At 59.1% G+C, this 115,343-nt stretch carries 100 protein-coding genes and 1 riboswitch; of the genes, 47 read left to right on the top strand and 53 right to left on the bottom strand.

Translation table 11 applies throughout. The annotated features are described in order from the left end of the window. A partial coding sequence (locus AC2A6O_RS14280) for a VCBS domain-containing protein (RefSeq protein WP_498927997.1) occupies window positions 1-1,564 on the bottom strand: 1,564 nt, incomplete at its 3' end. A 436-nt stretch (window positions 1,565-2,000) separates the two neighbouring features. On the opposite strand from AC2A6O_RS14280, the gene AC2A6O_RS14285 reads away from it, so the two are divergent. Beyond that, on the top strand, window positions 2,001-3,104 hold the full coding sequence (locus tag AC2A6O_RS14285) for a helix-turn-helix transcriptional regulator (protein ID WP_498927999.1): 1,104 nt from the start codon (window positions 2,001-2,003) through the stop codon (window positions 3,102-3,104). A 144-nt stretch (window positions 3,105-3,248) separates the two neighbouring features. Here AC2A6O_RS14285 and AC2A6O_RS14290 read toward each other — a convergent pair whose 3' ends face one another. Further along, the gene (locus AC2A6O_RS14290) at window positions 3,249-4,148 is read right to left on the bottom strand and encodes an alpha/beta hydrolase (protein ID WP_498928001.1); all 900 of its coding nucleotides are present in this window, start codon (window positions 4,146-4,148) and stop codon (window positions 3,249-3,251) included. Window positions 4,149-4,384: 236 nt separating this feature from the next. Between AC2A6O_RS14290 and AC2A6O_RS14295 the strand changes: the two genes are divergently transcribed. Then, complete coding sequence (locus tag AC2A6O_RS14295; RefSeq protein WP_498928004.1) at window positions 4,385-5,323, top strand: AraC-like ligand-binding domain-containing protein; 939 nt, start codon at window positions 4,385-4,387, stop codon at window positions 5,321-5,323. 353 nt (window positions 5,324-5,676) lie between these two features. On the opposite strand, the gene AC2A6O_RS14300 is transcribed toward AC2A6O_RS14295, so the two are convergent. After that, complete coding sequence (locus tag AC2A6O_RS14300) at window positions 5,677-6,255, bottom strand: peroxidase-related enzyme (RefSeq protein ID WP_498928006.1); 579 nt, start codon at window positions 6,253-6,255, stop codon at window positions 5,677-5,679. Between the two features lie 460 nt (window positions 6,256-6,715). On the opposite strand from AC2A6O_RS14300, the gene AC2A6O_RS14305 reads away from it, so the two are divergent. The 4 genes from AC2A6O_RS14305 to AC2A6O_RS14320 all read left to right on the top strand — a co-directional run bounded on the left by AC2A6O_RS14305 (window position 6,716) and on the right by AC2A6O_RS14320 (window position 10,122). Continuing rightward, window positions 6,716-7,459 carry an amino acid ABC transporter ATP-binding protein gene (locus AC2A6O_RS14305; RefSeq protein WP_498928008.1) on the top strand — a complete coding sequence of 248 codons (744 nt, stop codon included), beginning with the start codon at window positions 6,716-6,718 and terminating at the stop codon, window positions 7,457-7,459. A gap of 29 nt (window positions 7,460-7,488) precedes the next feature. Continuing rightward, window positions 7,489-8,295, top strand: coding sequence for an amino acid ABC transporter permease (locus tag AC2A6O_RS14310; protein ID WP_498928010.1), 807 nt, complete (start codon window positions 7,489-7,491; stop codon window positions 8,293-8,295). Window positions 8,296-8,347: 52 nt separating this feature from the next. Beyond that, entirely contained in the window at window positions 8,348-9,181 is an 834-nt protein-coding gene (locus AC2A6O_RS14315) for a transporter substrate-binding domain-containing protein (protein ID WP_498928012.1), read from the top strand. Between the two features lie 77 nt (window positions 9,182-9,258). Then, complete coding sequence (locus tag AC2A6O_RS14320; RefSeq protein ID WP_498928014.1) at window positions 9,259-10,122, top strand: amino acid ABC transporter permease; 864 nt, start codon at window positions 9,259-9,261, stop codon at window positions 10,120-10,122. On the opposite strand, the gene gcvA is transcribed toward AC2A6O_RS14320, so the two are convergent. Continuing rightward, entirely contained in the window at window positions 10,068-11,063 is a 996-nt protein-coding gene (gene gcvA, locus AC2A6O_RS14325; protein ID WP_148583832.1) for a transcriptional regulator GcvA, read from the bottom strand. The genes AC2A6O_RS14320 and gcvA overlap by 55 nt on opposite strands. A 107-nt stretch (window positions 11,064-11,170) precedes the next feature. Here gcvA and AC2A6O_RS14330 point away from each other — a divergent pair, with 107 nt between their 5' ends. Then, entirely contained in the window at window positions 11,171-12,283 is a 1,113-nt protein-coding gene (locus tag AC2A6O_RS14330) for a hypothetical protein (protein WP_498928016.1), read from the top strand. A 57-nt stretch (window positions 12,284-12,340) separates the two neighbouring features. On the opposite strand, the gene AC2A6O_RS14335 is transcribed toward AC2A6O_RS14330, so the two are convergent. The 10 genes from AC2A6O_RS14335 to AC2A6O_RS14380 form a co-directional block, all read right to left on the bottom strand. Next, on the bottom strand, window positions 12,341-13,303 hold the full coding sequence (locus AC2A6O_RS14335; RefSeq protein WP_498928018.1) for an isopenicillin N synthase family dioxygenase: 963 nt from the start codon (window positions 13,301-13,303) through the stop codon (window positions 12,341-12,343). 271 nt (window positions 13,304-13,574) lie between these two features. Beyond that, complete coding sequence (locus tag AC2A6O_RS14340) at window positions 13,575-15,050, bottom strand: amidase (protein ID WP_498928020.1); 1,476 nt, start codon at window positions 15,048-15,050, stop codon at window positions 13,575-13,577. A 2-nt stretch (window positions 15,051-15,052) separates the two neighbouring features. Then, window positions 15,053-16,288 (bottom strand): NAD(P)/FAD-dependent oxidoreductase, encoded by a 1,236-nt coding sequence (locus tag AC2A6O_RS14345; protein WP_498928022.1) that lies wholly within the window; start codon window positions 16,286-16,288, stop codon window positions 15,053-15,055. A gap of 20 nt (window positions 16,289-16,308) precedes the next feature. After that, a complete protein-coding gene (locus AC2A6O_RS14350) occupies window positions 16,309-17,712 on the bottom strand; it encodes a M20 family metallopeptidase (RefSeq protein WP_498928024.1) in 1,404 nt (467 codons plus the stop codon). Further along, window positions 17,709-19,289, bottom strand: a complete 1,581-nt coding sequence (locus AC2A6O_RS14355) for a gamma-glutamyltransferase family protein (protein WP_498928026.1) — start codon at window positions 19,287-19,289, stop codon at window positions 17,709-17,711. Before AC2A6O_RS14355 ends, AC2A6O_RS14350 begins: the two co-directional genes overlap by 4 nt. A 12-nt stretch (window positions 19,290-19,301) precedes the next feature. Beyond that, the gene (locus AC2A6O_RS14360; RefSeq protein ID WP_498928028.1) at window positions 19,302-20,303 is read right to left on the bottom strand and encodes an ABC transporter ATP-binding protein; all 1,002 of its coding nucleotides are present in this window, start codon (window positions 20,301-20,303) and stop codon (window positions 19,302-19,304) included. Then, window positions 20,303-21,289 carry an ABC transporter ATP-binding protein gene (locus tag AC2A6O_RS14365; protein ID WP_498928030.1) on the bottom strand — a complete coding sequence of 329 codons (987 nt, stop codon included), beginning with the start codon at window positions 21,287-21,289 and terminating at the stop codon, window positions 20,303-20,305. Before AC2A6O_RS14365 ends, AC2A6O_RS14360 begins: the two co-directional genes overlap by 1 nt. After that, entirely contained in the window at window positions 21,286-22,185 is a 900-nt protein-coding gene (locus AC2A6O_RS14370; protein WP_148583841.1) for an ABC transporter permease, read from the bottom strand. Before AC2A6O_RS14370 ends, AC2A6O_RS14365 begins: the two co-directional genes overlap by 4 nt. Window position 22,186: 1 nt before the next feature. Further along, complete coding sequence (locus AC2A6O_RS14375; protein WP_148583842.1) at window positions 22,187-23,104, bottom strand: ABC transporter permease; 918 nt, start codon at window positions 23,102-23,104, stop codon at window positions 22,187-22,189. Between the two features lie 69 nt (window positions 23,105-23,173). Next, window positions 23,174-24,685, bottom strand: a complete 1,512-nt coding sequence (locus AC2A6O_RS14380) for an ABC transporter substrate-binding protein (RefSeq protein WP_498928033.1) — start codon at window positions 24,683-24,685, stop codon at window positions 23,174-23,176. A 146-nt stretch (window positions 24,686-24,831) separates the two neighbouring features. On the opposite strand from AC2A6O_RS14380, the gene AC2A6O_RS14385 reads away from it, so the two are divergent. Beyond that, window positions 24,832-25,611, top strand: a complete 780-nt coding sequence (locus AC2A6O_RS14385; RefSeq protein ID WP_498928035.1) for an IclR family transcriptional regulator — start codon at window positions 24,832-24,834, stop codon at window positions 25,609-25,611. Between the two features lie 200 nt (window positions 25,612-25,811). Here the strand turns inward: AC2A6O_RS14385 and AC2A6O_RS14390 are convergent, their stop codons facing one another. Next, window positions 25,812-26,456, bottom strand: a complete 645-nt coding sequence (locus AC2A6O_RS14390) for a GntR family transcriptional regulator (RefSeq protein WP_498928037.1) — start codon at window positions 26,454-26,456, stop codon at window positions 25,812-25,814. A 197-nt stretch (window positions 26,457-26,653) separates the two neighbouring features. Here AC2A6O_RS14390 and AC2A6O_RS14395 point away from each other — a divergent pair, with 197 nt between their 5' ends. From AC2A6O_RS14395 to AC2A6O_RS14455, 13 genes are all read left to right on the top strand, one after another. Continuing rightward, the gene (locus AC2A6O_RS14395) at window positions 26,654-28,258 is read left to right on the top strand and encodes an ABC transporter substrate-binding protein (RefSeq protein WP_498928039.1); all 1,605 of its coding nucleotides are present in this window, start codon (window positions 26,654-26,656) and stop codon (window positions 28,256-28,258) included. Continuing rightward, window positions 28,258-29,208 carry an ABC transporter permease gene (locus tag AC2A6O_RS14400; RefSeq protein WP_498928040.1) on the top strand — a complete coding sequence of 317 codons (951 nt, stop codon included), beginning with the start codon at window positions 28,258-28,260 and terminating at the stop codon, window positions 29,206-29,208. Before AC2A6O_RS14395 ends, AC2A6O_RS14400 begins: the two co-directional genes overlap by 1 nt. Next, window positions 29,205-30,098 carry an ABC transporter permease gene (locus tag AC2A6O_RS14405; RefSeq protein WP_498928042.1) on the top strand — a complete coding sequence of 298 codons (894 nt, stop codon included), beginning with the start codon at window positions 29,205-29,207 and terminating at the stop codon, window positions 30,096-30,098. The genes AC2A6O_RS14400 and AC2A6O_RS14405 overlap by 4 nt, the downstream gene beginning before the upstream one ends. Continuing rightward, window positions 30,095-31,084, top strand: coding sequence for an ABC transporter ATP-binding protein (locus tag AC2A6O_RS14410; RefSeq protein WP_498928044.1), 990 nt, complete (start codon window positions 30,095-30,097; stop codon window positions 31,082-31,084). Before AC2A6O_RS14405 ends, AC2A6O_RS14410 begins: the two co-directional genes overlap by 4 nt. Beyond that, window positions 31,081-32,187: an oligopeptide/dipeptide ABC transporter ATP-binding protein gene (locus AC2A6O_RS14415; RefSeq protein ID WP_498928046.1), complete on the top strand. Its 1,107-nt coding sequence runs from the start codon at window positions 31,081-31,083 to the stop codon at window positions 32,185-32,187. The genes AC2A6O_RS14410 and AC2A6O_RS14415 overlap by 4 nt, the downstream gene beginning before the upstream one ends. Before the next feature lies 1 nt (window position 32,188). Next, entirely contained in the window at window positions 32,189-33,781 is a 1,593-nt protein-coding gene (ggt, locus tag AC2A6O_RS14420) for a gamma-glutamyltransferase (protein ID WP_498928048.1), read from the top strand. An 853-nt stretch (window positions 33,782-34,634) separates the two neighbouring features. Then, on the top strand, window positions 34,635-36,137 hold the full coding sequence (locus AC2A6O_RS14425) for an ABC transporter substrate-binding protein (protein ID WP_148583852.1): 1,503 nt from the start codon (window positions 34,635-34,637) through the stop codon (window positions 36,135-36,137). A gap of 75 nt (window positions 36,138-36,212) precedes the next feature. Beyond that, entirely contained in the window at window positions 36,213-37,154 is a 942-nt protein-coding gene (locus AC2A6O_RS14430) for an ABC transporter permease (protein WP_148583853.1), read from the top strand. After that, window positions 37,154-38,014 (top strand): ABC transporter permease, encoded by an 861-nt coding sequence (locus AC2A6O_RS14435; RefSeq protein ID WP_148583854.1) that lies wholly within the window; start codon window positions 37,154-37,156, stop codon window positions 38,012-38,014. The genes AC2A6O_RS14430 and AC2A6O_RS14435 overlap by 1 nt, the downstream gene beginning before the upstream one ends. Next, window positions 38,015-39,130: an amidohydrolase/deacetylase family metallohydrolase gene (locus AC2A6O_RS14440; RefSeq protein ID WP_148583855.1), complete on the top strand. Its 1,116-nt coding sequence runs from the start codon at window positions 38,015-38,017 to the stop codon at window positions 39,128-39,130. Continuing rightward, window positions 39,130-40,125, top strand: coding sequence for an ABC transporter ATP-binding protein (locus tag AC2A6O_RS14445; protein WP_148584061.1), 996 nt, complete (start codon window positions 39,130-39,132; stop codon window positions 40,123-40,125). Before AC2A6O_RS14440 ends, AC2A6O_RS14445 begins: the two co-directional genes overlap by 1 nt. Next, window positions 40,122-41,084, top strand: coding sequence for an ABC transporter ATP-binding protein (locus AC2A6O_RS14450; protein WP_148583856.1), 963 nt, complete (start codon window positions 40,122-40,124; stop codon window positions 41,082-41,084). Before AC2A6O_RS14445 ends, AC2A6O_RS14450 begins: the two co-directional genes overlap by 4 nt. After that, the gene (locus AC2A6O_RS14455) at window positions 41,074-41,592 is read left to right on the top strand and encodes a RidA family protein (protein ID WP_148583857.1); all 519 of its coding nucleotides are present in this window, start codon (window positions 41,074-41,076) and stop codon (window positions 41,590-41,592) included. Before AC2A6O_RS14450 ends, AC2A6O_RS14455 begins: the two co-directional genes overlap by 11 nt. Here AC2A6O_RS14455 and AC2A6O_RS14460 read toward each other — a convergent pair. Then, window positions 41,589-42,359 (bottom strand): IclR family transcriptional regulator, encoded by a 771-nt coding sequence (locus AC2A6O_RS14460; RefSeq protein WP_148583858.1) that lies wholly within the window; start codon window positions 42,357-42,359, stop codon window positions 41,589-41,591. The two genes, AC2A6O_RS14455 and AC2A6O_RS14460, sit on opposite strands and share 4 nt — an antisense overlap. Before the next feature lie 82 nt (window positions 42,360-42,441). Here AC2A6O_RS14460 and AC2A6O_RS14465 point away from each other — a divergent pair, with 82 nt between their 5' ends. From AC2A6O_RS14465 to AC2A6O_RS14490, 6 genes are all read left to right on the top strand, one after another. Beyond that, window positions 42,442-43,680: an aminotransferase class V-fold PLP-dependent enzyme gene (locus AC2A6O_RS14465; protein ID WP_498928053.1), complete on the top strand. Its 1,239-nt coding sequence runs from the start codon at window positions 42,442-42,444 to the stop codon at window positions 43,678-43,680. A gap of 1,190 nt (window positions 43,681-44,870) precedes the next feature. Next, window positions 44,871-45,911: an ABC transporter substrate-binding protein gene (locus AC2A6O_RS14470; protein ID WP_498928055.1), complete on the top strand. Its 1,041-nt coding sequence runs from the start codon at window positions 44,871-44,873 to the stop codon at window positions 45,909-45,911. Window positions 45,912-45,979: 68 nt separating this feature from the next. Continuing rightward, on the top strand, window positions 45,980-47,068 hold the full coding sequence (locus AC2A6O_RS14475) for an ABC transporter ATP-binding protein (protein WP_498928057.1): 1,089 nt from the start codon (window positions 45,980-45,982) through the stop codon (window positions 47,066-47,068). Window position 47,069: 1 nt separating this feature from the next. Then, window positions 47,070-47,954, top strand: coding sequence for an ABC transporter permease (locus tag AC2A6O_RS14480; protein WP_148583862.1), 885 nt, complete (start codon window positions 47,070-47,072; stop codon window positions 47,952-47,954). Further along, window positions 47,954-48,781 (top strand): ABC transporter permease, encoded by an 828-nt coding sequence (locus AC2A6O_RS14485; protein ID WP_148583863.1) that lies wholly within the window; start codon window positions 47,954-47,956, stop codon window positions 48,779-48,781. The genes AC2A6O_RS14480 and AC2A6O_RS14485 overlap by 1 nt, the downstream gene beginning before the upstream one ends. A 74-nt stretch (window positions 48,782-48,855) precedes the next feature. Then, window positions 48,856-49,221, top strand: a complete 366-nt coding sequence (locus AC2A6O_RS14490; protein ID WP_498928059.1) for a cupin domain-containing protein — start codon at window positions 48,856-48,858, stop codon at window positions 49,219-49,221. Window positions 49,222-49,352: 131 nt separating this feature from the next. Here AC2A6O_RS14490 and AC2A6O_RS14495 read toward each other — a convergent pair whose 3' ends face one another. The 4 genes from AC2A6O_RS14495 to AC2A6O_RS14510 all read right to left on the bottom strand — a co-directional run bounded on the left by AC2A6O_RS14495 (window position 49,353) and on the right by AC2A6O_RS14510 (window position 54,010). Then, window positions 49,353-50,612 (bottom strand): NAD(P)/FAD-dependent oxidoreductase, encoded by a 1,260-nt coding sequence (locus tag AC2A6O_RS14495; RefSeq protein WP_498928061.1) that lies wholly within the window; start codon window positions 50,610-50,612, stop codon window positions 49,353-49,355. 362 nt (window positions 50,613-50,974) lie between these two features. Next, window positions 50,975-51,967, bottom strand: a complete 993-nt coding sequence (locus tag AC2A6O_RS14500; RefSeq protein WP_498928063.1) for a threonine/serine dehydratase family protein — start codon at window positions 51,965-51,967, stop codon at window positions 50,975-50,977. A gap of 118 nt (window positions 51,968-52,085) precedes the next feature. After that, window positions 52,086-53,078 (bottom strand): ornithine cyclodeaminase family protein, encoded by a 993-nt coding sequence (locus AC2A6O_RS14505; protein WP_498928065.1) that lies wholly within the window; start codon window positions 53,076-53,078, stop codon window positions 52,086-52,088. Between the two features lie 74 nt (window positions 53,079-53,152). Then, window positions 53,153-54,010, bottom strand: a complete 858-nt coding sequence (locus tag AC2A6O_RS14510) for a GNAT family N-acetyltransferase (protein ID WP_498928067.1) — start codon at window positions 54,008-54,010, stop codon at window positions 53,153-53,155. A 271-nt stretch (window positions 54,011-54,281) separates the two neighbouring features. Here AC2A6O_RS14510 and argE point away from each other — a divergent pair, with 271 nt between their 5' ends. The 6 genes from argE (at window position 54,282) to AC2A6O_RS14540 (ending at window position 60,860) form a co-directional block, all read left to right on the top strand. Further along, window positions 54,282-55,406 (top strand): acetylornithine deacetylase, encoded by a 1,125-nt coding sequence (argE, locus tag AC2A6O_RS14515; RefSeq protein WP_498928069.1) that lies wholly within the window; start codon window positions 54,282-54,284, stop codon window positions 55,404-55,406. A gap of 15 nt (window positions 55,407-55,421) precedes the next feature. Next, window positions 55,422-56,345, top strand: a complete 924-nt coding sequence (locus AC2A6O_RS14520; RefSeq protein WP_498928071.1) for a 2-hydroxyacid dehydrogenase — start codon at window positions 55,422-55,424, stop codon at window positions 56,343-56,345. A gap of 19 nt (window positions 56,346-56,364) precedes the next feature. Further along, on the top strand, window positions 56,365-56,718 hold the full coding sequence (locus tag AC2A6O_RS14525; protein WP_498928072.1) for a cupin domain-containing protein: 354 nt from the start codon (window positions 56,365-56,367) through the stop codon (window positions 56,716-56,718). 152 nt (window positions 56,719-56,870) lie between these two features. Next, the gene (locus tag AC2A6O_RS14530) at window positions 56,871-58,334 is read left to right on the top strand and encodes an aldehyde dehydrogenase family protein (protein ID WP_498928074.1); all 1,464 of its coding nucleotides are present in this window, start codon (window positions 56,871-56,873) and stop codon (window positions 58,332-58,334) included. 8 nt (window positions 58,335-58,342) lie between these two features. Then, the gene (locus tag AC2A6O_RS14535; RefSeq protein WP_498928076.1) at window positions 58,343-59,392 is read left to right on the top strand and encodes a tartrate dehydrogenase; all 1,050 of its coding nucleotides are present in this window, start codon (window positions 58,343-58,345) and stop codon (window positions 59,390-59,392) included. A 10-nt stretch (window positions 59,393-59,402) separates the two neighbouring features. Further along, window positions 59,403-60,860: an NAD-dependent succinate-semialdehyde dehydrogenase gene (locus AC2A6O_RS14540; RefSeq protein ID WP_498928078.1), complete on the top strand. Its 1,458-nt coding sequence runs from the start codon at window positions 59,403-59,405 to the stop codon at window positions 60,858-60,860. 120 nt (window positions 60,861-60,980) lie between these two features. Here AC2A6O_RS14540 and AC2A6O_RS14545 read toward each other — a convergent pair whose 3' ends face one another. Both AC2A6O_RS14545 and AC2A6O_RS14550 read right to left on the bottom strand, forming a co-directional pair. Continuing rightward, window positions 60,981-62,255 (bottom strand): NAD(P)/FAD-dependent oxidoreductase, encoded by a 1,275-nt coding sequence (locus tag AC2A6O_RS14545; RefSeq protein ID WP_498928727.1) that lies wholly within the window; start codon window positions 62,253-62,255, stop codon window positions 60,981-60,983. 14 nt (window positions 62,256-62,269) lie between these two features. After that, the gene (locus tag AC2A6O_RS14550; protein ID WP_498928080.1) at window positions 62,270-62,938 is read right to left on the bottom strand and encodes a haloacid dehalogenase type II; all 669 of its coding nucleotides are present in this window, start codon (window positions 62,936-62,938) and stop codon (window positions 62,270-62,272) included. Between the two features lie 307 nt (window positions 62,939-63,245). Here AC2A6O_RS14550 and AC2A6O_RS14555 point away from each other — a divergent pair, with 307 nt between their 5' ends. From AC2A6O_RS14555 to AC2A6O_RS14580, 6 genes are all read left to right on the top strand, one after another. Further along, window positions 63,246-64,082, top strand: a complete 837-nt coding sequence (locus AC2A6O_RS14555) for a GNAT family N-acetyltransferase (protein ID WP_498928082.1) — start codon at window positions 63,246-63,248, stop codon at window positions 64,080-64,082. 20 nt (window positions 64,083-64,102) lie between these two features. Continuing rightward, window positions 64,103-65,476, top strand: coding sequence for an aspartate aminotransferase family protein (locus tag AC2A6O_RS14560; RefSeq protein ID WP_498928084.1), 1,374 nt, complete (start codon window positions 64,103-64,105; stop codon window positions 65,474-65,476). Between the two features lie 343 nt (window positions 65,477-65,819). Then, window positions 65,820-67,421 carry an ABC transporter substrate-binding protein gene (locus AC2A6O_RS14565; RefSeq protein ID WP_498928086.1) on the top strand — a complete coding sequence of 534 codons (1,602 nt, stop codon included), beginning with the start codon at window positions 65,820-65,822 and terminating at the stop codon, window positions 67,419-67,421. Between the two features lie 182 nt (window positions 67,422-67,603). After that, a complete protein-coding gene (locus tag AC2A6O_RS14570; protein ID WP_148583879.1) occupies window positions 67,604-68,557 on the top strand; it encodes an ABC transporter permease in 954 nt (317 codons plus the stop codon). Then, window positions 68,554-69,402, top strand: a complete 849-nt coding sequence (locus AC2A6O_RS14575) for an ABC transporter permease (protein WP_148583880.1) — start codon at window positions 68,554-68,556, stop codon at window positions 69,400-69,402. Before AC2A6O_RS14570 ends, AC2A6O_RS14575 begins: the two co-directional genes overlap by 4 nt. Before the next feature lie 2 nt (window positions 69,403-69,404). Next, on the top strand, window positions 69,405-71,057 hold the full coding sequence (locus AC2A6O_RS14580) for an ABC transporter ATP-binding protein (protein WP_330563623.1): 1,653 nt from the start codon (window positions 69,405-69,407) through the stop codon (window positions 71,055-71,057). Between the two features lie 9 nt (window positions 71,058-71,066). On the opposite strand, the gene AC2A6O_RS14585 is transcribed toward AC2A6O_RS14580, so the two are convergent. Further along, complete coding sequence (locus AC2A6O_RS14585; RefSeq protein WP_148583882.1) at window positions 71,067-71,543, bottom strand: Lrp/AsnC family transcriptional regulator; 477 nt, start codon at window positions 71,541-71,543, stop codon at window positions 71,067-71,069. 231 nt (window positions 71,544-71,774) lie between these two features. On the opposite strand from AC2A6O_RS14585, the gene AC2A6O_RS14590 reads away from it, so the two are divergent. After that, window positions 71,775-73,100 carry an NAD(P)/FAD-dependent oxidoreductase gene (locus AC2A6O_RS14590; RefSeq protein WP_498928089.1) on the top strand — a complete coding sequence of 442 codons (1,326 nt, stop codon included), beginning with the start codon at window positions 71,775-71,777 and terminating at the stop codon, window positions 73,098-73,100. A 173-nt stretch (window positions 73,101-73,273) separates the two neighbouring features. Here the strand turns inward: AC2A6O_RS14590 and AC2A6O_RS14595 are convergent, their stop codons facing one another. Further along, window positions 73,274-73,972: a YfdX family protein gene (locus tag AC2A6O_RS14595; RefSeq protein ID WP_148583884.1), complete on the bottom strand. Its 699-nt coding sequence runs from the start codon at window positions 73,970-73,972 to the stop codon at window positions 73,274-73,276. Window positions 73,973-74,136: 164 nt separating this feature from the next. Continuing rightward, window positions 74,137-77,577 (bottom strand): indolepyruvate ferredoxin oxidoreductase family protein, encoded by a 3,441-nt coding sequence (locus AC2A6O_RS14600; protein ID WP_498928091.1) that lies wholly within the window; start codon window positions 77,575-77,577, stop codon window positions 74,137-74,139. A 127-nt stretch (window positions 77,578-77,704) separates the two neighbouring features. On the opposite strand from AC2A6O_RS14600, the gene AC2A6O_RS14605 reads away from it, so the two are divergent. Next, window positions 77,705-78,175 carry an Lrp/AsnC family transcriptional regulator gene (locus AC2A6O_RS14605; protein WP_498928093.1) on the top strand — a complete coding sequence of 157 codons (471 nt, stop codon included), beginning with the start codon at window positions 77,705-77,707 and terminating at the stop codon, window positions 78,173-78,175. 283 nt (window positions 78,176-78,458) lie between these two features. Here AC2A6O_RS14605 and AC2A6O_RS14610 read toward each other — a convergent pair whose 3' ends face one another. From AC2A6O_RS14610 to AC2A6O_RS14625, 4 genes are all read right to left on the bottom strand, one after another. After that, complete coding sequence (locus AC2A6O_RS14610; protein ID WP_498928095.1) at window positions 78,459-79,280, bottom strand: ABC transporter ATP-binding protein; 822 nt, start codon at window positions 79,278-79,280, stop codon at window positions 78,459-78,461. Continuing rightward, entirely contained in the window at window positions 79,277-80,335 is a 1,059-nt protein-coding gene (locus AC2A6O_RS14615) for a FecCD family ABC transporter permease (protein ID WP_498928097.1), read from the bottom strand. Before AC2A6O_RS14615 ends, AC2A6O_RS14610 begins: the two co-directional genes overlap by 4 nt. Next, window positions 80,335-81,453, bottom strand: coding sequence for an ABC transporter substrate-binding protein (locus tag AC2A6O_RS14620; protein WP_498928099.1), 1,119 nt, complete (start codon window positions 81,451-81,453; stop codon window positions 80,335-80,337). Before AC2A6O_RS14620 ends, AC2A6O_RS14615 begins: the two co-directional genes overlap by 1 nt. 352 nt (window positions 81,454-81,805) lie before the next feature. Further along, window positions 81,806-82,360: a DUF2946 family protein gene (locus AC2A6O_RS14625; protein WP_498928101.1), complete on the bottom strand. Its 555-nt coding sequence runs from the start codon at window positions 82,358-82,360 to the stop codon at window positions 81,806-81,808. A gap of 199 nt (window positions 82,361-82,559) precedes the next feature. On the opposite strand from AC2A6O_RS14625, the gene AC2A6O_RS14630 reads away from it, so the two are divergent. Then, entirely contained in the window at window positions 82,560-84,461 is a 1,902-nt protein-coding gene (locus AC2A6O_RS14630; RefSeq protein WP_498928103.1) for a PhoX family protein, read from the top strand. Between the two features lie 84 nt (window positions 84,462-84,545). Here AC2A6O_RS14630 and nrdF read toward each other — a convergent pair whose 3' ends face one another. From nrdF to nrdH, 4 genes are read right to left on the bottom strand one after another with little or no spacing between them, the layout of a single operon-like run. Further along, entirely contained in the window at window positions 84,546-85,535 is a 990-nt protein-coding gene (nrdF, locus tag AC2A6O_RS14635; protein ID WP_498928105.1) for a class 1b ribonucleoside-diphosphate reductase subunit beta, read from the bottom strand. Window positions 85,536-85,547: 12 nt separating this feature from the next. Continuing rightward, window positions 85,548-87,698 (bottom strand): class 1b ribonucleoside-diphosphate reductase subunit alpha, encoded by a 2,151-nt coding sequence (nrdE, locus tag AC2A6O_RS14640; RefSeq protein WP_498928107.1) that lies wholly within the window; start codon window positions 87,696-87,698, stop codon window positions 85,548-85,550. Continuing rightward, window positions 87,680-88,084, bottom strand: a complete 405-nt coding sequence (gene nrdI / locus AC2A6O_RS14645; RefSeq protein WP_498928109.1) for a class Ib ribonucleoside-diphosphate reductase assembly flavoprotein NrdI — start codon at window positions 88,082-88,084, stop codon at window positions 87,680-87,682. Before nrdI ends, nrdE begins: the two co-directional genes overlap by 19 nt. A gap of 21 nt (window positions 88,085-88,105) precedes the next feature. Continuing rightward, window positions 88,106-88,327 (bottom strand): glutaredoxin-like protein NrdH, encoded by a 222-nt coding sequence (gene nrdH / locus AC2A6O_RS14650; RefSeq protein ID WP_148583894.1) that lies wholly within the window; start codon window positions 88,325-88,327, stop codon window positions 88,106-88,108. 107 nt (window positions 88,328-88,434) lie between these two features. Then, a riboswitch (cobalamin riboswitch) is annotated at window positions 88,435-88,646 on the bottom strand. 322 nt (window positions 88,647-88,968) lie between these two features. Between nrdH and speB the strand changes: the two genes are divergently transcribed. The 3 genes from speB (at window position 88,969) to AC2A6O_RS14665 (ending at window position 93,771) form a co-directional block, all read left to right on the top strand. Continuing rightward, window positions 88,969-90,021 (top strand): agmatinase, encoded by a 1,053-nt coding sequence (gene speB / locus AC2A6O_RS14655; protein WP_498928111.1) that lies wholly within the window; start codon window positions 88,969-88,971, stop codon window positions 90,019-90,021. Between the two features lie 106 nt (window positions 90,022-90,127). Then, the gene (locus AC2A6O_RS14660) at window positions 90,128-91,033 is read left to right on the top strand and encodes a LysR family transcriptional regulator (protein ID WP_498928114.1); all 906 of its coding nucleotides are present in this window, start codon (window positions 90,128-90,130) and stop codon (window positions 91,031-91,033) included. A 329-nt stretch (window positions 91,034-91,362) separates the two neighbouring features. Then, complete coding sequence (locus tag AC2A6O_RS14665; RefSeq protein ID WP_498928116.1) at window positions 91,363-93,771, top strand: aspartate aminotransferase family protein; 2,409 nt, start codon at window positions 91,363-91,365, stop codon at window positions 93,769-93,771. A 131-nt stretch (window positions 93,772-93,902) separates the two neighbouring features. Here the strand turns inward: AC2A6O_RS14665 and AC2A6O_RS14670 are convergent, their stop codons facing one another. From AC2A6O_RS14670 to AC2A6O_RS14680, 3 genes are all read right to left on the bottom strand, one after another. After that, a complete protein-coding gene (locus AC2A6O_RS14670; RefSeq protein WP_498928117.1) occupies window positions 93,903-94,796 on the bottom strand; it encodes a hypothetical protein in 894 nt (297 codons plus the stop codon). 92 nt (window positions 94,797-94,888) lie between these two features. Beyond that, window positions 94,889-96,268, bottom strand: coding sequence for a glutamate decarboxylase (gad, locus tag AC2A6O_RS14675; protein ID WP_498928119.1), 1,380 nt, complete (start codon window positions 96,266-96,268; stop codon window positions 94,889-94,891). Between the two features lie 864 nt (window positions 96,269-97,132). Further along, complete coding sequence (locus AC2A6O_RS14680; protein ID WP_498928121.1) at window positions 97,133-97,993, bottom strand: alpha/beta fold hydrolase; 861 nt, start codon at window positions 97,991-97,993, stop codon at window positions 97,133-97,135. A gap of 158 nt (window positions 97,994-98,151) precedes the next feature. Here AC2A6O_RS14680 and AC2A6O_RS14685 point away from each other — a divergent pair, with 158 nt between their 5' ends. Next, complete coding sequence (locus AC2A6O_RS14685) at window positions 98,152-98,694, top strand: TetR/AcrR family transcriptional regulator (protein WP_498928123.1); 543 nt, start codon at window positions 98,152-98,154, stop codon at window positions 98,692-98,694. Between the two features lie 49 nt (window positions 98,695-98,743). Here AC2A6O_RS14685 and AC2A6O_RS14690 read toward each other — a convergent pair whose 3' ends face one another. The 12 genes from AC2A6O_RS14690 to AC2A6O_RS14745 form a co-directional block, all read right to left on the bottom strand. Continuing rightward, complete coding sequence (locus AC2A6O_RS14690) at window positions 98,744-99,943, bottom strand: glycosyl hydrolase family 8 (RefSeq protein WP_498928125.1); 1,200 nt, start codon at window positions 99,941-99,943, stop codon at window positions 98,744-98,746. Window positions 99,944-100,456: 513 nt separating this feature from the next. Then, a complete protein-coding gene (locus tag AC2A6O_RS14695; protein ID WP_498928127.1) occupies window positions 100,457-101,743 on the bottom strand; it encodes a TRAP transporter large permease in 1,287 nt (428 codons plus the stop codon). Next, on the bottom strand, window positions 101,736-102,227 hold the full coding sequence (locus tag AC2A6O_RS14700; protein ID WP_498928129.1) for a TRAP transporter small permease: 492 nt from the start codon (window positions 102,225-102,227) through the stop codon (window positions 101,736-101,738). Before AC2A6O_RS14700 ends, AC2A6O_RS14695 begins: the two co-directional genes overlap by 8 nt. Beyond that, window positions 102,224-103,234: a TRAP transporter substrate-binding protein gene (locus tag AC2A6O_RS14705; protein WP_498928131.1), complete on the bottom strand. Its 1,011-nt coding sequence runs from the start codon at window positions 103,232-103,234 to the stop codon at window positions 102,224-102,226. The genes AC2A6O_RS14700 and AC2A6O_RS14705 overlap by 4 nt, the downstream gene beginning before the upstream one ends. A 74-nt stretch (window positions 103,235-103,308) precedes the next feature. Next, complete coding sequence (locus AC2A6O_RS14710) at window positions 103,309-103,806, bottom strand: flavin reductase (RefSeq protein WP_498928133.1); 498 nt, start codon at window positions 103,804-103,806, stop codon at window positions 103,309-103,311. Window positions 103,807-103,825: 19 nt separating this feature from the next. Then, on the bottom strand, window positions 103,826-104,773 hold the full coding sequence (locus AC2A6O_RS14715; RefSeq protein ID WP_498928135.1) for a PDR/VanB family oxidoreductase: 948 nt from the start codon (window positions 104,771-104,773) through the stop codon (window positions 103,826-103,828). 6 nt (window positions 104,774-104,779) lie between these two features. After that, on the bottom strand, window positions 104,780-105,529 hold the full coding sequence (locus AC2A6O_RS14720) for an SDR family NAD(P)-dependent oxidoreductase (protein WP_498928137.1): 750 nt from the start codon (window positions 105,527-105,529) through the stop codon (window positions 104,780-104,782). A gap of 11 nt (window positions 105,530-105,540) precedes the next feature. Continuing rightward, a complete protein-coding gene (locus AC2A6O_RS14725; protein WP_209001060.1) occupies window positions 105,541-106,023 on the bottom strand; it encodes an aromatic-ring-hydroxylating dioxygenase subunit beta in 483 nt (160 codons plus the stop codon). 1 nt (window position 106,024) lies between these two features. After that, on the bottom strand, window positions 106,025-107,305 hold the full coding sequence (locus tag AC2A6O_RS14730; protein WP_148583909.1) for an aromatic ring-hydroxylating oxygenase subunit alpha: 1,281 nt from the start codon (window positions 107,303-107,305) through the stop codon (window positions 106,025-106,027). A 3-nt stretch (window positions 107,306-107,308) separates the two neighbouring features. After that, window positions 107,309-107,680, bottom strand: coding sequence for a hypothetical protein (locus tag AC2A6O_RS14735; protein WP_148583910.1), 372 nt, complete (start codon window positions 107,678-107,680; stop codon window positions 107,309-107,311). Between the two features lie 25 nt (window positions 107,681-107,705). Beyond that, window positions 107,706-108,845, bottom strand: coding sequence for an acyl-CoA dehydrogenase family protein (locus AC2A6O_RS14740; RefSeq protein WP_148583911.1), 1,140 nt, complete (start codon window positions 108,843-108,845; stop codon window positions 107,706-107,708). After that, window positions 108,842-109,993, bottom strand: a complete 1,152-nt coding sequence (locus AC2A6O_RS14745; RefSeq protein WP_498928140.1) for an amidase — start codon at window positions 109,991-109,993, stop codon at window positions 108,842-108,844. The genes AC2A6O_RS14740 and AC2A6O_RS14745 overlap by 4 nt, the downstream gene beginning before the upstream one ends. A 159-nt stretch (window positions 109,994-110,152) precedes the next feature. Between AC2A6O_RS14745 and AC2A6O_RS14750 the strand changes: the two genes are divergently transcribed. Then, entirely contained in the window at window positions 110,153-110,716 is a 564-nt protein-coding gene (locus AC2A6O_RS14750; RefSeq protein WP_148583913.1) for a nuclear transport factor 2 family protein, read from the top strand. Window positions 110,717-110,784: 68 nt separating this feature from the next. Here AC2A6O_RS14750 and AC2A6O_RS14755 read toward each other — a convergent pair whose 3' ends face one another. The 5 genes from AC2A6O_RS14755 to AC2A6O_RS14775 all read right to left on the bottom strand — a co-directional run bounded on the left by AC2A6O_RS14755 (window position 110,785) and on the right by AC2A6O_RS14775 (window position 115,325). Then, window positions 110,785-112,110 carry a TRAP transporter large permease gene (locus AC2A6O_RS14755; protein ID WP_498928143.1) on the bottom strand — a complete coding sequence of 442 codons (1,326 nt, stop codon included), beginning with the start codon at window positions 112,108-112,110 and terminating at the stop codon, window positions 110,785-110,787. A 6-nt stretch (window positions 112,111-112,116) separates the two neighbouring features. Then, entirely contained in the window at window positions 112,117-112,629 is a 513-nt protein-coding gene (locus AC2A6O_RS14760) for a TRAP transporter small permease subunit (RefSeq protein WP_148583915.1), read from the bottom strand. A 51-nt stretch (window positions 112,630-112,680) separates the two neighbouring features. Beyond that, entirely contained in the window at window positions 112,681-113,715 is a 1,035-nt protein-coding gene (locus AC2A6O_RS14765; protein ID WP_498928145.1) for a TRAP transporter substrate-binding protein, read from the bottom strand. A 381-nt stretch (window positions 113,716-114,096) separates the two neighbouring features. Further along, a complete protein-coding gene (locus AC2A6O_RS14770) occupies window positions 114,097-114,954 on the bottom strand; it encodes an alpha/beta fold hydrolase (RefSeq protein WP_498928147.1) in 858 nt (285 codons plus the stop codon). After that, window positions 114,951-115,325 (bottom strand): hypothetical protein, encoded by a 375-nt coding sequence (locus AC2A6O_RS14775; RefSeq protein WP_498928149.1) that lies wholly within the window; start codon window positions 115,323-115,325, stop codon window positions 114,951-114,953. The genes AC2A6O_RS14770 and AC2A6O_RS14775 overlap by 4 nt, the downstream gene beginning before the upstream one ends. Window positions 115,326-115,343 lie beyond the last annotated feature (18 nt).

Genomic DNA, 115,343 nt, shown 5'->3' on the forward strand with positions numbered 1-115,343 from the left:
TTGCAAAGTCAAGAACGCTCTGCTCGACGAGGATATCCGGCTGGTCGTTGGTACCGATGATGGTCACGGTGACCGGGCGCTCAACGAAGGACTCCGGGTCATTCTTGTCCTGGACCTTAAGCGTATAGTCGATCGTGAGGACATCGCCTTCGGCAAGGAAGTCGATGGCCTTGTCCTGGACCTTGTAGGAATAGGTTACCCGGCCCTGGTCGTCGAACTGGTCGAATGTCCAGAAGAAGAAGTTCGAGTCATTGGCAGTCAGGGCAGCGTAGATATCGCCCGGCATTTCCAGAATGTCGCCGGCACCGGAGGCCAGGGACAGGTTCGGTTCACTGATCTGGATCTCAAAATTGTCCGGATTGACGACTGTGTCCGGATCGTTGACCTCGAAGACCCCACTGCGGGAATGGACGAAACCCTGGTCCTCCGCATCCGGAAATTCCACGATGGGCAGGAAATTCAGGGAAAGGTCACCGCCGATTGTCGGAGCATCGTTGGTGCCGGTGACCGTAACCTTGAATTCGGCCTTGTCGCCCCCGACGACCTGATAAACGAAGGTATCGACACCTTCCTCGCCTTCGGCGAGACGGTTCGCTTCATCGGAATAGACGTAACTGGCATCGCCCGTTTCGACGTTCAGCAACAAGGTGCCGTATTTACCCTGCACCTCCAACAAGCCATCTCCATCAGGGACGGTATCGACGTTGACTTCCGCGCCACCGGCACCTTTGAAAGCCAGCTGGTTGATTACCTGGCCGCCTGTTTCGCCGAGTTCGTCGTCATTGCCCAGAACGTTGAAAGTTGCGGCGACTTCGGCTTCGTCGTCGTCGGAGGTCTCGGTGACGTCGATTGCATCATTGTGGGCGACGAGCGCACCATCCGTGACGCTGAAAAGATTGATATCGCCGACTTCACTGCCTTCGCCGAACTGAACCAGTTCGATGTTGTAAAGGGTCGTCGTGCCGGTGTCGTTTTTGATACTGACGGAACCGTCTTCGTTGGTTTTGATCTCGTAATCTTCGGCTTTGCCGGTGAACTGGGCGACGTCTTTGTTACCGCCGCGACCATCGATGACGTCACTGCCGCCATTACCGAAGAAAATGTTGTTCAGGCCGTTGCCGAGCAGAACGTCGCTGTTGACCGTACCGATGGCATTCTCGATGGATGACAGCAGGTCGATGTCACCACCCTTGCTCACGGCGATACCGCTGCGCAGGTCGATGAAGATGCCGTTCTCTGTTCCGTTCAGGTAGGAGTAGTCGATCGTATCTACATCGTCACTCCCGAGCAGGATGTCGATGCTGCCGTAACCGACAAGCATATCGTTACCGCTTCTGGCAAGAACGATATCAAGACCCGCTGTTCCTTCGAGCGGTACATCGGCACCCGTTGTTCCGTTAACAAAATTGATACTGGAAACATCCGGCGCCGGGTCGCTGCCATCTTCTTCGATGTAGGTACCCACGACGTCAATGTCGTTGACCGAAGAAGTATTGTTCTTGATGTCGGCCAGAGTTGCGCGGATTGAGTCAAAAAATTCCGATAGATTTATATTATTAGGCATTATTCCATTCCTCACTCGCTCCACCGGCTAACTGCGAGAGACAACCGGTGATTATAGAACGGGTGTCAAAATCACCCTTGCTGAAATGCGCGAGCAGGATTGTCAGACTGCTTCAAAATGAGCCATTCCCCAAATGGGGACTGCGCGGGTCAGAAAATTTTTTAACCATGTCTTTAGGTCAATTCCGCAAAAGCCGTAGCGTAATCAAGGGGTAGTGGAAATGTTTAGAGTTTCAATGCGTTAAGCAAAGTTAACGGGCGGTTCTGGCGCCTATCTAGGCATAATTAACTAATTATAAATTTTTTCGATGGATCGAAAAATTATTTGTTACCGCGCTGCGGGATTGATTCCCTCTTGGGTTGTGTGTACGATTGCATAGTTTTGATGCTGTTATTATTGATAATATTTACGTTGATTCAGATGTTGTCTTTTAGAAATGTGCGAGCAATTTGATAAACTTATCTCAGAATTGTACGAGGCTGTAGAAAGCAAGGAGCTGTTCTATTTAACTCTTTCGAAAATCGTTTCTTATCTTGAAGCATCCCAGTCTCACCTTTGTCTTCTTGGAGAGGGGAACTCATCGGTTGGACTGAATTTTACCGCAAATATGGACCCGGAATTCCTCAAGGAATTCCAAGAACATCATGTCAATCACGATTATCGGCTGAAGCTCATTGCCAAGGCGCGCATAGGGGAGGTCTTGATGGACGATCAGTTAACTACAGCGGACGGGTTACGTTCCAGCCCGATCCTCAATGATCTTTTTCCCAGGTCCGATGTGAACAGGATCATGGGCAACAACATCTCGGTTGACGGGGGGGCAGGGTGGTTTGGCGTCACAAGCCTTCGCAAGGACGGGGGGTTCTCGAAAGAGGTGGTGGCGGATTTTTCTAAGCTCGTCGTGCATGCCAGGAAGGCGCTTAATCTCCGGCAACTGCGGAATGAAGTCGCAGAGCGGGAGCAGGTTCACAGGTCCGCCAACGATTCGCAGACCCACGCAATCATCATGCTTGCCAATGGTGAGGTTGAATATGCGAACCAACTGGCAAGGGAAATGCTCGACCATGGTTTTGTGCGGATACAGAACGGCAGACTGGTCTGCCGCGATCCGGCGGAGCAAAAAAAGGTGGAGGCGGTTCATCGGCGTGTGCGCAACGGCGAAGCGCCTCTGGTGCGTCTTCTCGACAAGAAAACGGATTCGACCTATGCCGTTCAGGTGTTCAACCCGCTTCCCCGTTTCGTTGACGGGCGGCTGGAGCCGGCGCGCTGGGTGACCTACAAGATCGTGCAGCTCAATCCTCAGGACATTCTGTCGTCGCGGACGCTGGAGCGTATTGCAGAGTTCTACGGGCTGAGTGTCGGCGAAAGCGCGACAATTGCTGCAGTCATAGAAATGCAACCGCTGGCGGAGTATTCCCGCAGCAAAGGTGTTCAGCAGGACACTGTGCGGAAACAGTTGAAAGCCGCAATGACCAAGATGGGGGTCAATTCGCAGAAACAGCTTTTCCAGCTTTACGAGCGTTTCAAGGTCTTCGAATAAAGGCCCTGAAAAACCTCGGCTCTATTTAATTTAATGATATTCGTGTGCGCCCCTGTCTGTTTCCTTTGAAGATTTGGTGGCGTTTTTGAAGAATGCACAACAAGACCGGTCCGAACGGCCCGAAGGCCGTCCGGAGAGACTGCGTTATGGCTTCAGGTGTTCGCGGAACCATTCGACCGCTGGTTCGGACGAGGCGTCGAAATCATCCACATAGGCGTCGAAATGACCGCCGCTTAGCGTTACGAGCCGTTTTGGACCGAGAGCCTCCTCGTAGGCTTCCAGTGCCAGGTCGGAAACCGTGAGCACGTCGCCCAGGGCCACAACGATCATCATGGGTGTTGGGCTGACGTATTTGGCGTAGCTGATAGGTTCGTATTCGGTGAACATCTCGACGGAGCGCAAAGTCACCTCGTTGTGCCAGGATGGTGCACGTGTCTTGCCGGTCTCGGTGAACCAGGTCCAGCTGTCGGGTGTGGGCAGGGCGGAGGGCGCTGCCGGATCCTCGGCAACCACCGGGATCATCGCCGGCGGCTCACCGTTCATCCGAGCCCGGCGGTCATCATCGAACATCGCCTGCACACCGGCCAGATAGTCTGCGCGGATGAGGCGGCGCGCATTTCTGTGCCCGCTGGCCAGTGGTACCTGGGCGACGACGCATTTCACCCGTCGATCCAGCGCTCCCACCACCATGACGTGGCCACCGCTGTAGCTCGAACCCCATATCCCGATCCGATTTGCATCGGTTTCCGGCAGCGTTTCGGCCCAGGTAATAGCGTCCCGATAGTCGCGAACCTGTTCCCACGGGTCGATTTCGTAACGCGGCTCGCCGTCGCTTGCTCCGAAATTGCGGTTGTCGAAGACTATTGAGGCGAGCCCCGCAGCAGCAAAAGCCTCGGCGAAGCGGTCGAGGTACATTTCCTTCACGGCCGAAAACCCGTGTGCCATCACAATGGTTGGCACAGGTCCCGAAGCGTTGTCGGGTACATAGTGCCACCCGCGCAACGTGACGCCATCCTCTGTCTTGAACTCGATATCCTTGCGCATGTGTCTGCGTCCTCCCTTGCAGCTTCGATACCGGTTTCGCTGACGGTCCTCTCCCCGTCATCGGTCCGGCATCTGGTAAATTTCCCCCGTTCGCCTAAACTCGGAGAGCGGGCGAGACATCGGGAGGAGCGTATGTTGAGCCAAGGAGGAGGTTCGGTCTTGCCAGCGCATGCACCGGGACTTGATCATCCGCGCACAAAAAACGCCGAAAGGCGCGCCCGGGAGGAGACAAGACAATGGATGCCGAGACCTGGTCAACGCAATCCCTTCGTGGCCCTGTTCAATTCGAGGCCTGGCGTCATGCCTTGAGCCGCACGCACCTGGATTGGGATCTCAGATCCTCCGAAACGTCAGATTTCCACGCGGAAATTCGCGAGCGCATTCTCGATGGGATCCGCGTCGTCGAATGCTGTTGCGATCCCTGTGAAGGTTCACGCCGCAAACCCGAACTGTGCCACAGCGATGAGGCCTATTTCGGCGTGCTATTCGAGCTTAGTGGCCATGAGATCATTCGACAGGGAGACCGGCAGGCTGAGCTTTCGGCGGGGGACTTCGTGCTGTGGGACAGCGAGCGCGAAATGGATTTCAAGGTTACGAGCCGGCTGCACAAACTCACGCTGCTGATCCCGAAATTCCGGGCCAAGCGCCTGGACTGGAACATCGAGCGGTTTGCTGGAACCGTGGTCAAGAATTCGAGCGCCGTCAGCGGCATATCGGCCGAAGCGCTTCGGCGGCTGGCGCGAGACTTCACAACAATCGAGGAAAAAGAGGCCGAAGCTGTCATGCAGCCGATCCTGAGCCTCTTGATGGCCACGCTGACCACCCGGCAGGAGCCCCCTCCGGCGTCGCTTGCGCACCGGGACCACTTTGCTGCTTTTTGCCGCTTTATTCGGAACAACCTGGAAGACGGTCGCCTCGACCCCACAATGGTGGCCGAGGCGCATGGCGTTTCGCTGCGATATCTCCATACGGTGTTTGCGCACAACAACGACACGTGCTGCAACTTCATGCGGCGCGAGCGGTTGCGCCGCTGTCATGCGGATCTCTCGCGTCCGCATTGCCGCGACACGATCACCGAAATCGCTTTCCGATGGGGGTTCAACGACGCCGCGCATTTCAGTCGTGCCTTCAGGGCAGAGTTCGGCATCGCCCCCAAGACACTGCGCAAGAAATAGGACTATTTCCCGCCCTCCGGCAAAGGGGCGAATGTCAGAGGCGTTCCTGGGTAAACATTGAAGCCTTTGGGTATAAGCCCGAGCCTTGAAACGGGTCCGTTGCGTTTGCTTGGCACATGCACGCTGAGAGCAGCACCTGCGGTCTATCGCGCCGCGATGCGCTCGCAAAGCGCAGGCTGTCATCCCTTCGGATGAGGTTATGGCAACAACACGCCCCCCCTGGACCAGCCGCTTATCGCCGTTCGCGCAGTTCGCCAATCGACATGGCGGCCATATGTCCGTCTCTTGGTGAGCTCTAACGACGCCAAGGCATCAGACTGCGACACCGGTGAACACACCCGGGACGACCAGCTTCACTCTTCCGCGTAGTAGCCGACAACGTCACCCTCTGTGCTGACACCAAGCCCATTCAACTGCCGGTTCACGTAGTTGAAGTATCCAATGATCTGATTGGCTTCCAGGATCCGGCCGTCATCGACCCCTGAATTTCGAAGAGCGACAATATCTGCTTCGGCCATGTCCCCGGGATGAAGCGTCAGTTTCTCTGCATAGCGCAGAAGAGCCAGCTCTGGACCATCGAAGGCATCTTCGGGTTTGCGCTGTTCCAGTGCAGTCTCGACCTTTCGTGCCTTTTCGGGGTCGCCTATCAGATGGGCCGCGTTCTTCCAGTGGTTTGCATAGGAGTAGGCGCAGTTGTTGAGGCTCGACACATAGGAGCTGATGACCTCCTGAAACCACATCGGGATCGCATTCGACTCGTCGTGAAGACACGCGCGATAGAGCCTGATGTGACCGATCATGGTCGACGGACGGAGAGAATGAACCCGCATCACGTTGTCGACGGTGCCATGAGGCGTGCGGGCGAGCTCAAGCGCTGCTGTCAGCGTTTCATCGGCTTCTTCGTCGGAAAGCATGCGTATCCAGGCAGACATTATCTATTCCTCTTTTTCACAAGGGAGGGGCAGCGAAACACCGGTGTCGGCAAGCGCATCATGGGCGGCAATTGGGCAGCGTCTCCGTCACCATGCGGAGAAAGATCATTGCAGGCAGGATCGGCCAACTGATCAGGTGGGAACGCCCGGCCCAGCCGTCGAAAAGACAACGGATTTTCATACCGTCACCCTCCAAAGGGCAGACTTGTCCAGCCGTGCCTCTTGCTTTTCTCAGCACGGCCGCCCCTCTGGAGGCTCCTGTATCGCCAACGCCGAGGTTCAAGCCCTTTTTCCTGTAATGCGGTCCATTGAATTGCATTCAGATCGATCAATCAGGCGCTCATTGAATGGTCAGTTGCAGGTATTTTGCGCAGTTGGACCGTCGCCGTCTTTTTCACATTAGACACTACTTAACATAAACTGATAGTCTAAATAAGTGGCAATAACGAAAGGCGCGACATTGACCGACGCACCCGTGATCAGGGCCCGGAAACTCGACAAGTTCTACGGTGATTTTCACGCATTGAAAGGTGTGAGCATCAATGTTGAGAGAGGCGAGAGGGTGGTCATTTGCGGGCCGTCCGGCTCCGGAAAATCAACCCTGATCCGTTGCTTCAATGCGCTTGAGTTCCACCAGGGGGGCAAACTCTTCGTGGATGGCATGGAAGTCTACGAAGGGGCGAAAAACATAACCTTGCTGCGACAGCAGGTCGGGATGGTTTTTCAGCAGTTCAATCTCTTTCCGCATCTCACGGTCCTGGAAAATCTTGTGATCGGCCCGCAAAAAGTGCGCGGGATTTCGCGGAAAGCGGCGGAAGCGACCGCTCGCAAGTTCCTTGAGCGTGTGCGTATTCCCGATCAGGCGGACAAGTATCCTCGGCAGTTGTCGGGTGGGCAACAGCAGAGGGTGGCAATCGCGCGGTCTCTTTGCATGGAGACCCGGATCATGCTGTTCGACGAGCCCACGTCCGCGCTCGATCCTGAAATGATCAACGAGGTTCTGGAGGTCATGGTCGAGCTGGCTCAAGACGGCATTACGATGGTTTGTGTCACGCACGAAATGGGATTTGCGCGAAAAGTCGCCGACAGAATGGTCTTCATGGACGCTGGCGAGATCGTCGAAATGGCCGATCCAGACACGTTTTTCAATCATCCCCGCAGCGAGCGCTGCAGGGATTTTCTCGACAAGATCCTGGACCACTGATGGCCGGCGTCACGTCCTCAGAAAATGTCATGCCGTCTCGGCCCCCGCTGTCCCGCCGGGTGGCTGGATCAACCGGATTCGCACTTCTGATGTACGCGGGCCTTATGGGGTTAATCGTTTACGGTGCCTACTCCGGCGCTGCGCGCATGGGCTACAATTGGCAGTGGTACAACATTCCACGCTATATCTACCGGTTCACCGACAATGGGTTCCAGGCAGGGGAGCTCATTGTCGGCCTCGGTATGACCCTCTTTCTTTCGTTGGGCGCGTTTCTGCTGGCTGTCGCCATTGGTCTTGCCATGGCGTTGCTGAGGCTCTCGAACCTCGTCATCGGCAAATGGCTGTCCATCGCCCTTCTGGAATTTCTGCGAAACATGCCTCTGCTGGTTCTGGTCTATCTTTTCTACTACGTGCTGGGACCGATTTTTACCTGGAGCCGCATTACGGCTGCGGTCATCTGCCTGGGCGCATTCCACGGCGCATTGGTATCGGAGATCATTCGCGGCGGCGTCAAATCGGTCGCCCAGGGACAATGGGAAGCCGCAAAGTCCATCGGCATGACCAGGGGCCAGGCCTACCGCTACATTATTCTTCCGCAGGCGGTGCCCCTGATGCTGCCGCCCCTCACAAACGAAGCAATTCAGCTGGTCAAATCCTCCGCGATTGTCAGTGTCATTGCCGTTGCAGAGCTCACGACCGTGGGGCGCAACCTGGTATCCGACACATACATGAGCTTCGAGATCTGGTTCACCGTAGCGCTCATCTATCTGGCAATAACGCTGACGATGTCCTTCGGCGTTTCCGCACTCGAAAGCCGTATCGGACGGCATGAATAACAAGACATACGAGTCGTCTGACCGGAACCACCCTCCAGAGAAAGGAATTTGCATGAGACCGACAAGAAGAACCATAGGCTTGATACTGGCCGCAGCTCTTGCCGTTGTTGGCACTGGCCCGGCCTTCGCACAGTCCGCCACCCAGGCGTTGAGCAGCGAAAGCGTGATCGAATCCATAAAAAGCGAAGGGGTGATCAAGGTCGGCGTTTCGCTCTTCAAACCCTGGACCATGCGGGACGTCAACGGCGATCTCATCGGTTTTGAAATCGATGTGGCCGCAAAGCTCGCCGACGACATGGGGGTTGACGTGGAGTGGATCCCGACTGCCTGGGATGGCATCATTCCCGCACTGGTTTCAGGGCAGTTCGACGTGATCATCTCCGGCATGTCGATCAATCCGGCACGCAATCTGACGGTCAACTTTACCGATCCCTATGCCTTTTCCGGCCAGACCATTCTTGCCAACACGAAGATGACAGAGGGCTTTTCGCTTGAGGACTACAACAGCCCGGATGTGACCTTCGCCGTGCGCCGCGGCGCGGTCGCGGTTGAGATCATCGCCGCGACCTTTCCTGAAGCCAAAGTGGTCCAGTTCGATGACGAGGGAGCCGTGATTCAGGAGGTTCTCAACGGCAAGGCCCATGCGATGATGGGATCCGAGCCGGCACCATCGACCGAAGCGCGCCGCTATCCCGATGTCGTCAACGTGCCGTTTGATTATGCCTTCCAGGCGACGGGCGAAGCCTTCGCCATCCGCAAGGGAGATCCGGACGCGCTCAACTTCTTCAACAACTGGATCGGGGTCAACACCAGGAACGGCTGGTTGAAGCAGAGGCACAACTACTGGTTCCGCTCCGACGAGTGGGCCGATCAGATCCCGGAATAAACGATGCCACGCAACGGGAGCGGGACAGGCGGTCCCGCTCCAATCCGCAGTGAACGCACATCCGTGAAAGGACCAAGATGCGGCTTCTGAAACGACTTCACTGGGGTGACTGGCTTATCCTGGCGGTCCTGCTTTCGGCCGCCATCTTCTTCGCCTTTCAGACGGCCGAAACGCTCAATTACAAATGGCGCTGGCACCTGATCCCGAACTACATCCTGGGCTGGCATACCAGACGTCAGGAATGGTTCGCCAATCTGCTGCTGCAGGGACTGGCCGTGACCGTCAGGATCTCCATATGCGCCTCTTTGCTGGCAGTTCTTCTGGGCGTTATCCTCGGTCTTGCGCGAACGTCGCGAAACCTGACCGTCCGTCTGCTGGCGCGCACATATGTCGAACTTCTTCGCAATATTCCGCCGGTCGTTGTCGTTTTCATCTTTTTCTTTTTCCTGTCCCAGCCGCTCATCGAAGCCCTCGGTCTGGAGCGCTGGGCACGCGGTATCGCGCGATCGGAAAATAATGCGGTCTGGGTGTTTGTCTTCGGCGACATGCGCCTGTTTCCGCAGCTTGTTGCCGGAACGATTGTGCTCGCCCTGTTCGAAAGCGCCTTCGTTGGCGAAATCGTCCGCGCCGGCATTCAGGCCGTGCCGAATGGACAGCGCGAGGCCGCCAGATCTATCGGGATGAACTACTGGCAGGAAATGCGATACATCGTTCTGCCGCAGGCCATCAGAAAGGTCATCCCGCCGCTGGCGAACCAGTTCATTTCGCTGATCAAGGACAGCTCGATTGTGTCGCTGATCTCTGTTCAGGAGCTGACGTTCAAGACACTGGAACTCGTTGCATCCACACGGCTGATATTCGAGGCCTGGCTGACGTGCGCCGGGTTCTATTTTCTCATCTGCTTCGGACTGTCGCAGCTTTTTTCGCGTTTGGAAGAATGACCTGCCGGCGGCTTGAAAAGAGAGGCGTCCGTGATGGGGGCCTGTTCGCGCACTTCATCGTGCAGCCAGTTCCGAATGGCGGAAATGCGCTCGGACTCGACCGCGGCCTTCGGGCAAACGATCGAATAGGAGTAATGCGACGTCGCCAGCTCCGGAAACGGACGAACCAGGCGACCGGCTTCCAGTTCGTCGACCACCAGCGGTTCTCTGCCAAGCGCAACCCCGAAGCCGCGGACCGCGGCCTGCACAACCATGTTCGACTGGCCGAACTGCATGGAGCGGGCCGGTTGCGGCAAGCTCCAGCCCATCTCCTTCGCCCAGTTCTCCCACGTCGGCGGCAGACCGTCGCTCTGACTGACGTCATCGACAAGCAGCGTATGGTTCGCGAGGTCTTCAACGCAGTTCAAAGGGGTTTTCTGGAGCAGCTCCGGCGAACAGACCGGGAAGAGGCGTTCGTGCATGAGCGTCTCAACGTGCAGCCCGGGATACGTGCCGCTGCCATACCTGATGGAGACATCCGCCTCGTCGACCGCAAAATTCGGAGGGATCTGCGATGTGACGATCGACACCTCGTACTGAGGATGGCGAAGGTTGAAGTTGATCAGTCTTGGAATGAGCCAGATGTATGCGAAGCCGGGAAGCGCAGACAGGACAATCGTCAGATTAGGCTGATTGGCATCGCGGATCTCGTGACACACCGTCGCGATATTATTGAAGTTTTCCGCCACCGCCGCAGCCAGACGGCGACCGTCCTCGGTCGGTTGCGTGCGGCCCGGTTTTCGATCCACAAGCCTGCGGCCAAGCCATTCCTCGAGCGATTTGACCTGTTGGCTGACGGCACTCTGGGTGACGGCGAGTTCTTCGGCAGCGCGGGCAAAGCCTTGCAGTCGGACCACAGCCTCGAAGGCGCGCAACGCGGTGAAGGGCAAGTTCGAAATCATATTAGTTGTTCTAATGCCTGAATTAGAAGAGTTCAATTCACTGTCGCGTCAGGAGATCTGGCGTGGGCTGGAGACAGAGGCGGAAATCTTTTGTTTGCGAGAAGATCATGACCCAAATTGCCAGTAATCTGAGGCTCGGCGCGGAAAATCTGCTTACGAACTGCGCGGGCGTCCGTTCCGGCCAGAGCCTGCTTGTCATCGCGGAGGATCCGGCCTGCGGCATGTATGGCGAGGGGCTGGCCGATGCCATCGCGGATGTGGCGCGAGATCTTGGGTGCGACGTCACCGTGACGGTTCTGCCATTCGATCCAGGACAGGCCGACAACTCCGACGACATTCTGGCGTCCATGGAACCGCACGATCAGACGGTGTTCCTTCACCGCGTCGGCGATCAGTTGCGCTTCAGTTCGGTGCTGGCATCGAAGCGGCCAATCGTGTGTTACGCACTGGATCGTGAGATGCTCGCCTCCGGCTTCGGCCAGACGGATCATGGCGCGATGATCGAGCTCAAGAATCTCGTCAACCGGGCTCTGGCTGGCGCGCAGGACATTCACCTGACATGCCCGCTCGGGACGGACGTCAGGGGCGGCAGAGCGCAGTTTCCGAACTCCGGCAGCGACACATCTGTAGTCCGGTTCCCGCAATCCGTTTTCACACCGGTCCCGGGCTCGGGCTTCCGGGGAACGGTCGCGCAGGCGGGTTTTCTCGTTGGCACAGGTTCAAACTATTACGATCCCTATGGTGTGGAACTCAGGGACACGCTTTTCATCGCGTTTGAAGACGAGCGGATTACCGGTTTTGACGGCAGCGCCGAAGACGTCGCAGCCGCGCGCAAACACTATTGCCACGTAGCGGATCACCTCGGGATCGACCCCTGGGTCATGCACTCCTGGCATGCGGGCATTCACCCGGGATGCGCGTTCAAGGACAGCGCCGGCGCCAGTCTGGAGCGCTGGTCCGGTGGGGCATTCGGTAATCCCCGGCTGCTTCACTTCCATACGTGCGGCAACTATGCGCCCGGCGAGATATCGCTGAACATCGTGGACCCGACGGTCCTCATTGATGGCGTCCCGGTCTGGCAGGAGGGAAGGTTTTTTCCAGGCAGGCTGGCGGGCGGCGAGGACTTGCTCGACCGGTATGAACAGCTGGGCGCTCTTTTTCGCGCGCCTGCCCAGGAGATTGGTCTGTCGGCAAACGGACGCCTGCAGTTCGAGGCATAGCGGCGTCCGCGTGGGGCAGGTGTCGCGGCTGCCTCCTGAGACAGCGGCCCACCCTTTTTAAGCCTTGCGATAGCTGAAAGCTTTTTCGAAGCGCCAGAGAAGGTAGTCGCCGCATGTGATGGGATCGGCCGAGGCAGTCTCCGGTCCGAAGACATCGCGGGCATCGATTTGCGTTTCCGGGTTGGGGTCGTATGCCAGGACAAGCGACAGGCGTTCGCGTCCTGAGCTGTTTACCACCCGATGCGGCGTGGACTTGTAGGCACCGGCGGTCCAGCGTGCCAGAAGATCGGCCACATTCACAACCAGCGATCCGGGAACCGGCGGCGCTTCCACCCACTCGCCCTGAGCGTTTTCCACCTGCAGTCCGCCGACATCATCCTGGCAAAGGACCGTCAGCACGCCGAAGTCGGTGTGCGGTCCAACGCCGAACTGGTCTTTTCCCATCGTATCCGGCTGTGCCGGGTAATAAACGTAGGACGCGCGCGACAGCGGGCGGTCAGTGCTGCGCAGGAAAAAATCTTCCGGGAGGGAGAGGCCGAGCGCAAAGCCTCGCATGAGATGATAGGCGACTTCATGCGCCGCCTCGAAATACGCTTTCGAATGCTGCTCTAACTGGGGAACGAAGTCCGGCCACTGGTTGTTGCCCCGCAGTGGGTGTCCGTCACCTTCCGTCTGCGTGGAGGGTTCCCACCCCCAGATGAAACTTTCCTTCAGATCTGCTTTGGCGTCGTCCTGCATCTTGGCGCCGCCCTGACCGATCCAGCCCCGGTGATGGCTGGAAACGCGGACCGCGTCCTTGCGCTCATTATCTGCCCGGAAAAACGCATAGGCAGTCTCCCGGGCGGAGTTGATCAGCTCTTCCGGAATGCCATGGCCCGTGATGTAGATAAACCCGAGGTCCTTGCTTGCCGCGTGTAACGCGTCGGCAACCGCTTGAGGGTCCGTCCCGTCTCTCAACGGAGAAATATCAATGACTGGAATAACGTCTGCGCTCGTCTTCTTCGCTTCGGCATAGGTCATCTAGGCATTCTCCTCAATTTTCCGGACAGACAGGCATTGCGGCTGCGCTTCAATCTAGCACATTATTTTTTCTAATGCTTATCCTAATGAATTGAGGTCTGCCCGATATTTGAGCGGTCGCACCAGTCCGTTGCCACAGCGAGCCAGGGCGCCGGGTTCGCACCCGGTCTCAGGCACGAGCAAGCCCCGGCTCAAGGCAAAGGGAAGCAGCCAGACCGGTGCCCGGTCGGCTCAGCTTCGGATGAAAGGAAGTTACGAAACCCGAATGGCGCTATGTGTCCATCAGGATTGGTTCTGCAGTCCGGAGAGCGGTCAGATCGGGTTTCGGTACACCAAATCTTTCGTCGCCGGCGAAGATTGCTTCGATTTCCGCCGCAACGGCCAGAACCCCGAGGTCATCATTTTTTCTGCCGACAATCTGCAAGCCGAAGGGCATGCCGAAATCGTCCCGGCCCACCGGTATGGTGACGGATGGGTGACCGGCAATGGTCGAAGCGTAGGCTAGCGCCAGCCACTGATAGTAGCTCTCTGTCGCGACACCATCGATCTCGGCCGGATAAAGCTCGTGCCAGTCGCGTGGGCTGATCGTGACGGCAGGAGAAAGGACGTAGTCGCAATCGGCAAAGAAACGCTGCCAGTTCCTGTAATAGAGGCTTTGGCGGGTCATGGCGTCGGCGACGTCGAGCGCCGAATAGCCGAGACCTTCTTCCACATTGGCCATGATATTCGGCCCGAAGCGGCCAGGATGTTTCAGCGTATTGCCGTGGTGAGACCCAAGCATCATGACAGCGCGGAGGACCGCGAAAATCCGATCCGCGCCGGTACAGTCGGGTGCCGTTTCCTCTGCCACAGCAAAGAGCGGGCCGAGTTTCTCGACACGTTCGCGGAAAGCCCTGCGGATCACCTGCTCGGTCATTGCGAACCCGAAGTCTTCGGTAAAGCCGACTTTCAGGGAGCACAGGTCCTGGCGTGGCAGCGTCGCGAAATCGTCCGGGTTCCAAAGGGTCTTCCCGTCTATCACCGCCGTGAAGGGATCGAGGCTGTCGGGGCGTGCCATGACGGACAGCATCAGCGCCGTATCGGCGACCGTGCGGGCCATCGGGCCGGATGTTGGCAGAGGCATGAGGGCGGTGCCCCTAGTGTCGCCGGGAACGACGCCGGGAGACGGACGGAAACCGACGACACCGCAGAAGGCGGCCGGATTGCGCAAGCTGCCACCGGTGTCGGACCCGGTGCAAAGTGGTGCCATGCCGGTCGCAAGCGCGGCTGCCGATCCGCCTGACGACCCGGCCGCGCTCTTTGACGGGTCATGCGGATTGCCCGTCGGTCCGTAGACCGTATTGACGGTGTTGGCGCCGGCTGAAAATTCCGGATTGTTGGTTTTTCCGAGCACGACCGCCCCCGCGCGCCGCATGGCAGCGACAATGGCATCGTCCCTAGTGGCAATGTTGTCCTTGAAGATCTCCGACCCGAAAGTCGTCGGCAGGCCGGTGACATCGATCATGTCCTTGACCCCGAAAGGCAGACCATGCACCGGCCCGATGGGTTCGCCTTTCTGGACGGCTGCTTCCGCCTTCACGGCTTCGTCCCGCAGACGATCGAAATCCGCTGCCACGACGGCATTGATCGCAGGGTTGATCGCCTCGGTTCGGGCGATGCAGGCGTCTGCCAGTTCCACCGGCGACAGTTGGCGCCTGCCGATGAGTTGCCGGGCTTCAATTGCTGTTAAATCTGCGGGGTCGGACATTTTCAGAGATACCTCAGGCGGGCAGGAGAAAGGTCGGGGACAGGAACCTTGCCGGTTATCATTTCTTCGGCGAGCATCGTTGCGGTGGTCGGACCGAGGGTAAACCCCTGATGGCCATGGCCGAAATGGAACCACAGACCCTTGTGACGCGGAGCCTTGCCGGCAAGTGGGAGCATGTCCGGCATGCAAGGCCGACTGCCGAACCAGGCTTTCGTCTCCACCGGTGTTCCGAGATCGATCACGTTGACCGCGGCGATGGTGCTTCGTCTCAGCTGGACGGGCGAGGGCGGTGCATCGAAGGACGCAAGTTCCGCACCTGTCAGCACCCTCAGCCCCTGTTGCATGGGCGAAAGCACGGTTGCACTTTCAGCCAGGACCATTGGTGTGTTCAAGGTGCCGCCACCGGTAAAGTGACGATGATAACCGCGCTTGCGCAAAAGCGGGATGTCATAGCCGAAACGCTTGAGCAGCCCGGCCGACCAGGGCCCAAGGGCAATGACGGCTTCTCTTGCCGACACCCGCCCATCGGACGCGGTGACGGACCAGCCATCGTGCGTTTCGCAAAGGGTGGTTGCGTCCGCGGTGACGATACTGCCCCCACGGGAGACGAAAAGTCTTGCATAGGCCTGCGTCAAGCCACCCGGGTCTGCACAGCTCCAGGTCTCGGGCCAGTGAACAGCCCCGGCCAGCCCAGGTTTCAGATGGGGTTCGGCAATCGCAAGGTCGGCAGCAGACTGGAGGGCGACTTTAACGCCGTACTCGTTGGAAACGCGTCCTGCCTCCACGGCGGAGGCATTGAACGCTTGCTGCGACAGGTAAACAAATCGAAGACCGGACCTCCGGATCAGATTGTCGGCACCTGCGGCAGCGATCAGCGGAGCATGATCGGCACTCGCACGCCGGACGAGCCCGGCATAGGTCCGGGAAATCGCCTTGTGCCGGGCAGGAAGGGAAGCGCGATAATACTGCCAGAGAGGGCGAAGATAGGACGGCAGCGCGGTCAGGTGATAGTTGACGTCATTGCTGCGCTTGAACGCGATCTTGAGAAGCGCGCCCAGGGCGAGGGGCAGGGGATAGGGCTCCACGGCTTCGGTCTGAATGACGCCGGCGTTGCCGTAGCTGGTTTCCTGCCCGGCTTCCCGCCTGTCGACAAGGATGACAGTGCGTCCGGCTGCCTGCAGCGCCAGGGCGGTGCTGACACCGACCATGCCGCCACCGAGAACCAGAACGTCCGACATTGTTACCTCTTCTCAGCTCGCTACGAGGCTAGGCCGGGCCGGCCAGCCTCGGTGTCACCTATATCCCAGAAAAGACCGGTCATCATTCGCAGGGCTTCACGGCTCGTAGACATGAGCAGGTGCTCGTCCGGGGCATGTTGAGAACAGCCCGGATAGGAATGGGGCAGCCAGACTGTCGGCAGGCCGAGCGTTTCGGAAAAACCTTCGTTGGGAATGGATCCGGCGAGATTGGGCAGAAGCACCGGTTTCTTGCCCGTCGTGCCCTCAACGGAAGCGGCAACCCGCAACACCCAGGGATGCGAGGGATCGAGACGCGTCGCATGGAAGCTGCCAAGCTTCATCGGTACGATCTGCACGTCATTGAAGCCCTCGCGGTCGAGGTGTCGGCGAAGAGCCGGCAGGATGTCCTCCGGGTCGGTGCCAACGACATAGCGAAGCTGGCAATGGGCCGTAGCCCAGCCGGAAATGGCATTCACCGGGGCTTCCGGTACGCCGCTCTTCTGCGCCAGCACCGCAAAGGAATTCCAGCCGAACACGCGTTCTGAGGGCGTCAGGCTTTCTTCACCCCAGTCCTCGTCGATGGAGGGACCCTCGAACCCGCCGACCGGGCAGCCTTCAAGAGCCTCGCGGATATCGGGCGTCAGGCTTGTCGGGCGCCATTCCAGCAATCTGATCTGGCCGCGGCGGTCGACGATGGAAGAAAGGGCGTGTGCCAGGACAATCGCAGGATCTTTCAACAACCCGCCCCAATTGCCCGAATGATGCGCACCGTCGCGATATTCAACGCGCAGGTCGAAATTCACCGCCCCCCGCGATCCCATGAACAATGTCGGTTTTTCAGGATGCAGACGCGGTCCGTCGGACGCGATCAGGACATCGGACTTCAGGAGGTCCTTGTGGGCCGAAAGAAGCTCGACCAGCCCGGGCGAACCGCATTCTTCGGCCATTTCCAGAATGATCTTCGCATTAAAACCGAGAGCGCCACGCGTTTTTATGACCGCGCGGAGCGCTGCGATGTTGATCAGGTGCTGACCCTTGTTGTCCGCTGTTCCGCGGCCATAGATTTTGTCTCCTTCGACAACCACCTTGAACGGGTCCAGGCCCTCGCGCCACTGGTCCGCCTGGGCGCGGATCACATCGCCGTGCCCGTAGATCAAGATGGTCTCGAAATCGGGATTTTCGATCCGTTCGGCATAAAGAAACGGAAGATGGGGTGCCTTCGGATTTTCCAGGATACGGCAGGTGAAACCGATGTCATTCAGCATGACGATGGCGGCTTCGTTCAGGTAACGGAAAAGGTCGTCCCGCCGGGACTCTTCCTGGCTTTCGGTCGGAAAGGAAACGAGCCTGGATAGTTCTTCGACAAAACCACCCTGATCGGCGTAGGCTTCAATGTCATTAAGTGCGGATGCGCGGGATGTCATGCTGATTTAATTTCCTTTTCGGCCACGGCATCGCCCCAGGGGGACATGATTTCCGTGCAGCCGGTATTCATTCCATTTTCGCGCATCACCCCGGCGGGGCAGGCGAAAGCATAGGGATAGACCGTGCGCTTGGCCGTGACAGTCGGCTGTATCTTCTCCAGCGAGGCGAGGATCTCGGGGGCCAGGTCTTCGTCTGCGATGGTGATCTCTGAACCGGAGTTGTCGACGCGCGGTTGGTGGAATGCGCCCTCCAGATCCAGTCCGAAATCCATCATGAAGGACGTCAGATTGAGAACCGCAGGCAGAATCTTGCGCCCGCCCGAAGCGCCGATGGCAAAGCGCCGGCCGCCAATCTCGCCGAGCGTCGGGCAGACATTCATCAGGCAGCCCTTGTCGGGCGCGAGTGAATTCGGTTTGCCGGGTTCCGGGTCGAACCACATGATGCCGTTGTTCATGAGAAGACCCGTTGAGGGGGACACCACACGCGACCCGAAGATGGAAAGCAGGGTCTGGGTGACTGCGACCATGTTGCCATCCCGGTCGACAACGGAGAAATGGGTCGTGCAGGACGGCGCGTGCGGCGCATCCTGATCGCCCATGGTCTTCAACCGGTTTCTGTAGGTGGTCCCGAGCGCGTCGACCATTGCGCCATAACTTGCGCCATCGGGCGAAGCGCCCGGCTCAAAGGCCTGTTGCATCGTGGAGAGGCACTCCGCGAGGTTCGGCCCCGCCGTCAGGCCTTTGGAAGCATGCACCATGCCGCCGCGATAGGGAACACTGATCGCGTCCCGCAGGTCAGCCCGATAGGCCTTCAGGTCGGCGAGGCTCAGCGACCCGCCTTTGGCGCTGACGTCCGCGACCATGGCCCTGGCAATGTCGCCTTCGTAAAAATCGCGCGCGCCTGCGTCGGCAAGCCGTTGCAGCGTTTGGGCCAATTGGCCCATATCGAGCCTTTTCTGGGAAAGTGCGGTCCAGCCGGCAATGGTCGGCCATTGCCCGTCCTCAAGGAAGAGCTTCGCCGCATCTGGATCCTTGGCCAGTTCACGCGTGGTGGAGGCAATGATCAGGGAGGCGTACCAGTCGACCAACAGGCCTTCTTTTGCAAGGCTCACGGCCGGTGACAGCAAGTCCTTCCAGCCGATCCGGCCGAAATTCTTGTGTGCCAGTTCCATGCCGGCGACGGTGCCGGGAACAGCAATTGCGCTGGCGCCCTGGACATTCCGGTCGTCCTTCACCGAGAGCCATGGGAAAAGGTCGGAGGACTTGCCCGAGCCGTCCAGCGGATAGTCCGCAGGATCGAGCGCTTTTGGAGACCGCATGCCGAAGAACAGCGTGTAGGCCTTCTGCTCGGCCTCGCGCCAGATCATCATGCAGCCGCCGCCGGCCGGCCCGCTCATCCAGGGTTCGACGACGCCAATCGCAAAGGAGGTCGCAACGGCCGCGTCCATGGCATCGCCGCCGCTTTCCAGAATGGCGGCGCCGACTTCTGCCGCCTTGCGGTGCTGGGCCGCGACGACACCGCCGTGGGTGGCGGTGACGCGTTTGCGGACGTTCTGGGTCGTGGAGAAATTATTCATCTGATCTTGGTGTCAAACTGGCTGGAGGGAAAGCCCGTCTGCACTCTTCTTGTAGAAATGGCAGTCGACGTGAGACGCACCTGCCTGGATGTGCGGGGGGGCTTTTGAGGCGCAAAGGTCCGTCGCCATCGGGCAGCGGGGATGAAAGTGACATCCGGATGGAGGGGATATCGGATTTGGAAATGTGGCACCCAGGTGAATGTCGGGAACTGAGAGCGAGGGATCGGGTGTCAGAACCGAATCCAGCAGTGCCCGGGTATAGGGATGTTTCGGACCGGCAAAGAGATCGGCTGCCGAGGACTCTTCGACGATCCGGCCGAGATACATGACCGCGACGCGGGTCGCAAGATGCTCGACGACCGCCAGATTGTGGCTGATAAAGAGATAGGTGAGCCCGAGCTCCTCGCGAAGATCGGCAAGCAGGTTCAGGATCTGCGACTGGATTGACACGTCGAGCGCAGAGGTTGGTTCGTCGCAGATGACGATTTCCGGATTGATCACCAGAGCGCGGGCAATTGCGACACGCTGGCGCTGGCCGCCCGACAGCTGGCCGGGGTAGCCCCGCCGAACGCGTTCGGGCAGGCCCACGAGATCGAGCATCTTTGTAACCGCCTGGCTGCGAGACGCGCTGTCGCCGATCTTGTGGACCACCAGCGGCAGCGAAACGATTTCCTCGATGGACTTTCGCGGGTTGAGTGAGGAATAGGGGTCCTGGAAAATCGGCTGGATGCGTCGGGCCAGCAGTTGCCGATCGCTCGGACCGATCTCCTTGCCATCCACCAGAACTTCGCCGCTTGTCGGGCTCTCCAGTCCGAGCAGGATCTTGGCCAGGGTCGACTTGCCGCAACCCGATTCCCCGACGAGGCCCAGAACGTCCTTCTTGTGAATGCGCAAGGAGACGCCGCCGAGTGCCTGCAGCGGTTTCGGCTTGGAGAACATGCCCTGTTTGACCTGATAGGTCTTGGTGATGTTGGTGAGCTCCAGCACCGGTTCACGGTTTTTCATGCCTGACATCACGCCACCTCGCTGGTCAGCTGGGTATGAATGCATCTGTACTTGTGCTCACCGCCGGCAGAGCGTTCGGGAACGGTCGAGGCGCAGGCCTCAATCGCTTGGTTGCAGCGGCTGCGGAACGCGCATCCGGAGACATCGCCGATGAGGGATGGAACGATCCCCGGGATGGAACCGAGCGGTTCGCCCGGTTTGGTCTTTCCAGGCACGGGAATACAGTTGAGCAGCCCGCGGGTATAGGGATGAGAGGGGGCGTCGAAAATCTCCTTGGCGGAGCCGCTTTCCACGATCTCGCCGGCATACATCACGGCCACCTTGTCCGCGATGCGCGCGACCACGCCGAGGTCGTGGGTGACGAGGATCAGGGCCATGTTCATCTCTCGTTTGAGGTCCGCAAGCAGGCGCAGGATCTGAGCCTGGATCGTCACGTCGAGGGCTGTCGTCGGCTCGTCGGCGATAATCAGATCCGGTTCGCACATCAGCGACATGGCAATCATCACCCGCTGGCGCAGACCGCCGGAAAGCTGGTGTGGAAATTGCCGGAGACGGCTTTCCGCCGCCGTGATACCGACCTTGCCGAGAAGGTCGGCTGCCCGGGCCATGGCCTCCCCTTTCGATACCTTGCGATGCAGGCGCAACGCTTCGCAGAGCTGATCGCCGATCGTATAAGCCGGGTTGAGCGAGGTCATCGGTTCCTGGAAGATCATCGCCATGCGGTCGCCCCTGAGCGCCTGCATTTGCCTTTGCGGCATCGATCCGAGGTCACGGCCTTCGAATTCCATCTTGTCGGCGCGGACCTGCAGCCGTTTCCCGAGCAGACCCATGACGGCAAGCGATGTCAGCGATTTGCCCGATCCCGATTCACCGACGATGCAGAGGGTTTCGCCACGGTTCAGCTTGAAATCGATACCGCGCACCGCATGCAGCGTGCCGCCGCTGACGGGGATGTCGACTGTCAGGTTCTTGACGTTGAGAATGGGGTCGTTCATCCCTTGGCCTCCGGTGCAGTGACATCGCGCAGCCCGTCTCCGAGGAGATTGATCGCTAGAACCAGAAGGAAGAGGGCAATGCCTGGAATGGTGATCAGCCAGGGCTGGAACAGCATCATTTCCTTGCCTTCTGAAATCATCAGGCCCCAGGAAGGCGTGGGGGGCTGAACGCCCAGGCCCAGAAAGGAAAGCGCAGCCTCCAGAAGAATGGCGTGCGCCATTTCAAGCGTCATGACCACGATGAGGTTGTTGGCCACATTGGGCATGATTTCCGAAAGCAGGATGCGCGGCGTGGAGCAGCCGATTGCGCGGGCCGCATTGACGTATTCCAATCCACGTATCTGCATGACGGACGAACGCATGACGACGGCAAAGCGGTCCCATAGCAGGAAGCCCAGCACGAGGATGACGATCTGAAGCGAACCACCGAACAGGGCAACGATGGCAAGGGCCACCAGAACCACCGGCATTGCGAGGCGCACGTTGATGAGGAACGTCACCGCAAGATCGACTTTGCCGCCGAAATAACCGGCAGCAACACCAAGCGCGGTGCCGATGAGGCCGGAGATAAGGGCTGTGACCAGACCGATCAGCAGCGATATGCGGGCACCGTAGAGCAGGCGAGCCAGGTAGTCACGGCCGAGCTGGTCGGTGCCCAGCAGATGGGAAGGATCAGATCCGGCCATCCAGAAGGGCGGTTTCATTCTGGCTGCGAGATTTTGCGTATAGGGGCTGTGCTCTGCCAGCAGCGGAGCGAAGACTGCCGCTGCGACGACGATGCCGAGGACGGCGAGGCCGAACAGAAGGCCGTAATGCCCGAAGACGCGGCGGCGAAGCAGGACGCTGCGGCTGACAGCGACGATGCTTTCTGAGGTTTGTGCGGAAGCGCTCGTCATATCAGCCTACCCTGATGCGCGGGTCGAGCCAGGCGTTTGCCAGGTCCGACAGCAAGGTGAAGAGGATGTAGAAGCAGGAAAAGATCAGGATAAGGGCCTGAACGGTCGGCAGATCGTGACGGCCGATGGATTCCCATGCGAGATACCCTGCGCCGTGCAGGGCAAAAATGGATTCTACGACGATGGAGCCACCGAGCATGAAGCCCATCTGCACAGCAGAGAGCGAGACCACCGGAACGATTGCGTTTCGCAGAGCGTGTTTGAACAGCACTCGTCCTGCACCTGCCCCTTTGGCCCGCGCTGTGCGGACGTAGTCAGCGTTCAGCACTTCCAGCATACCGGCACGAGTGAGCCGCATGATCGCGGGCATGGCGTAGTAGCCAAGCACGATGGTCGGCATGATGAAGTGCCGCCATGTCTCGGACCCTGAAGGTGGCAGAAGGCGGAACTTGATCGAGAAGACAACGATCATGATCAGCCCAAACCAGAAACTTGGCATGGCCTGGCCGGCGACTGATATGAAAAGAGCAATACGGTCGATCAGCGAGTTTGGCCGGATCGCGGCAAGGACCCCGAGCGGAACGGCCGTCAGCAGTGCAAAGGAAATCGCGCATACGCCAAGCGTCATCGTGACGGATAGACGGTCGGCGATAAGTTCCGCGACCGGAAGCTTGAAGTAATAGCTCTGGCCGAAATCGCCCTGTACGGCGTTCCAAAGCCATTCTGCATATTGTTCTGCAAAAGGCCGGTCGAAACCATACTGTTCGTTGATTGCTGCAATATCGGCTTCGGTCGCGTTTTCTCCGGCGATCGCGGTGGCCGGATCTCCTGACAGATGTAGAAGCGAGAAGCTTATCGCCGAAACGGTGAACGTCACCAGAACGGCCAGGCCAAGCCGCTTGAGAGCAAAGGCAAGCATGAAGTGCACTCCAACACGAGGGACGTCCCGCTCTCCAGTAGAGAGCGGGACCAGGACGGCAGGGCCGTCTTATTTCCAGCTCATCTCGAAGAAGCGGACGATTTCATCCGGCGTCGGCGAGAAGTCGACTTCCTTCGTGAAGACGTAGTTGGTGTTGTAGGAGAACAGCGGGATCCAGTAGGCCTCGTCCGCGATCTTCTTCAGCGCCTTGGAGTAGTTTTCCTTGCGAACTTCGCCGTCAACCGTCGTATCACCGGCATCCAGCCAGTTCTTGACCTCTTCGTCGCGGGCGAAATCCTGGTTGCCGAATTTGAAGAAGAGGCTGGTGATTGCCGAGACGTCCGCAATCGAGTTGGAGCCCCAAGTCAGGAACCCGAAGCCGGCATCGCCTTTCTGCTGCATCTCACGCAGAGCTGAGTATTGCAGGTAGTTGAGATCGGTCTTGATGCCGACCTCAGCCAGATAGGCCATCATGGCTTCCGCATAAGGCCGGTTGCGGTAGGCATAGAAGTCGATCGTGAAACCATCCGGATAACCAGCCTCAGCCAGCAACTCCTTGGCCTTCTCGGGATCGTACGGATAGGCTTTCACGTCTTGCTCGCAGCCGAACTGGCTCGGGTAGCAGGCGGACGGAACTACTTTCGAGCTGCCCTGAAGGAGGTTGTCGACAATCGCCTGACGGTCGATTGCATACCCAACGGCCTCACGCACTTCGTTTTTCTGGAACGGATTTTCACCGCCGCGGCCGGCGGCATCCATCGTGATGTACCCGATCCGCATGGTGCTCTCGTTGGAGACGGTGAATTGGTCCATCGCCTTGAGCTGTGTGGCCTGATCGGACGGAACGTTCCAGATCATGTCGATGCCCCCGGAGAAGAGCTCGGCCATCTGCGTGTTCACGTCCGGAATGGTCCGGATATCGATGGTTCCGATGGAGGCTTTGCCCTTCGGGCTTTCGTGATAGTCGTCGTATTTCTTGAGAACGTAGTGTTTGCCGGGGTCGACGCTTTCGACCATGTAGGGGCCCGTTCCGACGGGCTTCTGACCCATTCCGGTCGGTCCGACCTCGGCGTAGTATTCATTCGGATAAATGGACACCAGCCCGGCCAGATATTCAAGCGCAGCCGGGAAAGGACCTTTGGTGTGGATCCGCACGGTGTACTTGTCGATCTTTTCCGCGCTTTCCATCCAGTTGACGTTGCCAGGGACGACCACGTGATTGTCCGGATCGACCACGTAGTTGACGGTGTAGACGACATCGTCGGCATCGAACTCTTCGCCATTGTGGAACTTGATGCCTTCACGCAGCTTGAATTCCAGTGTGGTGTCGTCGATCCACTCCCAGGAAGACGCCAGGTTGCCGATGTATTCTCCGGTCTTTTGATCGCGGTAAACGAGACCGTCCCAGACCTGACGAGCCAGGATCGTGCCTTCACGCGCCGACTGGAAGTAGAAGTCGGTGGTTTCCAGTTCTTTTGAAAAGGCGGTGTGAAGTGTGTCATCCGCCTTGTTCGCAAATGCCTGACCGCTTGAGAGCGCGGCGGCAAGAGCGATCGCACCTGTCGCTATGATTGGTTTCATCTGTTCAAAACCGGCCGAAGCCGACCCTCTGGTTGATTTTTGCTTGTATTATTATTTAATACTTTTTATCTTATAATCATATGTTGCATTTATCTCGGGCGCCTTGTCAAGCGAGTGGTGCCCCAAAGTTAGGCAGGGCTAATCAAGTGGCGAAAAGAGCTCAGGAAAAACAGGACACGCTGTTTGTCGGATCGCTGGAAAAAGGGCTGCGGATCATGGCCGCCTTCAATGCGCACCGCACCGAACTGGGTTTGACGGAGCTTGCCGAAGTGGTCGGACTGGACAAGAGCGCGGCGCAACGGTTCACCAACACGCTTCACAAGACCGGCTATCTCGAAAAGGACCCGGAAAACCGGCGTTTCCGACCGTCCTTGAAGTTCATGGAACTCGCGGCCGCCTATTTGTGGTCCGATCCCTTCGTCCAGTTGGCCATGCCAAAGCTGATCGACCTCAGCCGCGATCTCGGAGAGCGGGTGAATGCCGCCAGGCTCGCCGGTTCCGACATCATCTATGTCATCCGCATTCCAACCCAGCTCACCAGTTTCGCGGCCATGGTGGTCGGCAACAAGGTGCAGGCACTGAGTTCATCGTCCGGTCGCATCATGCTGGCCCATATGAGCGAGGAAGAACGCCAGTTAGCGCTGGAGACCTGGCCCATCGACAGGATTACGCCCCGGACGGTGACGGATCGGTCGCAGATTGCAAGGGAAGTTGAGGAAGCGGGGCAACAGGGATACGGCATTGCGGTCAACCAGAACATCATCAATGAAATTGGCATCGCGGCACCGGTGTTCGACCGGATGGGCAGGGTCGCGGGCACCGTCCAATGTTCGGTGTCTTCGCAAAAATGGTCGCTCGACCGCGTTCACAATGAAATCGCGCCAAGGCTCATGGAAGTCGCCAATTCAATCAACCTGCTGCGTTGAGGCGAAAGGGTCGCGTGCCGGTGCAGAAACCGGTTCCACGGGAGTGGAGAAAGATCTGCTCAAAATTGGGGCGCGACGCAAAAACTTTGGACAGCCGAAACGGGGAAAACTCCGCAAATCGGGCGAAAATCGTCAGCCTGTTCTGCGTCAGTGGAGCGATTTTCTGCGGCGGGACCCTTTTTAGAAGACCCGTAAAGGCCTCAGCGTGTCCGTTTTGCCAGTAGCCTGGCCGCAATGGTGTAAGAGGCGGCGACGTGGCTGCGCATCAGGCGGCGTGTCTTTTCGGCGTTCTGGGCAACGATGGCTTCTGTAATCGCCCTGTGCTCGGCGCGCGAGCTGACAAGCCTGCGCTGGTCTTTGGTAAAATTCGCCACACGCCAGGGCAGTGTGCGGGTGTTCAACTCCGCCCATGTTGCGGCGAGAACCGTATTGTGGGCGCCGGCGTTGATCGCTTCGTGGAAGCGGGCGTTGACCTCGCCATAGGCTTTCGGATCATCGCCGCAGGCTTCCCCTTCCTCCAGGATCGCCTGTAGCGTGCAGCGCTCTATCTCGCTCATGCGATGTGCCGCGAGGCTCGCCAGCGCGCTCTCCACCTCGCCAACCGCTTCAAACAGTTCGGAAAGTTCCTCGGCCTTCATTTCGCGCACCACGAAGGCGCGGCGGGCGCCCCGCACGGCAAGGTTCACCTGTTCCAGCCTGTGTAGTGCCTCGCGCACCGGGGTTCGCGATACGCCGAACTGTTCGGCAAGGGTCTGTTCCGCCAGCGGATCGCCCGGAGGCAACTGGCCAGAGACAATACGGGCTATCAGGGCGTCGAGAATGGTATCGGCGGTTCTCCCGGTCATGCGGTTTGTCCCGGTTATTTAATGTGCACTGTTAGCTTGCACATGTATACATTTCGTGTCAACGTTCGGCTATCGGATCGGCGATTGCAGCGGGAGGTTGCGATATCTGATCTGTGGGCGAACAGAGCCAAAGGCCGGTCGCCCGAAACCCAGGAGCTAGGGAAGGAAATAAAGGATGCCAACCAGAGAGAGACGTAATGACCGATATAGACCACAGGAAGATCCTGGCCGAGCGGCTTTCCACACAGCTGGGACGTAGAACGCTTCTGAAAGGAATGGGGGCCGGCATTGTCGCAGCCGGCGTCAGCGGTATTCCCGGCGTAGCGCGCGCGCAACAGAGCGGCCATATCAAAATCGCGTCGGTGAAAGTCATCGACACTCTGGATCCCCACTTCACCGGGTTCCTGTCCGCGATTCAGATCATCAACAACATTCACAACGGTCTTCTCAAGATCACCTATGACGGCGAGACCGTCCGGTTCGAGCCGGACCTGGCCGAAACCTGGGATCTTGAAGATGACAAGACCCATCTCTTCAAGCTGCGCGACGGCGTCAAGTTTCACGACGGAACGCCCTGCGATGCAGAGGCCGTCAAGTTCTCGCTTCTTCGCGTCAGAGATGGCAAGCCGACGTCCCCCCACGCCTGGAAGCTGAGCCTTCTGGACGAGATCGAGATTGTCGATCCGCTTACTGTCCGGCTCAAGTTCTCCAAGCCCTACGCGTTCCTGCCGGTCGCGCTCAACGGCTCCACCGGGCGCGCGGGAACGATCGTCAGCCCGGCTGCGGTCGAGAAATACGGCACCGAGTATGGCCGCAATCCGGTCGGCACGGGTCCGTTCAAGTTCGTTTCCTGGAAGGAAAACGATGCGATCGAGCTGGAAGCAAATCCCGATTATTTCGAACCCGGCTTGCCGAAACTGGAACGCGCCACCTTCGTGCTGATGCGCGAAGCCTCGACCGCGCTTGCCGCCCTGTTTTCGGGTCAGATCGATGGCATGACCGACTGCCCGATGCAGCTGGTCGACCAGGTTGCAGCCTTCCCCGAAGCCGAGCTGTACGGCGCTATCGAGGGTAACTACACCTTCGTCGGCATGAACTGCCGCAGGGCGCCCTTCGACGATATGAACCTGCGCCGTGCGGTGGCATGGGCACTCGACCGCGAAACGCTCGTCAAGCAAGCCTATTTCGGCAAGGCCCAGCAGGCCTACACGCCGATTTCCCCGCCCATGAGCGGTTTCTTCGATCCCGATATCGCAGAATCGGGCCGCGGCCAGTGGTTCGATCTGGTCAAGGCGAAGGAATTCCGGTCAAAGGCCGCCAACCAGGGCGAGGTCGAGGTCAATTATATCATGGCCGAGCGTGGGCCGGTCGGTACCCGAATTGCCCAGACCGTCGCCCCGATGCTCGAACAGATCGGCGTCAAGGTAAACCTGGAGCTTATCGAACCCGCAGCATGGGTCAGCAGACGCAACTCCGGCGAGTTCGATCTTTATGATTTCGAATGGGTCGCCGATCTCGATCCCGACGAAACGATCTATCCGGAGTTCAAGTCGGATGGCGCGTGGAACTTCTGTGGCTGGAAGAACACCGACTTCGACGACTATTGCGCCAAAGCCCAGGTCGTTCTGGACGTGGCCGAGCGCCGGAAGCTCTACTATGCTGCCGAAGACCTTCTGATGGACGAGGCGCCGATCGCGGTCATGGCGCATATGCCGATCTACAAGGTGTTCTCCAAAAAGGTACAGGGCTTCAACTACATCCCTGCCGATCTCGTCAACCTGCATACGGTGAGCCTCGCCTGATGTTGCTGCATGCGCTTGCCAGGATCGGGCAGACGCTTGCTGTACTCTTCGTCGTCTCGGTCGCCAGTTTCGGTCTTCTGAAGCTGGCACCGGGCGACCCGGTACAGATCATGCTCGGTTCCGAATATTCGCCGGAGGCTTACGAGTCTCTCGTTGCCGAGATGGGGCTCGACCAGCCTTTTCTCGTGCAATATGCCCACTGGGCCCTGAACTTCGTCCAGGGTGACTGGGGGACGTCTTTCGTGGCCCATACCGACATTTTCACCCACGCCTTCAAGGAGGCGCTGCCGGTAACCTTGACGCTGGCGTCGTTCTCGCTGGCCTTCGCCATTCTCATCGGTGTGCCGCTTGGCGTGTTGTCGGCGGTCAAGAAAGATACGGCCTTCGACGCGGGGGCAGCCGTCTTCGCGCTTACCGGCACGGCTTTCCCTTCCTTCCTTCTGGGGATCCTGCTGATCTGGTTCTTCGGCGTGAAGCTCGGGCTCTTTCCCGTTATGGGCTACGTCTCGCCCTGGCAGGATTTCTGGACGGGGATCTATCACATCATCCTGCCCGCCCTCACACTGTCCACCTATTTCATCGCCATGATCACCCGCCTGACGCGGGCAACGCTGATCGAAGTGCTTGAGCAGCCCTATATCGCCGCCGCGCGGGCGCGCGGCGAACCGAACTGGCGGGTTATCTGGGTTCATGGCGTGCGCAATATCGCCATGCCTCTGGTCACCATTCTCGGACTGCAACTCGGGGTGCTGCTGCAGGGCACGGTCCTCACCGAAACAGTCTTCAATCTTCCCGGTATCGGTCAGATGCTGACAAGTGCCGTGCTCGGGCGCGAATACGCCGTCGTTCAGGCCGGTGTGATGATGACTGCGACGTTGTTCATTGGGGTCAACCTGCTGGTTGATTTGTCCTATCCCCTCCTCGACCCACGGCTGAGGGACCGCAAGTGACGCATCCAGATATTTCCGAACCTTCCGGGCATTCCGGTGCTCAGGCCATAAAAACGACCGCGGGCCGGTCCATCTTCGTCCGCCGTCCGTTCTTTGCCGCCGCGCTGCTGGTTGCGCTGGGCTACGTTCTGGCGTCAGTGTTTGCGCCCTGGATTACGCCTTACAGCCCTGTTGCCCAATCGATTGATGCCATGATGAAGCCGCCATCCGTGGCGCATCCGCTTGGCACCGACAGCTATGGCAAGGACATTCTCTCCCGGGTGATCTTCGGTGCCCGCTATGCGCTGGCCATCGGCTTCTTCTCGGTGCTGATCGGTGCGACGGGCGGGCTCGTCGTCGGGCTTGCCGCCGGTCTTTCCGGTGGCTGGGTGGAATGGGTGCTGATGCGGCTGATCGATTCCATCCTGGCCCTGCCGTCCCTGATCCTCGCTGTCGCCTTTATCGCCATCCTGGGGCAGGGGGTCGACAAGGTGATCATCGCTGTGGGGCTTTCTCTGATCGGGCCTTTTGCGAGAACCGTCAGGGCGGACGTCATGCAGGTGCGCGTGCAGCTGTTCGTGGAGGCGGCGCACCTGATGTCGATCCCCCGGCTCAAGGTGATCTGGCGCCATATTCTACCGAATGTGATCTTCCCTCTGGCGGTGCAGGTCACCATTCGTATTTCTGAAGCGATCCTCGTGTCCTCGTCGCTTTCCTTTCTCGGCATCGGTGTGACACCGCCCACGCCGGACTGGGGGCTGATGATTGCAGAAGGCCGGGCCTTCGTAAGCTTTGCGCCCTGGATGTCGGCCATGCCGGGGTTCGCACTGGCTCTGCTTCTGATCGCGCTTTCCATCGTCGGCGACGGAGTTCGCGAAGAATTCGATCCAAAATTGAGGAGGGGTGCATGACCGGGACACCGACCCTGAACGCCGCTCCGCAACCGCTCCTGATCGTGGATGACCTGAGTGTTCACCGCGGCTCGGCGAAGATCCTGGACCGGGTAAAGCTGACGGTCGAAAAAGGCGAGACACTTGCTCTCGTCGGTGAAAGCGGTGCAGGCAAATCAACGATCGCAACCGCGCTCATGGGGCTACTGAGTGGTGCCAAGGTCGAGGGGCATGCGGAGCTTGAGGGCACGGGCGACCTGCTGTCGCTGCCTTCGAAGCAACTTGTGAAGCTCCGGGGCCAGCGCATCTCGATGATCTTTCAGGACGCCGGGGCCGCTCTGAATCCGGCCTATACGGTCGGACGACAGCTGATCAGTGCTTTGCGCCGAAATCTGGGCCTCTCGCGGCGGGACGCACGCGAACGGGCTATAGACCTGTTTTCCTCCGTCGGGATCAACGACGCCGAGGCCCGGCTTTCCGCTTTTCCTCACCAACTCTCGGGTGGCATGCAGCAACGGGTGATGGTCGCGATTGCGCTTGCGTGCAATCCGGACCTTCTTCTGGCCGATGAGCCGACTTCGGCGCTCGACGTGACGATCCAGGCGCAGATCGTGCGTCTGATCCTGTCCCAGACACGGGCCCGGGGGGCAAGCTGCATCTTCGTTCTGCACGACCTCGCTCTTGCCAGCCAGTCCTGCGACAGGATCGTGGTTCTTTATGCCGGGCAGGTGGTGGAGTGCGGCCCGGCACGCGACGTTCTGGAACGGCATCGTCACCCCTATACCAGGCAGCTCAAATCTTGCGTTCTGGAAATTGGACGGCAGGACCTGGAGGCCCCGGAGGGGACCGTTCCCTCACATGACAGGATGCCGCAAGGGTGCCGTTTCGCCACCCGTTGTCCGCGGGCACTGCCGCGGTGCGCCGCTGAAATGCCACCTCTGACGCCCGCCTGCGACGACCGCGACGGCGCGTCCGATCACGCCTTTGCCTGCTGGAATCCGGAATGACCAGAACACGCTCAGAACCGCTGCGCGAGAAACCCGCAGCCAAAACGCCCGTCTTCGAGTTGATCGACGTGGAGAAAACCTTTCAGGTGCCCAAACCCGGACGCCGGTTCAGCCGGGAAACGGTGGGGCTGAAAGCGCTCGACGGCGTGCGACTTCGCATAAACGACGGAGCCTCACTCGCCCTCGTGGGAGAAAGCGGTTCGGGAAAATCCACGCTGCTGAGGGTTCTCCTCGGGCTGGATGCCCCCACAGACGGGCGAGCCAACTATCGTGGCCGGCCGATCTCGGAGGCACGCAGCAAGGGCACCGAATTCGCGCGCGATGTTGCGCTTGTCTATCAGGACGCCAGAGGGTCGCTCGATCCACGCATGACGGTGGGCGCGCTCATTGCCGAACCGCTCCGGCATTTCGGCATCGTTTCGCGCGAGGAGGAGCCTGCTCGCGTCGCCCAGCTGCTTGACCGGGTTGGCCTTCCGGTGGATTCGGCACAGCGCTATCCTTCCGGTCTTTCGGGCGGTCAGGTTCGCCGGGTGGCTATTGCGCGCGCGCTGGCGAGCGAACCCTCCGTTCTGGTGGCGGACGAGGCCGTTTCGGGCCTGGACGTTTCCACCCAGGCGCAGCTTCTGACCCTGCTCCGCGGCCTGCAACAGGACATGGGCCTGACGTTGGTCTTCATCACCCACGATCTGGGTGTCGCCAGCTACCTTTGCGAAAAGATCGCGATCATGTATCTCGGCCGGATTGTCGAAACAGGTGCGACGAACGATGTTCTTGCCGCGCCGGCTCATCCCTATTCCGCCGCTCTGAGGGCCGCCGCGCCGCGTTTCTTCGAACCTTTGCCAGAGCCTCTGCCTGGCGAGATACCCAGCCCGCTGGATCTTCCAAAAGGGTGCCGGTTTTCCACCCGCTGCCCTGCCGTGGAGGGCGATTGCCGGACCCGTGATCCCTATCTCGCGCAGCACGGTGCCGGGCGATCCGTTGCCTGCCTTCACCCTTTGTCAGACGGCGAAGGGCTGCCCCTTGCTTCTGACGCGGACATGTCTTCGCCGGCTGCCGCCGCCGACATTCAAAACCAAACCGACACTCCTCTTTCCCGGGACTAACATGACTTTCGATTTCTTTTCCGCCCGCCGCCCCTCGACCCTGGCTTCCGAGGCGATGATCGCAACATCCCACCCCCTTTCGACTGCCGCCGGTCTGGAAGTCTTGACGGACGGTGGCAATGCCGTCGACGCCGCAATTGCTGCGGTCGCCGTCCAGTGTGTGGTCGATCCGCTGATGACGGGTATTGGCGGCGATTGTTTTGCCCTTTACGCGCCGAAGGACGGCAAGGTGAAGGCACTGAACGGTTCGGGCCGTGCGCCTGCCGCTGCCACTTTGGAGGCACTGAAGGCTGCGGGTCTCGAAAGCGAAATTCCACAGACCAGCCCGCATTCCGTCACGGTGCCAGGCGCGATTTCCGCCTGGTGCCTCCTTCACACGGACCATGGGTCGCTTCCGCTGGACCGGCTCTTTGCCCGTGCAATCGGCTATGCTGAGAATGGCTATCCCGTGACACCACGTGTTGCGATGGACTGGAGCGCGCATGCTGCATTGATCGGAAGCGATCCTCATGCTGCCAAGGTGTTTCTGCCGAATGGCAAAGCCCCGGTTACAGGGGAGCGGCACGCGCAGCCTCTTCTGGCAGTGCGCCTCAAGGAGATCGCGTCAAAAGGCGCTGCCGGTTTCTACGAAGGTGAAACCGGCTCAAACATGGCCGCGCATCTGCGGTCGCTCGGCGGCCTTCATACGGAAGAAGATTTCAACGAAGGCAGCACACAGGCGCATTGGGTGGAGCCCATCTCGGCTTCCTACGGCGGATATGACGTCCTGGAATGCCCGCCCAACGGCCAGGGGCTTGTTGCACTTGTGATTCTGCGGCTGCTTTCGAAGTTCGACATGGGGCAGGGGCTTTCCGAGGCAGACCGTATTCACCTGCATGCCGAGGCGACGAAACTGGCCTATCATCACCGCGACGTGCTGCTGGCTGACCCGGCTATCTGCGAGGGACTGGCGGAGACGCTTCTATCCGATCGTGTGATCGACACGCTGGCGGCACGCATCCGAATGGACCGCGCCCTGCCGCCGACCCTCTGGGATGAACCGGAACACAAGGATACGATCTACCTCAGCGTGGTCGATGCGCAAGGCAACGCGATTTCCTTCATCAATTCTATCTTCCATGGTTTTGGTTCCACGCGGGTCGATCCGAAGACCGGCGTACTGTTCCATTCGCGCGGCAGCTCGTTCCGCCTGATCGAAGGCCATCCCAATGTGATCGCCCCGAAGAAGCGTCCGATGCATACGATCATCCCCGGGATGCTGTGCAAGGATGGCGCAGCGGTGATGCCGTTCGGCGTCATGGGCGGCCATTACCAGGCATCAGGGCATGCGGCCTTCCTGTCCGGTGTTCTGGATCTCGGGCTGGATTTGCAGGCTGCCATGGATGCGCCGCGCAGTTTCGCCTTCGGTGGTGAATTGCAGATCGAACCGGGCATCGGAGAAACGACCCGCGCTGACCTTGCCGCCCGCGGTCACAAACTCAAGGTGGTGGCGAGCCCCCTCGGAGGCAGCCAGGCAATCCGTATCGACACGCAGAACGGCGTCCTCATCGGCGGCAGCGACAGCCGCAAGGATGGAATGGCACTGGGGTTCTAGAGCCAGTCCGTTTCCGATGAAGCGAACGGGATGCGGCATGCCGAATAGGGGCTGACGCAAGCTCTCCAGTTCACTGGGCAGTCGGCGAAGCCGAACAGACGTTGGAGCAGGAGGGCCGCGGCCTGATTGCTCCAGTGGACGCGTGCCGACGTCGACCGTTCATAGGTCGCTCGCCTCCAGTCAGGACGCGGGCGTCCCTCCGAATGAAAGGGATGCGCGGACTGCCTGGCTGGTCCCGTATGGTCCTGCCGGAAGATGCGATTGCTCGACTGGTCAGATGATCTCCGGCTTTGCGGAGGCGAGAGCTCTCTTTCGTTGTCGCCCCCATCTGGTCGCGGCAGGTGAATGCGTGACATTCAACGAGCGGGCGAAATCATGCTTTTTTGAGCCGCCGCAATTCCAACACCTGCCTGGCAGCCCGCCTTTTCAGAACGCGGGCTTCGCGGCGAAGATGCGTGAACACGTCGCAGATGGCCGAACGCCCCGTATCACGTCCAACCGTTTCTTGCCGGCTTGTGGGGGCTTCTCAGACCTGCTGGAATAAAGCCGCTGGGTAATGTCTCAACGTTGGCACGGCCGGCAATCGATTCCTCACCGCGCAAGCTCTACAACACGATGCAGATTCTCTCTCCCGCTGAAGTGGGCTTGTCGGTGGTGTGGTGTAAATCCCCGAAGACCTTTTCCCAAAGCTCAGAATATGTCGCGGAATTCCGTCTCATCAGCGCTGAAACCGGACCCGGCAACATATCAATTTCAAATCGGGTCAAGACCTCCGTTGACAATCAGCGAGAACAAGCTTCATAGTAGTAATAGTGGAGCATATTCCACAATAATGAAATAAGGGGAACTTCCGATGTCTGTTCGCAAAACTCTGTTCGCGCTGTCCAGCGCGCTGATGCTATCAGTTTCTCCTGTTCTGGCTGCCGGAACGGTCAATGTCGCCATTATTGGCGAACCCGATACATTCGATCCGATGGTCTCGACCAAAGATGTTGTCAGCATTGTCACGCAGCACTTTGTCGAAACACTCTACACTTTTGACGAAAGCTGGGCCGTTGTGCCGCTACTGGCAGCCGATATGCCAGAAATCAGCGACGATGGCCTCACCTACAAAATCCCGCTGCGCGAAGGCGTAACGTTCCATGATGGCTCTTCCATGGACAGTGCCGATGCCGCCGCATCGCTGCAGCGATGGCTCGAAGTTTCCAGTCGCGGCAAATCCGTTGCCGACAAGGTAGCAGGTATCGAAGCATCCGGCCCGAACGAAGTGACCATCACGATGAAGGAGCCCTATGCGCCGCTCCTGTCGCTTCTGGCCTTTTCCAACTCCGCTGCAGTTGTTTATCCTGAAGAGATCATTGCGCCCGAAATTGAAACGATTGTCGGCACAGGCCCCTACAAGATCAAGGCTCATGAGCCGGACCAGTATACCCAGCTCGTCCGTTTCGACGGCTACACCCAGCCAACCGGCGCGGCTGAGCGGAAACAGGTGCCTGATGAAATCCGGTTGATCCCGGTCCCTGATGGCAACACCCGCGCCGAAGGTCTGCTCTCCGGTCAATACGATTATGCCGACGGACTTTCGACGGAAACCTACGACCGCCTGGAAGCTTCGGACGCTGCGGAGCCGGTTCTCCTGAAACCCTTCGGCTGGCCGGTATTTGCCGTAAACCACAAGAAGGGGATCATGACGGATCTGAACATCCGCAAGGCTGTTCAGGCTGCACTTCCCTTCGACGATATGCTCTATGCGGGCTTCGGCGATGAGAAATTCTTCAAGACCGATGGCGCGCTCTATCCGGAAGGCTGGACGTGGCACAACAATGCCGGTGTGGAGCTCTATAACCAGAACGACCAGGCCAAGGCTGCGGAATATCTTAAAGCTGCCGGTTACGACGGGTCTCCGCTCCGCATCCTCACCTCGCATCAGTACGAGTTCCATTATCAGATGGCCGAAGTTGCAAAGGCGGGGCTGGAAGCGGCTGGCATGAAGGTTCAGCTGGATGTTGTCGACTGGGCGACGCTTGCTCAGAACCGCAACAATCCAGACCTTTGGGATATCTACATCACCCACTCGCCGTTCCTTCCGGAACCGGCACTTATTTCCAGCCTGTTCTCCACCGCGCGTGAAGGTTGGGACAATCCGACCAAGAACGAAATTCTCAACCGGTTCACCTCCGAAAGCGATCCGGAAAAGCGGAAAGCCATCTTCGGTGAGCTGCAGAAGATCGTTCTGGAAGATGTCGGCTTCATCAAGGTCGGTGACTTCAATGCACTTCAGGGCAAGGCAAAGGGCCTGACCGGGGTCAACCCGTCTCCGTGGCCGGCATTCTGGAATGCACAGGTTTCCAAATAAGCTTGCTTGAAATTGGCTGCGCCGGAATGTCCTGGCGCAGCCGTTTAACGACTACTCGCGGTTCTACAGGGTTCCATGGCAAAGTATCTTCTTCGGCGTTTTGTTGGAATGGTCGTGGTGATCATTCTCGTTCTGACAATCGCCTTCGTGCTCGTCAGGTTCGCGCCTGGCGACCCGGCTGCCTTGATGCTGGGCCCGGATGCCACGCCTCAGGAAGCCGCAGATCTGCGCACGCGGCTCGGTCTCGACGAGCCGATCATCGTGCAATACGCGACATTCGTCGGCAACGCACTGAAGGGGGATCTGGGCGAGTCTCTTTTCTTCAATCGCCCCGTGACCTCCATTCTGGCGGACCGTGCGGAGCCGACGATTTTTCTTGCGCTGATGTCGTTGTTTTTTGCGCTTTTCATCGCCACGCCGATTGGGATCTATGCGGCGTATAAACGCGGCTCCCTTCTCGATCAGAGCTCCGTGACATCGGCAATGCTGGCGGCGTCCATACCGAGCTTTCTGACCGGACTGGTGTTCCAGCGTGTGCTGGCGACCAACCTCGGCTGGTTTCCAACCGCCGGGTATGGCGGTCCCGATGCCGACATATGGGTGCGGCTCGGCCATCTCATCCTGCCCTCCATTACCCTGGGCATTACCAATTCGGCTTTGATCCTGCGTTTTACCCGCGCCTCCATGCTGGACATTCTGGGCGAGGATTACGTGCGGACCGCCCGGGCAAAGGGAATGCCGGAAACACGTGTCATCTTGCGGCATGCTTTGAAAAATGCCGGGATTCCGATCATTACCGTTGTCGGACTGACCTTCGCCCTTCTGGTGTCTGGTGCGGTGGTGACAGAGCGCGTCTTCAATCTGCCCGGCATGGGCAACCTGGTTGTCAACGCCGTCCTGCGCCGTGATTACCCCGTCATTCAGGGCACCTTGATCATTGTCGCGTCCATCTATGTGCTGATCAATCTGGCCACGGATCTTCTCTATTTCTTCATCGACAAGCGGGTCAAATACTGATGGCGACTGCATCTCAAATCCATCAGCCGCCCAGCTTTCGCGCCGTGCTCATGGCGCGCCGTTCGACTGTGGTCGCGCTGGTCTGTTTCGTCCTGATTGTTCTGGCATGTTACGTTTTGCCAACGCTCGATCTGACCGCTATCGGCAAGATGTCCGTGCGCAACAGGCTTACGCCGCCGGGCGCGGACTATTTTCTTGGAGCGGACGCGTTCGGACGCGATGTTCTCGGCCGCCTGCTCGTTGCGGGCCAAACGTCGCTGCAAATTGGTCTTGGCGTGGCGATCCTGTCATCGTCTGCCGGCATTGTCATCGGTCTGGTCGCGGGCTTTTTCCGGCGGCTCGACACACCGCTGTCGCGTTTGATTGACGCCATGATGGCGTTTCCCGATATCCTGCTGGCACTGTCGCTTGTCGCGATTTTTGGCGGAACGGTCGGCAACGTCATCCTGGCGCTTTCCATCGTCTACACACCTCGTGTTGCCCGCATCGTTCGCGCCTCGACGCTGGTTGTTCGCGAATTGCCTTATGTCGAGGCGGCGCGTGCGCTTGGCTCCAGCACGCTGACGATCATGGTCACGCACGTTCTGCGCAATATCCTGTCCCCCATCCTGGTGCAGGCAACCTTCATCTTCGCCTATGCGATGCTGGCCGAAGCGGGCCTGACCTTTCTGGGCGTCGGCGTTGATCCGTCTACGCCCACGTGGGGCACGATGGTCAACGAGGGACGGCAATATATCGACAATGCCTTCTTTCTCATTCTCTTCCCGGGCGTTGCAATCGCGCTCTCCGTCCTCTCGCTCCAACTGGTCGGTGACGGTCTGCGCGATGCATTGGACCCCAAACTCAACAAGGAGACCTGAATGGCGCTTACCCTGACCAATTTCAGCGCGGTCGGTTTCGACAGTGCCCCGGATTCCATCCACATTGCGGATGACGGAACACTGCTCGATGACGCTCCCGAAAACGCGCGTCAGGTAGATCTGAACGGGGCCTATCTGTCTCCGGGGTGGTGTGACCTGCATGTCCATGTCTGGCATGGCGGGACCGATATTTCGATCAGAGCCAGTGAGGCTGGCCGCGCAACGGGCGTGACGGCCATGGCCGATGCCGGCTCGGCGGGCGAGGCAAATTTCCACGGTCTGAGGGAATATGTCATCGATCCGCATGCGGAAACCATCAAGGCCTTCCTCAATATCGGTTCGATCGGGCTTGTTGCCTGCAACCGTGTGCCGGAACTCATCGACTGGCGATCCATCGATATCGACAGAACGCTTGAGGTCGTGGAGAAAAACCGGGATGTCATCTGCGGCATCAAGGTACGCGCCTCCGGAGTGATTGTCGGCAGCTGGGGCATCACGCCGGCCAAGATTGCCAAGCGCGTTGCGGAAATGACCAATTTCCCGCTGATGGTTCATGTCGGCGAGCCGCCCCCTCTTATCGATGAGGTTTTCGACATTCTCTCGGAAGGCGACATCGTCACGCATTGCTTCAATGGCAAACCTGCAGGCTCCATACGCGATACGCCTGCACTCTTCGCCATGGCACAGGACATGGCTGACAGAGGCATTCGCATGGACATCGGCCATGGTGGAGCGTCGTTCAATTTTGAAACGGCACGCGCTTCCATTGCCGACGGGCTGCGCCCGTTCTCCATTTCCACCGACCTGCACAAGGTTTCCATTGAATCGCCCGTCTACGACCTGGCGACCACAATGTCGAAACTGCTGGCGGTCGGCCTGCCATTTGAAGACGTCGTCCAGGCGAGTTGTGCCGCACCGCGGTCGATTCTCGGTCTTTCCGGCAGAGATGGCCTCAAGACCGGTATGCGCGCCGACTTCACCATCTTCGATCTGGAAGATGCCGACATCGAAGTCCTCGACAGTCAGGGCAATTCGATGGTGATGGACAAGGTCTTCGAGCCGCGCGCAACGGTTCTCGGCGCCGATATGCAGGCGGCGAGCCGGAGGCTTCCGTGATGGATAACAGCGCGATCCTGAAGGTTGACGGATTGCGCGTCGGCTTTGGCAAGGGATCCGGGCAGGTCACGGCCTTGCGGGATGTCAGTTTCGAGATCGCGCGTGGCCGTACGCTGGCACTTGTTGGCGAAAGCGGTTCCGGCAAGTCGGTGACTTCGCTTGCGTTGATGGGGCTGCTGCCGCCGGCGGGCCGCATTCTGTCCGGTGAGCTGACCTTCAAAGGCAGGTCGGGAAAGACGGTCGATCTGGCAACCCTGTCCGCCCGCGATTTTCGCAATATTCGCGGGTCGGAGATCGCCATGATCTTCCAGGAGCCCATGTCGTCGCTCAATCCGCTTTTCACGATCGGCGATCAGATCGGCGAAATGCTTCTACTGCATGAAAACCTGGATGCCGATGAGAGGCGCAAACGCGTCGTCGAAATGCTGGAAATGGTCGAGATCCCCGGTGCCGCAAAACGTGCCGATACCTATCCGCACGAGTTGTCCGGGGGCATGCGCCAGCGGGTGATGATTGCCATGGCGATGATCTGCAATCCGGCTTTCCTGATTGCCGACGAACCGACAACCGCACTGGATGTGACCATTCAGGCGCAAATTCTCGATCTGATGCGGAGGCTCCAGCGCGAGCGCCAGATGTCGATCCTCTTCATCACGCACGATATGGGCGTGGTGGCCGAAATGGCCGACGATGTGGCGGTCATGTATGCGGGCAGCGTGGTTGAACAGGCGCCCGTCAATGATCTTTTCGACCAGACAAGGCATCCTTATGCACGTGGCCTCCTTGGCTCAATTCCCAGTCCGAACCGTCCTGAAGGCGAACGGCTCAAGTCTATTCCGGGATCTGTGCCGCCGCTCAATGCGTTGCCGGAAGGCTGCGCCTTCGAGCCAAGGTGTGCCTTCGCCATGCCAGCCTGCAAGAAGCCCGTCGCATTGCAGACGAAAGCGCCGGGGCATTTGGCAGCCTGCATTCTGGAACAGGAGCTGGTTGAATGACTGAGCCGCTTCTGCAAATCCGCGGTCTGACGAAGATATTTGAAACGTCCGGCGGGCCTGTTCACGCGTTGGAAGATATCAGTTTCGATATCCCGCGCGGGTCCATCACAGGTCTCGTCGGCGAAAGCGGCTCGGGCAAAACAACGCTTGGGCGCAGTCTGCTACGCCTTGTCGAGCCGACGCGCGGCCAGACCATTTTCGATGGTACCGATCTGAACACGCTCAGCGCCAGCCAGATGCGCCAGATGCGCCGCAGGATTCAGATCATCTTTCAGGACCCGATGTCCTCGCTCAACCCGCGACTGCGGATCGCGGATCTCATCGGGGAAGGCTTGAAGGCATTCGGCATCTGCAATCGGCGCGAGCGCCGTGATCGTGCCGCGGCCCTTCTGGAAGAAGTCGGGCTTTCCGGGGACCACCTGAACCGCTTCCCTCATGAATTTTCCGGCGGGCAACGTCAACGTATCGGTATCGCGCGTGCATTGGCGCTGGAGCCGGAATTCATCGTGGCGGACGAAAGTGTCTCGGCGCTGGATGTTTCGATTCAGGCGCAGGTGCTCAATCTACTGCTGGATTTGCGTGAAAAGCGGAACCTGACCATGCTTTTCATCGCCCACGATCTGTCGGTTGTCGAATATCTCTGCGATCAGATCGCCGTGCTCTATCTGGGCCGCCTTATGGAGATCGGGCCGTCACGGGCCGTCTATCACAAGGCAATGCACCCTTATACGCGTGCGCTCAACTCCGCGATCCCGCTGCCCGATCCACGTGCCAAGCGGTCCCGTGAGCTTCTTCAGGGCGATATTCCCTCCCCACTCAATCCACCATCGGGCTGTGTATTCAGAACGCGATGCCAATTTGCCGACGCGGATTGTGCTGATGGCCTGCCCCATCCCGTTGCCGTTGCTGAAGGTCATGTCAGCTACTGCAAGAAAATCGAGGTATTAAATGACAACTGAATTACGCGCCGAAACGCCTGAAACACGCTTGAAGGCACTCGGCCGTCCCTTGCCGGATAGCCCGCCTTCGCCTATCGGCGCGTTCAAGAATGTGCGGCGTTCAGGCAACATGCTTTATGTCTCCGGGCAGGGGCCTGTTCTGCCGGATGGCAGCTTGCTGAAAGGCAAGGTCGGCGGCGATGTCACCGCCGAAGAGGCGAGGGAACATGCCGAGCTGGTCGCGCTCAACATTATTGCTGCGCTGAGGCAGTTTCTCGGGTCGCTGGATCATGTCGATGGAGTGGTCAAGCTCCTGGGTCTGGTCAACGCCACACCGGAATTCGAACGCCATCCGCACGTGATTGACGGCGCGTCCAACATGCTCGCCCGTGTCTTCGATGACAAGCGCGGCCACGCGCGCTCGGCGTTCGGTGTGAGCTCGCTCCCCAACCAGATCACTGTGGAAATCGAGGCAATTTTCGAGCTATCCGACAAGGCCACACACCAGACTGCACTCCGGGAAGCCTAATGATTTCCCAACGCCCGTTCGACAGATTGCGCCGCATTGCGAACTTCCGTGGCAATGCTCTCGAAACGGTCGGCAACCCGGTGCTTGGCCATGACAACCGACAGGGTCATCAGACATGCGCCCTGTTGGTCGCGGATCGGTGCGGCAATGCAGGCGACGGACTCCTCGGAGGTGTCGATCTGCACCGAGAGGCCTTCAAGAAAGGCCTCTCTCGACATCTTTGCCAGTTTCTCCGGGTCCGTTTCCGCCAAACCGGTGTGCGAAGGTTCGGCGCAGGCCTTGAAGATCGCCAGACGCTCGGCCTCGGGAAGGTGACCCACCAGCAGGCGCCCGGACGCGGTCCAGTTCAAAGGCACCCGTGTGCCAACGTCGGAGGTCACGCGAAAGGCGCCCGAACCTTCCGCCATGTCGATGACACTCATCTGGCCTTCGTCACGGGTGCAGATCTGAATCATTTCACCGGTGCGCTCATTCAGTTCGATCATCGCGCGGCGCGCCTCGGTAAAGGCGTTCATCCGCGTCCGGTAGGCAAGGCCGTAACGCATGAGACGCGGACCCAGCCAGACCCGGCCATCGGCGGTACGGCTCAGCATCGAACATTCCGCCAGCTCGTCTATAAGTTTATAGACGGTCGAAGCCGGGGCACCGGTGGCTTTCGCAAGCTCGTACGCCGTCATGGGAACGAGTCTTTCAGTCAGGATATCAAGTATTTGAAGGTTCCGCGTCAGTGCGCTGGTGCGGGTCCTGCGAGGGACTTTCATATCCATGACATCATCTCATTCCAGGGGCCAAAACAGTGGTCTCTGTGCCACAATAATGGAAGTGCTCGCAAGAGCAGAGGGAAAAATCATGGGCGAAAAACAATCTCAGCGTGAAGACTACGGCATCGACTGGTCATGGCATGATTCCATGGGAATAAGCCGCGTCGTCAATGTCTGCGGAACAATGACCTCGCTGGGGGGCTCGATCGCAAGCCTGCGCGTGGCGAAAGCAACTGCAGAGGCAATGCCGCGCTTTGCGCGCATGCACGAATTGCAAGCCAAGGCATCCGGTCTGATTTCGCAACTGACCGGAGCGGAAGCCGGCTTTTTGACCGCATCGGCAAGCGCGGGGATCTCTCTCGCGGTCGCCGGCTGCATGACGGGCCTCGACCCGGCCCGTGCGGAAGACTTGCCGTGTGAGCCAGGCCCGAAATCCGGGGTGGCGGTGCAGATGGGCCATCTGTGCGAATATGGTGCGCCAGTTTCCCAGGCCATTGAGCTGGTGGGCGGTCATGTGCGTATCGTCGGTCAATCCACACTGGCAAAGGACTATCAACTTGAGGCGGTCCTCGACGAGGGTGCTGCCGCCGCGCTTTACGTGATTTCGCACCATGTCGTCGACTACGGCATGATCCCGTTGAAACGCTTTTGCGAGATCGCGCATGCCAAGGGCGTTCCGGTGATTGTCGACGCAGCCTCCGAGTATGAACTGGAGGGCTTCATTGCCGCCGGTGCGGACATAGCCATTTACTCCGGTCACAAATTCATGGGCGGGCCGACGTCCGGCATCGTCGCCGGGCGCAAGGATCTTGTGCGTGCCGCTTACCTGCAAAACATCGGCATTGGCCGGGGCATGAAGATCGGCAAGGAAAGTATTGCCGGCGCCATCGAGGCAATGGCCCAGTGGCTCGAGCGTGATCATGACGCCGTTCGCGCCGCGGAAACCGCTGCATTGGAAATGTGGAAGGAAGCGATCGACGGCTTGCCGGGATTTGATGGCAAACGCATACCGGATCCGACCGGAAATCCTCTTGAGCGTCTGGAAGTCCACGTCGACCCGGCAATTGCCGGCGCAAGCGCTGCCCAATACGCCGTTGCATTCGGAAGTTACGACCCGCCGATTATCGTGCGCGGACACGAAACCGAAAAAGGCTACTTCCAGCTCGATCCCTGCAACCTCATGCCGGGTCAAGCCGAACTCGTGCGCGACGCTCTGCGGCAGGTGCTGACCTCGTCCGAGGCCGCCGCGGTTGATGAGGAAGCGGCACTGGCAGACACCCGCAACGGCGGAACGGAAAGCTACATGCGTTGGCTGGAAGACGTGTGAGAACACTCCAGTAGGTCGCCGAAACTCTTCAAAATATCGAAATAGCCGGTTCGCTGCATATTCGTTCTGAATATGCAGCGCAGTCTTTGGGCGGGTGGACAAGGGGCCGCTTGTCCCAGCGGCTGAAAAGCAAGAATGAGCAGGCGGCAGATCCGTGATCTGCCGCCTGCTTCTGCATTGTCCACCCGGCCTGGAAGACTGTTCCGGGAAAGGCGAGGACCGAAGGACACTCTCTGATCGTGGCTGTTTTCTCCCGGTCTAATCTTTCAGGCAGACCAACAAGGCATTTCCCCAAAAGCCTCCGCGCCGTTCAGGCCGTTCTGCGCTTAATCTTGCTCTACCACGTTATTTGCAGATGCCGAGTGCGCGGCTGACGGGTAGCTTTCTCGTGCGAAGTAAATGAATTCATTGGATGAATTTTGATCTTCTTCGGTCAAACGGACGTTTGGCAGTCAAGCTGGATGTGTGACCAGTGTTCGTAATGGTCTGCTGGACATCACCATTATGGCAAAAAACTCAGATCAATTTCCGAAAGTGCAGTTCCGAAGCGAGCGTTAAGCCCTCTGCTTTTCGCGATCCGCCTGGACTGGAATGCGCGCAAAAGCGAGGGCTTAAAACTCTGGCAAGCTCCGTTTTACCACTGTACGGGTTGGTTCGACATGCCGCGAACGACGGGTCTGGGCTTCGGGCGCGACCGAGAAACGCTCTCGAAAGACAGCAGCTGTTTCAATAAGGCGAGCCGGCGCGAAGTTTACTGAATGGCGGAGACTCTGGCGAAACTTGTCTGATGTTGTCTTGTTTCAGAATTGGTCTGGCTCTTTTGTCAAATTGGATATGAACCGTAGTCCAATACTGCTCTAGCTTTCATTCCAACGTATCCGCGGGATGGGCAGAGAAATGGCCGCCAACGGTCGATGTTCTCACCGTTGGGGTGGGGAACAAGGGGCAGAAGGTTTTCTGGCAGGCTGAAGGCAAGTCCGCTTCCAGCCCAGCCAGTCCACACCGGCAAGCCTTCGATCCTGCCGGCGGCCGGTACCGCTCCCGATCGGCCGACACCTTCCAGTGGAAGCGCGCGGCCGGCCACGGGTAGCGCAAACACATCGCCCGGAGCTGGTCGACCGGGCGACCACAAAAAAGCACCGACCGGTGTCGCGTTCCAGAGCGGCGATTGTTCGATAGGAGGACTGTTTATGAAGCACAAGATGACTTTCACCCTGGTGTCGGCCCTGTTTGCCACAACGGCGATGGCCCATGCCGACGATCTGACGGTCGCCTCCTGGGGCGGCTCCTACCAGGAGGCCCAAAGCAAGGCGCTGTTCGAACCCGCTGCCAAGGCCATGGGCATCGATGTGAAGCAGGAAACTTACGGCGGCATGTCCGACGTCAAGCTGCAGGTGTCCACAGGCCAGGTCACGCTCGACATCGTAGCCAGCGGCTCCGGGTCTGCCGCCCGTGCAGGCGCGGAAGGCATGCTCGAGGAACTCGACTATGACGTCATCGACGTTTCGAATTTCGGGCCGACGCTCTACTCCAAATACTGTGTCGGCGGTGACGTGTTCTCCACCACCTACGCCTGGAACACGGATACCTACGGCGAGAACGGTCCGCAGAGCTGGGCGGATTTCTGGGACGTCGAGAAATTCCCCGGCAAGCGCGCCTACCGCAATAAGGTCGCCGGCGCGCTGGAGCCAGCACTCATGGCCGATGGTGTCGCGCCGGAGGACGTCTACAAGGTTCTCGATAGCGAGGAAGGCATCGAGCGCGCCCTCAACAAGATCCGTGAGCTGCGTCCGAATATTGATGTCTTCTGGTCGTCAGGTGCGCAACAGGCGCAGCTGATGAAAGACGGCGAAGTTGACATGACCACAGGCTGGAACGGACGTTTCGACAACGCCAAGAAGGATGGCGCCAAGGTGGCCTACTCCTATAATCAGGCGCTGCTCGACTACGACTGCTTCGCCATCCCGAAGGGGGCGCCGAACAAGGATCTGGCCATGAAGTTCCTGGCCGAGATTTCCAAACCGGAATACCAGGACGACCTGCCGAAATACATCACCTACGGCCCGACCAACAATCTCGCCTTCGAAACCGGCGTGATCGATGCCGCAACTGCGTCTGGACTGCCGTCGTCGCCTGAAAATGCGGCCAAGCAGCTTCCGATCTCGCTGGAATGGTATGCCAAGTGGGAAACCGTCGCCTCCGAGATGTACCAGGAGATGATGACCGAATAGCCAGCCCCCCAACCCTGACGGCGGGCGCGCTGCGCCCGCCTCTATCTGTTCAATAGTAGGAGGGGCCCTTGCGGTCACAAGACAGCGACGCTTTGCCCATTTCGATCAGGGGCGTCACCAAGACCTATGGAGCGGTTCACGCGCTGGACGATGTCTCACTGGAGGTCAAAAGCGGCGAATTCATAACGCTACTCGGCCCATCCGGATCGGGGAAGACCACACTCCTGATGGTCATTGCCGGTTTCACGCGTCCGGATTGTGGAAGCCTGAAATTCGGTGAACGCGAACTGATCCGAACGCCTCCGCACCTGCGGGACCTCGGAATGACCTTCCAGAGCTATGCTCTGTTTCCTCACATGAGCGTGGCCGGCAACGTGGCCTATCCGCTGAAGCTCCGCAAACTGCCGAAAGCCGAGATTGCCGAGCGTGTGGAAAAGGCGTTGGAGACCGTTCAGCTCGGCGGCTACGGCGACCGGCGCATCACCCAGTTGTCGGGCGGTCAGAAGCAGCGCGTGGCGCTGGCCCGCTCCATCGTCTTCGAGCCGCGCATTCTCCTGATGGACGAACCGCTGTCGGCCCTCGACAAGAAACTGCGCGACCAGATGCAGATCGAGCTGCGCCATCTGCACGAAAAACTGGGCATGACCACGGTCTATGTGACCCATGACCAGCGCGAGGCGCTGACCATGTCCGACCGGATCGCGGTCGTGAACAAGGGGCGCATCATGCAGCTGGCGAGCCCGCGCGAACTCTATGAGCGACCGGCGAACCGCTTTGTTGCCGATTTCATTGGCGACAGCACCTTCCTGCCGGTCGAAAGATCTGGCGAGCAGGTGTCTTATGGCGGCATGCCGCTTAAGTTTGTCCAGGCACCACCCGACACGCCGACCCTTGCCCTTATGGTGCGTCCGGAACGGATCGTCCTGTCCTCCGAGGGCCCCCGTGAGGGCGCAAACAACTTCGCGGCCACTGCCGCAGAAGTCGTCTACCAGGGCGACAGCTATCTTCTGCACGCAAGGCTTGATGACGGAACGCTGATTGCGCTTCGCGGCGGGGTGCGCGGCGCCAGCCTGTCTGCGCTGCCGAATGTGGGTGACAAGGTCACGCTGACCCTGGCACCGGAAGACACGGTTCTGATCGATGGAAGCGAGGCCTGAGATGCAGGCGACCCCGGCAAATGCGTCCGGACTGCGCGTCGACGAAAAGCTGGAGCGCATGAAGCTCTTTGGCCTGAGTTCGCCCGCGTTGCTTCTGGTTCTCGTCATTCTGGTCATTCCGGTGGGATGGCTTTTCTATGTCTCGTTTCTTGGCGGCAACGGTCAGTTCTCGCTGGAGAACTATCAGCGCATGGTCGAGCGCAGCTCCTACATGCGCATCTTCCGCACGACCTTCGAGGTCAGCCTTGTCACGACGGGTCTGTGCATCCTGATCGGCTATCCGCTGGCCTATTTCCTGTCCCAGATACCGCCCAGGATCGCGAACCTGTGCATGATCACGGTGCTGTTGCCGTTCTGGACGTCTCTGCTTGTCAGAACCTATGCCTGGCTGGTTTTGTTGCAGAAACAGGGCCTCATCAATGAATGGGCAATGGCTCTCGGCTTGTGGGACGAGCCGATCAAGATGGTTCACAACATGACGGGCACGCTGATCGGCATGGTCCACATCATGCTGCCGTTCCTCATCCTGCCGGTCTACGGCTCCATGAAGGCCGTCGACCGCGACTACGTGAAGGCAGCGGCCAACCTGGGCGCCAGTCCGAGACGGGCGTTCTGGGATGTCTTCTTTCCGCTCACCATGCCCGGTCTTTTCGCAGGCACGCTGATGGTCTTCATTCTCTGCCTCGGTTTCTTCGTGACACCGGCCGTGCTTGGCGGTGGCAAGGTCATCATGGTGTCGATGAAGATCGTCTCCAACATCGAACTCTTCGTCAGCTGGGGCGCTGCCAGCGCCCTTGGGGTCGTGCTCCTGGCTTTGACCTTCGCGATCCTCTGGGTGGCGTCCCGCTTCCTGAAGCTCGACCAGATTGCAGGGGGAGGGCACTGATGTTCGCCTGGCTCAAGAAACCTGCAAGCGAGACCCAGATCACCCATGGCCAGCGTCTCTGGCTCTACGTGCTCGCGGTCATCATCATGGTTCTTCTGGTGACGCCGACGCTGATCGTCATTCCGATGTCGTTCTCCGACAGCCAGTATCTGGAGTTTCCGCCACGGGTCTGGTCACTGCGCTGGTACGAGCACTACCTGTCGTCGCCCGAATGGATGCTGGCCACCTGGACATCGCTGAAGACCGCGTTTCTGACAATGTTGGTTGCGACGCCTGCCGGCGTTCTGGCCGCCTACGGTCTGCACGCCTCACAGGTGCGTTTCGTGCGGGCGGCCTTCCTGTTCCTGATCACGCCGATGATGGTGCCGCTGGTCCTGGTCGCCATCGGTGTTTTCTATGTCTACGCCCAGATAGGCATCCTCTACACATTGTTCGGGCTGGTGCTGGCGCATTCCATTCTGGCGTTGCCGCTGGTGGTGATCGTGATCGGATCTGCTCTGAAGAGTTACGACATGAGCCAGGAAAACGCCGCGCGCAGCCTGGGGGCACCGCGCTGGAAGGCTTTTGTGACGATCACATTGCCGCAGATCCGCTTTGCGGTGGTGACCGCGGCACTGCTCTCCTTCCTGACCTCCTTCGACGAGGTGGTCGTCGCCATGTTCGTCTCGGGAGGCGACAACCCGACGCTGACGCGCAACATGTTCAACGCCCTGCGCGACCAGATCGACCCGACCATCGCGGCGATCTCGACCATCATGATCTGCGTGACCACCTTTTTGATGGTGTTGGCACAGATCTTCGGTCAGCAGCGGGCTGCGAAGGACTGAAAACCTTGATGCGCCGGGCATGAAACGCCCGGCGCCGTTTCCCCTCATGAAATCCGTTTCTCCTGGAGCCTTTGATGATCAATCTCCTGACCTTCGCCGACCTCGCCAGCCAGCCGCTCGGCGACTTTGCGGACAAGCCGACCACCTTGACCGAGGGCCAGAAGGAGGCCTCGACGATGCTGTGGACCTCCGCCGACGGCCACACCAAGATCGGTGTCTGGGAATGTATGCCCGGCCGCTTTACCGCAGACCGCACCAAGGCTGGCGAATATTGCCATATCCTCTCCGGACGGGCGTCCGTGACCAATGCCGACGGCAGCGGAACCAGGGAGATCGGTCCCGGCGATCTGCTCGTCCTGCCGCAAGGCTGGACAGGGGAGTGGGTCATCCACGAGCACATGCGCAAGCTGTTCGTGATCGACGCCGCGCCAGAGGCGTGACGGGACGGCTGACCGGAAAGGCATAGCGCGAAGGTCGCATTGGCGAGCAACCGTACGGCTATTACGCGTCTTTGCCGCAATGACGAGACCCAGTGTCTTTTAGGGACAGTGCGTGTCGTCCGGTCCGCCAGCTAGAACCGATCCACCGAATAGTCCGACAGGTCGATGTTGGGTTTCCGCCCGCTGGCCAGAGCAGCGACCATACGGCCGAGCTTCGGGCCGATTGTGAGACCAATGTGCTGGCCGCCATAGGCATGCAGGATGTTCGGTGCGCCGGAAGCTTCGCCAAGCACCGGCAGGCTGTCCGGTGTCGTCGGGCGCCGTCCCATCCAGCTTTTCGTTTCGTCGATCTCGAGACCGGGATAGACGCGTGCGATTGCCTTGGAGATGAGGTTTACCGGCGCCTTCGCCGGGGTGGCATCGATGCTCGCGAATTCGACAACGCCCGCGATCCTCAGCGCATCCTGCATCGGCGTCATGACGACTTTTGCATCCGTGACCATATAGGGCTGCGGCGCCGTGAAAGCGGGGTTCTTCAGAACCACGTGATAGCCGCGCTCGGCGACGAGCCTCATCTTGACGCCGAGCTTTTTCGTGAGCGGGCCGGACCAGACACCAGCAGTCAGGACGATCTTGTCAGCGCTCAGAACCTCGCCGCCCTCCAGGGTGACAGACGGCCTTGAGCCGGGCGTCATGTCCAACACGCGGCCCTGCCGGAAGGAGCCGCCCTCACCAAGGTAGGCCTCGAAAAGATCGGAAACATACTCTCCAGGCGAAGACAGCCACTTGTAGTCTTCAAAAACCGTTCCGAACCCGTACTGCGGACCGAGATTGGGGTCGCGCTGCAGTAGTTCTTCCCGGGTGAGCGTTGAAGGCACGAGGCCGTAGCGTTTGCGGGTTTCGATGCTCAGTGTGTCGCTTTCGTATTCTTCCCGATTTCGGAACAGGGTCACGAAGTCGCCGCTGCAAATGTGCCGTTCGGCTGGCGTGCCCTTGGCCAGCGCCACATGCTGCTCGTTGGTGTCGAAGGTGATCTGTGACAGGGCCTTCGAAATAGGCGCAATCCGGTCCGGTGAAAGGTTCCGGTAGAAGGGAATGAGCCAGGGCAACAACCGGGGCAGATAAGACCAGCGCAGATAGAGCGGCGAACCCGGATCCAGCAGCATCGCGGGTGCCTTCCTGACGAGCGACGGAGAGGCAACGGGCATGACGGAGGCACGGGCCAACAGCCCGGCATTGCCAAAGGAGGCCTGTTCCGGAGAACCGGGGAGAACGGGATCGATCAGGGTCGTGCGCCAGCCATCTCGCCGTAGCCATTCCGCCGCCGCCAGTCCGGTGATCCCTGCACCGACGATGATGATGTTGCCTTGCACGCCGCTGTCTTTCGCCATTGAACCGCTGTCTGAAAGGTATGCCCCATAGGGGCGGTTTCAGGCAGGACCATTATGCGTTTTTTCGCAAGCCACTGCAGCGCGTTGCATCCGTTCTACTGTTTTTGCCGGAGGTCTTCAGGACCGGTCTCGCTCCATGGATGCGCAGAGCCCTGCTATTGCCGGTCAGGGGGACCGGAAAGACCTCGGGGCCTCGTGTCGGCCAACCTTGATGACGACCCGCGCGCAAGTATCATCTGGAAAGCGTGTGCGACGATCACGGCAGTGTCGTCGCACACACGCTTGACCTGGCGCTGCGGGCATCTGCTTGCGGCAACGCGCGATAGTTTGCAGTTCCCTGCCGAAACCTCGCGCGCAGCCAATCAGACGGTACCAGATTTGTAGACATCCGCGAGGGCGTCCAGTTCCCAGTTTCCGCCTGTCAGAATAACGCAAACCTTTTCGTCCGGCCTGACAGCGATCGAACCGGCCAACAAGGCCCCAATGCCAATCGAAGCCGCCGGTTCGGCAATCAATTTCGCATCGACGGCGAGTGAGCGCATGCCTTGAACGATATGCTTGTCGTCTACGAGAACGATCTCATCGACATATTTTTCGATGATTGGATAGGGGTTCCTGCCAGGAACGCTGATCCGCAAGCCATCGGCGATCGTGTCCTGCAAGGGAAGGGAGGTCGGCTCTTTGTTGATCCGGCTTTGATAGTATTTTGGTGTCAGCGCAGGCTCTACCCCGATGACGCGCACGCGCGGATTGGTTTCCTTGATGGCCGTGGCGACGCCGGAGATCAGCCCGCCACCGCCCAGGGGCACAATCACGGTGTCGACATCTTCCAGGTCCTCCAGGATTTCACAAGCCATCGTTCCCTGGCCTGCCATCACCATCGGATCTTCAAATCCATGGACCACCGTGTAGCCGTTTTCCTCGGCAATTTCATAAACCCTTTTCCATCTGGCGGCGTTGTCGCCATCGAAAAGAATGACTTCCGCACCAAGGGCTTTTGTGTTTTCGACTTTCAACTTTGCCGTGGTGGTCGGCAGCACCAGCAAGACTTTCGTGCCCAGCATTCGGGCGACATAGGACAGGCCTTGCGCGTGATTGCCCGAGGAACTGGAGATGAGGCCCTTGGCGATCTTCTCTTTGGGCAAAGAGAGGACCGCGTTCAGAGCGCCTCGGATCTTGAACGCCCCGGTAACCTGCAGGGTTTCAGGTTTGAGATAGACCTGGCAACCGACAGCCTTTTCGATCCGTTCTGCGCGCAGCAGCGGGGTGCGCCTGATATAGGGTTCTATCCGTTTCCGGGCCTCCCGAATATCCTCGATGGTCGGGGAAATGCGATGACTATCTTGCTGGTTCACCTTCGCGGCCTTTTTTATTGTTCAGAGGAGGCTAGTGTTGAAGTTTTCTTGGCAAGCCCATGAAAAATATCAGGTTTGCCCGATATGGAACGATCCCGTCAAAGCGAGCAGACGCGGCTTACGAGAAGAACTCGAAATGCGTTCCGACGTTCTGCGCAATGGCGTTTTGATAAATCCTGTCGGCGGTGGTGATGTCCTGTATCGCCATGCCGGTGGAATCGAAGATGGTCACTTCATCTTCATGTTCGCGGCCAGGCTTGCGACCCAGCAATATCTCGCCGATTTCACCGTGAATATCATCACTGGTTATGATGTCATGGTTGAGCGGGTGCCAAGTCTCGCCCTTCTCGGAGCATTGCGCCAACGAGTCGACAACAATTTTCGCGTTTCTGAAGATCTCCGGCTCCAGTTCCTGCTTGCCGAATTGGTCAGTGCCGATCGCAACGATATGTGTCCCCGGTTTGACCCAGGCCGCTTCCACCGGAGCTCCAACGCCGCGTGTCGTCGTAATCAGGACATCCGCTTGCTCAACCGCTTCTTTCTTGGTTTCGGTGATGATCACCGGAATGCCGAATTCGCTTTCCATGTCGGCCTTGTATTTGGCAAGTTTTTCAGCCGTGCGGCTCCAGGCATAAATCTCGTCGATCTTCATGACCTCGTTGATGGCGCGAATTTGCATTCTCGCCTGATTTCCGGTGCCGATCGACGTGATTTTCGAAGCGTTTTTTCTGGCAAGCGCCTTTACCGAGACGGCCCCGGATGCGCCGGTTCTCAGCCCCGTGATCAGGCTTCCATCCATCACGCAGATCAGGGCGCAACTCCTTGCGTCAAAGAGAATGATGGTCCCCATTCCGGTCGGCAAACCGAAGCTGGCCGGGTTGTTTGCGAAGCCCCCTGAAGAGGCCTTCATGGAGATTGTTTCATTGACTTTGTAATAGCCGAGCTTGAAGTCGATTTCTCCGCGCGGCGCAGGCATGTGGATGGAAAGATATTCCGGTTGTTCGACCTGCCCGCTGTTGAAGGCTTTATAGGCATTTTCAACAGCTTCGATAACTTCCCGATTGGAGATCAGGCGGCTCACTTCCTCTTTGTTCAGGAGCAACGTCTTCATGTCTCATCCTTGTTGGTCACCAGAAGCTGCCTGGCCCTGGTTGTTTGATCTCCATAGCGCTCAGGCAGAACCACCTAGCCGAGCGTCTGGCTGACAAGCGAGTAGGTGACAGGGCCCTCGACAACATCCGTTCCAAATTTCCGCAGCCGCTCGCCCAGTGACATGGTGAGGACCGTATCGAAAACGGACATGCCGCCGCCGGTAACCAGATGCGCGAAATCACCGCTTTCGAAGTGGGTGTCGAGCCGCAGAAATCGGCCTTCATGCTCTTTGATGTGAGGTGAAAGAACGTCGATTGCGTCTGCATCGTTCGACGCGACAATGGGGCCAACCACATGGCCGCGCCCGAAACGTCTGCAGAGCGCGAAGGCCGTCAATGCGCCGTCGCGATAAAGGCCATAGCCCACCGATTGCGCCAGGAGCTTGTCGATCAAACCCGCACGCTCAACACCGAAAGCCGCGCCGTCAAGCGCCGTGATTGCCGGCAGATCGTCTTTCGTGAGGACACGAAGGTCGCCTTGCGGCGCATCACATGCGGCACCGGCGCCATCCTTCACGACACCCTGACACTGGAAAACCGTCTTTTCCGGCGTAAAGCCGAGCGAATGATAAAGCCGTTGGGCCGCGCGCGTGGCATTGAGCCTGAGGTTACAGCCCTCAAGCTCATTCAACGCATATTCCATCAGCCAGAGGCCGGTTCCTTGCGTTTGCAGCCGGGGAGACGTGATGACCATGCCGATTGTGGCCAGGTTTTCAGCCTGGCGGTACCACATGGCGGAACCCATGATCCTGCCGATTTCGTCGTTGGTGACGACACCCTCGCCGACCTCGCGCAAGAACTGCCAGTCTTCGCCCCGGTGCGGCCAGCCGACGGAAATCGACAGCGCATGCAATTGGTCGAGATCGGCATCCTGCACGTCGGCAATATGCATTGAAAAAGCGTCGATCTGATTTTTTTTGCTTGGCCCCAAAGCCTCGCTCCCGGCAATCAAGAGTGTTATTGACCAGCGCGCCATATTTGCGCAGCGCCCTGACCATCGTAAACCTGCGCCGCCGCATAAATTGCTCTTAAGACCCCCAAAAGCAAAACATTCGACCGAAGTGAGCGCAGGTTCGGCATTCAATCCCGCAACAATCCGTCATGCTTCATGCGTGCAATTTGAATTATGGGACCGCTTGTCGATGCCATTTGCCGGGGAAAACATGAAAGCGACTGACATTCTGGAGCAGCTGGTCTCGTTTCCTACCGTGGTAGGGACGCCTAACGGCGAGATTGTTGACTGGATTTGCTCCTACCTGGAGGCGGAGGGTATCGCGGTTACCGTTCTGCCTGGCCCGGAAGGCGACCGGAGCAACCTGTTTGCCACCATCGGCCCCCGGGACGTTCCCGGCTACATCCTCTCCGGCCATATGGACGTCGTGCCGGCAGAGTTGGCGGAATGGACATCCTCCCCGTTCTGCCTCCGACGTGACGGCGAGCGGCTGTACGGTCGTGGCACGACAGACATGAAAGGTTATCTGGCTGCAGCGCTCGCTGCTGCCCCGAAGCTGGCCAAGATGGGTCTTGCTCGGCCTGTGCATCTGGCATTTTCATACGATGAAGAGGCCGGTTGCCGGGGCGTGCCACATCTGCTTGCCGCGTTGCCGGATCTTTGCGCTGCCCCATTGGGCGCGATCATTGGGGAGCCCAGCAACATGCGGGCGGTGCTCGCCCACAAGGGCAAGTCTGCGGCAAGCGTCACCATTCAGGGGCGTGCCGGTCACTCCTCCCGACCCGATCTCGGGCTCAATGCCATTCATGCCATGGCAGGCGTATTGAATGCGGCTATCGAGGCAGCGGAACAGCTGTCTTCGGGTCCGTTCGATCAAGCCTTCGAGCCACCTTATTCCTCGCTGCAGGCCGGGGTGATCTCTGGTGGCAAGGCTATCAACATCGTGCCGGACTTATGCCGGCTTGAACTGGAAGCGCGCGCAATATCGGGTGTCGATCCGCAAAGTCTCCTGACCCCAATCCGGAACAAGGCCGAAGCGTTGCGCGAGATGGGGTATTCGGTCGAATGGAATGAAATGAGCGCTTATCCGGCGCTCGCGCTCGATGTGACCTCGCCACTGGTATCCCTGATCGAGGACCTCACGCATCAAACGGCGCTAGGGGCGGTCAGCTACGGCACCGAAGCTGGCCTTTATCAGGGGGCTGGCATAGATGCTCTCATCTGCGGCCCGGGCGATATCGGGCGGGCGCACAAGCCCGACGAGTTCATTCTCGAAAGTGAGCTTGTCGCCTGCCAGACCTTCATCGAAGCGCTCGGCCAGCGCTGCCAGGCCTGAGCGGGATCGCATGCTATGACATTTCTTTTCAGGTCCGATGCGGAACGCGGTGCAATCTTTGCAGAAGCATTTGCGGAAGCGCTGCCGGATGTCCCCTTCAGCATGGATGAAAATGACGTTGCTTCTGAAGACGTGCGGTACCTGCTGACCTGGGGAATGCCGGACGATCTCGACCGCTACAGAAACCTTGAAGTCCTGTTTTCCATCGGGGCAGGCGTTGACCAGTTCAATTTCGATCTGGTGCCGGAGCATGTGAAAATTGTTCGCATGGTCGAGGATGGCATTGCCCGGATGATGCAGGAATATGTGCTTCTGGCCACATTGGCACTTCACCGCAATCTGCCCGCCTATCTCGACCAGCAAAGACATCGGCTCTGGTCGCCCTTGCCGCAGATGCAGGCCGAGGAGCGCCGCGTCGGCGTGCTTGGGCTGGGCGTGCTGGCACAGGCGGTCATCGAGCGATTGAAGCCGCTCGGCTTTTCGCTTTCGGGCTGGTCTCGCAGCGCCCGCGTGATTGACGGCGTCACCTGCCACCACGGTGCTGATGGTCTCGCAGAGATGCTTCGGACAAGTGACATTCTGGTCTGCCTCCTGCCGTTGACGGACGAGACGCGCGGCTTTCTCAATGCAGACCTTTTTGCAAAGTTACCTGAGGGGGCCGCCCTCATTCACGCGGGCCGCGGTCCGCAGCTTGACCATGCCGCCCTGACAGACGCACTCGACAACGGCCATCTTTCGGCTGCGATGATCGACGTCACCGATCCGGAGCCGCTGCCTAAGGGGCATCCTTTCTGGTCACACCCCAGGATCATCCTCACGCCTCATATTGCCAGCGTTACCCAACCAGCGAGTGCTGCGCGAACCGTCATTGAAAACATCAAACGGCACCGCGCCGGACTCGATCCTGTCGGGCTCGTCGACAGACGTCGTGGCTATTGAAACACCTGAAAGGATCAACATGTCCCTGCTGAAAACCCTCGACCCGAATCCAACCTTTGCTCCGCGTGAATCCCAGCCAGCGCCCGAGAAGCTGATTGCCGGATCGCCATCCTTCAAGACCTGGGCGATGGACGAAGCAAAGGATGGCAAGGTTCTTTCCGGTGTCTGGGAAGCGACACCGGGCGAAACGAAGTCGATCAAGGGCGAGGTTTTCGAATTCTGCCACATCCTCTCCGGCCGCGTCGAAATCACCCCTGAGGGCGGCGAACCGGTCATCTACAAAACCGGCGACAGCTTCGTGATGAAGCCCGGCTTTGTCGGCGTCTGGAAGACAATTGAGACAGTGCGCAAATTCTACGTCGTGGTGAACTGACAAGACCGGCGAGGGCAGCAGCTTTTTTCTCTTGGAAGATTGGACTGCCGTTGCCCGCCAAAACGCAAGAAACGTCGGCCGCAACAGATGAGCAAAGCCATTCGTACTCGGACGTTCGGGCGAGGATGCGGACCTCTCAAGGAAGACCTCTCATGAGTCTCAGTTTCGACCCGGACAGCCTGTCTCTGCCCATCGGCCATTTCATCGGCGGTGAACTCGTCCCGGCTTCGGACGGGATCGAGATGCGCCGGCCCTCTGACGCAAAGGCCTATGCCGAGTGTCCTGTTGCAGATACCGGTCTGGTCGACCGCGCCGTCGAAAATGCCAAGCAAACGCTCAAGGCCAGCAATTGGGGCGGGGTGCGCCCGCGCGAGCGGACCAAGGCGCTACAGGCCTGGGCAGACCTGATCGAAGAAGAAGCGGAAACGCTGGCGAAGATCGAAGCCCTGTCTTCCACACGGCCTGTTGGTCAGCTTATTGCTGGTGACATTGCCGTGACTGCCGAACAGATCCGCTTCTTTGCCGAATTTGCAGACAAGGAAGGCAGCGATCTGGTTCCGACCGATGATCAGACCTGTGGCATGATCGTGAGTGAACCCTACGGGGTCGTGGGCGCGATCACACCTTGGAATTTCCCTATCTCCATGGCGGGATGGAAGCTCGGTCCGGCGCTTGCCGCAGGCAATGCGGTGGTCATCAAGCCATCGGAAATGACGCCCTTCTCAACCGTTTACATGGCACAGCTTGCCGTGAAAGCCGGCATTCCGGCAGGTCTTTTCAATGTGGTTCTCGGCGACGGCCCGCTTACCGGCAACGCCCTTACCGGTCATGAGGACATCGCCAAGGTGAGCTTTACCGGTTCGACCCGTGCGGGCTCGGCAATCATGGAAAACATCGCACGCACCGGCATCAAGCCGATGACGCTGGAACTTGGTGGCAAGAGCCCGCAGATCGTGTTTGCCGATGCCGACATCGCGAAAGCCGCATCGGCAATCGCCGGCAGCGTCATGTTCAACGCCGGCCAGGCCTGCGTCGCGGGCACCCGGCTGATCATTGAAAAATCCGTCGCAGAAGAGCTTGTCGCTGCGATCATTGAGCAAATGAAAACCGCCCGTCCCGGAGCTACCTGGGACGAAACAACACAATATTCGCCAATCATCTCCGAACGACAGCGTGCCCGCATCGCCAGCATTGTTGACGCAGCAAAGTCCGCCGGAGGCGAATGTCTCACGGGCGGTGGTCTGATCGCAGGTGAGGGCTATTTCTTCGAGCCAACCTTGATCGGCAATGTCGATCAGACGAACCCTGCCATTGTCGAGGAAATCTTCGGGCCTGTGTTGACGGTCCAGACATTCGAAACCGAGGAAGAAGCCCTGGCGCTTTCTGCGCACCCTGTCTACGGCCTTGCTTCGGGCCTTTTCACCAAAGACCTGTCGCGCACGATCCGCTTTGCTCGCAAGCTTGAAGCGGGCACTGTGTGGGTCAATCGCTATAGCCGTTCGCGCGACCATATCCTGCCGACCGGCGGCTACAAGCGTTCTGGTATCGGCAAGGACCTTGGCCGTGAGGCCTTCCAAGCCAACCGCAAGACAAAGAGTGTCCTCATCAGCCTCTAAGGAAAACCATGCAAACCTATTCAATCGCATTGATCCCCGGCGACGGCATCGGAGTCGACGTCATCGACGCTGCCTGGGAAATCCTGAATTCGGTCGCCGAAAGCTCCGGATTTGCGCTCAAGGGCACCGAGTTTCCCTGGTCCTGCGCCTTCTACAAGGAAACAGGGCGGATGATGCCGGAAGACGGTATCGAGACGCTGCGCGGCTTCGACGCCATTCTACTGGGGGCGGTCGGCTGGCCGAAAGAGGTGCCGGATGCTGTCTCGCTGCACGGCCTGTTGCTGCCCATCCGCAAGGCGTTTGTCCAATATGCCAACATCCGCCCCCACCGCCTTCTGCCGGGCGTTCAAGGTCCGTTGAAAGCAGAGGCTTTCGACATTCTCTGTATCCGCGAGAATACCGAAGGTGAGTATTCAGGCGCCGGTGGGCGGGTCCACCAGGGCATGGACAACGAGGTCGCCGTCGAAACCTCGATCTTCACGCGCGCGGGTGTCGAACGCATAATCCGCTTCGGTTTCGAACAGGCAAAAGCCCGTCGTGGCAAGCTGGCCTCTGTCACCAAGTCCAATGCGCAGAAATATTCCATGGTTTTCTGGGACGAGATCACCCAGAAGCTGGCCCCCGAATATCCGGAGGTCGAGGTGACGAGTTATCATGTCGATGCGCTCGCCGCTCGCATGGTCATGGCGCCGGAAAGTCTCGATGTCATCGTCGCCTCGAACCTCTTTGGCGATATCCTGACGGATCTGGGCGCGGCCATTCAGGGCGGCCTTGGTTTTGCCGCCTCGGCCAACATCAATCCCGACCGCGCTGCCCCCTCCATGTTCGAACCTGTCCACGGCTCGGCCCCGGATATTGCCGGCAAAGGCATCGCGAACCCGATGGCGACCATCTGGTCCGGCGCCATGATGCTGGAGCACCTGGGCGAAACCCAGGCGGCCCGGCGCATCATGGAGGCGCTGGCGATCACCACCGGCAAGGGCATCGGCACCACGCCTGGAAAAGATACGACCGCCGCGATCACGAGCGCGGTCAAGAATGCACTGATAACACTGTAAGGATATTTCGATGCTGAACCTCAAGGATAAGAGTCTTTTCAGCCAGGAAGGGCTGATCGGTGCAAACTGGGTTGCAGCCCGCTCCGGAAAGACCGTCGACGTCACCAATCCGGCGACGCAGGAAACGCTGGGCACCGTGCCCGATATGGACGGCGAGGATACCCGCGCCGCGATCGAGGCTGCAGATGCGGCCTGGAAGACCTGGAAAGCCAAGACCCATGCCGAGCGCGCCAAGCTTCTGGAGGCTTGGCATGACCTGATGATCGAAAATCTCGAGGACCTGGCGCTCATCCTGACAAGCGAGCAGGGCAAGCCGCTGGACGAGGCGCGCGGCGAAATCCGCTATGGAGCGTCCTTCGTCAAATGGTTTGCAGAGGAGGCGCGCCGTGTCAACGGTCACATGATCCCCGCGCCGAGCAACGACCGCCGCATACTCGTGCTGAAGGAGCCGGTCGGTGTCTGCGGCATTATCACGCCGTGGAATTTCCCGAATGCAATGATCACCCGCAAGGTTGCGCCTGCACTGGCCGCCGGCTGCACGGTGGTCATCAAGCCTTCGGAATTCACACCCTATTCGGCGCTGGCACTTGGTCTGCTTGCCGAGCGGGCAGGCATCCCCGCCGGCGTAATCAACATCGTCACCGGCATGCCGACAGACATTGGCAACGAGATCATGGCGAACGAGACGGTGCGCAAGATCTCCTTCACCGGCTCCACGCGGGTCGGCTCACTCCTGATGCGTGGCGCTGCCGACAGCGTCAAACGCCTGAGCCTCGAACTTGGTGGCAATGCCCCCTTCATCGTCTTCGATGACGCTGATCTTGATCTTGCAATCGAAGGCGCTCTTGCCTCGAAATTCCGCAATGGTGGCCAGACGTGCGTTTGCGCCAACCGCATTCTGGTGCAGTCCGGCGTTTACGACGCGTTTGCCGCCAAGCTGAAGGCACGCGTCGAAGAAATGAAGGTTGGGCCCGGCACGGAAGCGGGTGTGTCCATCGGGCCGATGATCAATAGCGCGGCGATTGAAAAGATCGAACGTCATGTTGCCGATGCCTTGGAGAAGGGCGGCAAGGTCATTACCCAGACACCCGAAATGCCGAACGGTCGCCAATACACCGCACCAATCGTTCTGACGGGCGCGACAACCGACATGCAGCTTGCCAGCGAAGAGACCTTCGGGCCTGTGGCGCCGCTCTTCCGCTTCGAGACCGAAGAAGAAGCCATTGCCATTGCCAATGGAACGCCCTTCGGCCTTGCTTCCTATTTCTATACGGAGAACCTGAAGCGTGCCTGGCGCGTCGGCGAGGCGCTGGAGTTTGGCATGGTGGCCCTTAACACTGGCCTCATCTCGATGGAAGTTGCCCCCTTCGGCGGCGTCAAGCAATCCGGCCTTGGCCGCGAGGGCGCTCAAATGGGGATCGAGGAATATCTTGAAACCAAGAGCTTTCACATGGGCGGGCTCGCCTGAGATGGAAAGCGGAGCGGTCTTGAGACCGCTCCGTTGTTTTCAAGTGTGAAGACAAAAAGAAGGAGCTGATTGCGTGCAATCAGCTCCTTTAGTTTGAGCCCTGGGGGAACAGGGAGGGCTTCACTGGAACTTGTCGAGCATCTTGTAATACTGGCCGACCAGCGGCAGGAACCAGGGCTTGCCGAAGTGGCCGGGCACTGCTGGCCAGGGATAGTCGCGCATCGGATTGCGATCGGCACGGCCAAGGATGGCGTCGGCCACCATCATGCCCAGTTGGGTTGAAAGCTGGGCCCCGTGCCCGGAGTAGCCCATGGCGTACCACAGACCCTCATGGAAGCCGGCGCGGGGGTAACGGTCTGCGGTCATATCGACAAGCCCGCCCCAGCAATAGTCGATGTCGATACCTTTGAGTTGCGGAAAGATGCGTTCCATGCTTTCGCGCAGGATCTCGCCGGATGTTGAATCCGAGCGCTGGTCAGAGGTCGCGGAAAATTTCGCACGTCCACCGAAAATCAGCCGATTATCCGGTGAAAGACGCCAGTAGTTGCCGATGTTCATCGTGTTGACGCAGGTGCGGTTGCCCGGCATCACGGCTGCAGCTTCGCTCTCGGTCAACGGCCGTGTGGCGATCAGGAAACTGCCAACGGCAATGATGCGCCGGCGGAAGTAGGAAAAATTCTGTGTCGTATAAGCGCCCGTTGCCAGGATCACGTCGGCCGCTGTCACCTCGCCGCGGGAGGTGCGAAGGGTATGAATGCCATTGGCTTCGCTGTGATCGCTGACGGCAGCGTCTTCAAAGATGACTGCGCCATGGCGCGCTGCCGCATCGGCCAGACCCACCACATAGCGGCCCATGTGCATGACGGCGCTCTTCCTCGAGAGCATTGCGCCATGAAATGGTGAGCCGACCTCGCTTTTGAGGTCTTCGGCCGTCAACAGTGCCGTTTCCGGGTCGCATTCCTTGTTCAGCGCTTCGAAATTGCGTGCGATCGCATCGAAATGCTTGGGCTTGGAGGCGAGCTTCAGCTTGCCCGAGCGGCGAAAATCGCAGTCGATGCCCTCTTCCGCGATCAAGGCCTCAATGGTGTCGATGGAATCGTCCAGCGCCTTGTAAAGCGCAATGGCGCGCTCCTTGCCAAGTTGAGCCTTCGCGCCGAGATAACTGTGAGCCAGCCCGTTGTTCAGATGCCCGCCGTTGCGGCCCGATGCACCGAAGCCGACGCGTTCGCTTTCCAGTACGACGACCTTCGCCCCCGTCTTGGCAAGGTGTCGTGCAGCGGCAAGCCCGGTAAAGCCCGCACCGATGATGGCGACATCATAGTGCCCGCTGACCGGCCCTTTGGCGGCGCCGGTAAAGGCCGGCGCCGTGTCATGCCAATAGGATACGAATTTCATCGTCATCGACTTTCCTACAGGCCGACGACGCCGGGGAGGCCGGAAATATCGGCGATCTCGGTATAGCCGTAGTAGGGGTTGGCCGGTTCATGGCCACGGTTCACCCAGACCTTGTTCTTGATGCCAAGATCATGCGCCGACATCAGGTCGTAGCGGAAAGAAGACGAGCAATGCAAAACGTCTTCCGGGCCGCAACCCAGCATGTCGAACATATATTCAAAAGCCTGGAAGCGCGGCTTGTAGGCTTGCGCCTGTTCGGCGGTATAGACCTTATGGAAGGGCGCGCCGAGCTTCTCGACATTGGACATGATCTGCGAGTCCATGGCGTTGGAAAGGATGACCAGCGGAATTTCCTTGGCGACCTTTGCGAGACCTGCAGGCACATCCGGATGAGGTCCCCAGGTCGGCACGCGTTCATAGATCATCTGCGCGTCTTCATCCCGAAAGGTGACGCCGTTGGCCTTGCAGGTCCGCTGCAGCGAATTATGGACTACCTCGGCATAGGGCTTCCAGGCTCCCATGATTTCGTCGAAACGATAGGCAGAGAAATTCTTTATGAATTTCTGCATCGCCGGCTCATCCAGCTGGTCGCTGTAAAGGTCGCGGGCAGCACCGGCCATGTCGAAATGAATCAGGGTGCCGTGACAATCGAAGGTGACATATTTCGGGCGAATGGGGGCCATGAAGGTCTTCCTCTGTCTATGTGTGTCGTTGACATCATCATAAAGTGACGAGACTTCGCGTGGCCGAGCGAATTGGCTGTTCTGGAAGCACAAAGTTTTTAAATTGCCGCCCGGTTTGGCACAGAATTGCACGGCAGCCCTTCAAGGTGCCGGTCGAAACGCCTGTCCGCCAGTACGTTAAATGCCTTGCCAGCACAATATGCGGGATGCGCGCCGTGGTTTGGCAGAAGATAGTGCGCAGCCCCACGCATTTAGATGAATAGCTTGCCTTTCCTGTCCGAAACTTCTCATCAGGAAAGGATCACTCATGCAGAGCCAAATTGATATTGGTGCTTTCGGGCCGGAGCATATTGATGGTGCACTTGCGCTGACGCGCGCCGAAAACTGGCCGCATCGTCGCGAAGACTGGATGCTCGTGCAGCAGCTGAGCACTGGCGTTGTCGCAACCGACGCGGAAGGCCGTGTCACCGGCACGACGCTTGTGACGCCCTACGGCGACGATTGCGCCACGATCAATATGGTTATCGTCGACAAGTCCATGCGCGGCCTCGGTGTTGGCCGAAAGCTCATGGAAAAGGCGTTTGTTCTGGCTGGGGATCGCCCGCTTCGCCTCATTGCGACGCAGGAAGGACTGCCGCTTTATGAAAAGCTTGGCTTTGTAGCCACCGGCACGATCCTCCAGTGCCAAGGTCAGGCGGTTTCCTGCGACACCCCGGTGGGCGTTGAAGAAATGGCTGCCGGCGATCTTGATGCTCTGAAGACGCTCGACCGCGAAGCCTACGGTGCAGACCGATCGAAGATGATCGATGCGCTAGTGGCGTGCGGCAGCATTGCGGTGATCCGCAAGGCCGGTGCCGTCGAAGCCTATGCTGCGATCCGGCAATTCGGGCGCGGCGACGTGATCGGCCCGGTCATTGCGCCCGACAGTGAGGCGGCCCGCGCACTCATTGCCTATCACGTCTCCTCGCGCCCCGGGGCGTTCCTTCGTATCGACACGGGAAGCGAAACCGGCCTCGCGCCCTGGCTTGCCGAAATCGGGCTTGCCCATTCCGGCGGCGGCGTGGCGATGCGGCGCCCTCCCAAAGACAATGCAGAACAGGCACGGCGAAAAGTCTACGCGCTGGCCAACCAGGCCCTCGGCTGAAATCAATCTGGAGAAGCATAGTGCTCGCCAATTCCCTGAACGAACTTGATCGTGCCCATCTGATCCACCCTGTCGCGTCCTATCGTGGACACGAACGCCAGGGTGTGCGGGTCTTGAAATCCGCCAACGGGGCAACCGTTACCGATTCCAGCGGCCACCAGCTTATCGACGGCTTCGCGGGGCTCTGGTGCGTCAATGCCGGGTACGGCCATGAAAGTATCGTTGAGGCCGCAGCCCGTCAGATGCGGGAGTTGCCTTACGCCACGGGATATTTTGACCTCGGGTCGGAGCCTGCCATCCGGCTGGCATCCGAACTTGCCGAACGTGCACCGGGTGACCTGAACAGGTGTTATTTCACACTCGGCGGATCGGATGCCGTGGATTCGACCGTTCGGTTTGTCCACTACTACTGGAATGCCAAGGGTCAGCCGCAGCGCGATCAGTTTATCTCGATCCAGCAGGGCTATCACGGGTCTTCGACGGTTGGCGCCGGACTGACCGCGCTGCCCGCCTTCCATACCGGCTTTGGCGTTCCCTTCGACTGGCAGCATAAAATCCCTTCGCCTTATCCCTATCGCAACCCTGTCGGAGACGATGCGGCAACAATCACGTCCGCGTCGCTTTCCGCCCTGAAGGCCAAGATCGAAGAAATCGGGCCGGACCGTGTTGCCGCATTTTACGCGGAGCCGATCCAGGGATCCGGCGGTGTCATTGTGCCGCCGAAAGGCTGGATCAAGGCTATCCGCGACCTTTGCCATGAATACGGTATCCTCTTCATCGCTGACGAGGTCATCACCGGTTTCGGTCGCACCGGGCCGCTTTTTGCCAGCGAGGCGGAAGACATTGTCCCGGACATGATGACGGTCGCCAAGGGCCTGACCTCCGGCTACGTGCCGATGGGCGCTGTTTTCATGTCGGATGGCGTCTATGACGTGATTGCCGATGGTGCGGGTGAAGCCGCGGTCGGCCACGGCTATACCTACTCCGCCCATCCCGTCAGTGCGGCGGTCGCGCTTGAGGTGCTGAAGCTTTACGAAGGTGGCCTGCTTGAAAATGGTCGCAAAGCGGGTGCCCGGCTGATGGCCGGACTGGAAAGTCTGCGCGATCATCCGCTGGTCGGCGAAGTTCGTGGCCGCGGCATGCTGGCAGGCGTCGAACTTGTTACCGACAAGGCTAAAAAAACCCCGCTTCCAGCTGCGGCCATGGCAGCCAGGCGCGTCTTTGACCGGGCATGGGACAATGGTCTTGTCATCCGCGCCTTTCCGCAGGGCGTTCTCGGCTATGCGCCGCCGCTTTGCTGTACCGATGCCGAGATCGACGCAATCATCGAGCGGACCCGCGAAACGCTGGATCAGACGCTCGCCGACCCGGATGTCAGGTCCGTCATGGCTTGAGAGAGGATTCCCGAAATACTGCCGGAGCAACAAAGTTCGCAATTTAATGCTGCCGCGACCGGCAATTACGGAGAATAAGCCAACGCTGGCATGAAACACTAAAGGTGGGAAAAGGAGTAATCGGCAACTTGGATCAGAGACTGAATGAAGGGAAATATTTTCCTCCTTCAGACTTTGACAGTGGGAACCTTGGGTGAACCCGGGAAGCGAAGGTTCCGAAGAGACAAGTAGCTAACACATTGCCAACACGAAATCCGCAAAGGGTGGCTGTGAAAACCAACCAAGGCTGGAAGGTCCGCAATCAAGACGGCCGCCACCCAAACCGACCGAAGAGGGGAATGTAATGACTGATAAAATTACCAATTGGACGAAGTCCGACGACGCAAAGGTCGAAGATGCCATCCGTCGCGGTGCGTCCCGCCGCGATCTCCTGAAGTTGATGCTGGCGAGCGGCGTTGCCGTTACAGCTGGTAGCGCGATTTTCGGCCGCGCCTCGAGCGCTGTTGCCGGAACCCCGGTTTCCGGCGGGCATTTCAAGGCCGCAGGTCTGTCGTCCTCAAATGCCGACACACTCGACCCGGCCAAGGCTTCGAACGGCACCGACTATGTGCGCTGCTGCTCCCTCTACAACCGGCTGACCGTCATCGATGGCAGCGGCGTTCCCCAGATGGAACTCGCCGAGAAGCTCGAGTCCAAGGACGCCAAGACCTGGACAGCGACGCTTCGCAAGGGCGTGACCTATCATGACGGGAAGGCGCTCACCTCCGACGACGTCGTCTTCGCGCTGAACCGCCATCTGGACCCGAGTGTCGGATCCAAGGTCGCAAAGATCGCCGCGCAGTTTGCCGAGATCAAGGCTGTCGACCCGTCGACGGTCGAGATCGTTCTCGAAGCAGCGAACGCCGACCTGCCGTTCATTCTGGCACTGCAGCACTTCATGATCGTTCAGGACGGCACGACCGACTTCTCGAAGGGGATCGGCACCGGTCCGTTCACGCTTGAAACATTTGAGCCAGGCGTGCGCTCGATCATGAAGAAAAACCAGAATTACTGGAAGCCGGGTCTGCCGCATATCGATAGCTTCGAGTTCTTCGCGATCGGTGACGACAATGCCCGCGTCAACGCCCTTCTGGCGGGCGATATCCATTTGGCGGCTGCCATCAACCCGCGTTCGACAAAGCTGGTCGAATCCCAAAGCGGCTTTGAATTGTCCAAGTCGACAAACGGCAACTATACGAACCTCAATATCCGCCTCGACATGAACAAGCCGGAGTTTGTCACGGGCATGAAATATCTGATCAATCGCGATCAGATCATCAGCTCGGCACTGCGCGGCTATGGAGAAATCGGCAACGATCAGCCAATTTCGCCAGCTAACGTCTACCATAATGCCGATCTCAAGCCGAAGGAGTTCGATCCGGACAAGGCGAAGCATTACTTCGAAAAAGCCGGAGTGCTCGGCCAGTCCATCCCTGTCATCACCTCGGATGCTGCCGGCAATGCTGTCGATATGGCCATGATCGTCCAGGCCGCAGGGGCCGATATCGGTCTTAACCTAGACGTGCAGCGCGTGCCCTCAGACGGCTACTGGAGCAAATACTGGCTCAAGGCTCCGATCCACTTCGGCAACATCGATCCGCGCCCGACGCCGGATATCTTTTTCTCGCTGCTCTATGCGTCCAACGCTCCCTGGAACGAGAGCCAGTACAAGTCGCCGAAGTTCGACAAGATGCTGCTTGAGGCGCGCGGTATGCTCGATCAGACAAAGCGGCACGAGATCTACAACGAAATGCAGACCATGATCTCCGATGACGCTGGTACAATCATTCCTGCCTACATCACCAATGCGGATGCACTTTCCACCAAGGTGAAGGGTCTGTTGACCAACCCTGTCGCGGGCATGATGGGCTACTCGATGGCAGAACATATCTGGCTTGAATCCTGATCTCAGGAGCCATATCCGGAGGGCAACGCCCTCCGGATATGAGTGTTGCCAGACTATTGCGCGACAGAACGAATGGCCGCAACACACAGGCGGGCCGGGAGCAATAGGCTCTTCTTTTTGAACATGTTTGATGGGAAAGTGGCTTGGCCGCCGGCATCGGACATTGCGGCTGGAGATCTTCCATGAACTCTGAAATCGGACGCCTGATCCTGAAGCGATTGGGCATCGCGATCATCACCCTTGTTATCGTATCATTCGCGGTGTTCTTCACGACGAATATGCTGCCGGGCGACACGGCCACCATTTTGCTTGGCCAGGCTGCCACGCCGGAAGCGGTGGCGGGACTGCGTGAAGCGATGCATCTCAACGATCCCGCTATTACGCGCTTCTTCCATTGGGCGTTCGGCTTCGTGACTGGCGATCTTGGCAAGTCCTACGCCAACAACATGGAAATATCCACGCTCATTGGAAACCGGTTCCTCAATACCCTGGAGCTTGCAGCTATCACCACGGTGATCGCCGTTCCCTTCGCGCTGACGCTTGGCATTACCTCCGCAGTCGCCAGGGGATCACTCTATGACCGGATCGTCACCGTTTTGACCATTGGTGTGATTTCCGTGCCCGAGTTCGTGATCGCCTCCACCGCGGTGCTTATCTTTGCCGTCTATTTGCGGTGGCTGCCCGCGATCTCCTTCGTCAATGAAATCCACTCCGTTTCCGACATGTTGAGAATGTATGCGATGCCGGTCGTCACGCTGACCTTCGTGGTCTCGGCACAGATCATTCGCATGACGCGTGCCGCCGTGATCGAGACGCTCGACACACCCTATGTCGAAATGGCTCTCCTGAAGGGGGCGTCGCGTAGCCGGATGGTTCTGCGCCACGCATTGCCGAACGCGCTGGGTCCCATCGTCAATGCGCTTGCACTGTCGCTGTCCTATCTGATCGGCGGCGTCATCATCATCGAAACGATCTTCAATTATCCGGGCATTGCCAAGCTGATGGTAGACGCCGTCGCGACGCGTGACCTGCCGTTGATCCAGACCTGCGCGGTGATCTTCTGTGCCGGTTACCTGATCCTGATCACGATTGCCGACATCATCGCCATTATTTCCAATCCGAGGCTCCGCAAATGAAGCAGACCGCCACAACCATGTCGGCTCACCGTTTCGGCTACACCTTCAGCCCGATTGGCATGATCGCGTTGGCCGTCATCCTGTTCTGGGCGTTCGTGGCCGCTTTTGCACCACATCTTGTTCCCTATTCGCCGGGCAAGATCGTTGATACCGACTTTTTCGGCCCGATAAGCAGCAAATTCTGGCTTGGTTCGGACTACCTGGGGCGAGACATGCTCTCCCGCATCATCATGGGGGCTCGCTACACTCTGGGTGTCTCTCTTGCGGGCGTTCTTATCGCCACAACGAGCGGCGTTGTCCTCGGCATGGCCGCGGCGGTTATCGGCGGATGGTTCGATACATTGCTCAGCCGTTTCATGGACGCGATGCTGTCGATCCCCAGCAAGCTTTTCGGTCTTGTTGTGGTTGCTGCGGTCGGGTCTTCCTTGCCGGCGCTCATCCTGACGCTTGCATTTATCTACACACCGGGCTCTTTCCGCTTTGCCCGGGCGCTCGCGGTCAATGTCAACACCATGGACTTTGTCGCGGTCGCTCGCATTCGCGGAGAAAGCACCCTTTATCTCGTCTGTGCGGAAATCCTGCCCAACATCATTCGCCCCGTGCTCGCCGATTTCGGAATCCGCTTTGTCTTCATCGTGCTGCTGCTCTCCGGCCTGTCCTTCCTCGGACTTGGCGTGCAGCCGCCGCTGGCGGACTGGGGCGCCCTCGTGCATGAGAATATCCAGAGCCTCTCTTATGCCTCGGCAGCCGTGATCGCACCCTCGTTAGCCATCGCCAGCCTGACCATCAGCGTCAATCTGCTGATCGACAATCTGCCGCGTAAAATCCGGGATCGGAGTGCCTGAACATGACCAATCTCGTAGAAATCAGAAATCTTCATGTCGAAGCGACAACGGACGCCGGACGCCGGATCGAGATCATCAAGGGTGTCGATCTGGATATTGCCAAGGGTGAGATCGTTGCGCTGATCGGGGAAAGCGGCTCGGGCAAGACGACCATCGCGCTCTCGCTGATGGGCTATGCCAGACGCGGCTGCGAGATCACCAAAGGGTCGTTGCTGGTCGACGGCAAGGACATGGCCCGGCTTTCGGAAAAACAGCGCCAGCAGGTGCGCGGTACCGAGGTCGCCTACGTGCCGCAAAGTGCGGCCGCTGCCTTCAATCCATCGGCAACAATCATGGATCAGGTGTTCGAGGTAACCCGGATTCACAAACTCATGCCACCGGCCCAGGCACGCCTTCGCGCAATTGAACTGTTCCGCGCGCTTTCCCTGCCGGATGCCGAAAACATCGGTAACCGCTACCCCCATCAGGTGTCGGGGGGACAGTTGCAGCGCCTTGCCGCCGCCATGGCACTGATCGGGGATCCGAAGTTGATGATCTTCGACGAGCCCACCACTGCGCTTGATGTGACGACACAGATCGACGTCCTCAAGGCTTTCAAGTCGGTCATGCAGCAGGGCGGCATTGCCGGTGTCTATGTTTCGCATGATCTGGCCGTTGTTGCCCAGATCGCTGACCGGATCGTCGTCTTGAAAGACGGCGAGGTCCAGGAAACCGGCACAACACAGGATATCCTGCAGGCACCGAAACATCCTTATACCCGGGAACTTCTGGCTGCATTCGAGCCCAGACATTTCGAGTTTTCCGGGCGAAAAGAGGCTGCAGCAACACCGCTGCTGCGTATTGAAGATGTGACATCCGGTTACGGTCAGATTCAAGCGGACGGATTGCCGCTTATCCGAGCCGTTCGATCCGTGAGCTTTGAGCTCGAAAAGGGCAGAAATCTGGGCATTATCGGCGAATCCGGCTGCGGCAAGTCGACCTTGGCGAGAACGATCTCCGGCATGCTGCCCGCCAGCGCCGGACGGGTCCTCTTCGACGGGCAGGAAATGCCCCCGGCATCAAAAAACCGCACCCGGGATCAGCTGCAGCACATGCAGATCGTCTTCCAGTCTGCAGACACCGCGCTCAATCCGGCCAAGCCTATCGAAGATATTCTGGGGCGACCGCTGACCTTCTACCACGGCATGAGCGCTCAAGACCGCAGCAAGCGGGTTGATGAACTTCTCGATATGGTCCACCTGCCGAGAAACCTGCGTTACAGGCATCCGGCTGAACTGTCCGGCGGGCAGAAGCAACGTGTCAACTTTGCTCGTGCCCTGGCCGCGGAGCCGAAATTGATCATTTGCGACGAGATCACCTCGGCACTCGATACGGTCGTCGCGACCGCCATTATCGAGTTGCTCAAGGAACTGCAGCGCGAACTTGATCTATCTTATATTTTCATCAGTCACGATCTTTCAGTCGTCGAGGCCATCTGTGACGAGATCGTGGTCATGTATCACGGGGAAAAGGTGGAGCAGTTGACGCGGGAGGGCATCAAGGCCCCCAAGCATCCCTATTCGAAACTGCTCTTCTCCTCTGTGCCGAAGCTTGATCCGGCGTGGCTGGACAATCTGGTTCTGGAACCGGAACTGGTGCGGCAATATGTTGGCTGATCAAAACCGTTAGGCCGGGAAGAGGCTGGTCAACGGCAGGTGTGACTTCACAATCGGCGACTTCAGAACGACGAAGCTGAAGTACTTGTCGATGCCGATGTCCATGTCGGTCAACCGTTCCATGATGACCTGGTATTCCCCGATCCCGGCGGTGATGAATTTCACCAGATAGTCGTAGCCCCCGGACACGAGGTGGCATTCGATGACCTGATCGACCTTGCCGACGACCGACAGAAACCGCGCAAAGTCGTGCTGGCGGTGATTCTTGAGCGTGATTTCCGTGAAGACGGTGAGCGTCTGTCCGAGTTTTCCCAGGTTGATCTGCGCCGAATAGCCTTCGATATAACCCTCGTTCTGCAGACGTTTCACGCGCATCAGGCATGGGCTGGGTGACAGGTGAACCAGCTCGGCCAATTCGACATTCGTGATGCGGCCGTTCTTGTGCAGCTCGGAGAGGATCTTGATATCAGTCCGATCCAGTTTCATCACTGTTCTGTCACCTTCCCGTTGCCGTCGACTGCAGCATAAACTGCTGCGGATAACCCGGAGAAGTTTACCACACAGCGCAACATCATCTACAAACTCTTGATTTTGATATGGAGCAGATAATTCTATTGTTTGTTCCGTTCAAAGAATTATCTGCGGCGCTGAAGATATCTCCAGCACTGAATGCGGACATAGCCGGACTAGGGTAGGGGCCGGAATTCGGAGATGGATATGCCAGCGCCACTGACCCTGCTTGAGACTTCATCGAACCTGCCTGACCATGCCGACGCGGTCGTGATCGGCGGCGGCATCATCGGTGCATTTGCCGCGTACTATCTGACGCGGCGCGGACTGAAGACGGTGCTCATCGAGAAGGGACGCATCGGAGCCGAACAATCGAGCAGAAACTGGGGCTGGTGCCGTCAGCAAAACCGCGACGCCCGCGAATTGCCGGTCTCTACGAAGAGCCTTGATCTGTGGGAGCGCTTTCAGGAAGAGACCGGTGAAGAAACCGGCTTTCGTCGCTGCGGCCTTCTCTACCTCAGCAACAACGAGGAAGAAATCGCAGGCTGGGCGCGCTGGCGCGATTTTGCAAAGCCCCTCGGCGTGACCACGCATATGCTCTCAAGCGCGGAGGCCGCCGAGCGGGGTTGGGCGACCGGAAAAAGCTGGAAGGGCGGCGTCTTTTCTCCTACCGACGGGATCGCGGACCCGGCGCAAGCGGCGCCTGCTGTCGCGCGAGCCATTATCAAGTTCGGTGGCACGGTGATCCAGAACTGCGCAGCGCGTGGTCTCGAAACGGAAGGTGGCCGGGTGAGTGCTGTGGTCACGGAACACGGCACGATCAAAACCAAAACGGCTGTTCTTGCCGGCGGGGCATGGGCGTCGTCTTTTTGCAGGCAACTGGGCATCCGCTTTCCGCAAGCCTCCATCCGTTCCACTGCATTGTCGGTCTCGGCTGAGGCGGAAGGTCTTCCCGATACGCTTCATACCTCTGGAATTACGGTCACCCGCAGAGGCGACGGTGGTTATACCCTGGCAATCAGCGGGCGCGGGCGTGTCGACGTCACACCACAGCAAATAAGGTTTGCACCGCAGTTTCTGCCGATGTTTTTCAAGCGGTGGCGAAACCTCGCACCTGGAGGTCTTGAGGGGATCAGGGGTGGGCATGAAACGCTGAGCCGCTGGAAGCTGGACGAGAAGACGCCGATGGAGCGTATGCGGATCCTGGACCCCAAACCCGATGCCGCGACTGTCCGCCTGACCCACGGACGCGCGCTTGAACTGTTGCCGGAATTGAGCAAGACCAAGATAAAGGCAGTCTGGGCAGGCTTTATCGATACAACCCCTGACGGCGTGCCGGGCATTGGAGAAATCTCGACTGTTCCTGGCTTCATCCTGGCTGCTGGCTTTTCCGGCCATGGCTTTGGTGTTGGCCCAGGTGCCGGTCATCTGATTGCCGACCTTGTGACCGGAGCAGAACCGATCGTCGACCCGAAGCCGTATCATCCCGATCGCTTCAACAACTCTGCATGGGGCAAGGTCGCCGATTTCTGATGTCGCCCGTCAGGCTGCAAGTCGCTCTCGAAATGGAAGAGGTCTGCCCATCGGCGAGACTTGCGGCAAGTCCAAGCAAGAACGCCCGATGACGGAGCGATCCGCCACGGGCGTTTTTTGACTGAGGGAAAGGCGGCGCGGGAACGCCGCCTGTTCCATCCGGGTTCTGCTGGTTATCCCTGTGCGGGAACCGCATCGACCGAGTAGTTTTCTACGACAACGGAGTCTTCGATAGCCTTCAAGGCAAGGTTCGCTTCGTAGTATTTCTTCTCGCCGATCAGCTTGGCCGCATCGGTAACATGGGCGACGCTGGCATTGGCGGGCACAAGGGCCGCGGTCACCGTCACATCGACATTCGCGAGTTTCAGGATCTCGGCTGCCTTCTTGCTTTCGCCCTTGGCCAGATGCTCATTGGCTTTCAGCAGTGTTTCCTGCTTGTCCTGGGTGGGAACGAAGCCCTCTGCTAGTGACAGCGAGGAATCGAACGGCAGATAGGAATCGCCTTCCTTCGGCGTCTTCTTGTCCTTGATGGCGTATGTGCTCATGGCTGTCTGCGCCGCTTCGAAGTCCTTTTTGGCGCCATTGACGAAGTTGGTTGCCTGATCGGGCTGACCGTTGAAAATTGCGATACGGGCTGCACGCACTTCGCGGATGGCCTGGTAGGCGTCATCAGCGGTCTTGAGGATGGCATTCTCTTCCGAGGACTGGGTCGCGGTCGCGACGGCGTCCTTGGCCGGTGTGGTTGCGGTTTGCTCGACGGCGGTCGGAGCCTTGCTGTCTGCGAGTGCCGGGGCAATCTGCAGAGCACCCGCGCCGACGGCTGCCAGCATGGCCAGTGCTGTTGCGGATTTGGCTAAATTGTATTTACGCATTCATTCCTCCAATGAGCGAGGACAGACCAGTTCTTGACTGGAACGAATGCAGGATGCCCGTTCCCCTTTGTCTCCTCCTGTCGCGAAGTTTAAATTTTGTTGAGACTGACAATTTGGAACGGAAAGCCTGAAAGGTCGGACAGGTCGCCGCGCCTTTTACAGTCTCAAAGGCCCATTGCCTCTGTTTCCGCTTGAATTCGCTGGCGCACCTTTGCAATCGCCTGTTCCTTGACGGCCCCATAGCCGCGGATATCCATCACAAGGCCGATTGTGTCGGTCACCTGTTCGATGTTCTCGGCGGTCAGGCCACGTGTCACCCGGTCCAGCAGGTCTCGGTACTCGCCAATCAGCTCCCGTTCCATCCGGCGCTCGTGCGTATATCCGAATATGTCCAGCTTCGTGCCGCGCAAACCTTTCAGCCGCGCAAGTTGGCGCAAGGCAGGCTGAATCCATGGCCCGAAGACCCGTTTGTAAGGACGTCCGCGCGCGTCGCGTTTTGCCGGAAACAAAGGTGGAGCAAAGTGGTGCTTAACCGTGAAGTCGCCTTCAAAACGATTTTGGAGATCTTCGTAGAAACCCGTCTGAGTGTGAAGTCGTGCGACTTCGTATTCGTCCTTGTAGGACATGAGCTTGAAGAGGCCCTTCGCGGCTGCAATTGTCAAACGCCCGGCGCTTCCGCCAATCCTTTCATCGGCCCGGCGGACGTCGGCTATGGCCGCGCGGTACATATCCGCCCATGCGGCATTCTGATAGTCGGTCAGGAATTCGGCGCGCCGCGAAATCAACTCGTCGACGGTCTGCAAAGGGCTGATGGGCAGGTTCGCGATCTCCTCGACGGATTTCCGGTCCGCGACAATGATACGACCCCAGTTGAATGCTTCCTTGTTGAGATCGGGCTTCACACCATTCAGGTCGATCGCCCGCATCAGCGCGGTTTCGCTCAGAGGGACGAGCCCCGCTTGCCAGGCGGCACCCAGCATCATCACGTTGGCGTAGACAGTGTCTCCCAGCAATGCCTGTGACAGGGAATTGGCATCGAGTGTCCTGAGCGCCGCGGTGTCCACCAGTTGCGAGATCGCATCCAGCCGTTTGTCCGCATTCAGATCGGCATCCCGATTCTGCACCAGGTCGCCTGTCGGCATGACTGCGGTATTGACCACAGCAAGCGTTTCGCCCTCGCGGTAGGTGATGGAGGCCTTTGGCGAGGAACTGACCACCAGATCGCATCCGATCAAGGCATGAGCCGAACTTGGTTCAATCTTTGCCTGGTTGACGTCGGATTCGGTTTCCGCCAACCGGATGTAACTGAGCACTGGTCCGAATTTCTGGGCGAAGCCCATGAAATCGAGAACCGATACCCCCTTGCCTTCCAGATTTGCAGCCATGGCAATCAGCTGTCCGACCGTGACAACGCCTGTTCCGCCGACACCGGTGACAAGGATATCCCAGGGTGCGTCGAGGCTCGGAAGGACCGGTTCGGGAAGTTTCGACTTCAAATTTGCGAAGGCCTCACGGCTCCTGCTTGCCCTTGATTTCTTGAGCGTCCCACCTTCGACCGTGACGAAGCTGGGGCAGAACCCGTTGACGCAGGTGAAGTCCTTGTTGCAGGAATTCAGATTGATTTTGCGCTTTCGCCCGAACTCGGTCTCTACCGGTTCTACGCTCAGGCAATTCGACTCAACCGAACAATCCCCGCATCCTTCGCATACCAGAGGGTTGATAACCGCGAACGTCTTTGGATCTTCCATTTTGCCGCGTTTGCGCAGCCGGCGTTTCTCCGTCGCGCAAGTCTGCTGGTAGATGAGCACCGACGTGCCTTTGATCTCTCGAAGCTCCCGCTGAATCCGGTCCAATTCGCGGCGATGTTCAATCGCTACGCCTGTTGGGAAATCGGATGGGCTGAAGTTTTCGGGATGGTCCGAAACGACGACAACCTTCGCCACGCCTTCCGCGATCACCGAGTGCGCGATAGCCTGCACCGATATTGGCCCATCGACCTGCTGACCGCCGGTCATAGCCACAGCGTCGTTGAACAGGATCTTGTAGGTGATATTGGTTCCGGCTGCGACGGCCTGCCGAACCGCAAGGGACCCTGAATGATAGTAGGTTCCTTCGCCAAGGTTCTGGAACACATGCCGGTTGCCATTGAATTTCGATCTTGCCACCCAGTTCACGCCTTCGCCGCCCATCTGGATAAGCGACGTTGTGCTTCGGTTCATCCAGCTTGCCATGAAGTGGCATCCGATGCCGGCAAAGGCCTGGCTTCCTTCGGGAACCTTCGTCGAGGTGTTGTGCGGACATCCGGAGCAGAAATAGGGTGTTCGCGTGGCGCCGGGCACGTTGATAGGGCTGGGGCTTGGCACGGCTTTCCTTGCCGTCCCGGTCAGGTTTAGCCCCGGAAAGTTCAGATCCAGCCGCCGGGCGATTATTTCGGCCAGCATGACGGCGCCGAGTTCCCGCGTCCAGGGGACCAGCCGGTCGCCATGTTCATCTCTCTTCCCGACCATGCGTTCCGGCTTATGACCCGGAAAGTCGTAGAGGTACTCCTTCAATTGGCTCTCGATGATGCCGCGCTTTTCTTCGATAACGAGAAGTTCGCGTTTCCCGCTCGCAAACTCGCGTGCACCGGCAACCTCGAGTGGCCAGACCATGCCAACCTTGTAGATGTCTATCCCAAGTTCATCGGCGCGCTTCCGGTCGATCTTGAGAAGTCTCAATGCCTCCAGCACGTCCAGATGGGATTTGCCCGTGGTGACGATGCCAAATCTTGCATCCTTGTGGCCCCATTCGACACGGTCTATCGGGTTCGCGCGGGCGAACGCCAGAACGGCGTTCTTCTTGGCCTCCATTCGTTCCTCGATTTGAGGGCCAGGTAAATCGGGCCAACGGTAATGCAATCCATCGGCCGGTGGTGTGAAGTCCGGTGTGACAAACTCGCGGTCTTGTGGCAACTGGAAGGACATGCCGGACTCAACGGTCTCGGAGATGGCCTTGAAGCCAACCCACATGCCCGAGAACCGTGACAATGCGTAGCCCCACTCGGCGAAAGGCAGAAATTCTTCAACGTTGGCCGGGTTCAGAGTGGGCATGAAGAAGTTCATGAACGCCACGTCGGACTGATGCGGCATTGACGACGACACGCAGCCGTGATCATCGCCGGCGACGACCAGCACCCCACCATTCGGCGAAGATCCGTAAGCGTTGCCGTGCTTCAGCGCATCCGACGCCCGGTCCACACCTGGCCCCTTGCCGTACCACAAGCCAAAGACCGCGAGACATTCCTTGTCCGGGTCTGTTTCAACCTGTTGCGTCCCGATCATCTGGGTGGCGCCGAACTCTTCGTTGACGGCTGGCAGAAACTCTATGCCGGCATCTGCGACTAATCCGGCGTTGTGCCCGATATCGAGATCGATGCCGCCGACCGGAGATCCACGGTATCCGGAAACATATCCTCGGGTATCGAGGCCGCGCTCCCGATCACGACGTGCCTGGTCGAGTGCGATCCGAACGATAGCCTGTGTTCCGGTCAGGAAAACGCGTCCCTGCGTTAGTGTGTACCGCTCGATCAACTCATAGTCGTTCAGCTTAGACACATGTTCCGTCATCGCACTCTCATTCAACAGATATCAGTGGGGCGTCATGAGGACTGTAAATCACGTTGGCGAAATTAGATTCCTTCCTCTCTCAAAAATCGGTATTTACTGATCAAGACAGTTCATTCCCAGGCGAAATATGAAGAAATTTAATCAAATGGATCGCATGGAAAGCAGGTTGCTTTCGATCTTGCAGAGCGACGCTTCACCGAGCATCGCCGAGTTGGCGAAACAAACGAACAGCTCTACTGCGACCTGCTGGCGTCGTCTTCGGAGCCTGGAGGAGCGCGGTGTCATCAGTCCGCCAGTTCGCCTGGTCGATCCTGCCAAGGTCGGGTGCGACATGGATGCCTTTTGTCAGGTGCGAATGAAGTCCCAAGACGCGCAATCCCGGGAAACATTTAAACGTGCAGTGGAACAGGAGCCCAAAATTGTCGAAGTCTACTCAATCTCGGGCGATTGGGACTATCTGCTACATATATTGGCGCGAGACATGGGCGACGTGGAAAGAATTCTCATGAGCCGGGTCCTCGAACTTGATTGTGTCGCTGGCACCTCGACGATCTTTGTGATGCGCCGTATCAAACACACGACCCAGGTACCTGTTTAGAGCTTTCTCCGGACAAGGCCTGCCTGGCTGATCGAAATTGTAATCAAGAGGCGCAAGAACATTGCCCACGCCTGAAAGCGGCCACTGATTGCCCCGGATCAAGCTGCCACTTTCACAAGCAGTCCGGAGAGACAGATCTCACCGTGTAATTCCTGTCCGATGGTGCCTCCTTCCATTCTGGAGAATGGGCTGCGCCGACAAAAACCGAGATCAAACACCTGAGCCTGAAAGTCGCTCCCAAAAAGGGGGAGCTCTGTAACGACGGAGCTTGCCACCGTCCCCTTCAGGCGCTCTTGTTCTCTGTCTGCACAGGCTCCAGCACCGCCGAAACCGGTATGTTGACGCTGCGCCCCAGGGAATTGCGGTAGGTATCCAGTTCCACGCGGTAGACATCGCCCACCATCTCCCTGGTCAGCACCTCTTCCGGTTCACCGAAACTGCGCACCGTACCACCATGGACCAAAGCAACCCGGTCGCAATTGCGAGTGGCCAGCCCGAGGTCGTGGATCGCCGCCACAACGACGGCTCCCGTTCGTCTTGCGTAGGCACGAATGCGGTCAAGCACGGCCAGCTGATGGTGAAGGTCGAGCGCGCTGGTCGGTTCATCGAGGATCAGAAGATCGGGTTCGCGCATCAGCCGCTGGGCCAGAAGCACCATCTGCTGCTGACCGCCGGACAGGCGTGTCATTGGTTGGTCCGAGATGGCCTCAAGACGAAAATGGGCGACCATCTCCCGGGCCATGGCGAGATCCGTATCCGAAACGCGCCAGCCAAGTTGCTCCCGTCGCCCCAGAAGCAGCACTTCCAGGACTGTGAGCCGGGTACGCAGGGTCTGCGCCTGAGGCATGTAGCCGACCCGCCACGTCGCGGGGCTTTTGCCGGACGCAGTGGAGACACCTTCCAGAACGATCTCTCCCGCGCAGGGCAGGGCGCCGGCAAGCGCGGCCAGCAAGGTCGATTTCCCGGCCCCATTGGGACCGACTACCGCCGTGACCAGCCCGCCGGAAAGGGTCAGGTCGACCCCGGCGATGATGGTCTTTCCTCCGCGCTGGACGCCGAGCCCCCTGGTCTTGAGAGCCCTGTTGCCTGCATCCGAGACACTCATGATGCCGTTCCCTTGTGAGTTACGATGACGGCCATCAGCATTGGAATGCCGGCGATGGAGGTGATGATGCCAACCGGAATAGACGCTCCGGGGGAGATCGCCTTGCCGATGACCGAGGCGGCGATCAGAATGATGGCGCCGGACACGGCTGCCATCGGCAGGCCGTAGCGATGATCCTCGCCGACAAGCGCACGGCCGACATGAGGTGCGATCAGGCCGACAAAGCCAATCGTCCCGACAAAGGAAACCGCTGCCGAGGTTAGCAGGGCCACTGTGAGAAACGTCCGCTTGCGCAGGGCACGCACATTCAGACCGAGACTGGCAGCGTTTGCATCCCCGAGCCGAAGGGCGGTGAGGTTCCAGCTGTCCCTGACGATGATCGGCAGGCAGGCAATCATGATCACACCGCAGACAGTGACACTGGTCCATGTTGCCTTGAGCATGCTTCCGAAAAGCCAGAAGACGATCTGTTGCAGCACTTCCGGCGAGGCCATGAATTGCAGCAGCGACTGCAGCGACTGGAAAAAGAACAGAACGGTAATGCCGGCAAGGACCAGCATTTCGGGCGTCGCGCCGCGCCACACGGCGATGACATAGACAATGAAACAGGCCAGAACGGTCATCGCGAATGCCGATATCGGCACTGCGAGATAGGCCGGCAGCCACGCAAAATTGCCAAACATGATGGCAAGGGCTGCCCCGAAACCGGCCGAGGCGGAAAAGCCAAGAGTGAACGGGCTGGCCAGCGGGTTGTCCAGGATGGTCTGCATTTGCAGGCCTGCGATCCCGAGGCAGCCCCCGACCAGAATGCCCATGATGGTCTGTGGCAGCCGAAGCTGCCACAGGATGGTTGCGGCCGCCCGGTCCTCACCGGACGGGCCAGCCAGGAGCGCGGTCCAGACGTCGGCTATCGACATGCCGGACGGTCCGGTCGCCAGATCGACAAGCACGAGGATCACAAGCACCAGAACCGCGGCTCCGAGCTGTGCCGCCTTGCGTGCGGCCGCATGTCTGTAGGCATCTTCTGCCCGCGCCTGCGTCATGGACCAGGCCATCAGTTGTTCGCCGTATCAAGCGGCATCACATAGATGCCATCAGCCTCGATAGGCAGCCATTCGTGATAATAGGCCTTGATCTCGGCAGCCGGATCGACGTCCGCAAAGGCCTCCGGGTAGAGCAGCTTGGCGATGTACCGGGAATAGATGAAATCGGACAGCGTCCGAGCGCCGCCGTGATAGATGGCGTGGACGTCGCCGTTCTTCACGGCCGGAAGATCGGACCAGCCCGAACGCGTCAGATAGGCACGCATCCGCTCCTGGGCCAGGTCTTCATCCGCCCCGAATCCGACGATCACAGCAGCGGGTTTGTTGAGCCACTCCGAGCCGGCCAGAAGGATGATGTCAGGCTGCTGGCCGATGACATATTCCGGATTCAGCGGGCCCCAGTTCTCGACCTGCCCCTTGGCAATGTTGATGCCCCCGAGGTTTTCGATAACCGCGCCCCACATGCCGTTGCCGTAGCTGTTGCCAATCGCATCCGGGCCATTCTGGGCGAGCTCTACATAGACCTTCTTGTCGGAGGGGCCGGCTTCCTGAACGCGCGCCCTGGTGTCTTCATAACGTGCCTTGTAAAGCTCAGCGAGCTGCTCGGCACGGTCTTCCGTTCCCATCAACTTGCCCAGGGCAAGTGTGGAGGCAACATGCCGCTCCAGGGTTTGGGCATTGTAGTCGACGACGACAACGGGGATCCCGGCGTTTTCGAACTGATTGACCTTTTCGCCAAGCGAATTCCAGGACCACGCTGCCAGAATGACGAGGTCCGGCTTGAGAGAAATAATCTTTTCGATCGAGAACGTGCCAGTCTCGGTATCGCCAACATCGGGAATGTCGGCAATTTCCGGGATCGCCTTGAGATAGGCCTCAAACTGCTTGGGACGCCAATCCTTCCAGGGCGACAGGGAAAGACCGACCACCTTGTCCATCGCACCTGGACCGGCGATGGCGTTGAAGTCTTCATAGTAGAAGCTGAGGATCACCTTTTTGGCCGGTTCCGGCAGCGTCACCGTGCGACCGAGAACGTCGACGGCACTGACGTCCGCTTGTGCGGCGGTAACAATCGAAAAAAGGGCAAAAAGCGCGATGCTTATGGCCCGGGGGATGGAACGCAAGCGCATTCATAGTCTCCATGCTTGGATGGCCCTGCAAGTCCTTTGCAGGGTCCAGGGAAGGGGGATGGTTCGGGAGGCTTCCTGGCTCGGAAAACTTGACTGCACCTGATTGACGCAAGCCCATCAGCCAGCTGTACGGCTGGTGTTCCGAAGCGCCCGGGCACCAGAGCGAACGGCTGCACGACAGAGCTCAGGGGGCAGTTTACCGGTTCGGGATTTGCGCCGCGCCGCTTGCACCCGGCAAGCCATGCCAATCGGCAGGGCTCAAAGGCAGCGGATCATGGCTTTGCAGGCGCTGACGGGTGGCCGAATGGCAATCCGTTTTCCTGATCGAACTGGTGTTTTCCGAAAGAGAATGTCAGGCGCCGATCGGCGGCGCCCGGGCGCCGAGTGGCCGGGAGTGTCTCTGCCCGATGGGAGCGTCCGAAACCGTGATGAGACGCCCATGCAACACAGGGTCGAGACTGGAGTCAAAAACGAAGAACGGCTGATTGGGGGCAATATGAAGGGTGGCGAAGACACACGGATGCGACGAGCTTGAACCCGTGCCGTCCGGAGCCTTACCACTCTGACTCAGCGCATTCCCGTCCTTGTCGACAAGGACGGTGAGGGAACCTTGCCCCGTACAAATGACGATCGGATAGGCACTTGCTGCGTTCTGACCCGGCATCGTCCCGACCGGCACCAGAGCGGCAAGAAACACGCCGAGCGCCAAAAGCCAGGTAATGGCCCTTTGCCCGGGCGATCTAGCCCATTTTGATGTCCAGGTCTGCTTGCGAGTCACTTTTGGCCCCGATCCGAGTGCCCTTCCTAAACACCCTTTTGAATTGCTTTCAACGCTGCGGTTCCACCTGTGACAATCTGTCAACTCAAGATTGTTTCCCGTCCTTCTGTGAGACCGTCTGATTGGCATCAGCAGGAAGGGCCCAAACTGGGGGCTCGTCACCTCGTCTGGTGGAGGCCGTTTCCGGCGTGGTGCAGAAAGGCCCACAAGGGTTCATCAAACTGTGATTTGATATCATTACGGGAAGGGGGCCGTTTCGCCGCGCCTTCCGTATGGGTGGCTCAACCGAACGGCAGGAAGATTTTCCGGAAGCCAAAAAGGAGCCACCATGACAGGAAATCGCCAACCCGACCTTTCCGATCTGTCGTTCGACGAATTGGACGAACACAATTTTCCGCGCGCAGAAGAAAACGAATTTGACCGTGTTGTCGAACGCGCGATTTCGCGCCGCGGCTTCCTGGGAGGCGTGCTGGCCTTTGGTTCAGGCGCGGCCGTCATGGGAACCGGGCTTTTGGACAGCACTTCGGCACAGGCCCAGTCGGCTTCCCGCTTCGCCTTCACGCCGATTGCGGCCCAGACTGACGGCACCGTGCATGTGCCGGAAGGCTATGACTGGAAGCTGCTGGCCCGCTGGGGCGATCCCTATTTCTCCGACGTCGATGCGTTCGATCCGGAAACCGGCGTCTCTCTCGAGGCTTCCGACAAGGTTTTCGGTGAAAACACCGACGGCATGGAGAGCTTTGTCTACAATGGTCACCAGCTCCTGGCCATCAACCACGAATACGTCAATCCGAAGGTCAATCTGCCGCTGACCGGCGGCGAGACAAAGACTGCTGAAGATGCGCTGAAACTGCAGAACATGCAGGGTGTCTCGGTCATCGAGATCGCGGAAGACGAAGCCGGTTGGTCGATCGTGGTCGACAGCCCGTTCAACCGTCGCATTCATCAGAACACGCCGATGAAGATCTCCGGTCCGGCCGCTGGCCACGACCTCTTGAAAACCGAAGCCGATCCGTCCGGAACGTCGTCTCTCGGCACCATGAACAACTGCGGCTCGGGCAAGACACCCTGGGGCACCTATCTGACCTGCGAAGAGAACTTCAACACCTACTTCGGCACCACCGAAGCCTCACAGGACCCGAAATCGATTGAGCGTCCCTTCGGTTACGACCGCTACGGCATCGCCAACGAGGGCCGCTACGGCTACGAGAAATTCGACCCGCGGTTCGATTTCTCGAAAAACCCGAACGAGCCGAACCGCTTCGGCTGGATTGTTGAGATCGATCCGACCAACCCGGACAGCACGCCTGTCAAGCGCACCGCTCTAGGCCGTTTCAAGCATGAGAATGCCGAAGTCGTCCTCTCTCGCGACGGGCGCGTGGTCGTCTACCTGGGCGACGACGAACGCGGCGAATTCCTCTACAAGTTCGTCTCCAACGGCATCTACGTTCCGGGCGGCCCGACTGACGGTCTGCTGGACGACGGCACGCTGTACGTTGCGAAGTTCAACGACGACCAGTCGGGTGAGTGGCTGGCGCTGACGCCGGAAACCACCGGTATGCCGCTTGCCGAAATCCTCGTCTATTCGCGCATCGCCGCCTCCAAGGTCGGTGCGACAACCATGGACAGACCGGAATGGGTTGCCGCCAATCCGCATGCGGTTGAAGTCTACTGCTGCCTCACCAACAACAAGAACCGTGGCGTCAAGACAAATGCGGGTGGTGACGAGACGCCGGTCGGCGGTCCGAACCCGCGCGAAACCAACAAATACGGTCAGATCGTTCGCTGGTTCCCGCATGGCGACGACCATGCCGCCCAGACTTTCGATTGGGACCTCTACGTGATGGCCGGCAACCCGACCGTTCACAAGGATGCCTATGCCGGTTCGGAAAACGTGAACGAGGGCAACCTCTTCAACTCTCCGGACGGGATGGCCTTCGACACGAGCGGCATCGTCTGGATCCAGACCGACGGCGACGACAGCAACGAGGGCGACTTCGCCGGCATGGGTAACAACCAGATGCTGGCTGGCGACCCGGTTACCGGCGAGATCGCACGCTTCCTGACCGGCCCGAATGGCTGTGAAGTGACCGGTCTTTGCTGGTCGGCCGACCGGCGTACAATGTTCGTCGGCATCCAGCACCCGGGCTCCAACTGGCCGGACGGCGGCAAGCTGACACGCTCCTCGGTGATCGCGATCAAGCGTTCGGACAACGGCCTGGTCGGCTGACGCTACACACAGATGCCTCCGGACCGGTGTCCGGAGGCATTTCCACAAGGGTGCCAGGTCTTTCGAAGTATGGAAGCTCCGGCCTTAGAAATCCCAGTCTTCGTCTTCCGTCGCGACCGCCTTGCCGATGACGTAGGACGAGCCGGAGCCGGAAAAGAAATCGTGGTTCTCGTCCGCGTTTGGTGACAGGGACGCCATGATCGCCGGATTCACCTGGCAGACGCTGTCTGGGAAGAGCGGTTCGTAGCCGAGGTTCATGAGCGCCTTGTTGGCGTTGTAATGCAGGAAGTGCTTCACATCTTCCGTCAGCCCGACACCGTCGTAGAGGCTTTCGGTGTATTTGCCCTCGATCTCGTAAAGATCGAACATCAGAGCAAAGGCGAAGTCCTTGATTTCCTGCCGCTCAGCCTCCGGCAGACGCTCCAGCATGCGCTGGAACTTGTAGCCGATGTAATAGCCGTGCACGGCCTCGTCCCGGATGATCAGCCGAATGAGATCGGCCGTGTTGGTGAGCTTTGCCCGGCTCGACCAGTGCATGGGCAGGTAGAACCCTGAATAAAACAGGAAGCTCTCAAGAAAGACGCTGGCGATCTTCTTCTTGAGCGGTGACGACGCAGCGTCATATTCGTTCAGGATCAACCGGGATTTTGCCTGGAGGAACTCGTTCTCCTCCGACCAGCGGAAGGCCTCGTCGACATCCGCCGTACGGCAAAGTGTTGAGAAGACGGAAGAATAGCTGCGCGCGTGGACGGCCTCCATGAAGGCGATATTGGTGAGGACCGCCTCCTCGTGCGGTGTCAGTGCATCGGCCATCAGCGCAGGAGCGCCGATTGTATTTTGAATGGTGTCGAGCAGGGTCAGCCCGGTGAACACGCGGATGGTCAGCTGCTGCTCGTCTTCGTGAAGCGTTGCCCAGCTCTGGATGTCGTTGGAAAGCGGCACCTTTTCCGGCAGCCAGAAATTGACTGTCAGGCGGTTCCAGATTTCCAGATCCTTTTCGTCCTGAAGCCGATTCCAGTTGACGGCTTTGGGCACACTGCGTGCGAGACCCGATACGGGCGTATGGATGGTCATGATCAAGGTTTCCTAAAGCGAGCAGGAGACGCAGCCCTGCACTTCCGTGCCCTCAAGGGCCATCTGGCGCAGACGAATGTAGTAGATGGTCTTGATGCCCTTCTTCCAGGCGTAGATCTGGGCGCGGTTGACGTCCCGCGTCGTTGCGCTGTCGCGGAAGAAAAGCGTCAGGGACAGGCTCTGATCGACGTGCTCGGTTGCGGCCGCATAAGTATCGATGATCTTTTCCGGGCCGATCTCGTAGGCGTCCCGGTAGAACTCGAGATTGTCGTTGGTCATGAAGGCCGCCGGATAATAGACCCGGCCGATCTTGCCTTCCTTGCGGATCTCGATCTTCGAGACGATGGGGTGGATGGAGGATGTGGCGTTGTTGATGTAGCTGATCGAGCCCGTGGGCGGAACGGCCTGGAGATTGCGGTTGTAGAGACCGTCCCTCATGACGTCCTCCTTCAGGGACTGCCAGTCGGACCTGGTGGGAAGATCAATGCCTGCTGCCTCGAACAGCTCTCTCACCCGTTCGGTTTTCGGCTCCCACGTGCGCGCGGTGTATTTGTCGAAGAAGGAACCGTCAGCATATCGGCTCGTTTCGAAGCCCTTGAAGCTATTGCCACGTTCGCGTGCCAGAGCGTTGGACGCGCGAATGCAGTGATAGGCGACCGTGCAGAAATACATGCTGGTGAAGTCGACGCTTTCATCCGAACCGTAGTGAATGCGTTCGCGGGCAAGATAGCCGTGAAGGTTCATCTGTCCGAGACCGATGGCATGGCTTTCGTCGTTGCCCCGGCGCACGGAGGGCACGCTATCGATGGCGCTCATGTCCGAGACGGCGGTCAGGGCGCGGACCGCCGTTTCCACGGTCGCGCCCAGGTCGCCGCCATCCATCGCCTTGGCGATGTTGAGAGAGCCGAGATTGCAGGAAATATCCGTCCCCAGATGGCTGTAGGAGAGATCGTCGTTGAACTCCGATGCCTCATTGATCTGGAGGATCTCCGAGCAAAGGTTCGACATGTTGATGCGGCCGTCGACCGGATTGGCCCGGTTGGCGGTGTCCTCGAAAAGGACGTAAGGGTAGCCGCTCTCGAACTGGATCTCGGCGATGGTCTGGAAGAAACTGCGCGCTCGGATCTTCTTCTTGCGGATGCGCGGGTCGTCGACCATCTCGCGGTATTTTTCCGTAACGGAAATCTGCGAGAACGGCTTACCGTAGACCCGCTCCACATCGTGAGGCGAGAACAGGTACATGTCGTCATCCTCCTTCGCCAGTTCGAAGGTGATGTCCGGGATAACGACGCCGAGGGATAGGGTCTTGATGCGGATCTTCTCGTCCGCGTTCTCGCGCTTGGTGTCGAGGAAGCTCAGGATGTCCGGGTGATGGGCGTTGATATAGACCGCGCCCGCACCCTGGCGTGCACCGAGCTGATTGGCATAGGAGAAACTGTCTTCCAGAAGCTTCATCACGGGAATGACGCCGGACGACTGGTTCTCGATCCCCTTGATGGGGGCTCCGGCCTCCCGGATGTTGGTCAGTAGCAGCGCCACGCCGCCGCCGCGCTTGGAAAGCTGCAACGCGGAATTGATGCCCCGCCCTATCGATTCCATGTTGTCTTCAAGACGCAACAGAAAACACGAGATCAGCTCGCCGCGCTGCTTCTTGCCAGCGTTGAGAAAGGTCGGTGTCGCCGGCTGGAACCGGCCGGAAATGATCTCGTCCATCAGCCGCATGGCAAGGTCCTCGTCACCGGCGGCCAGCGTCAGCGAGACCATCACCACCCGATCCTCGAAACGCTCCAGATAGCGCTTGCCATCAAAGGTTTTGAGCGTGTAGCTGGTGTAATACTTGAAGGCGCCGAGAAAGGCCGGAAAACGGAACTTCCGGGCATAGGCCGCTTCGAAGATCGCCTTGACGAAGGCTGGATCGTATTGTTCCAGCACTTCGCGTTCGTAGTAACCTTCACGCACCAGATAGCCGAGTTTCTCCTCCAGAGAGTGGAAGAACACGGTGTTCTGGTTGACGTGCTGAAGGAAATACTGGCGCGCGGCCTGCCGGTCGGCGTCGAACTGGATCCTGCCGTCGGCGTCGTAGAGGTTCAGCATCGCATTGAGCGCGTGGTAGTCGAGATTAGCTGCCGGGTTTGCCGGACGTTCTAGGACTGTCGTTTCCAAAATTCTGTCATCCCGTGTTGGACGCGGCAGAGGTCGGTGTCGGTTCCGGCAAGCTCGAAACGGTAGAGCAGCGGAACGCCGCATTTTTTCGACACGACATCTCCGGCATAGGCAAAGAGGGGCCCGAAGTTGCGATTGCCAGAGGCAATCACACCTTTGAGGAAAGAGCGGTTCGCGGCATCGTTGAGAAACCGGATCACCTGGCCTGGCACAGCACCCCGGCCTTCGCCGTCCGAATAGGTCGGCAGCACCAGAACGTAGGGCTGCCGGATTATCGGCAACGCTTCCGTCTTGTTGCGCGGAATACGGACCGCCGGAGCCTTCAGCTTGTCGATGAACCGATGCGTGTTGCCGGAAGCGCTGGAGAAATAGACGAGTGTGCCCATTTCATCGTCACCGCGCCGGGATCAGCCGAGCGCCGCGATCTTGTCCGGCCGGAAGCCGGCCCAGTGCTCGCCCATTGCTTCCACCACCGGCACTTGCCGGTAGCCGAGAGACTGCACGTGCTCAAAGGCTTCCGAATTTTCGCTCAGGTCGATAATTGTGTAATCGACGCCGCGCTGATCGAGCGCGCGGTAGGTCGCATTGCATTGAACGCAGGAAGGCTTGCTGTAAACAGTAACGGTCATGTCTCTTGCACCCCGAAGAACGTGTTCTTGATGATGGACGGCAGGAAGCACGAGAGAGCATGAGCACGACCTCACGCAATCAAGCGTCGCCCGGACCCGCCGTCCGCTGACGTTGTTTATTCAAGGCAGGTCTCCTGGCTCACGGGTCAAAGCCCTGTCATCCACCTTCCCGGGATCTCCCAGTGGTTTTCTGGATGACGGCTCGCCGTTTACAGTTGCGGGGGCAGCGCCGGATTTGCCTCTTTGGATGAGGCGCACCAGCTTCCCTCTTAGCCGGCAATCCCAAAGGAATCACCGGACCCTGAATACTAGATACAGTATGAGGTGCGATCACCAAGTCAATATGAAGCGTCATGCCGACGGAATTTGAGTGGGGAAATATGGCGGGCAGACATCTCTCCCCAAAGTTATGTGGAGGCGTCATATGAGACGTGCGGCAATTGCCTGGGCTTCGCAGTTGGTCATATTTTCGACGATGCAAACACCCACCATCGGTTTCAAACGTCGCTGTGTTTCGCATTCATTGGCCGAGATCGCTGACTGGAAACAGACGCGTAGTGTTGCGATCATTTCCGGAAAATCCCAAGTACAGTCTGACTGCGGTCCATTAAGGTCGTGCGTTTTCAGGAGGAGAATTTCAAATGGTGGACAAGGCGCATCTGGATGCCCTTCGAGAGAAGTATGGCAATGCGTCCGGCGGAGATATTTTTGACCCGCATTTTCAGGAAGTGGCCCGGTCTCAGTTCAGTGATGGCGACAAGCGCAAGTGGCCTTTCGCAGGCATCCCGAGCTTTCTGGATGCGCGGGCCTTTCCGGAGGCTCAGGACGCCGACGACTTCGGCGGTCTGGACATCGCCTTGCTCGGCGTGCCGATGGATCTGGGTGTAACCAACCGCAACGGCACCCGCTTTGGCCCGCGAGCCCTGCGCACCATCGAGCGTATCGGCCCATACGACCACGTGCTCAAGACCTCTCCGATGGGCAAGGCGAAAATCGCGGATATCGGCGACGTTCCCATGCTCAGCCGTTTCGATCTTGCCCAGTGTCACAAGGATATCGAGGACTTCTACCGCCGCCTTGTTGCTGCAGGTGTGCGTCCGCTAAGCGTCGGCGGTGACCATTCCATCACGGCGTCGATCCTCAAGGCTCTGGGAGAAAAGGAGCCCGTGGGGCTTATCCACATCGACGCCCATTGCGATACCGCCGGTCCCTATGAAGGGGCCAAGTTCCAGCACGGTGGGCCGTTCCGCCTTGCGGTTCTGGACGGTGTGCTGGACCCGCGCCGAACGATTCAGATCGGCATTCGCGGTCCAGCTGAATATCTCTGGGAGTTCTCTTATGAAAGCGGCATGACCGTGGTTCATGCCGAAGACGTGGGCGAAGCGAGCATGCCCCGGTTGATCGAAAAGGCGCGCAAGATCGTTGGCGACGGGCCGACATATGTCTCCTTCGATATCGACAGCGTAGATCCAGGCTTCGCCCCGGGAACGGGAACACCCGAGGTGGGCGGCCTGCAGCCGAGAGAGGTGCAGCAGATCCTGCGCGGCCTGAACGGGCTCAACATCATTGGCGGTGATGTGGTGGAAGTGGCGCCGCAATACGATCCGAGCACCAACACGGCTCAGATTGCAGCGCAAGTCCTGCACACGATCCTTTGCCTCATGGTGAACACCGGTCACTTTGAGCAGGGCTGATAGCTGAGACTATTGTCGTCTTCTGTTCATCGAAGGCCCGCCCGCCATGGCGGGCCTTTGGCTATGCGGTGCCGGGGATTGCGATCCCAGGCATTTGGTGCAACCTATGTCCATGAAGATATCAGGGTCCGACCTTCACCTGTTGCGCGTGTTCGAATGCGTTGTGCGCAATGGCGGAATTTCCGCCGCACAGATGGAGCTTTCACTCAGTCAGCCGACGATATCCAATCACCTGACAGCGCTCGAGAGACGGCTGGGGGCCAAACTCTGCGAGCGCGGCCGCCGCGGGTTTTCCCTGACACAAGAGGGGCGCCGAGTTTACGAAGTCAGTCTGGAAGTGACGGGCATGCTGGAGGCAAGTTCCGCCCGGTTGTCCGGCCTTCGAAGCGGCCTGTCTGGAAAGGTAACCGTCGGTATTGTCGACTGCTTGGCGACCGACCCGCAACTGAAGGTTTCCGAAGCGATTGAGGAGCTTTCCCGCACGGCGCCTGAAATCGAGCTGAGCCTGAAAATCATGCGCCCCAACGACATCACCAAGGCTGTCGCGGAACGCGAGCTGGACGTCGGCATCGGCGGGTCCAACATCAAGGTGGCGAGCCTTGCTTACCGGACCCTTTATCGTGAGGAACATGTCGTTTATTGCGGTCAGGCGCACCCGCTTTTTCAGGCATCGGATGATGCCGTCACCAGCGCCGATTGCCACGCCTACCCCTGGGTTCATCGGGGATACTGGAATGGGGTCAGAGCACAACGTACTGACAGTACCATCCTGAACCGCATCGCCTTTGACATCGAGGCGGAGGTGCTGATGGTGCTTTCGGGCGCTTACCTCGGTGTCCTGCCGGTGCATTATGCGAGCGTCTTCGAGCAACAGGGCCGCCTGCGCCGGCTCGCCATTCCAGAAGAGGACTACTTTGCCGACATTGAACTTGCCATCCGGACGGGAGAGCAGGCTGCGAATGTCGGCTACGTCGCCGAGGTCATCGCCAAGGCGCATGATTTACATTTGTAAATTTCAATGTATCGGTTTTTTCATTGGTATTTTTTTAGGACGTTCCTCAATTTATCCTGACCCCTCAGCGGATTGAGCCGTGATGAGACATCGAGGCGGAAGGTGTGCAAGTGCGACGGTAATCCGCGCAATCTGTTCTACGTCACAACGCGGACATCCGTCTCATCTCTGTCTTCCTTCGAGTGGTGGAAGCCGTGGGGCTTTCGGTCGCACAGGCGGACCTGAACCTGTCCGGTGCTTGCCTGGGCTATCTGCCCAAGCATTATGCGACTCAGTTCGTGCCCGCCAGGCGGATGGTCTTCCCCGCACTATGAGGTAACCTCTTGAATATGCAGTCAAACCCCACTCGCGATGAAGTCGACGCCATGCTTGCCAGCATTTCGGCGCCGGATCTGGATCTCGCCTTGATTGAAGAACAAGTCGCGACTTTATACGGCCTGACGGGAACATGGCGCCGGTTGGGCGGGGAGCGCGAACAGAATTTCCGCCTGATCACCGGCGAGGGGCGGGAATTCGTCGTCAAGGTGGCCTCGCTTGAAGAACCGGCCGAAAGCCTCGCTTTCCAGATCGAGGCTCTGGATCATATTGCAAGGATCGATGCAGGCTATCCGGTGCCGCGGGTCAGGCGGACGCTGCAAGGGGAAGCCATGGGGCGTCTTTCCGACGCGAACGGCCAGATGCATACCGTGAGGGTTCTGACCTTCCTTGAAGGGCAAACGCTTCTTGACCGTATCAAGTCCTCCGGACATAGGCTTCAAGCGGCAGAACTGATCACGCTGGGAGAAATGAGCGGCCGCCTGGCGCGTGCGCTTCAGGGGTTTCAGGGCCGTGGCTCCCCGGCGAGCATGCCTTGGGATCTGAAAAACGCTCCTCAGCTTGTCGAACGGCTTCTGATCCATATGCCTGAGCGCATCAGACCGGTTGCGCGAACCCTGTTGCCGGACTTGGCCAAGGCGACGTCCGAGGACTTGCCGAAGCTTCGCGCACAGGTCATCTACAACGACTTTCACGAATCCAATGTCCTTGCGGACCTGACCCCCGGGGTCAGCGTCCAGGGTGTCATCGACTTCGGCGACATGGTCTATGGCCCTGTCGTACAAGATCTGGCCGTTACGATTGCCTCGCTGATCCACTGGGCAGACGACCCGGTTTACGCGGCAACATGCCTTGCACGGGGGTACCAGCGGTTCATGCCTCTGGAAGCCGATGACCTCGCTGTGCTGCGCCGCCTCGTGCTTGCTCGGCTGCTGTTGCAAGTGGGGATCGTGTCCTACCAGTCTTCAGTCAACGGTCTCGATACGCCGCTAGGTGACTTACAGGCCTTCTACATGAATGCGATCGAGCGCATTGCACAGGTGACCGACGCCGCTTTTGTCGCCGGCATGCTGCCGTCTGTCGTGCCGATGAGCACGGCTGTTTCCACAGTTCAGTCGCTTCCCACCCCATCTTTGCTGCGGCATCGCGAAACCGTCCTCGGCAAGACCTACACTTTCTACAATGAGCCGCTTGAGCTCGTCAGGGGACGTGGTTGCAAGGTCTACGACGCGTCGGGCAACGAATATCTCGACTGCTACAACAACGTCGCAAATCTCGGCCATTGCCATCCCTATGTCGTCGACGCGCTGACGCGTCAGGCGAGTACGCTCAACACCAATTCCCGTTATCTGCACCGTGAAGTGGTCAGGTTGGGCGAACGGCTGTCGTCGACGTTGCCGGCGCATCTCGACACCTGGATTTTCGTCTGCACGGGGTCCGAGGCGAATGATCTGGCCGTGCGAATGGCCCGGGCAGTGACGGGCAAGGAAGGGATCGTCATTACCGAGAACAGCTATCACGGCAACACCTCGGTCTGCGCCCCGCTGTCGCTTATCGATTATGACGCTAACGACAGACCCGGCTGGGTGGAAACGGTTCCGCCGCCCAATCTGTACCGCGGGCTCTACAGGCACGGTGACAATGACGCCGGGTCGAAATATGCCGGCCATGTCGACAGCGCAGCGCGCCTTCTTGACGAGCGGGGCAAAGGACTTGCCGGCCTCATGATCGATTCAATTTTCGACGGGAATGGATCTCTCGTTCCTCCGCCGGACTATCTGTCTGAGGTCTATGCCAGAGTAAGGGTACATGGCGGATTGACAATTGCCGACGAGGTTCAGATGGGCTTCGCGCGATCGGGAACGCACATGTGGGGTTTCCAGGCCTTTGGCGTGGAACCGGACATTGTCACCATGGGCAAGCCGATGGGGAACGGGCATCCGATGGCAGCGCTTGTGACACGGCGTGACATTGCCGCGAAGCTTCAGGCAAATGGCGGCTACTTCAACACCTTCGGCGGCAATACGGTGTCGGCGGTCGTTGGCAATGCGTGTCTGGACGTGCTCTGGGGAGAAAACCTGCAGGGCAATGCTGCCAGGAGCGGGGCGACCATGCGTGCGGGCCTCGTCGACCTGATGGAACGCCACGAGATCGTTGGCCACATTCAGGGACGAGGCCTCTTCCTCGGCGTCGAACTCGTGACGGACCGCACCACCAGGGCTCCGGCGAAACTCGCGGCCCGCTGGGTGCGTGAGCGAATGAAGTCGCTCGGCGTTCTGGTTTCCTCCACCGGGCCCCTCGGCAACATTATCAAGATCCGTCCGCCGCTCGTGTTCAGCAATGCCGACGCAGCAAGGTGTCTTGAAGCTCTGGAGACGGCGCTCTCGGAGGTGCCGGCCGACCTTCGCTCCAAAGCTGTCTGATGGACGGATAAGACCGAGGCCCGGTGCTGCGCAGCGCCGGGCTTCATTGCAAATGGCTGTCGATCACTCGGACCGGGTTTGGTGTCAGCAACTTTGGCGTTGGGGCGAAGTGCGCTCCCAAATGGCAACGCTCAGGACTGCACGGCCTGTCCGTTGGAGACGGACAGATGCGCGGTCTTTTCCCAATCCATCCGGGCTTCGATCATCAAGAGCGCGGCGCCTACGAAAAAGCAGAGGGCACCGACGAGCAGATTGGCGTTCGATGCCTGAAGGATCCACGCTGGCTCGGCGCCTTTCGGGGTGAAGGCAATCGTTGACGAGATCATGAACGCGACGCAGCCGAGAAGGTTGATGAAGACGATCCACCATTCCATCTCGAACGGCTTGAACGACCAGTGCGCGTGACCTGCCTCGATGTAGGCGAGGTAGCCGGAGACCAGAAACAAGACGGAGCCGATCATGCCGGGCACCCAGATGACGAAATCCTGGACGTACCAGACCGCCGGCGCGTTGATCGCGTCGAAGGTGTTGAAATTGAAAGCGACCGTTCCGACAAATTGGGTCAGCGTGCACCACCAGCCCGGGTTTGCCGGCTGCCAGCCAATGACCCGGATGGGTTGATCGGACGCAACAGGGGTCGCGTTGCCGGTAAACTCGGGGGTGTTGGCTGCTTGGAAATGCTGCAGGTAGCCAGCAATGGTGAAAGGGACGGAACCGGCAAAGAAAATGAGGTTGATCTGCAGGCTCTCAAGGGAGGTCGGCACAAGCGACAGCAACGATCCGAGCATGAAAAGAAACGCGCCGACCGCAAAGGACAGGCCCGTCCACCAGTTGTACGCCGGACGATGCCAGAAGGGCTGGCTGCTTTGCTGCGGCAGCCGAACAAGCCCCTTTCTGTGCCGACGCGAGCGCCAGACGAAGTGTTCACCCGGCAGGCTGAACCTTCTGTAGGTGACGAACGGCCAGGGCCCCTTACGGTGGACTTCTTCCATGGTTGCGGCAAAAGCCTGTTCTGTTCCGTTCATTCTGCTTCCCGCACGCTCTTGCAGTACCAGCTTTTCTTGTTCCGAAGGCCGAATGGCTGTCCTGCGCTCCGAAGAGCGCAGGACGTCTCCGCTTAGTGGTGAAATCCGGAGAATTCGTCGCTTTCCAGAGGTTTGCTCGGCTGATGGACGTTGAGATGATCCAGTGCGGTTTTCATGTCGTCGATCAGGAGTGAACAGAGATCGAGACTGACCCCGTTGCGGACCAGGATGCGTTGAATGGCCTGATCCTGGCAATTGGCCGGAAGCGTGTAGGCCGGGACCTGCCATCCCCGGACACGCAACCTGTCGGCGAGGTCGAACAGGTTGAACCCGGGGTCTTCGCCTTCTTTCATTTTCCAGGAAACCGCCGGTATGCCGCGTTCCGGGTCGCCATCAAAGACCACATCGAACAAACCCAGTTTGCCGATTTCATCTGCCAGATATCTTGCGCTCTTGTAGCAGGCGCCGTGCACCTTGGCGTATCCCTCGTGGCCCAGGCGAAGAAAGTTGTAATACTGGCAGACGACCTGCCCGCCCGGGCGCGAGAAATTGAGCGCGATGTCGCGCATGTTGCCGCCGAGATAATTCACCCAGAACACCATGTCCTCCGGCAGGTCCTTCTCTTCCCGCCAGAGCACCCAGCCCACACCGAGAGGGGCAAGGCCGAACTTGTGACCCGAGGTGTTGATTGAGCGCACGCGCGGTAAAGAGAAATCCCAGACCAGCTTGGGCGCACAAAAGGGTGCGAGGAAACCGCCACTGGCGCCGTCGACGTGAATGGGAATGTCCAGGCCGGTTTCTTCTTCGTATTTGTCCAGAGCCTCACTGACGTCCTTTACCGGCTCGAATTCCCCTGTGAAGGTGACGCCCAGAGTGGGAACCACCCCGATCGTGTTTTCATCGCAGAGTTTGAGCACTTCCTCCGGCGTCATCAGCAACCGGCCGTTTTCCATGGGAATTTCGCGGTGTTCGATATCCCAGTAGCGGGTGAACTTGTGCCAGCAGATCTGGACCGGACCGGTGATCAGGTTCGGCTTGTCGGTCGGCTTGCCTTCGGCGCGCCGCTTTGCCTCCCAGCGTCTTTTCATGGCGAGCCCGCCAAGCATGGCCGCTTCGCTTGAACCGACCGTCGAACACCCCGTTGCCGAGCCTTCCGGAGCGTGCCAGAGGTCCGCGAGCATCTGCACGCAGCGCCGCTCGATTTCGGCCGTTTGCGGATACTCGTCCTTGTCGATCATGTTCTTGTCGATGCAGTCTTCCATCAATTGATGGATTTCCTGTTCTTCCCAGGTCTGACAGAAGGTTGCCAGGTTCTGTCGCGCATTGCCGTCAAGCATCAACTCGTCCCGGACGACGGCATAGACATGGCGCGGATTTCGCTCGCTCTTGGGGAACTCTGATTTCGGCAGCGAGGAAACGGCGTCCCGTGCTCCGTAGACTTCGTCGTATTGATGGTGACGGGTCTTGCTCATTTCTCTCTCCTGTCAGGCGTTTGGAAGGTCGGCTCATTACCTGTATGGATGCTTTTGGCCTGCAATTTCCAGTAGAATTCTCGATTTTGAGTTTAGGATATATCTTTTATCGCCAATCCGTGCGCCGCAGCACATGGACATTCTCGAAGCGGCAAGCCTGCCTGCCTGTCAGCTAATTCCGGCTGCCACGGCGCCACCCTTCAGACGCTCCTGGGGTTTGGCGCCAAAAGAACGCAGCCCAACCTTCAGAACAGCTCCGCGCGGGAAAGACGAATTCTCACAGGTGGTTGGCTGCCGCGAGGATCGTAAAAAGGCGATGACAGCCGCGCCGAACGATGGTTCGCTTCCAAGGGAAACACCTTCAAATGGGTCATGACGGACAATGGCGCGGGGTACAGGCCCAACCTGTTTGCGACGACGCTCCAGCGGACCGGCGCAAGACCTGTTCGAGCCAGACCCTACAGGCCGCAGTCCAACGGAAAGGCAGAGCGTTTCATCAAAACACTTCAAGAAGAGTGGGGTTGCGGAATGTCCTGCGGAATGCTCAGAACAAACAAACGCTGGACTGCCAAGATGGCTCAACACCTACAATTGCCAGCGTCCGCACGGGGGAGTTAACTTCAACACACCGATCAGTCTCTGAACATTACTGGGTGCAACCGCATTGGAAAGCACACCTGTTTTTTTCGCTATGCTCTCTCGCGTTGCTTTTTCAGTACAGCGCCAGGTCCGAGCTGACAGATATGGTCCGTCGACTGCCCCCTGTTGTCCGAAGTTCTGATTTGCTGCATCGGGTAATCAAAGGCGCGGTCCAGGGAGCTGAAACCGTGCCCATGAGAGTGAAGCAGGTGATCCAGGTTCCTTTCAGGCGCTGGCCAGGAAGCGGGTAACGTCTTCGGCAAAGCGCTCCGCATACTGGAAGTGGAAGGCGTGCCCGGAATCGGGATAGATGGCGAGCTGTGCATTCGGGATGGCCCTGACCAGCGCCAATGAGTTTTCGACCGCAAAAGCCCTGTCGAAATCACCGTTGGCAACAAGAACCGGAACCTTGATCTCGCCCAGCCTCTTGAAGGCACCGTCTTCGCCCTGGAAGAACTTTCGGGTTGCGATCCCCTGAGCGGCGCGAGTCTGCATGGTCGTTTTCAGCGCAGCCCCGGCCACCGGGTCTCCTCTGCCGATACGGGCAAGCGAGGCCATCCCGGCCGCCTGGCTCGTCTCGCTGTCTGTGTAGAAAATGAAGAGCATGTCGTCGGGGGTGTTTTGTTCCTTACTGGCGACCGCGAGCCAATCTTCGGGAAGGGGGATTGCACCCTTCACTGCAAAGCTCGGTGTGGTTCCGGCAAGGACAACACCCCCCAACCGGTTGCCATATTTGGCTGCCAGGATCTGGGCCGTCATTCCCCCCATCGACCAGCCGAGCACATGCGGGTTTTCCAAATCGAGCGCGTCAGCCAGAGCAACGGCGACGTCGGCCGCCCCTTCCAGGGTGTCGGGAACGCTTCCACCGCTGTCACCCACGCCTGTACTGTCGAAGGTGATGACCCGGTGGTTGGCGGCAAGTGCGGCGGTGAGCGCCGGGTCCCAGTCGGCCATCGCCGCCCGAAACCTGTTGAGCATCAGCAGTGGCCGGCCTTCTCCCTGGCTGCGCCAGGCGATCGGCGTGCCATTCACCTCCGTCACATTCACATCGGCGCCGGACCGGACTTCCTGGATATCGAGTGGCATGTCTGTCTCCTCTGCATAAGCTCACGTCCGTCCTGGACCAGGTGGGTGAGACTGGAATTTAGGGGCGTTTCTCCTTGGCTTTGGATTTTAGATTATGTTTGTAATCAAAAATCGTCAAGTTTAGATTATGGAGATAATCTTAAATTAAGAGGACGGATATGCGGGTCAGTCGTGAAGTCGCTGAAAAAAATCGGCAAAAAGTGGTGGCCTCCTCAAGCCGACTGTTTCGGGAGCAGGGCTATGACGGGATTGGCGTCGCCGCCCTGATGAAGGCAGCGGGTCTGACCCACGGTGGTTTTTACAAGCAGTTCGAGGACAAGTCGGCGCTGGTGGCGGAGGCGACCGAAGCTGCATTGGCCGAAAACCGGAAGAAGTGGCAGGACGTCATTGCTGCATCTGACGACAAGCCAGGTGAAGCAATCGCAAGCTGGTACCTCTCACCACCGCACATCGATAACAGGTCAGACGGGTGTTGCTTTGCGGCACTGGCAGCCGAAGCGCCGCGCCAGGGAGCCAAGGTTCAGGACACCTTCGCGGAGGCTCTGGAAGCGAGCGTCGATCTGCTTGCCGGACCAGACGGCAATCGCAACGAGGCGATGCGGCAACTTTCCACGATGGTTGGCGCCCTGGTGCTGGCCCGGGCTGTTGGCTCTGAAGCGTTGGCGCAGGAGCTTTTGGCGGCCGCAAAACAGAAGCCGTGAGACCGCGCAACGCCTTTTCAATGGTCAATGGCCGGTCGGCCCGGATGAATTAGTTTTCCTGCCACTGGCCTGAAAGCTCGATCATGGCCAACAGCTTGAGTGTATTGCCATAATAGTCTTCATCGGCAATCGGAATGCTGATCATGGCCGACCAGAGAGCGTCCAGCCAGGCTTGATCTCCCTCGGGATCACCGCTACCGGCAATCGCACCAGCAGCAAACATCGCGATAAAGGCGGCTGAGCCGGTGGATTCGTCGTCCGGGATGCTTCCGTCGAGCCGATAGGTCGTCGCAATCTGGAACGGATCCTCTTTCGCCGTACCTCGGATCCAGCGGTTGATCATGGCGAGATGGGCCGCAGCTCGCGTATCGCCTGTCTCAAGAAGATCGAGCGAAAGCCGCCAGGGAAATCTGAGGGCGTTCCAGGAAAATTGGCCGTCGCCGGCCCCTTCCAGATAGAAGGCCTTTGCTGGCTGCGGGTCTTGCGGAAGGCCCAACAGAAAATCCGGCACCAGACCGGTGTTTGCGGCATGGTCCGCAGAGATAGCTCCCCACACCTGGTAGCCGCGGTCACGTATGGAAGTCCAGCGTGGCGACACGTTGCCGGCGGCTTTTGCGAAGAGTGCAAAGCTTGCCGGCATGAAATCGGAAGAGCGGGATGCGTTGGAGTAGTCATCGTCAACCGCCCAGTCGCCGAGGCGCATCATCCCGTCAGCGGTGACCTCGCGCTCCAGGATTGCCTGCTGGGCCTGGTCGAAGGCGTCTCGGTAGCCGCCCCATTTCTCGTCGGCCAGGAGAAGCGCCAGCGCCGTGTCCAGATCGCCATCGGTTGCCGACATGTCGCCCCCGTCCGGGCCGTCCTTGCAGTCGCGGGTCTGGTTCCAGGCCATCAGGCCGGGGGCGGAGGCCGCTTGGTGCTTGCGGTAAAACGACACCATGCCTTCGAAGTTTTTACGCGCTTCAGGATCGCGCGACGCCATTTTGACAAGCGCCAGCATGCCGTACCCGTGTGCTTCGGAAACGGTGAGTGTTCCGGTGGCACTGCCGCCCCACGTCGGCTTGTCGTCACCTGCCGTGTCGACGTAAGTGCCGCCGCATCCCTCGTGCAGATAGGTTGTCTTCCAGTCCGCCCAGAACCTGTCCAAACTTGCCAGACGCTCGGCTTGCGGTTGCGATGGAAACAATGGCCGCGCTTCAACGGGCAGAAGCAGAAAAAGACACCAGGCAAGCGTCGCAAAAAAACGGAACAAAAAATGTTCTCCTTAACAAACGGAGTGCGCCATCCCTTCTACGACATGTCGAACCTGCCCAGAAGCAAAACAGCTTGGGGTGACTTTAAATACACAAACTTTGATCTGTGAAGTGACGGACCACCCGTTTCCCCGAGCGGCTGGACATAGAGACCCCAAGTCATTCTACCCTCCGCTTTAAACCTCCCGTGTGCCTTTCCAGTCTCAAAATCAGAGGCTTTCAATTCAATCAGGACTGGACGGGCTCCTGCTAATCATCCGATCGTCCTGTGGGAAGCCGCCGTAATGCAGACACGTCTCGGTCGCAGCCTCGATGCCCTTCCTGAGAGCCGCCGCGATGTCTCCAGATTTCGCCGATAGGCACCATGATTGCTGACGGAGAACGCGCGCAGGACTATCACCGCGGTTCTGCGTTTTCGTTCAGTTTCGTCAGAAAATAGCTTCGCGTCCGACGAAAGAAGGCCCGGGGACTGTCATGTCCCCGGGCCTTTCAGCGTTTCGGTGTCTTTCCGCTCACATCATGTTGGGGATGAAGAGGACGATGGCGGGAAACGCCAGAATGATGGCAACCCGGGCCACATCCACCAGCAGGAAGGCCCAGAGCCCGCGGAAGATGGTGGCCAAAGACACGTCCTTCAGCACCGATTTCAAGACGAAGGCATTCAGTCCAACTGGTGGCGTGATGTAGCTGAGTTCGGTGACGATGACCACGTAGATGCCGAACCAGATCAGGTCGTAGCCGAGATGGGCGACAATCGGATAGAAGATGGGCACGGTGAGTGTGATCATCGACAGCCCTTCCAGCACACAGCCCAGAACCAGATAGATGGCCGTGATCAGAAGGATCGCCAGGAGCGGATTGCCGATGCCGGTCACCAGCGACTGGATTTCTCCGCCCATGCCGGAAATATTGACGTAGTTGGCGAAAGTCAGCGCCCCGAACAGGATCAGGAACATGCTGGCTGTGGTTTTCGCCGTGTCGTAGAGGGTCTTGAGCAGATCCGCGAACGTCATCCGGCGCTGCAGAATGACCAGCAGAAAGGCGCCACCGGCCCCCATGCCCGCGCTCTCGGTCGGCGTGAAGATCCCGAGGTAGATCCCTCCCATCACGAAGACGAAGAGGCCGAGAGCGCCGACGATGCCCTTGAGTGCGCGCAAACGTTCCTTCAGCGGCAGTTTCGGTTCGGTTTCCAGGTCCACATGGCGGGAGGCAACCGAGATGCGAACGGCGACAACATAAAGCAACACCCCGATGATGCCGGGAATGATACCGGCGAGAAACAGCTTGCCGATATCCTGCTGGGTCATGATGCCGTAGAAGACGAGAATGACCGAGGGCGGAATGAGAATGCCAAGCGTGCCGCCGGCTGCAATCGAAGCTGTCGACAGCGAGTCCGGATAGTGGAACCTTCGCATCGAAGGCATGGCGATTTTCGTCATGGTTGAGGCCGTTGCCAGCGACGAGCCGCAGACCGACGAGAACCCACCGCAGGCAACCACGGTTGCCATGGCCAGTCCGCCCTTGCGATGCCTCAGCCAGGCATAAGCGGCGGCATAGAGATCATTGGCGATCCCCGATTGCACGACGAAGTTGCCCATCATCAGGAACAACGGCAGGATCGACAGCGAATAGGCGCGGCTGTTGTCGAAGAAGGTCTGCCCCAGCAGAGCGAAGGATGGTTCGATCCCGATCAACGCTGCCGTTCCGACCACGCCCACCAGAGCCAGCGCCAGGCCGATTGGAACGTTGAGCAACAAAAGCGCGAACAGGACCGCGATACCGATATGCCAGTCACCCAATGTCTTTCCTCCGAAAAATATCCGCAAGGCAGATGAGGGCAGCGATCATGCTCAGAACCGAGACTAGGTATCCAAGCGGGGCGAGCGGCAATTTGAGTGTTGGCGTGATCCCGTTGTAACTGGCGATCTGGTTGCCGATGATCCACAGACGCCATGAAACCATGGCAAGCACACCAGCAGACACCAACGCCACCAGCCTGGACAGAAGCACTGCCGGAAGGCCATGTAGTTTTTCCGCCACGATATCCACGGAGATGTGGTCGCCATCGAGACTGGCGGCCGGCAAACCGGTGAAAATAACGGCTGCGAGAATGAGTTCCGTCAGTTCCGAGGCGCCAGGCACAGGTGAATTGAACAGGTAACGGCCCAGGACGTCGGCGATCGTCAGGCCCATCATGGCAAGCAAGAGCACGGCGCAGACGAGCGCAATGCCCCTGCGAAGCCAGCGGTCGATGCCGCCGGCTTCCACGTTGGCCAGGCTCATTCGCCTTCCAGCTTCGAGATTTCCTGGAGAAGCATCTCGTAAGCTGCGGCTCCATCGACCCCAGCTTCCGTCACCAGAGCGATATTGGCATCCACGACCGGTTGGAAGCGCTCGCGCAACTGGTCGATTTCCTCGCCGCTGGCCTGATGGATGTCTATGTTGCCCTCCAGGGCCTCCTTGCCGGCCGCATCGGCCCGGTTCCACATTTCGCCGGCGCGGCGTGCAAGCGGCTCACCGAGAAGCGTTGAAATCGCCGCCTTGTCTTCCTCTGGCAGCGCATTCCATGTGTTCTCGTTCATGACCATCATGAAGGCCGTGTTGTAGACGCCACCCTCGGCAACAAAAGCCGAGCTCAACAGGTCGTTGAGACGGAAGAAATTGACGGTCTCCCAGGGAAAGAAGATCCCGTCGGCAATACGCTGGCTGAGCAGTTCGTAGGACTTGGAGGACGGTCCCTCGATGGGAACGGCATCGAGCAACACGGCAAGGTCGTGGGCGACAACGCTGCCGACGCGGATCTTCTGGCCCGCAATGTCGTCGACGCTGTTGATCTCGGAGGATGAGAAGATCTCGCCGGGGCCGTGTGTGTGGACGGCAAGAACCTTGACACCGTCGTATTCGCCTGCCTGTTGCAGCATCGCCTCGTGGACACGCCAATAGGCGACTGATGTGACCACGGCATCATCGCTCAGGAACGGCATTTCGGCGATGGCGGAGGTCTTGAATCGACCCGGCGTATAGCCCTGGACCGTGTAGCCCATGTCCACGATCCCGTTCTTCACCAGATCGAAGGTTGCAGGGGGCGGGGCAAGCGGTGCGGGCAGCATATTCACCTTCACCCGGCCTTCAGTCACCCGTTCGATGTCCTTTGCGAAAGGTACGATCAGTTCTGAAACCTGGGGGTGGGACGGCGGTAGCCAGCTGTTGAGAGTGAGAACGGTCTCTGCGCTGGCGCTGCCGGCAATAAACACGCAGGCACTTGCTAGGAGTGTCGCTAATTTACGCATTTTATTCCCTCTGTAAGGATTTTTGTGAAGGCGTGCCATTTCCGTTGTTTCCCGGATTTTGGCACAAACGGCCGCTAGCGGTTCGCCGCCAGGTGGTGGTAGTCGCGGCTGAAGTAAACGAGCCCCTTTCCGGGCTTCTCTCCCAGGTGGACCGACTTGACCTCACAGAACATGACGGAATGCGTTCCCTGTTCGAAAACGGAACCGATCCGGCAGTCCATGGAGATATTGGCGTCGTTCAGAACAGGAGATCCGGTCTCCAGGGTGGTCCAGTCCCCATAGGAGAACCTGTCGACGCCCTCGACATAGCGGGCGAAGACGCCCGCCAATTCCTGATGCTGGGATGCAAGAACATTCACGCACAGCACCCCGTTGCGCAGAAACCGGTCGTGCACATAGGCCTTGCGGTTGATGCATACGAGAACAGTGGGCGGCGTGTCCGTGACGGAGCAGACTGCCGACGCCACCAGGCCGTGTTTGCCGGCTGGGCCATCGGATGTGATCAGGTTGACGGCAGCGCCCATCCTGCTCATACCTTCCCGGAAATCGAGTTGTTCCTGACTGAGTTCCATGAGCGCTCCTCCTTCTCGGTTAGATATCCAGCACCAGCTTGCCGCGGCCGCGTGAACAGCAGGCGCAGATCTGGTCCCCGTCCTCGCGCTCTTCATCGGTGAGAAACTGGTCGCGGTGGTCGATGTCGCCTTCCAGAACGTCGGTGACGCAGGTTCCGCAGACGCCTTCCTCGCATTTCACCTCGATCTTGACGCCCTGGGCGGCAAGTACCTTGGCGATGGTGTCGTCCGGTCCGATCGTCACCGTGATGCCGGAGGCCCGGGCTTCCACCTCGAAGCTGTCGCCGGTGAGGTCGACATCCGCGCTGAAATATTCCCGGTGGACGTTGGCGCTTGCGTGGCCTGCGGCTTCCGCCGTCGATATGACCCAGTCCATGAAGCCTTGCGGACCGCACACATAAAGATGTGTTTTGGCGGAAGGCGCTGGCAGATCCCGCTTCAGGTCGAGACGCTGCGCCTCGTCCTGATCATCGAAATGAAACACGACCCGGTCTGCGAAGGGAGCGGACGTAAGCTCATCGAAAAAGGCCGTCCGGTCTTTGGACCGGGTGCAATAGTGAAGGACGAAGTCCTTGCCGAGCGCGTGAAGGCGCTTGGCCATGGCAATCATCGGCGTGACACCTATGCCGCCACCAAGGAGGACCGTCTTTTCGGCCGTTTCCTCAAGCGGGAAATGATTTCTCGGGCCTTCGACTTCGAAGGTGGCTCCGATGCTTGCCAATCGGTGGACGGCAGTCGAACCGCCGCGCGAGTTCGGATCCTTCAGAACGCCGATCTCGTAAAACCCGGTTTCAGCCGGATCCGAGCAGATGGAATACTGACGCCACAGGTCGACATCCGGCAAATAGAGATCCAGATGCGCCCCCGCCGAGAATTCCGGCAGATCGTTGCCGGACAGGCGAATGCGGGCGATGTCTCCGCGGTCGTCGATCCTTTCCTCAACGGTCAGATGCAAGGTCTTGGTCATGAATGCTTACCGTACGTAGAGCCCGCCGTTGACGTCCCAGCAGGCGCCGTTGACGAAGGCCGCTGCGGGGGAGGCGAGCATGGTGACCATCTCGGCCACGAATGCCGGATCGCCCAACTGGCCAACCGGAATGTTCGCGATGGCTGCATCGATTTTGTCGCCCAGAACCGACCGCACCATGGGGGTGTCCATCGGCCCGGGAGCAATTGCGTTGCAGGTGACGCCGAACGGCGCCAGATCGCGGGCGAAGATTTTGGTCAGGGTCAGGATCGCTCCCTTGGACGCCGCATAATGGGCGCCTGTTGCCGTGCCGCCGTTTTGGCCGGCCAGGGATGCCATGTTGACGATCCGCCCATAGCCGCGTTCCTTGAAATGGCGGCCGAAGATCTGGCAACCGGTAAAGGTGCCACCGGCGTTGGTCGCAAGGATTTCGTTGAATGTCGCCGGGTCGATGTCCAGCACCGCCTCCGCTTTCGTCCGCGCAGCGTTGTTGACCAGAACTTCGACCGATCCCCAACGCTCGATGCATTGATCGAGGACATGCTGGAAGTCTTCCGGCTTGTTCACGTCCAGGGTCGCGGTCCAGCCGGTTTCGCCGGCAAGATCCAGTTCCGAGGCAAGAGCGGCAGCTTCAGCGCCCGGGTCGACATCGGTGATAACGACCCGGAAACCGGCACGGTGGAGCGAACGGCAGACCTCCTTGCCGAAGCCACGGGCACCGCCCGTGACGACTGCGGTCTGAACCTTCTCGGGCAATGGGGCCGCCATCAGAACAAATAGCTGAACGAGTTCAGCATCCCGTCTGAGTTCAGGAGCTTGACGATCTTCTGCTGGAGAAGAAAGCCGCTGCCACTACGCTTGAGCGTGTAGTACGCATCGCCTGCCCATACCCGCTGACGCCCGAACTTGTCCTCGACAAGGTGTTCTGCTGCGCGAACCTTGATGAGATCGCCGGACATCTCCTCGATCACGATCCGGCTGATCGTGCGGATGGTCCTTGCAGGTGGCGCGGAAGAAATCGAGAAGCCTGCCTTGAAGCGGCCGACACGATCCTTGCGCATCTTGGCGTTGTCATAACAAAGGTTCACCTGATCGGCGTAATCCTCGCCGTCTCCGATCGGCATGATGTAGAGACCATCTTCGGTCCACAGATCGAGCCAGGTGTCGTAGTCCTTGCGGTCCAGGATGTCGGCCTCTTTCCAGAGAAACCCGGTGACATCCGTCAGGACGTTTGCATCTACCATCGTCATCTTAGGCACCAACCATCATTCGTTTCCACATTTCGTAAGCCGCACGCATGCCGGTTTCGGCACTGATGTGACCACGCGGTCCGAGGTCGCCCGGTTCTTCGTCGACCATGCCGCGGTTGACGAGGATCGGAAGTTCTCCGCCCCCCCTCGTGCCGCGCTGGACCCGCTCCCAGACCTCAGCGTCGTCTGGAGAGCCGAAGCCCATCGGGCCCTGGAAATGCTCATGCAGCCGGATACGCATCCGGTTGGCAGCCTGAGGACCGCCGTCCATGCCGATGGCGATGTGACGGATGTCGGTCTGGTCGACGCTGACCGGTGTCAGAACGCGGAAGAACGCGAGGCTGAACGACACGTTCGGGAAGAGGTTGAGGTTGAAACCGGCGCCGCCGACGGCCTTGACGATCTTCTTGACCTGCTCCTCGGAATACCCTTCGGCACGAATTTCCTCGGCCAGCTCTTGGAAGCGTTCCTCGATCGGCTCGTCGAGCCCGGCATCCAGGTCTTCCCGCTCGGGGATCATCATCATGACGGAATGACCGTTCCCGAGGTCTTCGACCCAGCCCCGACCCTTGTCGAGAAAGTCGAACATGTCCTCTGTCGCTTCATCGAGCGACTGCAGGAAGGACTTGTGAACCACCGGGAAGTGGTAGGCGTCGGTGGTGTTCTCGAGCTGCACCTTCCAGTTCATCGGCACCGTGAACTGGTGTTCGCCGAGCACCTTCACCGGGAAGCCGCCACCCTGCTTCATGAACAGGTCGATGTATTTGCAGACCTTCGGGCCGAGGAAATCAACCAGCGGTTCGATGTTTTCGTTGAAGGTCGCGAAGACCATGCCGTTGTAGCTTTCGGTGCGCAGTTTCAACAGGCCGTGCTGCGCCTTGTCGAAGTCGTCGCCATACTGCTCGGGATAGGGCAGGGCGCGCAGCGAGCCGTCGAGGCCATAGCCCCAGCCGTGATAGGGGCACTGGAAGGACGAGGTCTTGCCCTTCTTGACTTCACACACGGTCGCCGCGCGGTGGCGGCAACGGTTGACCATGCAATGGATCACACCCTTGCGGTCGCGGACCACGATGACCGGATCGAGGCCGACATTGGACAGCTTGAAGGAGCCCTTTTCGGGAAATTCGCTCTCATGGGCCACCCAGACCCAGGTGTTCTTGAAGATCTTTTCCATCTCTTCCTGAAAGAGATCGGGATCCTCGTACATTTCCGTCGCGACTTTCGCCTCCTTGTTGGAATAGAGCGCGTCGAGATCGCTGAATTTCGGCATTGCGGCTGTCATCGTTCAACTCCTGTGAGCAGAGGGGATTTCCAGGGCGCGGCCCATGCGGGCTTCGACCGTCATGTATTTCCAAAGGCGGTGGTTTTCCTCGCCCACCTCGATGGTGCGCAGCAGGTTGCAGGCGCTCTGAACGGCTTCGCGGTCGGGAAAATCCACCAGCATGTACCAGGTAAAGGGAAACCCGCTCGTCGCGCCGACCATGGTCTGGTCATCGTCGAACGTTCCGATGATTTCCACGCCCTCCATCTCGTTGATGGAGGACATCAGTTCCTGTGTCGCTTTCCAGACCGGGCCGATCTGATCGAACGGCAAGCTGAAAAAGGTCGGATGATTGTTGAAGCACAACAACGTGCGGACCGGTTTTTTCTCAGTCATTTTCATACCTCTGACGGGTCTGGATTTACGGATATCCGGGCATGGTCGCCTGGTCGAAGAAGGCAGCTCCCGCAGCCGTCCAGGTTCCCTCCGACAGGAAGGCGTGTTGGGCCACGGCGGCGGCGTCGATCCAGCAACGGTTCAGCGAATGCCCGATGTCGATGGCGTTGGAACCGCCAAGCGCGAACGCCATGCGTGCAGCTTCCGCCCCATCGCGCGCTGCCTTCGAGGCCACCATCCGCAGGCGGATGTGCGTGTCGCGGCTGACCTTCTCGTTGTGTTCGAGCTCTTCGTAGGCTTCTTCCAGCGTATCGTAGAAGAGATGGGCCGCACCCAGGTAGACACCGCGGGCCTTGGCGTATTCGGTCTGAAGATACGGTCTGGCTCCGGGAGGCGGAGCTCCGGTCACCGACTTGCGCGACCCGGTCTCGTAAATGTAGTCCAGGGCAGCTCTTGCGGCGCCCAGGGCGACCACCGCCAGCACCTGAGACGCAAGCGCCATGGACGGATAGCGAAACACCTTGTCGTCCATCGCTGGTGCGCCGCCACGGATGAACGTCCACTCTCGGGGCACCACAACGCCATCGATCTTGATGTCATGGCTTCCGGTTGCGGCCAGTCCGACCGTGCGCCAGGTGTCGACGACCTCGATCTTGTCGCGCGGCATGATGGCGATCAGCGGCAGCTTGGTGTCGTTGTCCTCAACCTTGATCCCGGCTCCGGCGAGATCTGCGCCCATGATGCCAGAGCCCCAGGGCCACTGACCGCGCACCTCGTAACCGCCGTCCACGATCTTGGCGGGTTGGGGCGGAAACATGGCTCCGGCGAAAACCGTGTCCGGGTTGGACTTGTAGATCGACTCGTATGTCGCTTTCGGCAGGGACGCGAGATAGGTGGCGGAAACGCCGAAGCTTGCCACCCAACCAGCCGACGCATCGGCGGCCGAGATATCTTCGATCAGCCGGCAGAAATCGGCGGGGCTGAGTGCGTCACCGCCATAGCGTTTCGGCACAAAGGCGCGGTAGACACCCAGTGTCTTGAAGTCATCAACCACGTCCTGCGGGATATGGCGCAACTTGTTGAACTCGTTGGCCCTGTCCTTGATCCCCGCCAGGATGTCTTCTTTGGTTTTTGGCCGTGCTGCCACGGCTCCTACTGCGCTCATTGGTTTCTATCCTCTTGTCGAAACATGGGAAACGTGTCGGCTAACCATTCTGCGATGGCGCAAAGCCGCGCATCGTCCGCCTTGCGCCCGACAAGCTGAAGGCCCATTGGAAGGGAGCCGTCGACAATGGCAAAAGGCAGCACCAGCGATGGATGGCCGCTCAGATTGAACGGCCGCAAAAACCGCGTCAGCGGAATGATCTGGGCCGGGTCCGATGCCGCTTCGAGCGTCGGGGGAACAGTCGGCAGCGCCGGCATGATCAGCGCGTCGCACTGTGTCAGTGCGGCGTCGACAGCGTCGGTGAAGCGGGTTCGAACCGTCTCGGCAGCCCTGACGTCGGCAGGGGTTACGGATTGCGCCTTGGCGACGCGCATTTTTACATCTGGCCCGAGAGGCGGTTCGGCATCCAGCAGATGACCGAAAGCCTGTGCGGTCTCGTAGCTGATGATTGTCATGCCTGCTTCAAACGCGTCGTCGAATGCGTCGAGCGCGATCCGTTCCAGCCCGGGCAGTGCTCGTGAAAGCGTCGCAAAACTGTCGCCGCTCGGGTCTGGATCGGTCGTGACCCAGGCCAGACGTGGCGCGGATTTGCATGTGTCTGTCTTGAACGTAGGGTCGCTGGCCGCCATGGCCTGCGTCAGTGCTGTCGCTGTCCGGGCAAAAACACCGACGCAATCCAGTGAACTGTCCGCCGGATGACACCCTTTGCGGCTGATGCGGCCGAAGGTCGGTTTCAGTCCATAGACACCGCAGCATATAGCGGGTTGGCGAACCGAGCCGCCTGTGTCTGTCCCGACCGCGAAGTCGCAAAGGCCCGCTGCAACGGCAACGGCCGAGCCTGACGACGAGCCGCCGGGGATACGGTCTGGCCAATTCGGATTGACGGGAGTGCCGAAGACGGTGTTGACGCCGGTTACGCCAAAGGCAAGCTCGTGCATGTTTGCCTTGCCGATGATCTTGCAGCCGGAAGCCAGGAGAGATTTCACCACGTCCGCATGATCGGACGGCATGGAGGAGACCGCCGCCGAACCGCAGGCGGTCACTTCGCCGGCGATGTCGATGCAGTCCTTTACGGCAACACTCAACCCATCCCCGCCCAGGTTAAGGCGGCGGATGAGCGCATGCGTCCCTGCGCTCTCGTTGATCATTTTAGTCCCTCTGGTTGCCCTGTTTTTATGGGCATTTGCGGTAATATTACCGTGTCATTGATCTGTGTCAATCAATATTCACGTGAATATTGATATATAGGTTCGTTTGAGGCACTCTCTGTGGCGTTGACCCAAACCAACCGACCGGAGACCGATTAAATGTCTGATGAACGCCTCGCCCTGCTGGAAAAGCGTCTGGCCATCCTCGAAGCTGAAGCTGAAGTGCGGCGCGTCCAATCGCGCTACATGTTCCTGTGCGACACGCCGAACCCCGAATTCGGATGCGACGACGACGCCAAGCGCATCGACCTGATCATGGAGCTGTTTGCACCCGAAGCGGTCTGGGAAGGCGTTGGCGAATATTACGACAATCAGTTCGGCCGCGCCGAAGGCTGGGACGCTGTCAAGAAGCACTTTCAGGGGTTCTGGGGCGGCAAGACCGATCCGGCGCTGATCCTGAACTGCCACTATCTGACGTCCGAGCAGATCCGGGTTGCTGACGATGCCATGACGGCGGAAGGCAACTGGGTGCACATGCAGCCGTGGCTGTTCTCCGACGGCAAGGCTCTGCTGCGGTCGTCCCGCCTGTTCAACAGTTACCGCAAGTGTGAGGACGGCAAGTGGCGGTTTACCCGCAACCGGACGGAAAACGTGTTCGTGGCGCCGCTGCCGGCGACCTGGGCTTCCGACTACCCGTCGAAATCGGTCCTGATGAAGCCGTAACGGACGGCTTTGGCTGCAAGCATCACCCAAAGGCGCCCACGGGCGCCTTTTTTGCTGTGCGCCGGAGGTCACCATGAGACGAGCCCCGGAAAGGCCAGGACAAGCAACAGTATGCCAACCTGCATGGCGATGAAGGGGATGACCGCCTTGTAAACCTGAGAAATGGTGACGTCCGGCACGGTGTTCTTCAGATAGAACAGGGCCATGCCCACAGGCGGTGTCAGGAAGGACGTTTGCAGGCAGATGGCCAAGAGGATCGCAACCCAGGCCGGTTCATAGCCAAGAGACGTCAGGACGGGCAGGACAAGCGGGGCCACGATCAGGATGATTTCCATCCAGTCCAGAAAGAAGCCCAGCAGGAACACGATGCCCAGAATGAAGATCAATGTTCCGATAGGCGGCAAGGCAATCGCATGCAGTCCTGCCTCTATGAGTTCGTCGCCGCCGTAACCGCGCAGAACGACGGAGAAGCAGGAAGCCCCGAAGATCAGCGCAAACAGAAACGCTGTCGTAATGGCAGTGTTCTCGCAAACCTCCTGAAAATCTGACCAGGACAGCCTTCTCGATGACAGTGCCAGAAGCGTTGCCCCGGCTGCACCGATGCCTGAGGCTTCGGTCGGTGTGGCTATGCCGAAAATGATCGACCCGAGAACAGCGAAGACGAGCAGAAGCGGTGCAAGGAGGGATCCGACCAGCCCGCGAAGCATGTCGCCGACTGAACTGTTCGGATCGACAGGCATGGCCGGGGCCAGGTCCGGACGCCTGAAGGCGGTGAAAACCGCGTAAAAAATATAAAGCAGGGCAAGCAACAGACCCGGCAGCAGGGCGCCCCGGAACAGGTCTCCGACGGGGATCTGCAACTGGTCTCCCATGACGATCAGCATGATCGACGGCGGGATCAGGATCCCGAGGCATCCCGTGGCCCCGACGGTGCCGAGACCGAGCTTGTCGTCGTAACCGGCCGCGCGCATGGCGGGCATGGCAATGGTGGCGAGCAGAACCACGGAGGCACCGATGATACCGGTGGAAGCGGCCAGCACGACGCCGATGAGAATGACCGAAACGGCCATGCCACCGGGTACCACACGCAGCACCTTGTGCATCTGCTTCAACAGCCGCTCAGCGACGCCCGATTTGTCGAGCATCATTCCCATGAAGATGAACATGGAAATGGGGATGAGCGAGTAACTCGAGATGCTGTCGAAAATCCGGTTGGCCACGAAGCCGATCATCCGCAAGGATGCCATGTCGGCATCAACGGAAAAACCGTCCAGGAAGGTCCCCAGCGCAGCGAATGCGACCGCGACGCCTCCGAGGACAAAGGCGACCGGGTAGCCTGAAAACATCACCACCAGGAACACGGAACACAGCAGAAAAACGAACAGGATATCCACGGCGCGCTATCCCTTCCGCGCTGGTGACGGCAACAGCGTCAAGATGGATTTCAGCGCAACGGCAATGCCTTGAACGAACAGCAAACTGAGGCCGGCAGCCATGACGAACTTGATGATGTAGCGGGCCGGCAGGCCTGAAGGCATGGGCGAGCCTTCCTTGAGCTTCCAGCTGTATTCAAAGATCTTCCAGCTGCTGCCGGTCACGAACCAGAGGAACGGCAGCAAAAGGAAGAGGACGCCGCAAAGTTCGACGACGGCCCTGGTTCGCGGGCTCATGCGGGCGTGCAGGGCATCGACGCGCACATGGGCGTCGCGCTGGTAGGCCCACGCCAGACAGGACATGACCGCAACGGCGTTCAAATGCCACTGCAGCTCTTCGATTTCGATGGACCCGATATTGAAGACATAGCGGGCGATAACGTTGACGAGGATCGTGATCATCAACAGCGGCAGAAAGAGCGCGCCGGCTTGGCCGACGAGGCGAACCACGCGCTCAAGAAAAATGACGAGGATTTGCATGATCGCTCCAGCTGGATTGCATGGCAGGGATTATCCCTGCCATGCGACAGGTCAGCGGCGGTCCGTCCAGGCTGCGGCGGAGGCGCGGTAAGCTTCCAGGGAGTCCCAGACCCGCTTGAAGTTGGGATCTTTTTCCACCTGATCGGCGATCGTTTCGTCAAACGCTGCATGCAAGGCGTCCAGAACGTCCGGCGGGAAGGACTTGATCTCTACGCCAGCGTCCTCGAACGTGTCGACGGCATCGGCATTCAGCGTGAGCGTCGAGAGAATGGACTTCAGGTTCACCGCCTTGCAGCTTGCTTCGATCAGGTCTTGCTGGCTTTCGGACAGGCTGTTCCACTTGTCCATGTTGACGATGAGTTCGTTCATCGCGGCCGGCTGATGCCAGCCCGGCAGGTAGTAGTATTTGCCGACCTGCTGCAGACCCAGGGTGATATCGATGGCCGGCATGGACAGCTCGGTGCCGTCGATGATGCCTTTTTCCATCGACGGATAAATCTCGCCGCCCGGCAGCAGGACAATGGAGGCCCCCACCTTGGCCATGGCTTCGCCTGCAAGGCCGGCAAAGCGCAGCTTCTTGCCCTTGAAATCGTCGATATTGTTGATTTCGAAATTGTACCAGCCGCCGGCTTCGCTATCCATCAAGCCGCAGGGGATCGTCTTGACGCCCTGCTCGGCATAGATTTCTTCCCAGATCTCGCGGCCGCCGCCTTCGTAAATCCAGCCGGCATGGGTCAGCGCGTCGGGGCCGAAAGGAATGCCGCCGAAAAGCTGCACGGCCGGAAAGCGTCCGGCGACATAAAGAGGTGACGTGATGCCTGCGTCCAGTGTGCCTTGCTGAACGGCGTCGAAGATCTGAAGCGAAGGAACCAGCTTGCCCGCACTGTAGACCTTCACATCCAGAGACCCGTCGGATGAGCTGTTCAACAGCTCACCAAGATACTCCGCGTTAGCACCGCTCGCCGGCATGGTAAGCGGCCAGGCGCTTTGAATGTCGAGGCTCTCCGCACTTGCCGCCTGCGACAGGGAAACTGCGCCGATCACCGTTAGAGCCAGAGCTCCGATGGAACTTTTCAAGGATGACATATTAAACACTCCGGAAGTCAGATGTGCCCGGATCCCCTCGATACCGAGCCTCTGTTTTTCTATTTGTCGGAGAGAACGGTCCGCCGCTCAGCTTGTAAGCGCGCGCACGCTTTCACCGGAGAACAGGTGAACAAAGTGCGCCCTTCTCTCCAATGCCCGGTTTGGTATCGACTGATACCTCCCGCGATGCAGCATTGGTTGCGCGATATCGCATCCTGCGGCTGGATCGGTCGCAAAAGGAGATTGCAGAGAAGACAGGAGCGGAGAGCGCATGCCAAAGCCGCGGCCGCAGATCTTGCATCCGTTTGGATGGCACAATGACGGGATCGGCTGTCCGCAAAAGCGGTTCAGCCAACCCGTTGGTGGTTTGCTGTCAGGCGGTCAGGCGCCGGGCGTCTCAGGCATCCGCTGGAGGGCGTCCACGAAATAGGGCCGAAAGCCTTCCGGATGTTCGCTCATTGGAAAATGGCCGAGTTCATCCATTACCGTCAGAGTTGCCCCGTCAATGGCATCGGTTGTCCGCCGGGCGTCTTCCGGGGTGCAGGTGAGGTCATATGCGCCGACCAGGATGTGAACCGGCGTGGCGCTGGTGTCGATCTGCGGCAGCCGGGCGATCAGGCTTTCGTCACGGGTGTAGAAGCTGAGGTCGCCCCGGAAGACCCCGGGTCCGCTCATCATGAACATCCAGAGCGTGTTCCAGCGCTCCGCATTGGGCGCGTGGGGAGAAATATTCGCCGAGACCAGGGCAGCGCCCATCTCGCCGCCATGTGCGTCCGGACGATGGAACCAGTCAATGTCATACCAGGCCGGCTGAAAGTCGCTCGCCTCAATGGCGATGAAACCGGAGAAGCGGTCAGGATGCAGAGCGGCAAGTTGCAGGGCAATGCGCCCGCCCATCGAGCAGCCTGCCAGCACCGGTCGATCAAGCTCCAGCGCGTCGACCATTGCGAGAACGGTTTCGATGTAGGCCTCTGTTGTCAGAAGATATTCTTCGGTCTCGAACCCCTCGGGCGGCAGGGACTTGCCGTGCCAGGGCATGTCGAGCGCTATAAGCCTGTTGGACGCGTTGATTTCGGTATCGTTCATCAGGTGACGCCACTGACGGCTGTCCGCGCCGGCGGTATGCAGGCACAAAACCGGGCGCCCGCTGCCAGCTTCCTCAAAATACATCCGGTTTTTCCGGCCGCCCACCTCAATGGTGACGTAACGCCCGCATATGCTCTCGATCTTCGCGCTCATTTGTTTCTCACCTCGCGTCCGAGAGCCATGAATTCCTTGAAATACCGGAGGTTCTTGACCAGGATCAGAATGTCCCCGTCGATGCGGGCGCGGCCCATTTTGACCAGGCCGAATATGTCGTGATACCCCGGCTCCGGAATGTCCTGCCAGAAGGCATCAAGTGCCGCGCTGTCGGTCTTCAGTGCAAAGCGCCAGGGCGTCTTGCGGCTTATTCCGGCGCGAATGGATGACACAATACCGCGGTCGAAGTGGATGTAATATTCCTCTTCTCCCACCTGCAGGAGCACGGTTTCTGAAAACAGGCTGCCCAGCCTTCGAAGATGCGCTTTTTCGGCCAGAAGCCGAGCCATTTCCTGCAACATATCAAGCATATGAACCTTCCGGGTTCT

This window comes from Labrenzia sp. ATLA3, from assembly GCF_057180185.1.

Coding starts and splice junctions, on each gene's coding strand:
- AC2A6O_RS14285 (WP_498927999.1), top strand. CDS start 2,001: ATGTGCGAGCAATTTGATAAACTTATCTCAGAATTGTACGAGGCTGTA.
- AC2A6O_RS14290 (WP_498928001.1), bottom strand. CDS start 4,148: ATGCGCAAGGATATCGAGTTCAAGACAGAGGATGGCGTCACGTTGCGC.
- AC2A6O_RS14295 (WP_498928004.1), top strand. CDS start 4,385: ATGGATGCCGAGACCTGGTCAACGCAATCCCTTCGTGGCCCTGTTCAA.
- AC2A6O_RS14300 (WP_498928006.1), bottom strand. CDS start 6,255: ATGTCTGCCTGGATACGCATGCTTTCCGACGAAGAAGCCGATGAAACG.
- AC2A6O_RS14310 (WP_498928010.1), top strand. CDS start 7,489: ATGCCGTCTCGGCCCCCGCTGTCCCGCCGGGTGGCTGGATCAACCGGA.
- AC2A6O_RS14315 (WP_498928012.1), top strand. CDS start 8,348: ATGAGACCGACAAGAAGAACCATAGGCTTGATACTGGCCGCAGCTCTT.
- AC2A6O_RS14320 (WP_498928014.1), top strand. CDS start 9,259: ATGCGGCTTCTGAAACGACTTCACTGGGGTGACTGGCTTATCCTGGCG.
- gcvA (WP_148583832.1), bottom strand. CDS start 11,063: ATGATTTCGAACTTGCCCTTCACCGCGTTGCGCGCCTTCGAGGCTGTG.
- AC2A6O_RS14330 (WP_498928016.1), top strand. CDS start 11,171: ATGACCCAAATTGCCAGTAATCTGAGGCTCGGCGCGGAAAATCTGCTT.
- AC2A6O_RS14335 (WP_498928018.1), bottom strand. CDS start 13,303: ATGACCTATGCCGAAGCGAAGAAGACGAGCGCAGACGTTATTCCAGTC.
- AC2A6O_RS14340 (WP_498928020.1), bottom strand. CDS start 15,050: ATGTCCGACCCCGCAGATTTAACAGCAATTGAAGCCCGGCAACTCATC.
- AC2A6O_RS14345 (WP_498928022.1), bottom strand. CDS start 16,288: ATGTCGGACGTTCTGGTTCTCGGTGGCGGCATGGTCGGTGTCAGCACC.
- AC2A6O_RS14350 (WP_498928024.1), bottom strand. CDS start 17,712: ATGACATCCCGCGCATCCGCACTTAATGACATTGAAGCCTACGCCGAT.
- AC2A6O_RS14355 (WP_498928026.1), bottom strand. CDS start 19,289: ATGAATAATTTCTCCACGACCCAGAACGTCCGCAAACGCGTCACCGCC.
- AC2A6O_RS14360 (WP_498928028.1), bottom strand. CDS start 20,303: ATGTCAGGCATGAAAAACCGTGAACCGGTGCTGGAGCTCACCAACATC.
- AC2A6O_RS14365 (WP_498928030.1), bottom strand. CDS start 21,289: ATGAACGACCCCATTCTCAACGTCAAGAACCTGACAGTCGACATCCCC.
- AC2A6O_RS14370 (WP_148583841.1), bottom strand. CDS start 22,185: ATGACGAGCGCTTCCGCACAAACCTCAGAAAGCATCGTCGCTGTCAGC.
- AC2A6O_RS14375 (WP_148583842.1), bottom strand. CDS start 23,104: ATGCTTGCCTTTGCTCTCAAGCGGCTTGGCCTGGCCGTTCTGGTGACG.
- AC2A6O_RS14380 (WP_498928033.1), bottom strand. CDS start 24,685: ATGAAACCAATCATAGCGACAGGTGCGATCGCTCTTGCCGCCGCGCTC.
- AC2A6O_RS14390 (WP_498928037.1), bottom strand. CDS start 26,456: ATGACCGGGAGAACCGCCGATACCATTCTCGACGCCCTGATAGCCCGT.
- AC2A6O_RS14395 (WP_498928039.1), top strand. CDS start 26,654: ATGACCGATATAGACCACAGGAAGATCCTGGCCGAGCGGCTTTCCACA.
- AC2A6O_RS14400 (WP_498928040.1), top strand. CDS start 28,258: ATGTTGCTGCATGCGCTTGCCAGGATCGGGCAGACGCTTGCTGTACTC.
- AC2A6O_RS14410 (WP_498928044.1), top strand. CDS start 30,095: ATGACCGGGACACCGACCCTGAACGCCGCTCCGCAACCGCTCCTGATC.
- AC2A6O_RS14415 (WP_498928046.1), top strand. CDS start 31,081: ATGACCAGAACACGCTCAGAACCGCTGCGCGAGAAACCCGCAGCCAAA.
- ggt (WP_498928048.1), top strand. CDS start 32,189: ATGACTTTCGATTTCTTTTCCGCCCGCCGCCCCTCGACCCTGGCTTCC.
- AC2A6O_RS14425 (WP_148583852.1), top strand. CDS start 34,635: ATGTCTGTTCGCAAAACTCTGTTCGCGCTGTCCAGCGCGCTGATGCTA.
- AC2A6O_RS14430 (WP_148583853.1), top strand. CDS start 36,213: ATGGCAAAGTATCTTCTTCGGCGTTTTGTTGGAATGGTCGTGGTGATC.
- AC2A6O_RS14435 (WP_148583854.1), top strand. CDS start 37,154: ATGGCGACTGCATCTCAAATCCATCAGCCGCCCAGCTTTCGCGCCGTG.
- AC2A6O_RS14440 (WP_148583855.1), top strand. CDS start 38,015: ATGGCGCTTACCCTGACCAATTTCAGCGCGGTCGGTTTCGACAGTGCC.
- AC2A6O_RS14445 (WP_148584061.1), top strand. CDS start 39,130: ATGGATAACAGCGCGATCCTGAAGGTTGACGGATTGCGCGTCGGCTTT.
- AC2A6O_RS14450 (WP_148583856.1), top strand. CDS start 40,122: ATGACTGAGCCGCTTCTGCAAATCCGCGGTCTGACGAAGATATTTGAA.
- AC2A6O_RS14455 (WP_148583857.1), top strand. CDS start 41,074: ATGACAACTGAATTACGCGCCGAAACGCCTGAAACACGCTTGAAGGCA.
- AC2A6O_RS14460 (WP_148583858.1), bottom strand. CDS start 42,359: ATGGATATGAAAGTCCCTCGCAGGACCCGCACCAGCGCACTGACGCGG.
- AC2A6O_RS14465 (WP_498928053.1), top strand. CDS start 42,442: ATGGGCGAAAAACAATCTCAGCGTGAAGACTACGGCATCGACTGGTCA.
- AC2A6O_RS14470 (WP_498928055.1), top strand. CDS start 44,871: ATGAAGCACAAGATGACTTTCACCCTGGTGTCGGCCCTGTTTGCCACA.
- AC2A6O_RS14480 (WP_148583862.1), top strand. CDS start 47,070: ATGCAGGCGACCCCGGCAAATGCGTCCGGACTGCGCGTCGACGAAAAG.
- AC2A6O_RS14485 (WP_148583863.1), top strand. CDS start 47,954: ATGTTCGCCTGGCTCAAGAAACCTGCAAGCGAGACCCAGATCACCCAT.
- AC2A6O_RS14490 (WP_498928059.1), top strand. CDS start 48,856: ATGATCAATCTCCTGACCTTCGCCGACCTCGCCAGCCAGCCGCTCGGC.
- AC2A6O_RS14495 (WP_498928061.1), bottom strand. CDS start 50,612: ATGGCGAAAGACAGCGGCGTGCAAGGCAACATCATCATCGTCGGTGCA.
- AC2A6O_RS14505 (WP_498928065.1), bottom strand. CDS start 53,078: ATGAAGACGTTGCTCCTGAACAAAGAGGAAGTGAGCCGCCTGATCTCC.
- AC2A6O_RS14510 (WP_498928067.1), bottom strand. CDS start 54,010: ATGCATATTGCCGACGTGCAGGATGCCGATCTCGACCAATTGCATGCG.
- argE (WP_498928069.1), top strand. CDS start 54,282: ATGAAAGCGACTGACATTCTGGAGCAGCTGGTCTCGTTTCCTACCGTG.
- AC2A6O_RS14520 (WP_498928071.1), top strand. CDS start 55,422: ATGACATTTCTTTTCAGGTCCGATGCGGAACGCGGTGCAATCTTTGCA.
- AC2A6O_RS14525 (WP_498928072.1), top strand. CDS start 56,365: ATGTCCCTGCTGAAAACCCTCGACCCGAATCCAACCTTTGCTCCGCGT.
- AC2A6O_RS14530 (WP_498928074.1), top strand. CDS start 56,871: ATGAGTCTCAGTTTCGACCCGGACAGCCTGTCTCTGCCCATCGGCCAT.
- AC2A6O_RS14535 (WP_498928076.1), top strand. CDS start 58,343: ATGCAAACCTATTCAATCGCATTGATCCCCGGCGACGGCATCGGAGTC.
- AC2A6O_RS14540 (WP_498928078.1), top strand. CDS start 59,403: ATGCTGAACCTCAAGGATAAGAGTCTTTTCAGCCAGGAAGGGCTGATC.
- AC2A6O_RS14545 (WP_498928727.1), bottom strand. CDS start 62,255: ATGAAATTCGTATCCTATTGGCATGACACGGCGCCGGCCTTTACCGGC.
- AC2A6O_RS14550 (WP_498928080.1), bottom strand. CDS start 62,938: ATGGCCCCCATTCGCCCGAAATATGTCACCTTCGATTGTCACGGCACC.
- AC2A6O_RS14555 (WP_498928082.1), top strand. CDS start 63,246: ATGCAGAGCCAAATTGATATTGGTGCTTTCGGGCCGGAGCATATTGAT.
- AC2A6O_RS14565 (WP_498928086.1), top strand. CDS start 65,820: ATGACTGATAAAATTACCAATTGGACGAAGTCCGACGACGCAAAGGTC.
- AC2A6O_RS14570 (WP_148583879.1), top strand. CDS start 67,604: ATGAACTCTGAAATCGGACGCCTGATCCTGAAGCGATTGGGCATCGCG.
- AC2A6O_RS14575 (WP_148583880.1), top strand. CDS start 68,554: ATGAAGCAGACCGCCACAACCATGTCGGCTCACCGTTTCGGCTACACC.
- AC2A6O_RS14580 (WP_330563623.1), top strand. CDS start 69,405: ATGACCAATCTCGTAGAAATCAGAAATCTTCATGTCGAAGCGACAACG.
- AC2A6O_RS14585 (WP_148583882.1), bottom strand. CDS start 71,543: ATGAAACTGGATCGGACTGATATCAAGATCCTCTCCGAGCTGCACAAG.
- AC2A6O_RS14590 (WP_498928089.1), top strand. CDS start 71,775: ATGCCAGCGCCACTGACCCTGCTTGAGACTTCATCGAACCTGCCTGAC.
- AC2A6O_RS14595 (WP_148583884.1), bottom strand. CDS start 73,972: ATGCGTAAATACAATTTAGCCAAATCCGCAACAGCACTGGCCATGCTG.
- AC2A6O_RS14600 (WP_498928091.1), bottom strand. CDS start 77,577: ATGACGGAACATGTGTCTAAGCTGAACGACTATGAGTTGATCGAGCGG.
- AC2A6O_RS14605 (WP_498928093.1), top strand. CDS start 77,705: ATGAAGAAATTTAATCAAATGGATCGCATGGAAAGCAGGTTGCTTTCG.
- AC2A6O_RS14610 (WP_498928095.1), bottom strand. CDS start 79,280: ATGAGTGTCTCGGATGCAGGCAACAGGGCTCTCAAGACCAGGGGGCTC.
- AC2A6O_RS14615 (WP_498928097.1), bottom strand. CDS start 80,335: ATGGCCTGGTCCATGACGCAGGCGCGGGCAGAAGATGCCTACAGACAT.
- AC2A6O_RS14620 (WP_498928099.1), bottom strand. CDS start 81,453: ATGCGCTTGCGTTCCATCCCCCGGGCCATAAGCATCGCGCTTTTTGCC.
- AC2A6O_RS14625 (WP_498928101.1), bottom strand. CDS start 82,360: ATGCCAATCAGACGGTCTCACAGAAGGACGGGAAACAATCTTGAGTTG.
- AC2A6O_RS14630 (WP_498928103.1), top strand. CDS start 82,560: ATGACAGGAAATCGCCAACCCGACCTTTCCGATCTGTCGTTCGACGAA.
- nrdF (WP_498928105.1), bottom strand. CDS start 85,535: ATGACCATCCATACGCCCGTATCGGGTCTCGCACGCAGTGTGCCCAAA.
- nrdI (WP_498928109.1), bottom strand. CDS start 88,084: ATGGGCACACTCGTCTATTTCTCCAGCGCTTCCGGCAACACGCATCGG.
- nrdH (WP_148583894.1), bottom strand. CDS start 88,327: ATGACCGTTACTGTTTACAGCAAGCCTTCCTGCGTTCAATGCAATGCG.
- speB (WP_498928111.1), top strand. CDS start 88,969: ATGGTGGACAAGGCGCATCTGGATGCCCTTCGAGAGAAGTATGGCAAT.
- AC2A6O_RS14660 (WP_498928114.1), top strand. CDS start 90,128: ATGTCCATGAAGATATCAGGGTCCGACCTTCACCTGTTGCGCGTGTTC.
- AC2A6O_RS14665 (WP_498928116.1), top strand. CDS start 91,363: ATGCAGTCAAACCCCACTCGCGATGAAGTCGACGCCATGCTTGCCAGC.
- AC2A6O_RS14670 (WP_498928117.1), bottom strand. CDS start 94,796: ATGAACGGAACAGAACAGGCTTTTGCCGCAACCATGGAAGAAGTCCAC.
- gad (WP_498928119.1), bottom strand. CDS start 96,268: ATGAGCAAGACCCGTCACCATCAATACGACGAAGTCTACGGAGCACGG.
- AC2A6O_RS14680 (WP_498928121.1), bottom strand. CDS start 97,993: ATGCCACTCGATATCCAGGAAGTCCGGTCCGGCGCCGATGTGAATGTG.
- AC2A6O_RS14685 (WP_498928123.1), top strand. CDS start 98,152: ATGCGGGTCAGTCGTGAAGTCGCTGAAAAAAATCGGCAAAAAGTGGTG.
- AC2A6O_RS14700 (WP_498928129.1), bottom strand. CDS start 102,227: ATGAGCCTGGCCAACGTGGAAGCCGGCGGCATCGACCGCTGGCTTCGC.
- AC2A6O_RS14705 (WP_498928131.1), bottom strand. CDS start 103,234: ATGCGTAAATTAGCGACACTCCTAGCAAGTGCCTGCGTGTTTATTGCC.
- AC2A6O_RS14710 (WP_498928133.1), bottom strand. CDS start 103,806: ATGGAACTCAGTCAGGAACAACTCGATTTCCGGGAAGGTATGAGCAGG.
- AC2A6O_RS14715 (WP_498928135.1), bottom strand. CDS start 104,773: ATGACCAAGACCTTGCATCTGACCGTTGAGGAAAGGATCGACGACCGC.
- AC2A6O_RS14725 (WP_209001060.1), bottom strand. CDS start 106,023: ATGACGATGGTAGATGCAAACGTCCTGACGGATGTCACCGGGTTTCTC.
- AC2A6O_RS14730 (WP_148583909.1), bottom strand. CDS start 107,305: ATGACAGCCGCAATGCCGAAATTCAGCGATCTCGACGCGCTCTATTCC.
- AC2A6O_RS14735 (WP_148583910.1), bottom strand. CDS start 107,680: ATGACTGAGAAAAAACCGGTCCGCACGTTGTTGTGCTTCAACAATCAT.
- AC2A6O_RS14740 (WP_148583911.1), bottom strand. CDS start 108,845: ATGAGCGCAGTAGGAGCCGTGGCAGCACGGCCAAAAACCAAAGAAGAC.
- AC2A6O_RS14745 (WP_498928140.1), bottom strand. CDS start 109,993: ATGATCAACGAGAGCGCAGGGACGCATGCGCTCATCCGCCGCCTTAAC.
- AC2A6O_RS14750 (WP_148583913.1), top strand. CDS start 110,153: ATGTCTGATGAACGCCTCGCCCTGCTGGAAAAGCGTCTGGCCATCCTC.
- AC2A6O_RS14760 (WP_148583915.1), bottom strand. CDS start 112,629: ATGCAAATCCTCGTCATTTTTCTTGAGCGCGTGGTTCGCCTCGTCGGC.
- AC2A6O_RS14765 (WP_498928145.1), bottom strand. CDS start 113,715: ATGTCATCCTTGAAAAGTTCCATCGGAGCTCTGGCTCTAACGGTGATC.
- AC2A6O_RS14770 (WP_498928147.1), bottom strand. CDS start 114,954: ATGAGCGCGAAGATCGAGAGCATATGCGGGCGTTACGTCACCATTGAG.
- AC2A6O_RS14775 (WP_498928149.1), bottom strand. CDS start 115,325: ATGCTTGATATGTTGCAGGAAATGGCTCGGCTTCTGGCCGAAAAAGCG.